Origin of the sequence: Mucilaginibacter frigoritolerans (assembly GCF_007830615.1) — a bacterium.
GTDB classification, from domain to species: domain Bacteria; phylum Bacteroidota; class Bacteroidia; order Sphingobacteriales; family Sphingobacteriaceae; genus Mucilaginibacter; species Mucilaginibacter frigoritolerans.
In genome coordinates this window covers 115,343-230,685 of record NZ_VLLI01000007.1, presented here as the reverse complement: position 1 = coordinate 230,685, position 115,343 = coordinate 115,343, and the positions used below count along the sequence as shown (strand labels likewise).

The 115,343-nt window shown below is 40.2% G+C and carries 105 protein-coding genes and 1 pseudogene (2 of these 106 running past the window's edge); 58 read left to right on the top strand and 48 right to left on the bottom strand.

Annotated features, from left to right (window positions below; all coding sequences use genetic code 11):
* Window positions 1–771: the 5' portion of a pyruvate dehydrogenase complex E1 component subunit beta gene (locus tag JN11_RS13405; protein ID WP_262713283.1), read on the bottom strand. Its footprint begins 231 nt before the window's first position; 771 of the gene's 1,002 nt are visible here — the first part of the coding sequence; the start codon lies at window positions 769–771; its stop codon lies beyond the left edge, outside the window.
* 130 nt (window positions 772–901) lie between these two features.
* Here JN11_RS13405 and JN11_RS13400 point away from each other — a divergent pair, with 130 nt between their 5' ends.
* The gene (locus JN11_RS13400; RefSeq protein ID WP_144913307.1) at window positions 902–2,779 is read left to right on the top strand and encodes a DUF4153 domain-containing protein; all 1,878 of its coding nucleotides are present in this window, start codon (window positions 902–904) and stop codon (window positions 2,777–2,779) included.
* A 67-nt stretch (window positions 2,780–2,846) separates the two neighbouring features.
* Here the strand turns inward: JN11_RS13400 and JN11_RS13395 are convergent, their stop codons facing one another.
* Both JN11_RS13395 and amaB read right to left on the bottom strand, forming a co-directional pair.
* The gene (locus JN11_RS13395) at window positions 2,847–4,487 is read right to left on the bottom strand and encodes a S8 family serine peptidase (protein WP_144913305.1); all 1,641 of its coding nucleotides are present in this window, start codon (window positions 4,485–4,487) and stop codon (window positions 2,847–2,849) included.
* A 77-nt stretch (window positions 4,488–4,564) separates the two neighbouring features.
* Window positions 4,565–6,106: an L-piperidine-6-carboxylate dehydrogenase gene (amaB, locus tag JN11_RS13390; RefSeq protein ID WP_144913304.1), complete on the bottom strand. Its 1,542-nt coding sequence runs from the start codon at window positions 6,104–6,106 to the stop codon at window positions 4,565–4,567.
* A gap of 236 nt (window positions 6,107–6,342) precedes the next feature.
* On the opposite strand from amaB, the gene JN11_RS13385 reads away from it, so the two are divergent.
* The 4 genes from JN11_RS13385 (at window position 6,343) to JN11_RS13370 (ending at window position 9,596) form a co-directional block, all read left to right on the top strand.
* Window positions 6,343–7,746: a tetratricopeptide repeat protein gene (locus tag JN11_RS13385; RefSeq protein WP_144913302.1), complete on the top strand. Its 1,404-nt coding sequence runs from the start codon at window positions 6,343–6,345 to the stop codon at window positions 7,744–7,746.
* 172 nt (window positions 7,747–7,918) lie between these two features.
* Window positions 7,919–8,674: a phosphosulfolactate synthase gene (locus tag JN11_RS13380; protein ID WP_144913300.1), complete on the top strand. Its 756-nt coding sequence runs from the start codon at window positions 7,919–7,921 to the stop codon at window positions 8,672–8,674.
* A gap of 81 nt (window positions 8,675–8,755) precedes the next feature.
* Window positions 8,756–8,974, top strand: a complete 219-nt coding sequence (locus JN11_RS13375) for an alkylphosphonate utilization protein (protein ID WP_144913298.1) — start codon at window positions 8,756–8,758, stop codon at window positions 8,972–8,974.
* A gap of 103 nt (window positions 8,975–9,077) precedes the next feature.
* Complete coding sequence (locus JN11_RS13370) at window positions 9,078–9,596, top strand: hypothetical protein (protein ID WP_144913297.1); 519 nt, start codon at window positions 9,078–9,080, stop codon at window positions 9,594–9,596.
* Between the two features lie 104 nt (window positions 9,597–9,700).
* On the opposite strand, the gene JN11_RS13365 is transcribed toward JN11_RS13370, so the two are convergent.
* Genes JN11_RS13365 through JN11_RS13355 form a run of 3 tightly spaced genes read right to left on the bottom strand, consistent with a single transcriptional unit; the run spans window position 9,701 to window position 12,796 of the window.
* Window positions 9,701–10,336, bottom strand: coding sequence for a gluconate 2-dehydrogenase subunit 3 family protein (locus JN11_RS13365; RefSeq protein WP_144913295.1), 636 nt, complete (start codon window positions 10,334–10,336; stop codon window positions 9,701–9,703).
* 21 nt (window positions 10,337–10,357) lie between these two features.
* On the bottom strand, window positions 10,358–12,100 hold the full coding sequence (locus JN11_RS13360) for a GMC family oxidoreductase (RefSeq protein ID WP_144913293.1): 1,743 nt from the start codon (window positions 12,098–12,100) through the stop codon (window positions 10,358–10,360).
* A gap of 33 nt (window positions 12,101–12,133) precedes the next feature.
* Window positions 12,134–12,796 (bottom strand): 3-keto-disaccharide hydrolase, encoded by a 663-nt coding sequence (locus JN11_RS13355; protein ID WP_144913291.1) that lies wholly within the window; start codon window positions 12,794–12,796, stop codon window positions 12,134–12,136.
* 781 nt (window positions 12,797–13,577) lie between these two features.
* Between JN11_RS13355 and JN11_RS13350 the strand changes: the two genes are divergently transcribed.
* From JN11_RS13350 to JN11_RS13300, 11 genes are all read left to right on the top strand, one after another.
* Window positions 13,578–14,006, top strand: a complete 429-nt coding sequence (locus JN11_RS13350) for a CBS domain-containing protein (RefSeq protein ID WP_144913289.1) — start codon at window positions 13,578–13,580, stop codon at window positions 14,004–14,006.
* A 109-nt stretch (window positions 14,007–14,115) separates the two neighbouring features.
* Window positions 14,116–14,733: a SprT-like domain-containing protein gene (locus JN11_RS13345; RefSeq protein ID WP_144913287.1), complete on the top strand. Its 618-nt coding sequence runs from the start codon at window positions 14,116–14,118 to the stop codon at window positions 14,731–14,733.
* A gap of 18 nt (window positions 14,734–14,751) precedes the next feature.
* A complete protein-coding gene (locus tag JN11_RS13340; RefSeq protein ID WP_144913286.1) occupies window positions 14,752–15,411 on the top strand; it encodes an HD domain-containing protein in 660 nt (219 codons plus the stop codon).
* Between the two features lie 35 nt (window positions 15,412–15,446).
* A complete protein-coding gene (locus JN11_RS13335) occupies window positions 15,447–15,863 on the top strand; it encodes a Fur family transcriptional regulator (RefSeq protein ID WP_144913284.1) in 417 nt (138 codons plus the stop codon).
* Window positions 15,864–16,090: 227 nt separating this feature from the next.
* The gene (locus JN11_RS13330) at window positions 16,091–17,401 is read left to right on the top strand and encodes a carbohydrate porin (protein WP_144913282.1); all 1,311 of its coding nucleotides are present in this window, start codon (window positions 16,091–16,093) and stop codon (window positions 17,399–17,401) included.
* A gap of 67 nt (window positions 17,402–17,468) precedes the next feature.
* Window positions 17,469–18,002, top strand: coding sequence for a YceI family protein (locus tag JN11_RS13325; protein ID WP_144913281.1), 534 nt, complete (start codon window positions 17,469–17,471; stop codon window positions 18,000–18,002).
* Window positions 18,003–18,353: 351 nt separating this feature from the next.
* Window positions 18,354–18,731: a hypothetical protein gene (locus tag JN11_RS13320; protein WP_144913279.1), complete on the top strand. Its 378-nt coding sequence runs from the start codon at window positions 18,354–18,356 to the stop codon at window positions 18,729–18,731.
* Window positions 18,732–18,928: 197 nt separating this feature from the next.
* Window positions 18,929–19,993: a sensor histidine kinase gene (locus tag JN11_RS13315; protein WP_144913278.1), complete on the top strand. Its 1,065-nt coding sequence runs from the start codon at window positions 18,929–18,931 to the stop codon at window positions 19,991–19,993.
* A gap of 47 nt (window positions 19,994–20,040) precedes the next feature.
* Complete coding sequence (locus JN11_RS13310) at window positions 20,041–20,691, top strand: DUF47 domain-containing protein (RefSeq protein WP_144913276.1); 651 nt, start codon at window positions 20,041–20,043, stop codon at window positions 20,689–20,691.
* A gap of 7 nt (window positions 20,692–20,698) precedes the next feature.
* Complete coding sequence (locus JN11_RS13305; protein WP_144913274.1) at window positions 20,699–21,709, top strand: inorganic phosphate transporter; 1,011 nt, start codon at window positions 20,699–20,701, stop codon at window positions 21,707–21,709.
* 136 nt (window positions 21,710–21,845) lie between these two features.
* Window positions 21,846–22,586, top strand: a complete 741-nt coding sequence (locus JN11_RS13300; protein WP_144913273.1) for a DUF4197 domain-containing protein — start codon at window positions 21,846–21,848, stop codon at window positions 22,584–22,586.
* Here the strand turns inward: JN11_RS13300 and JN11_RS13295 are convergent.
* Both JN11_RS13295 and JN11_RS13290 read right to left on the bottom strand, forming a co-directional pair.
* The gene (locus JN11_RS13295) at window positions 22,583–23,923 is read right to left on the bottom strand and encodes a carboxypeptidase-like regulatory domain-containing protein (protein WP_144913271.1); all 1,341 of its coding nucleotides are present in this window, start codon (window positions 23,921–23,923) and stop codon (window positions 22,583–22,585) included. The genes JN11_RS13300 and JN11_RS13295 overlap by 4 nt on opposite strands.
* Window positions 23,916–24,548, bottom strand: coding sequence for an RNA polymerase sigma factor (locus tag JN11_RS13290; protein ID WP_317131273.1), 633 nt, complete (start codon window positions 24,546–24,548; stop codon window positions 23,916–23,918). The genes JN11_RS13295 and JN11_RS13290 overlap by 8 nt, the downstream gene beginning before the upstream one ends.
* 19 nt (window positions 24,549–24,567) lie before the next feature.
* On the opposite strand from JN11_RS13290, the gene JN11_RS13285 reads away from it, so the two are divergent.
* From JN11_RS13285 to JN11_RS13275, 3 genes are all read left to right on the top strand, one after another.
* On the top strand, window positions 24,568–26,490 hold the full coding sequence (locus JN11_RS13285) for a YfbK domain-containing protein (RefSeq protein WP_144913269.1): 1,923 nt from the start codon (window positions 24,568–24,570) through the stop codon (window positions 26,488–26,490).
* A gap of 529 nt (window positions 26,491–27,019) precedes the next feature.
* Complete coding sequence (locus JN11_RS13280) at window positions 27,020–27,442, top strand: response regulator (RefSeq protein ID WP_144913267.1); 423 nt, start codon at window positions 27,020–27,022, stop codon at window positions 27,440–27,442.
* A gap of 123 nt (window positions 27,443–27,565) precedes the next feature.
* Window positions 27,566–28,321 carry a UDP-2,3-diacylglucosamine diphosphatase gene (locus JN11_RS13275; protein ID WP_144913266.1) on the top strand — a complete coding sequence of 252 codons (756 nt, stop codon included), beginning with the start codon at window positions 27,566–27,568 and terminating at the stop codon, window positions 28,319–28,321.
* 34 nt (window positions 28,322–28,355) lie between these two features.
* Here the strand turns inward: JN11_RS13275 and efp are convergent, their stop codons facing one another.
* Entirely contained in the window at window positions 28,356–28,919 is a 564-nt protein-coding gene (gene efp / locus JN11_RS13270; protein ID WP_144913264.1) for an elongation factor P, read from the bottom strand.
* 174 nt (window positions 28,920–29,093) lie between these two features.
* On the opposite strand from efp, the gene JN11_RS13265 reads away from it, so the two are divergent.
* Window positions 29,094–30,350, top strand: a complete 1,257-nt coding sequence (locus JN11_RS13265) for a pyridoxal phosphate-dependent aminotransferase (RefSeq protein ID WP_144913262.1) — start codon at window positions 29,094–29,096, stop codon at window positions 30,348–30,350.
* Between the two features lie 103 nt (window positions 30,351–30,453).
* On the opposite strand, the gene JN11_RS13260 is transcribed toward JN11_RS13265, so the two are convergent.
* From JN11_RS13260 to mutL, 4 genes are all read right to left on the bottom strand, one after another.
* Window positions 30,454–31,575, bottom strand: a complete 1,122-nt coding sequence (locus JN11_RS13260; protein WP_144913261.1) for an endonuclease/exonuclease/phosphatase family protein — start codon at window positions 31,573–31,575, stop codon at window positions 30,454–30,456.
* Window positions 31,565–32,437 carry a rhomboid family intramembrane serine protease gene (locus JN11_RS13255; RefSeq protein WP_144913259.1) on the bottom strand — a complete coding sequence of 291 codons (873 nt, stop codon included), beginning with the start codon at window positions 32,435–32,437 and terminating at the stop codon, window positions 31,565–31,567. The genes JN11_RS13260 and JN11_RS13255 overlap by 11 nt, the downstream gene beginning before the upstream one ends.
* A gap of 120 nt (window positions 32,438–32,557) precedes the next feature.
* Entirely contained in the window at window positions 32,558–33,256 is a 699-nt protein-coding gene (locus JN11_RS13250; protein WP_144913257.1) for a rhomboid family intramembrane serine protease, read from the bottom strand.
* A gap of 26 nt (window positions 33,257–33,282) precedes the next feature.
* Window positions 33,283–35,136, bottom strand: coding sequence for a DNA mismatch repair endonuclease MutL (gene mutL / locus JN11_RS13245; protein ID WP_144913256.1), 1,854 nt, complete (start codon window positions 35,134–35,136; stop codon window positions 33,283–33,285).
* A gap of 120 nt (window positions 35,137–35,256) precedes the next feature.
* Here mutL and JN11_RS13240 point away from each other — a divergent pair, with 120 nt between their 5' ends.
* From JN11_RS13240 to JN11_RS13195, 10 genes are all read left to right on the top strand, one after another.
* A complete protein-coding gene (locus tag JN11_RS13240) occupies window positions 35,257–36,888 on the top strand; it encodes an amidohydrolase (RefSeq protein WP_144913254.1) in 1,632 nt (543 codons plus the stop codon).
* Complete coding sequence (locus tag JN11_RS13235; protein ID WP_144913252.1) at window positions 36,875–38,692, top strand: serine hydrolase domain-containing protein; 1,818 nt, start codon at window positions 36,875–36,877, stop codon at window positions 38,690–38,692. Before JN11_RS13240 ends, JN11_RS13235 begins: the two co-directional genes overlap by 14 nt.
* Window positions 38,693–39,255: 563 nt before the next feature.
* Window positions 39,256–41,658, top strand: coding sequence for a TonB-dependent receptor (locus tag JN11_RS13230; RefSeq protein ID WP_317131272.1), 2,403 nt, complete (start codon window positions 39,256–39,258; stop codon window positions 41,656–41,658).
* 12 nt (window positions 41,659–41,670) lie between these two features.
* On the top strand, window positions 41,671–42,297 hold the full coding sequence (gene pnuC / locus JN11_RS13225) for a nicotinamide riboside transporter PnuC (RefSeq protein WP_144913251.1): 627 nt from the start codon (window positions 41,671–41,673) through the stop codon (window positions 42,295–42,297).
* The gene (locus tag JN11_RS13220; protein ID WP_246139005.1) at window positions 42,243–43,391 is read left to right on the top strand and encodes an acyl-CoA dehydrogenase family protein; all 1,149 of its coding nucleotides are present in this window, start codon (window positions 42,243–42,245) and stop codon (window positions 43,389–43,391) included. The genes pnuC and JN11_RS13220 overlap by 55 nt, the downstream gene beginning before the upstream one ends.
* A gap of 84 nt (window positions 43,392–43,475) precedes the next feature.
* A complete protein-coding gene (gene pafA, locus JN11_RS13215; RefSeq protein ID WP_144913247.1) occupies window positions 43,476–45,173 on the top strand; it encodes an alkaline phosphatase PafA in 1,698 nt (565 codons plus the stop codon).
* A 105-nt stretch (window positions 45,174–45,278) separates the two neighbouring features.
* A complete protein-coding gene (locus JN11_RS13210; RefSeq protein WP_144913246.1) occupies window positions 45,279–45,905 on the top strand; it encodes a thiamine phosphate synthase in 627 nt (208 codons plus the stop codon).
* 27 nt (window positions 45,906–45,932) lie between these two features.
* Window positions 45,933–46,502: a thiamine diphosphokinase gene (locus JN11_RS13205; protein ID WP_144913244.1), complete on the top strand. Its 570-nt coding sequence runs from the start codon at window positions 45,933–45,935 to the stop codon at window positions 46,500–46,502.
* 282 nt (window positions 46,503–46,784) lie between these two features.
* Complete coding sequence (locus tag JN11_RS13200; protein WP_144913242.1) at window positions 46,785–47,825, top strand: DUF6515 family protein; 1,041 nt, start codon at window positions 46,785–46,787, stop codon at window positions 47,823–47,825.
* Window positions 47,826–47,971: 146 nt separating this feature from the next.
* Complete coding sequence (locus JN11_RS13195) at window positions 47,972–49,051, top strand: SGNH/GDSL hydrolase family protein (RefSeq protein WP_211360750.1); 1,080 nt, start codon at window positions 47,972–47,974, stop codon at window positions 49,049–49,051.
* 80 nt (window positions 49,052–49,131) lie between these two features.
* Here JN11_RS13195 and JN11_RS13190 read toward each other — a convergent pair whose 3' ends face one another.
* Complete coding sequence (locus JN11_RS13190; RefSeq protein WP_144913241.1) at window positions 49,132–49,614, bottom strand: hypothetical protein; 483 nt, start codon at window positions 49,612–49,614, stop codon at window positions 49,132–49,134.
* A 1-nt stretch (window position 49,615) separates the two neighbouring features.
* A complete protein-coding gene (tilS, locus tag JN11_RS13185) occupies window positions 49,616–50,950 on the bottom strand; it encodes a tRNA lysidine(34) synthetase TilS (protein ID WP_144913239.1) in 1,335 nt (444 codons plus the stop codon).
* Between the two features lie 50 nt (window positions 50,951–51,000).
* Here tilS and JN11_RS13180 point away from each other — a divergent pair, with 50 nt between their 5' ends.
* Complete coding sequence (locus JN11_RS13180) at window positions 51,001–53,682, top strand: OstA-like protein (RefSeq protein ID WP_170227752.1); 2,682 nt, start codon at window positions 51,001–51,003, stop codon at window positions 53,680–53,682.
* Window positions 53,683–53,754: 72 nt separating this feature from the next.
* Here JN11_RS13180 and JN11_RS13175 read toward each other — a convergent pair whose 3' ends face one another.
* Window positions 53,755–54,339, bottom strand: a complete 585-nt coding sequence (locus JN11_RS13175; protein WP_144913236.1) for a non-canonical purine NTP diphosphatase — start codon at window positions 54,337–54,339, stop codon at window positions 53,755–53,757.
* A 4-nt stretch (window positions 54,340–54,343) separates the two neighbouring features.
* On the bottom strand, window positions 54,344–54,865 hold the full coding sequence (locus JN11_RS13170; protein WP_144913234.1) for a hypothetical protein: 522 nt from the start codon (window positions 54,863–54,865) through the stop codon (window positions 54,344–54,346).
* 177 nt (window positions 54,866–55,042) lie between these two features.
* Between JN11_RS13170 and JN11_RS13165 the strand changes: the two genes are divergently transcribed.
* A complete protein-coding gene (locus tag JN11_RS13165; protein ID WP_144913233.1) occupies window positions 55,043–56,422 on the top strand; it encodes a peptidylprolyl isomerase in 1,380 nt (459 codons plus the stop codon).
* A 5-nt stretch (window positions 56,423–56,427) separates the two neighbouring features.
* Window positions 56,428–57,393 (top strand): AAA family ATPase, encoded by a 966-nt coding sequence (locus JN11_RS13160; protein WP_144913232.1) that lies wholly within the window; start codon window positions 56,428–56,430, stop codon window positions 57,391–57,393.
* A 62-nt stretch (window positions 57,394–57,455) separates the two neighbouring features.
* On the opposite strand, the gene hemH is transcribed toward JN11_RS13160, so the two are convergent.
* From hemH to JN11_RS13140, 4 genes are all read right to left on the bottom strand, one after another.
* Complete coding sequence (hemH, locus tag JN11_RS13155; protein ID WP_144913230.1) at window positions 57,456–58,481, bottom strand: ferrochelatase; 1,026 nt, start codon at window positions 58,479–58,481, stop codon at window positions 57,456–57,458.
* Window positions 58,482–58,620: 139 nt separating this feature from the next.
* Window positions 58,621–59,472 carry a 4-hydroxy-3-methylbut-2-enyl diphosphate reductase gene (locus JN11_RS13150; protein ID WP_144913228.1) on the bottom strand — a complete coding sequence of 284 codons (852 nt, stop codon included), beginning with the start codon at window positions 59,470–59,472 and terminating at the stop codon, window positions 58,621–58,623.
* Window positions 59,473–59,545: 73 nt separating this feature from the next.
* Window positions 59,546–60,634: a glycosyltransferase gene (locus tag JN11_RS13145; protein ID WP_144913226.1), complete on the bottom strand. Its 1,089-nt coding sequence runs from the start codon at window positions 60,632–60,634 to the stop codon at window positions 59,546–59,548.
* A 90-nt stretch (window positions 60,635–60,724) separates the two neighbouring features.
* Window positions 60,725–61,957 (bottom strand): 3-deoxy-D-manno-octulosonic acid transferase, encoded by a 1,233-nt coding sequence (locus tag JN11_RS13140; RefSeq protein ID WP_144913225.1) that lies wholly within the window; start codon window positions 61,955–61,957, stop codon window positions 60,725–60,727.
* 154 nt (window positions 61,958–62,111) lie between these two features.
* Here JN11_RS13140 and JN11_RS13135 point away from each other — a divergent pair, with 154 nt between their 5' ends.
* Genes JN11_RS13135 through JN11_RS13115 form a run of 5 tightly spaced genes read left to right on the top strand, consistent with a single transcriptional unit; the run spans window position 62,112 to window position 67,286 of the window.
* Complete coding sequence (locus JN11_RS13135; protein ID WP_144913223.1) at window positions 62,112–63,422, top strand: UDP-glucose dehydrogenase family protein; 1,311 nt, start codon at window positions 62,112–62,114, stop codon at window positions 63,420–63,422.
* Window positions 63,422–64,408, top strand: a complete 987-nt coding sequence (locus tag JN11_RS13130; RefSeq protein WP_144913221.1) for a UDP-glucuronic acid decarboxylase family protein — start codon at window positions 63,422–63,424, stop codon at window positions 64,406–64,408. The genes JN11_RS13135 and JN11_RS13130 overlap by 1 nt, the downstream gene beginning before the upstream one ends.
* Window positions 64,408–65,430, top strand: a complete 1,023-nt coding sequence (gene galE / locus JN11_RS13125) for a UDP-glucose 4-epimerase GalE (RefSeq protein WP_144913220.1) — start codon at window positions 64,408–64,410, stop codon at window positions 65,428–65,430. The genes JN11_RS13130 and galE overlap by 1 nt, the downstream gene beginning before the upstream one ends.
* 60 nt (window positions 65,431–65,490) lie before the next feature.
* Window positions 65,491–66,543 carry a dTDP-glucose 4,6-dehydratase gene (gene rfbB / locus JN11_RS13120; RefSeq protein ID WP_144913218.1) on the top strand — a complete coding sequence of 351 codons (1,053 nt, stop codon included), beginning with the start codon at window positions 65,491–65,493 and terminating at the stop codon, window positions 66,541–66,543.
* Between the two features lie 2 nt (window positions 66,544–66,545).
* A complete protein-coding gene (locus JN11_RS13115; protein ID WP_144913216.1) occupies window positions 66,546–67,286 on the top strand; it encodes a tyrosine-protein phosphatase in 741 nt (246 codons plus the stop codon).
* Between the two features lie 111 nt (window positions 67,287–67,397).
* Here JN11_RS13115 and JN11_RS13110 read toward each other — a convergent pair whose 3' ends face one another.
* Together JN11_RS13110 and JN11_RS13105 are read right to left on the bottom strand one after the other, a co-directional pair.
* Window positions 67,398–68,639, bottom strand: a complete 1,242-nt coding sequence (locus JN11_RS13110) for an ABC transporter permease (protein WP_144913215.1) — start codon at window positions 68,637–68,639, stop codon at window positions 67,398–67,400.
* A gap of 134 nt (window positions 68,640–68,773) precedes the next feature.
* Window positions 68,774–69,127, bottom strand: coding sequence for a HesB/IscA family protein (locus tag JN11_RS13105; protein ID WP_144913213.1), 354 nt, complete (start codon window positions 69,125–69,127; stop codon window positions 68,774–68,776).
* Between the two features lie 92 nt (window positions 69,128–69,219).
* Between JN11_RS13105 and JN11_RS13100 the strand changes: the two genes are divergently transcribed.
* The 5 genes from JN11_RS13100 to JN11_RS13080 all read left to right on the top strand — a co-directional run bounded on the left by JN11_RS13100 (window position 69,220) and on the right by JN11_RS13080 (window position 74,311).
* Window positions 69,220–69,750 carry a DUF7935 family protein gene (locus tag JN11_RS13100; protein WP_144913211.1) on the top strand — a complete coding sequence of 177 codons (531 nt, stop codon included), beginning with the start codon at window positions 69,220–69,222 and terminating at the stop codon, window positions 69,748–69,750.
* Window positions 69,751–69,871: 121 nt separating this feature from the next.
* Entirely contained in the window at window positions 69,872–71,416 is a 1,545-nt protein-coding gene (locus tag JN11_RS13095) for an acyl-CoA mutase large subunit family protein (protein ID WP_144913210.1), read from the top strand.
* Between the two features lie 426 nt (window positions 71,417–71,842).
* Window positions 71,843–73,270 carry a chromosomal replication initiator protein DnaA gene (gene dnaA / locus JN11_RS13090; RefSeq protein ID WP_144913208.1) on the top strand — a complete coding sequence of 476 codons (1,428 nt, stop codon included), beginning with the start codon at window positions 71,843–71,845 and terminating at the stop codon, window positions 73,268–73,270.
* 85 nt (window positions 73,271–73,355) lie between these two features.
* Entirely contained in the window at window positions 73,356–73,823 is a 468-nt protein-coding gene (locus JN11_RS13085; RefSeq protein WP_144913206.1) for a RidA family protein, read from the top strand.
* Between the two features lie 29 nt (window positions 73,824–73,852).
* Window positions 73,853–74,311 carry a nuclear transport factor 2 family protein gene (locus tag JN11_RS13080; RefSeq protein ID WP_144913205.1) on the top strand — a complete coding sequence of 153 codons (459 nt, stop codon included), beginning with the start codon at window positions 73,853–73,855 and terminating at the stop codon, window positions 74,309–74,311.
* A gap of 20 nt (window positions 74,312–74,331) precedes the next feature.
* Here the strand turns inward: JN11_RS13080 and radA are convergent, their stop codons facing one another.
* From radA to JN11_RS13055, 5 genes and pseudogenes are all read right to left on the bottom strand, one after another.
* Window positions 74,332–75,750 (bottom strand): DNA repair protein RadA, encoded by a 1,419-nt coding sequence (radA, locus tag JN11_RS13075; RefSeq protein ID WP_144913203.1) that lies wholly within the window; start codon window positions 75,748–75,750, stop codon window positions 74,332–74,334.
* 226 nt (window positions 75,751–75,976) lie between these two features.
* Window positions 75,977–76,279 carry a DUF6438 domain-containing protein gene (locus JN11_RS25000; protein WP_449406740.1) on the bottom strand — a complete coding sequence of 101 codons (303 nt, stop codon included), beginning with the start codon at window positions 76,277–76,279 and terminating at the stop codon, window positions 75,977–75,979.
* Window positions 76,280–76,596: 317 nt separating this feature from the next.
* A complete protein-coding gene (locus tag JN11_RS13065; protein WP_144913200.1) occupies window positions 76,597–78,147 on the bottom strand; it encodes an Rne/Rng family ribonuclease in 1,551 nt (516 codons plus the stop codon).
* A gap of 218 nt (window positions 78,148–78,365) precedes the next feature.
* The gene (locus JN11_RS13060) at window positions 78,366–79,244 is read right to left on the bottom strand and encodes a tetratricopeptide repeat protein (RefSeq protein ID WP_144913199.1); all 879 of its coding nucleotides are present in this window, start codon (window positions 79,242–79,244) and stop codon (window positions 78,366–78,368) included.
* A gap of 8 nt (window positions 79,245–79,252) precedes the next feature.
* A pseudogene (locus JN11_RS13055) lies at window positions 79,253–79,573 on the bottom strand (HU family DNA-binding protein); the annotation flags it as partial.
* A 153-nt stretch (window positions 79,574–79,726) separates the two neighbouring features.
* Between JN11_RS13055 and mutY the strand changes: the two are divergent.
* Both mutY and JN11_RS13045 read left to right on the top strand, forming a co-directional pair.
* The gene (gene mutY / locus JN11_RS13050) at window positions 79,727–80,773 is read left to right on the top strand and encodes an A/G-specific adenine glycosylase (protein WP_144913197.1); all 1,047 of its coding nucleotides are present in this window, start codon (window positions 79,727–79,729) and stop codon (window positions 80,771–80,773) included.
* A 22-nt stretch (window positions 80,774–80,795) separates the two neighbouring features.
* Entirely contained in the window at window positions 80,796–81,182 is a 387-nt protein-coding gene (locus JN11_RS13045) for a single-stranded DNA-binding protein (RefSeq protein WP_144913196.1), read from the top strand.
* Window positions 81,183–81,268: 86 nt separating this feature from the next.
* Here the strand turns inward: JN11_RS13045 and JN11_RS13040 are convergent, their stop codons facing one another.
* The 3 genes from JN11_RS13040 to JN11_RS13030 form a co-directional block, all read right to left on the bottom strand.
* Window positions 81,269–82,801, bottom strand: a complete 1,533-nt coding sequence (locus JN11_RS13040; RefSeq protein ID WP_144913194.1) for a serine hydrolase — start codon at window positions 82,799–82,801, stop codon at window positions 81,269–81,271.
* 92 nt (window positions 82,802–82,893) lie between these two features.
* A complete protein-coding gene (locus JN11_RS13035) occupies window positions 82,894–83,697 on the bottom strand; it encodes a helix-turn-helix transcriptional regulator (protein WP_144913193.1) in 804 nt (267 codons plus the stop codon).
* Window positions 83,698–83,846: 149 nt separating this feature from the next.
* Complete coding sequence (locus JN11_RS13030) at window positions 83,847–86,036, bottom strand: S9 family peptidase (RefSeq protein ID WP_144913191.1); 2,190 nt, start codon at window positions 86,034–86,036, stop codon at window positions 83,847–83,849.
* 200 nt (window positions 86,037–86,236) lie between these two features.
* Between JN11_RS13030 and JN11_RS13025 the strand changes: the two genes are divergently transcribed.
* The gene (locus JN11_RS13025) at window positions 86,237–87,766 is read left to right on the top strand and encodes a serine hydrolase (protein WP_144913189.1); all 1,530 of its coding nucleotides are present in this window, start codon (window positions 86,237–86,239) and stop codon (window positions 87,764–87,766) included.
* A gap of 185 nt (window positions 87,767–87,951) precedes the next feature.
* On the opposite strand, the gene JN11_RS13020 is transcribed toward JN11_RS13025, so the two are convergent.
* Both JN11_RS13020 and pdhA read right to left on the bottom strand, forming a co-directional pair.
* Window positions 87,952–89,610: a pyruvate dehydrogenase complex dihydrolipoamide acetyltransferase gene (locus JN11_RS13020; RefSeq protein ID WP_144913187.1), complete on the bottom strand. Its 1,659-nt coding sequence runs from the start codon at window positions 89,608–89,610 to the stop codon at window positions 87,952–87,954.
* A gap of 47 nt (window positions 89,611–89,657) precedes the next feature.
* Window positions 89,658–90,653 (bottom strand): pyruvate dehydrogenase (acetyl-transferring) E1 component subunit alpha, encoded by a 996-nt coding sequence (gene pdhA, locus JN11_RS13015; RefSeq protein WP_144913186.1) that lies wholly within the window; start codon window positions 90,651–90,653, stop codon window positions 89,658–89,660.
* Between the two features lie 380 nt (window positions 90,654–91,033).
* Between pdhA and JN11_RS13010 the strand changes: the two genes are divergently transcribed.
* Entirely contained in the window at window positions 91,034–91,609 is a 576-nt protein-coding gene (locus JN11_RS13010) for a C40 family peptidase (RefSeq protein WP_144913184.1), read from the top strand.
* Between the two features lie 275 nt (window positions 91,610–91,884).
* Complete coding sequence (locus JN11_RS13005; protein WP_144913182.1) at window positions 91,885–93,081, top strand: CapA family protein; 1,197 nt, start codon at window positions 91,885–91,887, stop codon at window positions 93,079–93,081.
* A gap of 16 nt (window positions 93,082–93,097) precedes the next feature.
* On the opposite strand, the gene JN11_RS13000 is transcribed toward JN11_RS13005, so the two are convergent.
* Complete coding sequence (locus tag JN11_RS13000; RefSeq protein ID WP_144913181.1) at window positions 93,098–93,283, bottom strand: hypothetical protein; 186 nt, start codon at window positions 93,281–93,283, stop codon at window positions 93,098–93,100.
* A 92-nt stretch (window positions 93,284–93,375) separates the two neighbouring features.
* Between JN11_RS13000 and JN11_RS12995 the strand changes: the two genes are divergently transcribed.
* The 5 genes from JN11_RS12995 (at window position 93,376) to JN11_RS12975 (ending at window position 97,249) form a co-directional block, all read left to right on the top strand.
* The gene (locus JN11_RS12995; protein ID WP_144913179.1) at window positions 93,376–94,314 is read left to right on the top strand and encodes an SPFH domain-containing protein; all 939 of its coding nucleotides are present in this window, start codon (window positions 93,376–93,378) and stop codon (window positions 94,312–94,314) included.
* A 15-nt stretch (window positions 94,315–94,329) separates the two neighbouring features.
* Window positions 94,330–94,887, top strand: coding sequence for a DUF922 domain-containing protein (locus tag JN11_RS12990; protein WP_144913177.1), 558 nt, complete (start codon window positions 94,330–94,332; stop codon window positions 94,885–94,887).
* A 220-nt stretch (window positions 94,888–95,107) separates the two neighbouring features.
* A complete protein-coding gene (locus JN11_RS12985) occupies window positions 95,108–95,986 on the top strand; it encodes a cell division protein FtsX (RefSeq protein WP_144913176.1) in 879 nt (292 codons plus the stop codon).
* A 94-nt stretch (window positions 95,987–96,080) separates the two neighbouring features.
* Window positions 96,081–96,356, top strand: a complete 276-nt coding sequence (locus JN11_RS12980; protein ID WP_144913174.1) for a DUF3098 domain-containing protein — start codon at window positions 96,081–96,083, stop codon at window positions 96,354–96,356.
* 89 nt (window positions 96,357–96,445) lie between these two features.
* On the top strand, window positions 96,446–97,249 hold the full coding sequence (locus tag JN11_RS12975) for an undecaprenyl-diphosphate phosphatase (protein WP_144913172.1): 804 nt from the start codon (window positions 96,446–96,448) through the stop codon (window positions 97,247–97,249).
* A 31-nt stretch (window positions 97,250–97,280) separates the two neighbouring features.
* Here JN11_RS12975 and hflX read toward each other — a convergent pair whose 3' ends face one another.
* The 4 genes from hflX to aspS all read right to left on the bottom strand — a co-directional run bounded on the left by hflX (window position 97,281) and on the right by aspS (window position 101,927).
* The gene (gene hflX / locus JN11_RS12970) at window positions 97,281–98,465 is read right to left on the bottom strand and encodes a GTPase HflX (protein WP_144913170.1); all 1,185 of its coding nucleotides are present in this window, start codon (window positions 98,463–98,465) and stop codon (window positions 97,281–97,283) included.
* 117 nt (window positions 98,466–98,582) lie between these two features.
* A complete protein-coding gene (locus JN11_RS12965) occupies window positions 98,583–99,884 on the bottom strand; it encodes an amidohydrolase (protein ID WP_144913168.1) in 1,302 nt (433 codons plus the stop codon).
* Window positions 99,885–99,989: 105 nt separating this feature from the next.
* Window positions 99,990–100,163, bottom strand: a complete 174-nt coding sequence (locus JN11_RS24445; protein WP_170227751.1) for a hypothetical protein — start codon at window positions 100,161–100,163, stop codon at window positions 99,990–99,992.
* An 18-nt stretch (window positions 100,164–100,181) separates the two neighbouring features.
* Entirely contained in the window at window positions 100,182–101,927 is a 1,746-nt protein-coding gene (aspS, locus tag JN11_RS12960; RefSeq protein WP_144913167.1) for an aspartate--tRNA ligase, read from the bottom strand.
* Between the two features lie 362 nt (window positions 101,928–102,289).
* On the opposite strand from aspS, the gene JN11_RS12955 reads away from it, so the two are divergent.
* From JN11_RS12955 to JN11_RS12940, 4 genes are all read left to right on the top strand, one after another.
* Window positions 102,290–102,667 (top strand): VOC family protein, encoded by a 378-nt coding sequence (locus JN11_RS12955; protein ID WP_144913165.1) that lies wholly within the window; start codon window positions 102,290–102,292, stop codon window positions 102,665–102,667.
* An 85-nt stretch (window positions 102,668–102,752) separates the two neighbouring features.
* The gene (locus tag JN11_RS12950; protein WP_144913164.1) at window positions 102,753–104,234 is read left to right on the top strand and encodes a tetratricopeptide repeat protein; all 1,482 of its coding nucleotides are present in this window, start codon (window positions 102,753–102,755) and stop codon (window positions 104,232–104,234) included.
* 379 nt (window positions 104,235–104,613) lie between these two features.
* Window positions 104,614–105,060, top strand: coding sequence for a DoxX family membrane protein (locus tag JN11_RS12945; protein WP_144913162.1), 447 nt, complete (start codon window positions 104,614–104,616; stop codon window positions 105,058–105,060).
* A gap of 194 nt (window positions 105,061–105,254) precedes the next feature.
* Complete coding sequence (locus JN11_RS12940; RefSeq protein ID WP_144913161.1) at window positions 105,255–106,265, top strand: hypothetical protein; 1,011 nt, start codon at window positions 105,255–105,257, stop codon at window positions 106,263–106,265.
* Window positions 106,266–106,924: 659 nt separating this feature from the next.
* Here JN11_RS12940 and JN11_RS12935 read toward each other — a convergent pair.
* Genes JN11_RS12935 through JN11_RS12900 form a run of 8 tightly spaced genes read right to left on the bottom strand, consistent with a single transcriptional unit; the run spans window position 106,925 to window position 112,577 of the window.
* Window positions 106,925–107,572 carry a 1-acyl-sn-glycerol-3-phosphate acyltransferase gene (locus JN11_RS12935; protein ID WP_144913159.1) on the bottom strand — a complete coding sequence of 216 codons (648 nt, stop codon included), beginning with the start codon at window positions 107,570–107,572 and terminating at the stop codon, window positions 106,925–106,927.
* A complete protein-coding gene (locus JN11_RS12930; protein ID WP_144913157.1) occupies window positions 107,569–108,390 on the bottom strand; it encodes an alpha/beta fold hydrolase in 822 nt (273 codons plus the stop codon). Before JN11_RS12930 ends, JN11_RS12935 begins: the two co-directional genes overlap by 4 nt.
* 39 nt (window positions 108,391–108,429) lie before the next feature.
* Window positions 108,430–108,831: a holo-ACP synthase gene (locus JN11_RS12925; protein ID WP_144913155.1), complete on the bottom strand. Its 402-nt coding sequence runs from the start codon at window positions 108,829–108,831 to the stop codon at window positions 108,430–108,432.
* The gene (locus tag JN11_RS12920; RefSeq protein WP_144913154.1) at window positions 108,821–109,633 is read right to left on the bottom strand and encodes an enoyl-ACP reductase FabI; all 813 of its coding nucleotides are present in this window, start codon (window positions 109,631–109,633) and stop codon (window positions 108,821–108,823) included. Before JN11_RS12920 ends, JN11_RS12925 begins: the two co-directional genes overlap by 11 nt.
* Window positions 109,634–110,983 (bottom strand): beta-ketoacyl-[acyl-carrier-protein] synthase family protein, encoded by a 1,350-nt coding sequence (locus JN11_RS12915; protein ID WP_144913152.1) that lies wholly within the window; start codon window positions 110,981–110,983, stop codon window positions 109,634–109,636.
* 3 nt (window positions 110,984–110,986) lie between these two features.
* Window positions 110,987–111,256, bottom strand: coding sequence for an acyl carrier protein (locus tag JN11_RS12910; protein ID WP_144913150.1), 270 nt, complete (start codon window positions 111,254–111,256; stop codon window positions 110,987–110,989).
* Window positions 111,257–111,261: 5 nt separating this feature from the next.
* Window positions 111,262–111,855: a hypothetical protein gene (locus tag JN11_RS12905; RefSeq protein WP_144913149.1), complete on the bottom strand. Its 594-nt coding sequence runs from the start codon at window positions 111,853–111,855 to the stop codon at window positions 111,262–111,264.
* Entirely contained in the window at window positions 111,852–112,577 is a 726-nt protein-coding gene (locus tag JN11_RS12900; protein WP_144913147.1) for an SDR family NAD(P)-dependent oxidoreductase, read from the bottom strand. Before JN11_RS12900 ends, JN11_RS12905 begins: the two co-directional genes overlap by 4 nt.
* A 253-nt stretch (window positions 112,578–112,830) precedes the next feature.
* Here JN11_RS12900 and bshA point away from each other — a divergent pair, with 253 nt between their 5' ends.
* Window positions 112,831–113,985, top strand: a complete 1,155-nt coding sequence (gene bshA / locus JN11_RS12895) for an N-acetyl-alpha-D-glucosaminyl L-malate synthase BshA (protein ID WP_144913145.1) — start codon at window positions 112,831–112,833, stop codon at window positions 113,983–113,985.
* 72 nt (window positions 113,986–114,057) lie between these two features.
* On the opposite strand, the gene JN11_RS12890 is transcribed toward bshA, so the two are convergent.
* Window positions 114,058–115,194, bottom strand: a complete 1,137-nt coding sequence (locus tag JN11_RS12890; RefSeq protein WP_144913144.1) for a lactonase family protein — start codon at window positions 115,192–115,194, stop codon at window positions 114,058–114,060.
* Window positions 115,195–115,281: 87 nt separating this feature from the next.
* A protein-coding gene (locus JN11_RS12885; protein WP_144913142.1) for a prolyl oligopeptidase family serine peptidase crosses the window boundary here: on the bottom strand, window positions 115,282–115,343 show its final stretch. The gene runs 2,053 nt beyond the window's last position; the window shows 62 of its 2,115 coding nt (coding positions 2,054–2,115); its start codon lies beyond the right edge, outside the window — the gene reads right to left on this strand; it ends in the stop codon at window positions 115,282–115,284.

Genomic DNA, 115,343 nt, shown 5'->3' with positions numbered 1-115,343 from the left:
TTTAACAGAGCTGATAACGGTATCATAATCAATAGGACGAACGGTACGTAAGTCGATCACTTCTGCACTGATGCCTTCTTTTTCAAGTTCGGCAGCAGCAGCAATAACCACTTTCATTATTTTACCAAAGCCTACCAAAGTTACATCGGTACCTTCTTTAACAACTTTAGCTTTACCAATTTCAATATAGTAAGTCTCTTCAGGCACTTCACCTTTATCGCCGTACATTAATTCTGATTCCATAAAAATAACCGGATCAGGATCAATAATGGCTGATTTTAATAAACCTTTTGCATCATATGGATTTGATGGAACAATCACTTTTAAGCCCGGGCAGTTAGCATACCAGTTTTCAAAACACTGGCTGTGCTGAGAGCTTAACATACCTGCATTACCGGTTGGGCCACGGAAAACGATAGGAACAGAAAACTGTCCGCCGCTCATCGACATGATTTTAGCTGCACCATTAATAATTTGGTCAATAGCCACTAACGAGAAGTTAAAGGTCATGAACTCAATAATAGGGCGTAAACCATTCATAGCCGAACCGATACCGATACCGGCAAAACCAGCTTCAGAGATAGGAGTATCAATTACACGTTTCTCGCCAAACTCATCAAGCATACCCTGACTTACTTTGTAGGCACCATTGTACTGGGCAACTTCTTCGCCCATAAGGTATATCTTATCATCCTTGCGCATTTCTTCGGACATTGCTTCACGAAGCGCTTCCCTGAACTGTATTTCTCTCATTGTGTTGTTAAATGCTATTTTTTGCGAACGCAAATATAATCACTAATGTGTGATTTGCAATTCCCCCAGAGTAAGAGTTCTGTTTTATACCATTAAAGATAAATATTTTACAAAAGTTTAATACATTTAAACCTCCAACCCATCACAAATGAAATTCCCATCAATAAAAAACTTAACTGATAATGCAGTAAATACCTTTAAACGGTTTCCGTTTGAAAGTTTATTTGCACTTACCGGCACTATTGCAGCTACAATTTACATAAACAGTGACGAACAATTGTCATATTCATTTTACACTAAAATAATAATGACAGCTAATTTGGGGCTACTTTTAAGTCTTGCGGTAACTTTGTTTGTTGAAAGCAAAGGCTCAAAAAAGCAGCTGCTGGCCAGACTTATTACAGCCTTAGTCGCCGGATGTATCCTATTTACCTTTCACCCACAATTAAGAACTATCGATACTATCCGTTTCTTTTTGTTAAGTCTTGCATTCCACCTTTTAGTGGCTTTTGCAGCCTTTACAGCAAAAGGGCATATTCAGGGTTTCTGGCAGTTTAATAAAACGTTGTTTTTACGTTTTTTAGCTAGCATGCTTTATAGCGTAGTATTATATCTTGGACTTGCCGCAGCATTATCTGCCAGTAACTTTTTATTCAGCCTGCACATTGATTACAAGTTGTACGGAATACTTTTTGCATGGATAGCGGGTGTCTTTAATACCATCTTTTTCCTCGCAGGTGTACCTTCAAATACTGCAAAACTGGATGAGGATAATTCTTATCCAAAAGGATTGAAAGTTTTTACGCAATATGTGCTTATCCCTTTAGCCTCTGTATACGTTATAATTCTGCTGGCTTATGAAGCGAAAATCTTAATTCTGTGGAGTCTCCCGAAAGGCCTGGTATCGAATCTTATTTTAGGCTATGCTGTTTTCGGCATACTATCCATATTATTGATCTACCCCCTGCGGAATCAGGAAGAAAACAAATGGATAAAGACCTATGCCCGCAGTTTTTACTTTTTATTGATTCCGCTACTGATATTACTTTTCCTGGCAGTATTTAGTCGAATTATCCCTTATGGAATAACATCATGGCGTTATTTCTTAATTGTACTGGCAGCGTGGTTACTTTTTATCACTATTTATTTCTTGCTATCGCGAAAGCAAAACATCAAAATTATTCCCCTTTCGCTATGCGTCATAACTATGTTAACTGTTTATGGTCCGCAAAGTGCTATTTCAGTTTCCCAATATTCGCAGCGTCACAAATTGACTGGTATTTTTAAAAAATATGGCGCCTATAACAACGGCAAATTCTCATCTTTAAGCAAAGCCAAGTTAAATAGTAAAGACGCGGAGGAGGCCATTGGTAAATTAAATTATTTTGTTTATGACAATGAAATTTCAGGCCTGCAGCCTGTTTTAGATAAGGATATCAGTAAAGTTATTGACTCTTTAAACAAAAAGCTCGATACCACAAACCACTCCACAAAAAGAAAGCGCACCTATATAAATGAGTATGAATTAAAAAACGAAGAAATAGATTGGGTTACAGACTACCTGGGCCTAAGTAAGTTTAAAAATGGTTCATTACCAGGAGTAACTAATTATTCATTCGAAGCTGAAAACCAAATGCTATCAACAAAAGGAGTTGACTATGTATTAAGCCTAGATTATATGGTTACAGATCCCTCAACTACTCCTTATATGGTGGAGGATAATATGAAGGTAAAACAAAATGTAAGAGCCGATAATGTTTATACGCTTTATATAAATAATGAAACGGTATCATTTGATATTATAGCTATTGCAGATAGCTTAAAGTTGTTTGCTAATAAACAAAAACAAAACGATAAAGATATTTATGATAGAACTTTCAAATTACCTAATCAAACGCTGGCTTTTACAAAACAAACTAAATTCTTTAAAGTAACCTTGCAGATAAAAAATTTGCATTTTAGTGTTGCAGACCAAATCAATATTGGACAAGTTGACGGGATATATTTAATCAGCACATTAAAGTAACTAAACAAAGAAAGCGGGGATCAAAAATCTCCGCTTTCTTTTTCAACTGCATATCGCCCACTGCTAACTATTCCTTTCTCTCCCCCTTCATTTTCGAGGCTATTTGCAATGCCTTGTAGGCATTTACAATACCACCGGTTTTTGAAAGGGTTGTAAAATCAACTTTTTCGGTTTTTGAACCTGGCTTTAAAACCATAGTACCCGTTAATGGCGTGGCTGATTCTAAAATGGCATGTTTTACCTGGCTGGCGCTTAGTTCCGGATAATATTCCAAAATCAGCGCAGCAATACCAGCCACTATTGGCGATGAAAAGCTGGTACCATCGGCAGTATTAAATTCAGCATCTTCATCAATAGACGTAACTTTTACGCCGGGCGCAAAAATATCTACATTGTTTTTACCGTAGTTGCTAAATTCAGCAGCCAGTTTTTCATCCAGCTTTGGACCAGAAGCACCAACGCTGATCACATTATCAGTGGTGGTTCCGTCTAAATAAGTATCATTAGGGAACTGTGGTGTTTTGTCAACATCCTGGTTATCATTGCCTGATGCCATTACCAGCAAAACATCGTGCGCGGCGGCATATTTAAAAGCTTCGTCAACCCAGTCTTTATGCGGTGATACCTTTTTGCCAAAGCTCATATTAACCACTTTAGCACCGTGATCAACCGCGAAATGGATGGCATTGGCAATATCCTTATCATATTCATCGCCATTAGGCACCGCTTTTATCGACATTATGCGCACATTATCTGCAACACCATCAATTCCGTAGCCATTGTTACGCACAGCGCCTATCAGCCCTGCTACACCTGTACCGTGTGATGCATCGGGTGTTTTAATTACGTTGTTACCATAAGGTTTGCCATCGTTCACATCCGGATCATCGCCAACGATTTTTGCACGGGCATCCAGATCAGGGTTAATACTGTTGTTTTGTTTGGCGTAATATTCGGTAATGTCCTTCAATATTTTAGCATTGTCGGTGCCACCGCCAATCTGTGCAAAAACCGATTGCCATACTGCTTTACTCTGGACTATGGTATCATTGGCTGTGGTAATCCTATCCAGATCCTTCTGATTAAAAGTTTGATCAGAGCCCAGTTTCAGCTCTCTTTTGACATAACCATTGGTAATCGAAAGTACATTTACTTCGTTAGATAAATCTTTAATTTCAGCCTGAGCTTTGGTATAGGTTGAGTCGTAATTAGCCTTTACACTTTGCCAAAAAGCAAATTCTTTTTCTTTACCTGCAGGGGCCGTGGTTACATTTTCGTATTGGCCTTTCAGCTTAAAGTATTGCCTCACTTCTTCGGTAGTTTCGGTAAAATCAACTTTCCCATCCTTTCCGCCTAAAAAGTCCCAGCCATGCACATCATCTACAAAACCATCATGATCGTCATCAATTCCATTACCCGGAATTTCTTTGGCATTTACCCATAAAATACTTTTCAGGTCGGTTTGGTTGGTATCAATACCACTGTCAATAGTGGTAACAACAACTGTTTTGCTTTTCTTTCCTTTCAAAAATAAGTAGGCCTGATTTAAGCTGATGCCATAAAAGCCATCTGTTTTTAGATCCATTTGGTGCCAGGTTTTCGGTGGATCGGGTTCCGTTTTCGGTATTTCCTGCCCGGAAGCATTCAGACTAAAGAACAATGCCCCGCATAATATGGAGCTTAAGGTGTAGTTGCGTAGTTTATTCATATTGGTTGATTGGGTGAATGGTTGATTAAGAGAATGGTTGTTAACTTAATCAACCTAATCAACCATTCACCATAAAATTATAAATCAAATTTAATTCCTTGTGCCAAGGGTAACGTTTTTGAATAATTAATAGTATTAGTTTGTCTGCGCATATACACTTTCCAAGCATCAGAGCCCGATTCGCGACCTCCGCCGGTTTCTTTTTCTCCACCAAAAGCGCCGCCAATTTCTGCCCCCGATGTACCTATATTCACATTGGCAATGCCGCAGTCAGAACCACCTGCAGATAAAAATTGTTCTGCCTCGCGTAAATTTCCTGTCATTATTGCTGATGACAATCCTTGCGGAACGCCGTTTTGCAGGGCGATGGCTTCATCAAGTGTTTTATATTTGATAAGATACAGGATAGGTGCAAAAGTTTCATGCTGCACAATCTGATAATGATTTTCAACCTCAGCCACACATGGTTTCACATAACAACCAGAGATATACTGATCGCCTGATAGTGCCCCGCCTTCAACCGCAAATTTTCCACCCTCAACTTTACATTTTTCAATCGAAGCAAGGTATAACATTACTGCATCTTTATCAATCAGTGGCCCCATGTGGTTGTTTTCATCCAGCGGGTTACCGATACGGATCTGCTTGTAGGCGTTTACCAGTTTTTGTTTAAAAGACTCATAAACACTTTCGTGGATGATAAGCCTGCGGGTACTGGTGCAACGCTGACCGGCAGTACCAACAGCACCAAACACAGCTCCAATAAGCGCCATATCCAAATCGGCATCTTCGGTAATAATAATGGCATTGTTGCCGCCCAATTCCAGCAAGCTTTTGCCTAACCTGGCGCCAACTGCTGCACTAACAGCTTTACCCATGCGGGTTGAGCCAGTGGCTGATACTAATGGGATCCGGGTATCATTGGCCATTAACTCGCCAACTTCCCTGTCGCCAATTAACAGGCAGCTTACGCCCTCGTCAACATTATGTTTCTTAAATACTTCCTGCGCTATATGCTGGCAGGCAATAGCCGTAAGCGGTGTTTTTTCTGATGGTTTCCAAATGCATACATCACCGCAAACCCAAGCCAGCATAGCATTCCAGCTCCATACGGCTACCGGAAAATTAAATGCCGAAATAACCCCTACAATACCTAAAGGATGGTATTGCTCGTACATGCGATGCTGCGGACGCTCACTGTGCATCGTCAAGCCATATAGCTGGCGACTAAGGCCAACCGCAAAATCGGCAATGTCAATCATCTCCTGTACCTCGCCGTAGCCTTCCTGCAGGCTTTTGCCCATCTCGTAGGATACCAGTTTACCCAGGTCTTCCTTTTTATCGCGCAAAGCATTGCCAATCTCTCTTACAATTTCACCACGCTTAGGAGCGGGGATAGTGCGCCAGCTAACAAAGGCTTTGGCGGCCTGTCCAACAACCTGGTTATAGTTGGCAGCATCAGCCACTTTTACCGATGCTATTTTTTTACCATCAACCGGCGATACAATATCTTTTACAAGGGCATTATTACTGCTGCCCCACTTATTGCCTGTACTAAAGGCATCATTTATGTCGTTTATATGTAAACGATTAAGAATATCTGCTATATTAAGACTCATAATTGTTACTTTTGCCAAAGGTAAAAATCTTTAAGGCAATTTATTATTAACTCATCCTTTGCCAGCAAAATGATTCACATTAATTATCAAGGCTTTGTATTAACACCTGTTAACAATGTTTGAATGTTAATAACTAAATTATGTTAAAGATGTTTATTACTTGTATTTTGAACTCAGTTAAGCTTAATAAGCGATTTTATAAACCTTGACCGAGTTGTGTTCTGAAACAAAATTGAATGGAAGAAGAATTTGAATTTGGTTTTACCGAAGATCCAAAATTTTCGGTAGAGCGGTACGAAGAAATGATTCGTAATCATGATCAGTACTTTTTTGATGCCCAGGCGTTTGAGAACATTATCGACTACTATATCGAAAAGAACGATCCGCCAAAAGCTTTGCAGGTAGCAGAGTATGCCCTTAACCAGCACCCCTTTGCAGCAATTTTCCTGATAAAACAAGCCCAACTTTTGGTAGTTACCAACAAGGTTGATGAGGCATTTGCCGCGCTTGAAAAAGCCGCTATGCTGGAAGCATCAGACCCTGATATTTACTTAATAAGAGGTAATATTTACGAAAGCCAGGAGCGCTACGGCGAGGCCCTTGAAAACTACGAAAAAGCATTGGAGCTTGCCGAAGAAACGGATGAAGTGTTACTGCATATTGCCTACGTGTATCAAAACATGGGCGATTATGAAACAGCTATCACCTATCTGAAACTTTGCCTGAAACAAAACATGGAAAACCAGGACGCTTTATACGAACTGGCTTTTTGCTATGATGTTTTGGATAATCAGCAGGAAAGTGTGTTGTTTTATCAGCAATATATCGATAATGAACCCTACAGCTATGCCGCCTGGTATAATCTGGGTAATGCATTTACTAAGCTTAGCCTGTTTGAAAAAGCGATTGATGCTTATGACTATGCTATATTGATTAAAGACAACTTTGCATCAGCCTATTTTAACAAAGGTAATGCATTGGTGAACCTGGAAAAATATGCAGAAGCGATAGATGTTTACCGCCATACTTTTGAGTATGAGCAGCCTAATGCCGATACCTATTGTGCCATTGGCGAATGCTATGAAAAGCTTGAGCAAATGGACGATGCGCGTGCTTTTTATAAAAAATCGGTAAAAATGGAGCCTAAACTGGCTGATGCCTGGTTTGGGATAGGCGTTACGCTTGATTTTGAAGAGCGTTACTTTGAAGCGCTTCATTTCTACAAAAAAGCCCTTGATCTGGATATTGCCAATGCCGACTATTGGTTTGCCATTGCTGATGCTGAATATAAGCTGGGCCACATGGACGAAGCCGAACATGCTTATGAGAAAGTAGTAGAGCTAAATCCTATTGATGTAGATGCCTGGTTGGATTATTCCTCTATTTTATATGAGCAGCAACGCTTACAGGATGCCATTGAGGTAATAGCACAAGCCATAAAAAACAACCCCGAAGCAGCCGAATTGTACTACCGAATGGTAGCTTATTTGTTTGCCAAAGGCGAGTATAACGAAGCTTTAAATAACCTGGAGATGGCCCTTTCGGCCGATCCTGAAAAACATTATATCCTTTTTGATTACCTCCCCCAATTGCAAAAAAACAAGGTTATTGTAGATATTATTAACCGGTACACTAAATAGTGAATGATTCATGGAGTTGATTGGGTGATTGGTTACCCGATCAACTTATTCATCCTGATATGAATTAAGCTACTAAAAAAATCACTAAAATTTAACATAATTTTAGTGATTTTTTTATAACCTTTGCGCCGTTAGAACTTTTAGTTATAGTCTATAACCTGTTAAAAATATAATGAACTATCATATCAATAATCTTCCGGAGCGCGTTGCTAAACCCCGAAACAGCGGCATTACCATGGTTATGGACAAAGGTCTTAGCTTAAGGCAGGTGGAAGATTTTCTGGAAGTTGGCGGCACTTATACCGATGTGGTAAAGTTAGGATGGGCCACCTCATACGTAACCCCCAACCTGGATAAAAAGCTGGCGCTTTACCGCGAAGCAGGTATCCCGGTTTATTTTGGCGGCACCTTGTTTGAAGCATTTATAGTACGAAACCAGTTTGACGACTACTGCCGAATACTGGACAAATACAAAATGGAACATTGCGAAGTATCAGATGGCTCCATTGAAATTGAACACGATATTAAATGCGAATACATCCGTAAACTGAGCAAGCAGGTAACAGTAATATCAGAAGTAGGTTCAAAGGATGTGCAAAAAATATTTGCGCCCTACAAGTGGATCAAGCTCATGAATGCTGAAATTGAAGCCGGTTCATGGAAAGTAATAGCCGAAGCACGTGAAAGCGGCAACGTAGGCATCTACCGCGATTCGGGAGAAGTTCGGCAGGGCTTGGTGGATGAAATTTTAACTCAGATACCCGAAGAAACCATTATTTGGGAGGCTCCGCAAAAAGCACAGCAGGTTTGGTTTATTAAACTAATTGGCGCCAATGTAAGTCTGGGCAATATAGCCCCTGCTGACGTGATCCCACTGGAAACCTTGCGCTTAGGTATCCGCAGTGATACATTCGATCATTTTTTGTAGAAACAATTGTTATCAGCTATATCAATAATTAGCCTCGCAGAATTTTGTGGGGCTTTTTTATTATATTGACTCATCAAAAAAATGGGAATATCAAACGTAAAAGACAGCAACGGAAACCCCTTAAATGATGGTGACTCGGTATCACTGATAAAGAGTTTAAAAGTAAAGGGCGGTAATGTTACGCTGAAGCAAGGCACTACCATAAAAAAAATTCGCCTGACTGATAATGATGAAGAGGTAGATTGCAAGATTGATGGCATGAGTATAGTGCTTAAAACCTGCTTTTTGAAAAAGAAATAGGCTAATAAAAAATCTTTTGCAAACAACATTAGCTTAAATAAGTTTAATACTCTTAAAACAAATAATTAGCTTTATTTAATTTAGGGCTTTGAAAATTATTGCTATGAAAAAAATAAATACAAAAAGATTTTTCTTTGGGTTGATTTTGATGACGGGTATTATTTGCAGCTTGTATGATGCAAATGCCCAGACAGCAACTCCTGCCAAACCGGTTACTGCGAAGCCTGCTGTTGCAAAAGCGCCCGCTGTTAAAAGCGCTACTGCAATAATTGACACCTTTTTTAAGAAATATAAAGATGATGGAACCAGCCCGGCTATCGATTATCTTTTTGCAACCAATAAATTATTTACCGATTCAGTGCAAATCGGTGTTTTAAAAGGCAAGCTAGATGCTCTGCGCCAATCAGTAGGGACTTACACAGGTAAAGAACTTATCGCTCAAAAGATAGCGGCACCAAGCCTGGTATTTTACAGTTATTTGGTAAAGCATGAAAAATCGCCCATAAGGTTCACTTTTATGTTTTATAAGCCTAAAAACGAATGGGTGCTATACCGCTTTAAATACGATGATCAGATGGATACCGAGCTGGAGGATGCAGGGAAGATTAATAATAAGCATTAGTCACCAAACAATATTGTTCTATAATGAAAATGGTGTTACTGGAAGGAATAAATCCTCATGTAACACCATTTCTATTTTAATGGTATAGTATTGGTTCTTACCAGTTACACTACATCTTCCATTCCGTAATGTTTAAGTACATCAGGAGGAACACCGGTCCATTTGCCAGGGGAGTTACCCATGTACCCTAAATCATCAATACCTATACGGGTGGTGAAAAAGCCGGTAGCGGTTAAATTACGCATGCGGTTAAAGAAAACCACGCCGGTATGCATTTCGGGTTTTGCCTTTTTAGGGTAAGCTATGTCGGTAACTATTTCAATTTGCTGAGCATTGCTGGCATCAACAAAGGCTTTACCATAGCGGTTAAGGCATTGCAGATCTAACCAGCGCAGGCCTCCGCGCATGGGGGTTTGGTGCTCTGGCATATCCTTCACAATAAACTCAATAAACTCAGGCACTTTTGCATCTGATGCACTACCAGAGTGCGCATCTTTTGGGATAATAATATCACCCAAAACCGTTATAGTAGCCATTTCATGCTCGGTGAAAAACTTTTCGGCATTTAGCTTTTTATTATGTTCAATTTCACCGGGCAACCTGCCTTCATCGCTTGGGTTTATCTTTTCGTCATTAGTATCCTCAGCCTGCTTTTTGGTGCCTGGCTTGCATGCATCCAGCAATAATGCGGTTGATAATGTGCCTAAGCCAATGGCTTTAAGGGAATCGCGTCTGTTCATTTTATATTGATCAAATAGCGGTTAAACATTCAGTTTTTTTCTTTGGCTGAGGATGTACTCAGCGGTACGCATTGACAGGGCCAGTATTGTCCAGGTGGCATTTTTATCACCCTGTTGTACAAACGGAGCAGCATCAACCACAAAAAGGTTATTACAATCATGCGCCTGGCAGTATTTGTTTAAGGCAGATTTTTTAGGATCATCGCCCATACGCACTGTGCCTACCTCATGAATGATTCGGCCTGGAGCTTCCAATCCATAATTGGTTTCCTTGCCATGTGGCGGCCCATAAATGGCGCCCATTTCGTGCATCACATGCTGAAAGGTATCCTGCATATGTTTGGCTTGTTTTATCTCGTAATCGCTCCATTTGTAGTTAAAACGCAATACCGGGATGCCGTATTTATCAACCACATTAGGGTCAATCTCACAATAGTTATCTTCACGGGCTATAGCCATACCACGGCCTGCCATACCAAAACCGGTACCGTAAAAACGACGGTAATCATTCTTTAAATCGGCACCAAAACCACCTGCTTCTTTCATCTTGCCATCTTTGCCGGGTACCACACCATTCATGTTTTGCATATCCCAGCCAAAGCCATAGCCCGGCATACCCATGCCTCCACCAAACTCAATATGGTATCCGCGCGGAAAATCAAGTTTCTTGTTGTCATATACCCATGGGCCGTAAATGTGCACACTACCTACACCATCTTCGTTGTAGCGTTTACGATCCATCAGTTGAGGCAGGAACCCGCCTGCACTTGATCCGGTTGAATCATGCAAATATTTACCAACCACACCACTGCTGTTGGCCAGCCCGTTTGGATGAGCGTTTGATTTTGAATTGAGCAACAACCTTGCTGATTCACCAGCGCTGGCACCCAGTATAACTATTTTAGCTTTTACCTGGTACTCCTGCATGTCATCCTTGCTGACGTAGGATACGCCGGTAGCTTGTCCGCTGGCGTCAGTAAGTACTTCGCGGACCATGGCATTGGCTATTACCCTCAGGTTGCCGGTTTTAATAGCCGGAATAACCAGGCATGATGACGATGAAAAATCACCATAAACTTTGCAGCTGCGCCCGCATTGACCGCAATAGAAGCAGGCACCACGGTCTTTATTATCAGGCAATGCCTCCGTTAATACTGATCCACGACCGGTAATAACCTTAACACCTGCTTTGGCTGCACCCTTTTTAATGTAAAGCTCATTTAAACGGGGCTTGGGCGGAGGTAAAAAGATACCATCCGGTTCGTTCGGAAGGTTCTCAATTGTGCCATAAACACCTATCATGCGGTCAACCTTGTCATAAAAAGGTTTTACATCATCATAGCTTATTGGCCAGTCATCTGTTAAGCCATCAATATGATGCCCTTTAAAATCATCAGGACCCATACGCAAAGAGATACGGCCCCAGTGATTGGTACGGCCACCCAGCATACGGGCACGGAACCAGTAAAACTCTGTTTTATCTGTTGTAGTATACGGTTCGCCATCAAGTGCCCAGCCACCGTAGGCACCATCAAAATCGCCAAAGTTACGGAACGAAGTACTTGCGCCCCTTCGTGGTGATTCCCATGGCCATTTAAGTTGTAATGAATCTTTAGCCGGATCAAAAAACGGACCCGCTTCCAGCATTAATACTTTTAAACCGGCATGGGCCAGCACATACCCCGCCATACCACCACCGGCACCCGAACCCACTATTATGGCATCATAGATTTGTGCTGATTTTTTAATTTGAATATCGTTCATTTCTTTGAAGAGAAGTATTTAATCCGGAGTATGTTACAATTGTTTAATTTTAATATCGCGGAAAGAAACTATGGCACCATGGTCTTGCAAGGCAATATGCCCTTTGGGGTAAGTAGCAAAGCTTTTCCATGTTTTAAATTTGCTATTATTTATCATTTCCTGCCATTCAGGGCTGCCTATTTGGGTGTCAATAACCTGTTTGCCATTAAGCCAAAAAGTAAGGTGTCCGTTTAATTTGCGTATAACAACTTTGTTCCACTCACCAGCCGGCTTGGCGGGGTAAGCAGGTGCTTTCATATCATAAAGGGAGCCGGCTAGGTGGTTAGCCTTTTTATTGTCTTCAGCATTTTTATCATCCAGTACCTGCATTTCAATACCGGTTAAATAAGTTGCACTAAAAGCAGGGTCTTCGTGTACACCTAAAATAATACCGCTGTTGCCACCTTCAGCAATTTTCCATTTAAGCGAAAGCTCATAATTTTCATACTCATCATTAGTTATAAGGTCACCCTGATCGGCGGCTTTGGGATCGAGTTGTAAAGCGCCATCAACAACGCTCCATGCACCTGGTCCGGTTTTTAAGTAACTATGCCAGCCCTTGGTGGTTTTACCATCAAACAGGGTTACTGATTTTTGGGCCTTTACACCATAGCTTAAAGCAGTAAATGCCAATACGCTAAGCAATACTTTTTTCATTTGAATAAATTTAATTTTTGTAGCAAGATGCAATTTACAATTGTAAGGAAAATTTAAAATTAACGTTTATTTATGGTTGATAAAAAGCTGGATAAGTATAATAATGTTGTTACAATAGTATTGGTTTTTAGCCAATGAGTTGTTGTGCTTTAATTGCTTTTGTAAATGCCTGTAAATGAGTGTGAATTGAATGTTGTAAATGGAGTTTCTTGCGAAAATTAGAGGTAAACTGGAGATAGTTATCCTGAATAAAAGACAATATCCATCACATCTCCTTAAAAAAAGAAATTATAATGTTAAAAGAAGGAAGAGGTAAGCCTTAGATAAATTATACCCGATGATATTCTCTTAATTTTTCATCGGCAATCCACAGGTGGCGGCTTTTTAAACATTTGGCACAAAAATATCGGCGTATAGGTAAAAAAAACAAAAGGTTTCGTCCAAACCAATTCCTGCTTTTTTCAAAATGATACGGCGCTGAGCATTTATGGCATCTAAGTATTTTTTTGGACATATTTATAACTTACAAGACTTACAGCAAAAATGCATGAGCTATTGATTAACAAAAAACAATATAATTAAGATTCTGCAAATCTTAAGATTTAATGGTTGATTTTTTAAACGAATTAATAAAAAAAGAGCAAATTTCACACTAAATTAACCTCGTTTTAAGTTGTTTAATTTTTGTTTTAAAATTAATTTAAGCTTATAATAGGTGTATACTAAATATAATTTATAGTTATATTTGATATTCAAACTCACCTATTTTTACGAGCCAATTATGAAAAAAGTTTCCAATATTCTTACCCGTAAGGGAAGTAGTGTAATTGCTATTGATGGCAGTACTACCGTATTAGATGCCCTTAAATTAATGGCCGATAAAAACATTGGCTCAGTGGTTATTACTGAAGATGGCGTTTATGCAGGTCTGCTTACTGAGCGTGATTATGCCCGTAAGGTAATATTGCATGGCAAATCATCGCTCGAAACACAAGTAAGAGAAATTATGAGCACAGGTTTTCCGCGGATATTGCCTGATAATTCTATCGAAACCTGTATGCACATTATGAGCGAGAGTAATCTCCGTTACCTGCCTGTTTTTAAAGAGGACCGTTTGTGTGGTATCATATCCATTAGTGATGTGGTTACAGAAACTATTCTTTCGCACGAAGAAACTATTGAGCAGTTAAAGTCCTATATCCAGTCCTGAAAATAATTCAGGTTTAATTTGACCTGGATAGCTTACATATTTTACATACCTGCAACAATGCACATTTAGTAATTATACTAAAAGCAGTATCTTTGTATTGAGGTGAAAATTGGATAAAGTAAAAGTTCTTGAAAAATATCTTCCGGCAGATGCGGCACCACTTATTGGCCGCTGGATCGATTACTTTAAATGCGAGTTTAAAATTTCGCGTAACCGGAACAGTAAATTTGGTGATTACAGGCCACCGCATTTAGAAAAAGGGCATCGTATTTCAGTTAATTTTGATCTTAACCCTTATGCTTTTTTGGTAACCACTGTGCATGAGTTTGCTCACCTGCATACCTGGAACCAACATAAACATAAAGCAAAACCACATGGAACCGAGTGGAAAGACAATTTCAAAAAAATGATGCAACCCTTTTTTGAGAAAGATATTTTCCCCATGGATGTAAAGCGGGCCATAGTAAGTTATTTGAATAATCCGGCAGCTTCCAGTTGTTCGGATCTTGATCTGTACCGTGCATTGCGCAAATATGATGCGCCAAAAGAATCAGTGCATACGGTTGAAAAATTACCGCCAAAGGCACTGTTTAAATTAAAAGATGGGCGGGTATTCCGTAAGGATGAAAAACTGCGCAAGCGGTATAAATGTATTGAGGTAAGCTCTAAACGCGTTTACCTGTTTAGCCCCGTTGCTGAGGTTGAACACCTGGAAGAAAAAAATTAATCATCAAATCCTTTACGAATGGATAAAAATGAACTGATCGGCAAAACAGCAGATTTTGTACGCAATACCTTAAAAGATGCCGAAGGCGGGCACGATTGGTGGCACATTTACCGGGTATGGAACAATGCCAATCTTATAGCAAAAACCGAACAGGCCGATATGCTGGTTGTTGAGCTTGCTGCACTGCTGCATGATATTGCGGATAGTAAATTTCATGGTGGTGATGAAGAAATAGGCCCTCAAACGGCCAGCACTTTTTTGAAAAGTATTAATGTTGATGATATAACCATTCATCATGTGCAGCAAATAATAAGATATCTCTCGTTCAAATCATCATTTGATGAAGTTATTTTTACTTCAAAGGAGCTTCAAATTGTTCAGGATGCTGACAGGCTTGATGCCATTGGCGCAATTGGGATAGCCCGCGCATTTAGTTATGGCGGTTTTAAGGGTCGTGAGTTTTATGACCCTGCAATAAAGCCCAATTTAAGCATGACCAAGGCCGAATATAAAAACACAACGGCACCAACCATTAATCATTTTTACGAAAAGTTGTTACAGCTGAAAGACAAAATGAATACCACTACCGGCAAGAAGTTGGCTAAACAAAGGCATTCCTTTATGGAAAGTTACCTGGAGCAGTTTTATGCCGAATGGGAAGCTTCTGTTTCTGTATAAATATCAGCTTGAAATGCCTTTACTTTGCATAACATATGGAAACCATTACCGGGCAGAAGCTTATTGATAAAAATATTAACCCAACTGCTATGCGCATTTTGGTGCTTAATCTGCTTTTAAAGCAGGCATCGGCCATCAGTTTAAGTGACATAGAAAAAGCCCTGCTGCCTGCAGACAGGATCACTATTTACCGGACTATAAAAACTTTTGAAGAAAAGGGCCTGGTACATTTAATTGATGATGGAACAGGTTCGCCTAAATATGCCTTATGCCTGGATGAGTGTGATGCAGATGAGCATCATGATATGCATGTGCACTTTTATTGTATCAATTGTAAAGAAACCTTCTGCCTGCCCGATTCTAAAATTCCTGATATTGCCCTTCCTCAAAAATTTAATTCGTTAGAAATGAACCTGCTTGTAAAAGGGGTTTGTGATCAATGTGCTGAATAATGCAATTCCATTGCATAGCTTTCCCTTATACCTTTGCGCCACATTAATACTATTGCCTGTAACAATTGTAATTAATTGCTGTTATGGGATTTAATGGTTTTATAATAATAAATTTAGGCTAGTCTAAAAAATATATTAGATTTGCATAAATAATTAACAATGGTGGAGTTTATATTAATTAAACATCTGCTTTACATAGATGCGCTAATTTTGCCCAAATTTTTGATATGAAAAAACTAATACTTACTAGCATTATATTATTAAATGTTTTAACCGTAGTGATGGCACAGGATACGGTGAAGCAAGAACGATATAGTTTTCATTTTCAACAAACTGTGATAACACAGTATAAACCGCCATTTACTGCCGCGTATAGCGGGCAAAATAGTTTATCGCCCTTAACAGAAACACAAACTTCAATTACTTCGACCTTTTTTGGAGCGATGCGCTTATGGAAAGGGGCCGAAGTGTTTTTTAATCCCGAGTTATCAGGTGGCTCAGGGCTAAGCAAAACCACCGGAATCGCTGGTTTCCCTAATGGCGAAACATTTAGAGTAAACAGTGTTGCTCCAGCGGTTTACATAGCCCGTTTATACTTAAAACAAACCTTTGAGTGGGGTACCGATAGGGACACTATTGATGCTGACGGCAATGTTTTAGGTGGAACAAGGAGCAAAAGATATTTTTCAATTGCGGCGGGCAAGTATGGTATGGCCGATTTTTTTGATGGCAATAATTTTAGTCATGACCCCCGGTCACAATTTATGAACTGGGCCCTGATGGATAACGGCGCCTGGGACTATCCTGCAAATACACGTGGTTATGTATTGGGTTTATATACCGAATTGGGCCAGCCTACCTGGACATTGCGTTTTTCATTTACCATGAATGTTACCCAAGCGAATTCATCAATCTGGGACGCTAAAATAGCTAAGGCTAACACCCAAACGGTTGAATATGAAAAACGTTATACTATTGATGGTCAGAAAGGCACGCTACGTATTTTAGGCTTTTTGAATAATGGTAAGTTTGGTAATTACGACCAAGCCATTGCCCAAAACCCTAAAGCACCCAATGTAGATTCAACACAGGCTTACGGACGCCATAAATACGGGTTTGGCATTAATACCGATCAATACCTTACCAAGGATTTTGGCGTGTTTGCCAAAGCCAGCTGGAATGACGGCCATACCCAAACCTGGTTCTTTACCGAAATTGACCGCTCCATTACTTTTGGTGGCGAATTAAAAGGCTCACAATGGAATCGTCCTGACGACGAAGTAGCCCTGGCTTTTATAGGCGATGGCTTATCGGGGCCTCATCGCAATTATCTGGCTGATGGGGGATATGGGTTTATCATTGGGGATGGCAAGCTAAACTATGCACCAGAAATGATTGCAGAAATTTATTATAAGATAAATGCCTACCAAAAAAAGCTTTTCCTTACACCAGATTACCAGTTTATTGTAAATCCGGCTTATAATAAAGACCGCGGTCCGGTAAATGTATTTTCATTAAGGGCGCACGTAGAGTTTTAAAAAAATACTGGCAAAATAAATTTTAATTGGGAAAAGCTATTTTTAGCAAAAATGCGTTAATCGGTTTATGAAGAAAACAATTGTGCTCTCAAGCATCTTAATACTATTTAATACAGCTCTGGTTCTTGCTCAAACTACCGTAAAACATGCTCAAATTAGCTTTAAAATAAAAAATATGGGCATTGGTACCGGCGGTACCATAGGTGGTCTGCAAGCCAGTGTGAAATTTAATCCTGCTGATCTTACTGCAAGTACATTAGATGCTTCTGTTGAAGTAAATACTATTAATACAGATAATTCCATGCGTGATGAGCATTTACGCGGGGAAGATTTTTTTGATCTGGCACATTATCCCAAAATAACGATCAAATCAGTATCGTTTAAACATAAAAGCGGCAATAATTATAGCGGCATATTTGATCTCACCATAAAAGGCAAAACCAAGCAGGTTGAGGTTCCTTTTACGTATACAGATAAAGGAAACACTATAATACTTAACGGAACCTTTAAGCTCAACCGCCTTGATTTTGGCGTAGGCGGAAGCAGCCTGGTGATGGGCAATGAAGTTAGCGTTACTGTTGATGCAGAGATGGAAAGATAGGGATTAGAGCCTAGTTAATCAGAAATCAGGTTTTCTGAATATTGAAAGATCTTCCATGTAAATAATCCGCCCCTCGATGAAGTTCCGTGGCTGGGTCCGGCATGATAGAAAATTGGATAATTTCCTATCAACAATAAAGACACACCGATGAAACGCCGTTTTAAGCCGATTAAAATCGTATTATGCTAATAATTAACATATTAATAGGGTTTGCCGACTCAAACGGCACATTAGTCTATACTTGATTGCTGATGGTCTAGTTCGTTTTTTTAGCGTAAAAAGTTGCTGTTACTTTGATGTGTCAAAAGGAAATAACAACAACAATATAAAAACATTAAAAAATTAGAAATCATGAAAACATCAATCAAATTAACCTTTTTATTAGTATTAGCAAGTGCAAGTGTTTTTGCAGCAAATCTACCAAAAACAGTTGTTCCGCCATCAAAAGCAACCATCACTCTTTCTTCATTACCATCATTAAAAGGTCTTGAAGTTAAGGTTGATGGTAACACGGCCAGCAAAGCAGTAGTAATTGTTTATGATGCAGATAAAAACGTAGTATATAAAGACGTAATGCCTGCTTTAAAGTCAATGGAAAAGGGCTACATACTTACTCATTTGCAGGATGGCCAATACAGCCTTGAAGTAATTGCTAAAAATCAAAACATAAAAAAAGATATTTTGGTATATCATGAAGGTTATTCAAAAACATTCATGGTAATGGAGTAACCGGCACTAAAGTATAACATCCTTAAATTTACATAATGCATCGCTTCCAGATTACCGGAGGCGATTTTTTTTGTGGAACTATTTATCTGATGCACAGGTTGGCAAAATCTGATCTTCCAAAAACTAACTTATACTTAACAATTAAATAACTGATCTCTGGTATTCGATCTCTAATCTCTAATCGTAACTTTACAAGTATGAAATTCAGGATACTTGTATTAATTAATGCTGCAGCCGTTGCAGTAACCCTTTCGGCAGTTAATTATTATTTTCAGCATAGCTGGTATTACATGCTGATAACGTTTGCTGTTACCATTTGTACCAGCTTTATTGTTTTCTATTACCTGATAGAAAAATATGTTTATTCGAAAATTAAGATCATTTACAAGCTGATTCATAACCTGAAGCTTGGGCGCGATTTGCGCGATGCCTTGGGTGAACACGTAAGCGCTGATCCTATAAATGATGTAGAAGCCGAAGTAAAAGAATGGGCACGCGAAAAAAAGAGCGAAATTGATGAACTCCGTAAGCAGGAAAAATTCCGGCGCGATTTTTTATCCAATATCTCCCACGAATTTAAGACCCCATTGTTTGCTATACAAGGTTATATTGAAGCTTTGCAGGATGATGATTTTGAGGATAGGGAAATGGCGCGCCAGTTTTTAGCCAAAGCAGCTAAGAACGTTGATCGCTTAAGTTACCTGATTAAGGACCTCGATGAAATTTCAAAACTGGAGTCGGGCGAGATACCGATTAACCTTACACGTTTCAAAATAAATGACCTCATTAAGGAGGTTTTTGAGTCGATGGAGCTAAAGGCCCGCCAGCATAACATTAAATTAATATTCAAACAAAAATACGATGAGCCAATTTTGGTAAATGCCGATCGTGAAAAGATCCGACAGGTACTGGTAAACCTTATTGATAACTCATTTAAATACGGAAATGAAGAAGGAAATACTGCTGTGAGTTTGTTTGAATTGCACGATCAGGTGTTGGTTGAAGTAACAGATGATGGTATTGGAATTGAAGAAAAATACCTCCCACGGCTATTTGAACGCTTTTTCAGGACTGATACCAGCCGTTCACGACAAATTGGTGGCTCGGGTTTAGGCCTGGCTATTGTTAAGCATATTATTGAGGCGCATGAACAAACTATTAATGTGCGGAGCACCGAAGGATTAGGGTCAACTTTTGGGTTTACTTTACAGAAATCTCGCCAAACTTTACATTTGCCTAACATTCCAGTCTTAAAGAATTAACATTAACTTAACATTGCAAGATTACCTTTGCCCAAATACACAAAAAAATGTCATTAAACAGCATCTTTCAATACTTTGTTCCTAAAGATAAAAAGGTATTTTTTCCACTATTTGAGCAGGCAGCCAGCAATGCAGTAGCAATGGCCACTATATTGGTTGAAACGGTAAATTCAGATAATCCTGCAACCCGCGAAGAGCTGTTTAAACAGATTGATAAATTAGAAAATAAAGGTGATGAAATAACCCACCAGGTATATCTTGAATTGGGTAAAAACTTTATCACTCCTTTCGACCGCGAAGATATCCACGCGCTTGCGTCAGCTATTGATGATGTTGCCGATTATATTCAGGGTGCTGCTAACAGGATGAGCCTTTATCGTATTGATGATTTTAATGAGCACATCCGTAAGCTGTCAGAACTTACGTTGCAGGGAGCTATTGAACTTGAAAAAGCGGTAAAGGAATTAAAAGATCTTAAAAACGTACGCAGTATTGCTGATTCTTGCATCAGGATAAATAGCGTTGAAAATCAGGCCGACTATGTTTTTGACCGCGCAGTGGCTGATTTGTTCCTTTATGAAACAGATGCTATCCGTCTTATTAAATACAAAGAAATACTATCAGTTTTAGAAACCGCTACAGATATGTGTGAGGATGCTGCAAATGTTATGGAATCAATATTAGTTAAAAACGCATAAGCGATACATGATCACACCTGTACTTATTGTTATTGTTTGCCTTGCACTGATATTTGATTATACCAATGGCTTTCATGACGCTGCAAACTCAATTGCCACTATTGTATCAACAAAGGTATTAACACCTTTCCAGGCGGTAATGTGGGCCGCAGCTTTTAATTTTTTAGTTTACTTTTTTGTAAAAGACCATAAGGTTGCCAATACTATTTCAAAAATTGTACAAGAGCACTTTGTGACCATGAATGTAATACTGGCAGGCCTAATTGCAGCCATAACATGGAATTTAATTACCTGGTGGTTCGGTATACCTTCAAGCTCATCACATACCCTAATAGGTGGTTTTGCGGGTGCTGGTATTACAAATGCCATATACATGGGGTCAAACGCCTTGAGTGCGGTTAACATGCATTACATTCTTACCATTTTGGCCTATATTGTGTTAGCACCGTTTATTGGTTTGGTTGTAGCCTATATGGTAACCATACTTATATTACACATTTGTAAAAATGCAAGGCCATCAACTGCTGAACGTTGGTTTAAAAGACTGCAACTGGTATCATCAGCAGCGCTAAGCTTTGCACATGGCGGTAATGATGCCCAAAAGGTAATGGGTATATTATATGTGGCCTTATTTACCTCGCACATTATAAAAGCGGGCGATGCTATGCCCAACTGGATTCCGCTGGCTTGTTATTCTGCTATTGCATTAGGCACCATGTCTGGTGGTTGGAGAATTATCAAAACCATGGGCTCACGAATTACTAAAATAACCCCGCTTGAGGGCGTGAGTGCAGAAACTGCTGCAGCATTAACTTTATTTTTCACACAACAATTCGGTATCCCGGTATCAACAACACATACTACCACAGGGGCAATTGTTGGTGTAGGTTTAACCAAGCGTTTATCAGCAGTACGCTGGGGATTAACAATAAACATTATTTGGGCCTGGATTATTACTATACCTATATCAGCATTAATTGCCGCAGGCATATTTGCTATATTAAGAGTTGTGCTTTAATTTTAAGTGCTGATAAATTTCTTTATTTTGGCTGATGAATATTTAGTGTATTATTTGAAATAAAATAAGCACAAAATCTACGTTCATTTACTGTCCGTATGTAAAAAAATCATGGCATAAACCAATAGCTACACATATGAAAACAACATTATTGCTGATCCCCTCACTGGTAATTTTTATTACACTTTCCAGCTATACGCCGGCTAATGAATATCATATTAAAAGAACAGCTATATCAGTTGTTCAACCAGGTATTCCTTCGCAATTTGAGATTGCGGATGCCCTAAAACAAGCCTTAGCACAGGGCACTGCTAAAAGTTCAGATCAGTTATCGGCCGTTGATGGTTTTTTTAAAAATGGAGCCATTAAAATATTGTTCCCGCCACAAGCGGTGAAGGCTGAAAAAACGCTACGCGGATTAGGCATGGGTAAAATGTGTGATGATGCTATTCTTTCCATGAACCGTGCAGCTGAGGATGCTGCCAAACAAGCCAAGCCAATATTTATTGGTGCCATTGAGCATATGTCTCTTCAGGACGCCATGAACATTTTGCTGGGAAGCCAGGATGCCGCAACCCAATATTTTAAACGTACTACTACCGATCAGCTATTCGCCGCTTTTAAACCAATTGTGCAAACCAGCCTAAATAAAGTTGGTGCCACAAAATATTATGGTGATGTTGCAAAAGAGTACAATAAAGTTCCGTTTGTAAGTAAAATAAATCCGGACATCAGCGCTTACGTTACCCAAAAAGCTATTGACGGGCTATTTTATGAAATTGCGATAGAAGAACTCAATATTCGCAAAAATATTGGTGCACGCCCATCCCCGGTAATGCAAAAGGTATTTGCCTTTGCCGATAGCAAGATGAATTAATTGCCAAATTTAACGTTAACAGTCACCGTTTCGGGTTTTCCATCAGAGCCGCCTGACCATTGCGGCCCATTATTAATCAGATCGACCGCTTTTTGATCGGTTGGGGTGCTTAAGCTTTTTACTACTTTAACGTTAGTGATAACGCCGTTACCGTTAATGGTTACAGCAAGTTTTACCGCGCCTGTTTTACCATCAGGCGAAATAGCACTCTCTTTCAGGTATTTTTTTAAGCTGTTCCACCCATTTCGCGGACGGGCAGCTATAAAAATATCGTCATCCGCTGTTTTGCGCTGTGAAGAATAGCCGGTAACAACTACCTCACTTAGTGCACTGGTATTAGGCTGTAATGCTATTGTTTTTAGAGAGTCGCGGTTATTGGTATTTATATGTTGTGATTGATATCCCACAAAATCAATAACCAGTTGATTGGTTTTAGTGCTATCAACTGCTATTTTAAACCGGCCATTAGCATCTGTTTGAGCAGTTTTATTTGTTCCTGCTATTCTGATAGAAGCACCCGGCAAAGGTGCGCCATCTTCTTTGGCAATTACCTGGCCCCTTATATAAGCTTTAGACAAGTAATTGCTATCGTACAAATCATTGCCCGTAGGTGCACGATATCCCGCTGCTTCCGTATTTACTCCGGCCACTTTTCCTTCTAGTAATTTATCAATAGGACTCTGCTGTTTTTTAATGCCAAGTGCGGTTGTGGTATCCATTACTACTTTGGCATTCGCAATTTCTTTGTCTTTTTGTTTAGGGGCTGCGGTATATTGCATCACCACCATCTCATTTAAAGGAGTAGAATCTGTAGTTGCGGAATCTTTTTTGGAGACAATATTATCAGCTAAAACAGGTGCAGCATTGGCACTAGCGACTGCTTTTAAACGGTTATAATGTACAATAGCTTTAGGCTTGGCTATATTTAAGCTGGCCAGTGGCGTTTGTTGAGTAATTATGGTATTTACAGAATCCGTAGTTGTTTTTGTTACTACAGGAGCAACTGTTGCTGCCAGTTGTGGTTTATCAGTATGGTGGCTATTATTTAATAACCACCAGCCACCAATAGAAAGTATTACTAATACAGACGCGGCAATACCAATCGCTCTAAAAGGAATGATCCTTGCTTTTTTAGGTGCCACACGTTGATTAATGCGGGCAGCCAGTTCGTTTAATTGACTTTGTTGATTGCCTGTAGCTTTTTCGTAGCCTTCAATAGCATCCATTAAAAACGGATCGTCCTGTGCACGTTTTTCTAGTTGGTGCATAGCAGGGCCATCAAGTTCTCCGTTAAGATACTTCCTGATTATCGATATGTCTGTATCAATTTTACTCACTGCTTTTATCCAGGCAAATTTTTAGGTTACGCTTTCCGTTTTGAATATAGCTTTTTACTTCATTCAAACTAAAGCCGGTTAGTTCAACTATTTCTTTGTAGCACTTTTCATTTAAATAAAATAAGCTTACACTTTGTTTTTGGGTTGCCGGTAATTTATCCAGACATTTTTCCAAAGCAGCCATTGCTTCTTCTCTGTTCGTATCATCATGATGCAAAAAAGGTGTAAATTCCATAACTTCATCCAGATTAACTGTCTCCATCTTTTTATCCGAACGTAATTGCATCAAACAATAATTGCGACTTACTACATACAGCCAGCTTCTAAATTGCTTAATATCATGTTTTTTGGCTTTGGTTACCAGTTCTTCAAATATTCCCATTACTGCATCTTTTGCCTGTTCTTCATCTTTCAAGTATTTTAAACAAACACCATAAACCAGCGGTAAAAAGTTTTGATACAACTTTCCTAATATAGCCAGGTCGCCACTTTTTTGGTAGTTACTGAGCAGAATATCATCAGCTGCATCATCGGATTTAATTGGTTTATAAAAAAAGCTCATTCCTGGGGTGGTAAAAATAATTTTTTTAAATGGTTTATGGAAATATGCTTTCTGCTGCATCATTATTAAAAACCAAAAGATTATGAAAAAAATTGCATTACTCCTTTTGCTATTTGCCGGTCTAACAGGGTTTAAGCCAGGCAACACCCGCCACATTTTTGGAACCGTTTATGACAGTAACGATAAACTGCCTATGCCTGGTGTTTCGGTAAAAATTGCAGGTGCTTCTACAGCAACTTCCACAGATGCCGCGGGGCATTATTCAATTAATACATCTGCAGAAAAAGCAAGTTTAATTTTTACTTTCGTTGGTTATGAAAGTAAAACGGTAGCAGTAGGTAAAGCTGATTCTATAAATGTTTACCTGGAACCATCCTCCCAATCTCTTAACGAAGTTATGGTAATTGGCTATAGCTCTGTAAGAAAGCAAAATATTACTGGTAGTGTAGCTACTGTTTCACCAACGACGGTTCAGACATTACAAGGTAAGGTTGCAGGGATATCGATCCGGGGCAATAAAGCGGTGGCTGCTTCTCCAAAATATATCGCTGCCACACCGGTTAACGCTACTGACGAAAGTTATAAACCCATTAATGAAAATGGCTTTAACGATGTTAAAAGCAATCCGCTGTCTACCTTTTCTGTTGATGTGGATGCAGCTTCCTACAGTAATGTACGGCGTTTTATAAATGGCGGTCAACTGCCTCCTGCTGATGCAGTGCGTATAGAGGAAATGATTAATTACTTTAAGTATGATTTACCAGGGCCAACCGGTAAACAACCTGTAGCTATTCATACTGAATTATCATCAGCACCATGGAATGCGAAACATCGGTTGTTACGCATCGCATTAAAAGCGAAAACTATTGATATGGATAAATTGCCTCCGTCAAACCTGGTGTTTTTAATTGATGTATCAGGCTCCATGGATGAAGCCAATAAGCTGCCGCTGGTGAAAGCATCTATGAAAATGCTGGTTGAGCAGTTAAGGCCTAAAGATAAAGTAGCTATAGTAACCTATGCCGGGCAGGCTGGTGTTGCACTTGCCTCAACCGCCGGTAATGAAAAAACAATTATTGATAATGCCATTGATCAGCTTAATGCTAATGGATCAACCGCCGGTGGCGAAGGTATAAAAATGGCTTATCGCATTGCCAAAGAAAATTTTATGGAGAAAGGGAACAATCGGATCATCATGGCTACCGATGGCGACTTCAACGTTGGCCCAAATAGTGATGAAGACATGGAGCAACTTATTATAAAAGAGCGGGAAAGTAAGGTTGCCATATCCATAGTGGGCTATGGAATGGGTAATTTGAAAGATAGTAAAATGGAAACGCTTGCTGATAAAGGCAATGGTAATTACGCTTATATTGATAATATTACAGAGGCCCGCAAGGCATTTGTTACAGAGTTTGCAGGCACTTTATATACTGTGGCCAAAGATGTAAAGCTGCAAATTGAATTTAACCCGGCAAAGGTGCAGGCTTACCGCTTGCTGGGTTATGAAGACAGAATGCTGAATAAAGAAGATTTTAATAATGACAGAAAAGATGCAGGTGACATAGGATCGGGCCATACAGTAACGGCTTTGTATGAAATTGTACCGGCTGGGATAAAAGATGATTATATAGTTTGTGTTGATCCGCTTAAATATCAAAAAAATGATGCTCCGGTTTCAGAAAACGGATCTGATGAAATGATGACCATCAAGTTTCGCTATAAATTAAACGATTCAGCATCAAGTAAAATGAGCCTGATTACTGTAAAGGATCAACCTGTAGCATTTAATGCGGCCTCCGCTGACTTTAGATTTGCTGTAGCAGTTGCTGAGTTTGGTATGTTGTTACGTAATTCAGAATTTAAACAGCAGTCAAATTTCCAACAGGCAATAAGCATAGCCAAAGCTGCTAAAGGTACAGATCCGGATGGCTACCGGTCAGAATTTGTGCGACTTGCAGAGAGCGCTGCACTTTTAGCCAATAGTTCAATAGCGTCTGAATAAATTAAACGGCAAGGGGGGGGGATAAATTCTGCTCCCTCGCCGTTTTTTAATTGTCTTTTTTATGTAATAAAAATTCTTTTTGTTTTCCATTTTCCCTGCTTGTGTCATTTTTTCTACAGCTGGGAGTTGTGGTTAAAAGTATAAAGAAATCTTTTTTTAACCAATATGAACTTTGTTTCCTAATAGAACAAAATCACCTTGTTTGGCTGCAAATAAATCCAATGGCATGCCGATTGCTCCCGTTGGCTAAATAAGCGGTAGCTGCTGTAGTATTGAAAGGGCTTTAAAATATTATTATCTTTACTTTGTTAAATAACAGCACGTTATTGTTTTAAAGTACTTAAATATTATTGCTAAAAGTTGAATATTAGTGGGTATTTATTAAATAAATATTAACTGATAAATGATAAATTAATTGATGGTTGGGTGTTGTGCGGTTTGGGTTAAAATTTAATTTATCTAAGCAATTTTTGATGCGTTGTTAGTGTAAGTAACATTACGCTAGTAGTTAAATTAACCCTAATTAACCATGTGCAAACTTGTAGTAATTGACGACAATCCGACAGACCACTACATTATGCAAAGATTGCTGCATAATAATTGCCACTGTGAACAAGCCACCTATACTTTTGATGGCAGGTTGGTGTTAGATTATTTAGAAGAAAACAAGGAAAAGGGAACGCTGCCTGATGTAATATTTTTAGATCTGGATATGCCGCAATTAACCGGGTGGGAGTTTTTAGATGAGTTAGAGGTATTTAATGCAACATCACAAAAAACGGTACAGGTGCATATAATGAGTTCATCTATCCGCTCGGCTGATGTTTTTCATTCAAAGAAGTATGCTTGTGTTAATTCATTTATGACCAAGCCTTTGAACCGGGAATTAATAAACAAGATTTGCGAAGAAGCTAGCGCAAATGCAGACGGGTATAAAAATTGCCTGATTTAAATTTATAATTATTGTTGAGCCATATCAATAAAGGGAGGTTTTCTATAGCCTCCCTTATCATTTCACAGCATTCCTGAAATCGGAGTTTTTCATCTGTACATTATTATTACTTTTACAGCAATAATGGCTATCCGTAACAAACTATATTTCGCATCAGATTTTCATTTAGGTACCGGCACTTATGCTGCTTCCCGTGAGCGTGAGGCCCGTCTGGTACGTTGGCTTGATGTTATAAAAGATGATGCCGCCGAAGTTTTTTTAATGGGCGATGTATTTGACTTTTGGTTTGAATATAAAACGGTTGTGCCTAAAGGATATATCAGGTTTTTAGGGAAACTGGCCGAGTTAGCTGATGCCGGCGTAAAACTTTATTTTTTTAAGGGCAACCATGATATGTGGATGTTTGATTACTTTGAAAAGGAGCTGGGCGCCACCATTATTACTAATGAATTGGAAATTGAGCGTAATGGAAAAAAGTTTTACCTGCACCATGGGGATGGCCTTGGTCCCGGTGACACCTTTTATAAGATACTGAAAAAGATTTTCCGCAGTAGTTTTTGCCAGTGGTTGTTTGCCCGCATCCATCCTAACCTGGGTGTTGGGATTGCTAATTATTGGTCATCGGGCAGCAGGCTGGCTAATGAAAAAAAGGAAGATGCAAAACCTGGAGAGCAGGAATGGCTGGTTGTTTACTGTCGCGATTTGCTAAAAAAACATTATTACGATTACCTGATTTTTGGGCACCGCCATTTACCTTTGGATATCAGGCTCAATGATCAAAGCCGCTATATTAATCTGGGTGAATGGGTGTTTAATAACACCTACGCCATGTTTGATGGCGCAGATGTTACCTTACATTATTTCGAGAAATCTTTATAGTTTTTGTTTCCAATCCGGCTGGATCAGGAAAATATTATGCTTTTACTCGCTCAACGTAAGCGCCGGTAGCGGTATCAACCTTAACTTTATCGCCAATGTTGATAAACAATGGTACTTTTATTTCAGCACCTGTTTCAACAGTCGCATTTTTAAGGGCCCCGGTTGAGGTATCACCTTTAACAGCGGGCTCAGTGTAAGTAACCTCTAACTCTGCCGATCCAGGTACTGAGCCCATAATTGGCTCATCGCTTTCAAAAGCTACAATAACGTTCATCCCTTCTTTAAGAAATTTTACTGCAGGGCCAAATAATGATTTTGGGATATTATGCTGATCATATGTGCTATTATCCATCACCACTAATGAGTCTCCGTCTTCGTATAAATACTGGTAGTCGTTAGTTTCAACACGGGCAATGGTCACCTCTTCATCTGTACGGAAACGGTATTCAACCAGTTTGCCGGTTTTAACATTACGCATACGCGCCTGGTAAAAAGCACGTAAATTACCTGGTGTGCGGTGCAAAAATTCTTCTACCTGCAACAATTCCCCATTAAAACGAAGGATGTTGCCATTTTTTACTTCGGATGCTTTTGACATAACAATATTATTGAGGCGCAAACTTATGGACTTGCGCGTAAATAAACAAGAGCCCGTTTTAGATAAGAGGTTAGTGGTCAGAGATTAGTAAATTGTAGTTTTCAAACAGGCACTTCTTCAAATTTTCAAATTAAAATCTGCACATTTGCAGCATCCAATAATTACACATCAATCATGAGTGTTTCTAAACTAGCCCGAAATCTGCATGGGTCCGAAATTATAAAAATTGCAGGCGAAATCAACGAGTTAAAAAGACAGGGACAAAACATTGCCAACCTAACCATTGGCGATTTTGATTCCAACATTTACCCTATCCCTGCCGAATTGAAGCAGGACATTGTAGAGGCTTATGCCCAAAACCAAACCAACTACCCTCCTGCCGATGGTATGCTGAACCTGCGTGAAAGTGTTTCCGCATTTTTAAAAAGCAGGTTTGATCTGGATTACAACCCCGGTCAGATTCTGATTTCAGGAGGCTCACGGCCTTTAATATACTCCATCTTTATGGCCGTGGTTGATCCGGGTGATAAAGTAGTATTTCCGGCACCATCATGGAACAATAATCACTATTGTGATTTAACAGGCGCGGAGGCTGTGATTATACAAACCACGCCCGAAAACAATTTTATGCCAACTGCTGCTGAGCTTGCCCCACATTTAAAAGGAGCAGCCCTGCTGGCACTATGTTCGCCATTGAACCCAACGGGAACCATGTTCAGCAAAAAAGATCTGGAAGAAATCTGCGACCTGGTAATTGCCGAAAACAAAACCCGTAAAGCTGGTGAAAAGCCGCTTTATTTAATGTACGATCAGATTTATTCGCAGCTTACCTTTGGTAAGCATGAGCATTATAACCCGGTTAGTTTGCGCCCTGAGTTGAAAGATGTAACTATTTTTGTAGATGGATCATCAAAATGCTTTGCGGCAACCGGCGTACGTGTAGGATGGGGTTTTGGCCCGGCAGAAGTGGTTAACCACATGAAATCAATAGTGGGCCACATGGGCGCCTGGGCTCCAAAAGCTGAGCAGGTTGCTATGGCCAAATACCTGAAACATGATGACCAGGTGAACGCCTACCTGGGCAACATCAAACATAATATTCAAAACAGTTTAACCACATTGTACAATGGTTTCCAGCAGTTAAAGGCCGAAGGCTTTAATGTTGATTCTATTGAACCGATGGGTGCCATTTACCTTACGGTAAAGGTAGATTATGCAGGCAAAACCACCCCGGATGGTACTGTGCTGAAAACATCAGCAGATATCAATTTTTACCTGATTAAAGAAGCTAAAGTAGCCTTAGTGCCGTTCTCGGCCTTTGGTACGGGTGATGATGTAAATTGGTTCAGGGTATCGGTAGGAGCCAGCACTTTGCAGGAAATTGAACAATTAACCCCACGCATTAAAGCTGCATTGGCTAAATTGGTGTAAGTTTTTAGTCCATGGTCCATGGACGATAGACCATAGTTGATCTGCCACGGGGCTATTGACTATGGTCTTTTTATTTAAGCGAAAAAGAGCCATGGTCCATGGACTATGGTCTGTCGCTTAATATCAAATCACTTCTTACGGGGTAGTGATCTGATAATCTTTTCTCTATTACGGTGTAATTGTCAACATCAAATTGCGGACTAACCATAATATAATCTATCTGGTAGTTAGGGAAATCGCCATTATAAGTGCGGCCAAAGCCGAAGCCTTTTTCGCGGAAGGCATTTTTCAGCCCTTTACTCATTTGGTTTACTGTATATGAGGTGGGCGTATCATTAAAATCGCCGGATATGATGTATGGGTATGGACACTGTGCCGCGTGCTTTTTTATTTTATCAACCTGGATGCTTCTTTTTATAAAGGCAATTTTCAATTTGCTTCCTAACCGCCGGGTTGATGACATATCCGTTTTTCCCTGTGCTGATACCTCACTAAGGTATTTGTAATCTTCCGGATCAAAACGGATTGATTGGAGATGTACGCTATAAACTCTAAACTCTTTGTTGTCTTTTTTTACATCGATATATAAGCAGGCGTTTTCGCTTTTAGTATCAGATATAGGTATAGTCCCCATTCTAATAATAGGGTATTTTGAAAAAATGGCTATACCTATGGCTTCGGTCCTGTTAAAAAATATGGGCTTAAAATAATAATAGGCAGATCCCATTATCTTAACCAGGGAATCGAGCATGTCGTACTGGCCATGGTTACGGCTGTAAAATTCCTGGAAACCTATAATATCGGGTTGCTGGGCGTTGATGATCTGTAGAATTTCTTTTTTAGTTGAAGTATCGTTTTTGGCGCCATAACGCTTAAAGTTATGTACGTTATAGGTCATCATTCTGATAGTTCCGTTATCCTTTGGTTTTAAAGGATCGTTTGATGAAGAGTGAAAAGCGACATTGTTTTTAAGGATGCCCCATCCAAGTGCAATGGTAATAAGAGAAACAGATGCATACCATGGCTTGCGAAATAACCAGTAAACGATGAAAATAATGCACCCAACAACTAAAAGTGGATAGGCTAATCCAAAAAAGGCTATTAACCACGCCTTACGGGGATCAACAACGGGAGCCAGGTAGCTAATTAACAGCGCAAAGCAAAAGAAGCAGTTTAGCCATAGAACAATTTTATCAATAAATGGTAACCTGGTTTTATCCCTCATTATTATTGCTGGCGCGAAATAGTATCTCTTTCTCCTGTTTACTCAGGCTGTCATACCCTGACCGGGAAATTTTATCTAATATAAGATCTATTTCTTCCTGACGCGGAACGCCGGATGAATTTTTTGAAGGATTTTTAGCTACTACCTTTAATTTTGACTTTGATTTGAATAAGTTGGCAATACCGCCAACCATATCATGTCCCTTTTGTAATTGTTTTATGTAGATGAAGCCCATCAAGGCACCACCAAGATGCGAAAGCTCACCACCCGCATTTAAGCCGGTTATGCCCAAAAAGTCAATCACTATAAAGAATAATACCAACCATTTTAATTTTACAGGACCGATGAAGATCAGGGGTATAGTATAATCTGGCAATAAGGTAGCAGTAGCCACCATTATAGCCATTACACTTGCAGAAGCACCAACTAACGCGCCTGATAAGGCCGCATTACTATGTGTAAACAGTGGGAAAGTGTTAAAGCTTACAACAAATACAAAAGCCCCCGCAAGACCGCCTAATAGGTAAAGTCCGAGGGTACGTTTCTTTCCTAGGTATTCTTCAAATATTTGCCCGAACCAGTAAAACCACAGCATGTTGAACAGAATATGGAAAGGCCCATCATGCATAAACATATATGTAAAGGGGGTCCAAAAATGACTAAGTAAGTCATGCAAGTTGGCTGGCAATAAAAGATACTCGTCGCTGTAGCGATATATATTCAATGACCTGAAAAACAACTTTTCAAGTTGAGCAGGTATATTAATCAGCAAAAAAACAATAATATTAATACCTATTAACAGGTTTAATTTACTGCCCGAACGAAGCATTTTATACTGTATATTTTGCCAAAGAGTACTCATAGAATAATATTCATATAATGCAGATAACTTGTTTTTGTTTAAAAAGTTGTGCCATAATTTGCATTTTACAATTTACAAACAGTTACGCAATTTTTTGCCGGATAAACAATCTTTTTTAGGCTACCGCAGGCGCCAGAATTTCACCAATATAAAGCCCAGCAACGCACCCCCTAAGTGTGCAAAGTGAGCCACATTATCGCCACCAAATTGACCTACGCCTAAAAAAATTTCAATAATAATATAAACAGGTATAATGTACTTTGCTTTGATGGGTACAGGTATAAACATTATCATTAGTTCCAAGTTGGGATAAAGCATGGCAAAAGCAACTAAAACACCGAAAATTGCCCCGGAAGCTCCTACTAAAGGTACATGATAAATTTCCCTGATTTTTAAAGGAACGGAAAGATCATCTGGTCCAAAATGAAAAGGTATAGTTATCCCTCCTGTAATCGCGTGTACTTCATATGCTTGTACAAGCCATTGAAATAAAATAGCACCTATTCCGCAAATAAAATAAAGATTAAGGAAACGTTTGGGGCCAATGGCATATTCCAAAATTGGTCCAAATGAAAACAAAGCAAACATGTTAAACAGAATATGCGTCCATCCACCATGTAAGAACATATAGGTAATGATTTGCCATGCCCTGAATTTAGGAGCGTTGAAATAAAATACTCCTAGGTTTTCAACTATTAACCTTTGATAAGCATCATCGCTCAATATCACAAATGGAATAAAACAGATCAGATTAATGATCAGCAGGTTTTTTACAACCGGGGTTAAATTGGCGAATGGTGATTGCCTGTATGCGCTCATAATAATGTATTAAAACTGTCTAAGCTTTATTTATCAAATCGTTCTAAAAGTTCGTTTAATGTAAAAGTAGTGATTACCAGTTTGCCGTTTAGTGCCAGGTTAGGCATCTGGCAGGCAAAAAGCTGGTCGATCAACAAATTCATTTCCTCTAATGACATCTTTGTGCCCGCTTTTGTTGCAGCATTGCGTGCAAGCGAGCGTGCCAGGCTGTCGCGTTTATCTAATTTTAAAATTGCCTGGTTGTTTTTAAAGCCTTCCAGTAATTGTTCAAGTATTTCACTTTCATCAGCATTGATCAAATCTGCCGGGATGCCTTCTACCACCACGGTGTTTTTGCCAAACTCACGAATATCAAAACCCAGGGCGCGAATATCGGGTAAAAGTTCTTTTAATAATTCAAAATCTGCACTATTTAATGTTACCGATTGCGGGAACAAACTTTGCTGACTTACGCCCGAGTGTGTTTGTAATTGCTGTAAAAAGCGTTCGTACAAAATACGCTCATGTGCAGCCTGCTGGTTAATGAGCATAAAACCCGATTTAATCTGTGACAGGATAAACCGGTTCTGGATCTGAAAAAGCTGCCTTTCGCTGGGTTTGTTAATCTCCTGGTCATCCACCTCAATGGCTTTTTCCTCGTGCATCTGTTGTTGTACGATGGTGCCTTTTTTACTGATCTCGTACAAGGTATCCCAGTTTTTAGGGATAGGCGAGTTCCGGTAATCGTTATTGCCAGAATAGGTAGACTGGTACGCTGGCTTTTTATCCGAATCAAAAGGATTAAAATCAGGATTAAAGCTAATCGTCGGCGGCACAATCTCTTCCAGTGGTTTTGGCGTAACCAAATGCTCAATGCTGTTTTCCTGATCAAAATCGAGACTTGGGGTAATATTATACCTGCCCAATGACCGTTTTACCGCCGAGCGGATAATGGCATAAATAGTTTGCTCATCCTGGTATTTAATTTCTGTTTTAGTTGGATGAACATTGATATCAATCTTTGCCGGATCAATCTCTATAAATAAAACATATAGTGGGAAGGTATCTTCGGGCAGCAGCTCCTTAAATGCCATCATGATGGCATGATTCAAATATGCATCCTTTATAAAGCGGTTGTTTACAAAAAAGAATTGTTCGCCACGGGTTTTACGGGCATACTCGGGCTTGCCAACAAAACCATGCAGCTTTATTACAATGGTATCCTCTTCAACGGGTACCAGGCGCTCATTATAATTATTGCCAAATAAATGGATAATGCGTTGCTTAAGCGTTGATCCAGGTAGGTGATAAACCTCCTGCCCATCATGGTGCATAGTGAAAAAAATATGCGGATTAGCTAGCGTAACACGCTGAAACTCGTCAATAATATGCCGCATTTCTACCGGGTTGCTCTTTAAAAAGTTACGGCGGGCAGGCGTATTGTAGAATAAGTTTTTTATAGATATGGATGTACCCGTATTGGCAGAACAAGCCTCCTGACTCAGTACTTCTGATCCTTCAATAGTAATGCAGGTGCCCAGTTCATCTTCATGTCTGCGGGTTTTGAGTTCTACATGGGCAATAGCAGCAATAGAAGCCATTGCTTCGCCTCTGAAACCCATGGTACGGATAGCAAAAAGATCTTCGGCCTTTTTTATTTTGGAGGTAGCATGGCGCTCAAAGCACATGCGGGCATCTGTAACACTCATCCCGCAGCCGTTATCAATCACCTGTATTAGTGATTTTCCGGCATCCTTTAATATCAGTTGTATTTTATCTGCCCCGGCATCAATAGCATTCTCCACTAGTTCTTTTACGGCTGATGCTGGTCGTTGCACTACTTCGCCTGCGGCAATCTGGTTGGCAACGGCATCTGGTAAAAGCTGTATAATATCTGACATTTTGTAAAAATTCCCTTCTGTTTCGTTTTCGATGCTAAATTAATTATTTAGCGGCATAACTTTATGGATTTGATTTTGTATATAGTTTTGTAGCTTTCAACTTTTAAAAAATACCCTTCTATGAAAAAAATTTGGCCCTGGTTATTTGTGTTGATAACAGCCTGTAAGAATAAAGATTACAATGCCGATTTACTGATAAAAAACGCTGTAGTATACACCGTTGATAGCAGCTTTGCTACCGCAAATGCATTTGTAGTAAATGCCGGAAAAATTATTGCTGTTGGTAATATTGATACCCTGGAGCAGAAATATAAAGCACACGAAGTTGTTGATGCAGGTGGAAAAGCCGTTTATCCGGGGTTTATTGACGCCCATGCGCACTTTTATAATTACGGATTGAGTTTGCAGGAGGTTAGGCTTGAGAAAACACAAAGCTGGCAGGAGGTAGTTGATTCTATCAGTACTTATGCACGTAAAAACCCCGATGGCTGGATCATTGGTCGTGGATGGGATCAAAACAAATGGAAAAACAAACAATTTCCGGATAAAGCTAAGCTGGATTCTTTATTCCCGGTGCGCCCGGTAATTTTGGGCCGCATTGATGGGCATGCAATTATTGTTAACCAGGCAGCCTTAAATATTGCAGGCATTAAGCCGGGGCAAACCATAGCCGGTGGCAAAATAGAGACTATAAACGGTAAACTAACAGGGGTTTTGATTGATAATGCCGAGGGCCTGGTGCGCCGTAAAATGCCGCCTCCAACAGATACCCTTATTCAATCAGCTTTGCTGGATGCACAGGCTAACTGTTTTGCTGTGGGTTTAACTACTGTTGATGATTGCGGATTGCCATATACCATGGTGAATACTATTGCACAATTACAACACAAGGGGTCTTTAAAAATGCGCATGTATGTAATGCTGTCTGACGATCCTGATAATTTCGCCTATTTATTTAAACGCGGAGTATTTAAAACCCCCGGGTTGGATGTACGCGCATTTAAAGTTTATGCCGATGGTGCTTTGGGTTCAAGAGGGGCGTGTTTGTTGCAACCTTATAATGATCAGAAAAACTGGCGCGGCTTTTTGCTGAGCAGTCAGAAACATTTTCAGGATGTTGCCGAAAAACTGGCGGCCAAAGGTTTCCAGATGTGTACCCATGCTATTGGCGACTCGGCAAACCGTGTAATGCTTAAAATTTATGCCAGTGTTTTAAAAGGGAAAAATGACCGCAGGTGGCGGATTGAGCACTCGCAGATTGTAGCGCCGGAGGATGTTAAATTATTTGGCGAATACAGCATTATTCCTTCCGTTCAGCCTACACATGCCACATCGGATATGTATTGGGCCGGCGACCGTTTAGGTAAAAAGCGCTTAAAATCGGCCTATGCTTATAAGCAATTGTTGCAGCAAAACGGATGGATCCCATTAGGTACAGACTTTCCCGTCGAAAACATTAACCCGATGTATACGTTTTATGCCGCAGTGGAGCGCAAGGATTTGAAAGGATTTCCGGAGGGTGGTTTCCAACCCGAAAATGCATTGAGCAGGATAGAGGCTTTAAGAGGAATGACTATCTGGGCCGCCAAAGCCAATTTTGAAGAAAAAGAAAAAGGAAGTATTGAGCCCGGCAAGTACGCCGATTTTGTGATACTGGATAATGATATAATGAAAGCAAGCGGCAATCAGCTGCCTAATGTACATGTTTTGAAAACTTATATAAATGGAGAGAAGGTTTATGAGAAAAAATAAGTGCCGCTTATATACCCCAATATTGTTGGTATTTATTTTATTGAACTCAGCGTGTGCGCAAAATCCGTCGGCAAGCGGATTATCCTATGTGAAAGAAGAAAAGCTGGCAGAACAATCCACCATTTTATTTAATAATGCAAACTATTTGATCCCGCTTCAAAACCTCGATGAGTTAAAAGTTGCCAGTATCCATTTTACCAGCCCTTATGCAGCTGGTTTTGATAGTTTGTTAAATAAATACACCAAAGTAGCCTCCTTTAACGGCAGCAATTATACCGGCATAAAAACGTTAGACGATCTTTCAACTGATTTGAAATGGTATAACACCCTGATTGTGCAGCTAACAGATGCAGACATGGAGAACCCACAGATCATCAATTTCATTAACAGTAATCAAAAAATTAAAAATGTGGTGATTGCCTTGTCCGGTAATTCCAATTCACTGGCGAAGCTAACTTATGTTACCGTACCCATCATCTGGACAGAACGGGTTTCGCCGGTTGCAGCACTATGGAGCGCTCAGACCATATTTGGGGGTGTTGCCATCACCCAAAAACTAAATAGAAATATCTCTTATGCCTATAAAACCAATATGGGTTTTATAACAAGCAAAATACGCTTACAATATACTGTTCCTGAAGATGCGGGCGTAAATGCCACTAATTTACTGGACATTGATAATATTGCCAGCGAAGCGATACTGGAAAGGGCAACTCCCGGCTGTGTAGTGCTGGTAGTAAAAGATGGCAAAGTGATATTTAACAAGGCATATGGCTATCATACTTATGACAAAACTATACCGGATAAGCTAACCGATATTTTCGATTTGGCATCCATGACCAAAATATCAGCCACTACCATGGAAACCATGCAGCTGGTTGACCAGGGTAGACTGAATGTTGATTCGACGGTTGGTACTTATTTGCCAATTACCCGTAAAACCAATAAAAGCGGGTTGCTGGTGCGCGAGCTGCTGGAACACCAGGCAGGATTGATCCCCGATATTCCCACATTGGAAGCCATCAAACCTTTGGATAAAAGTGTCGATTCTTCAGCTGCTTACCCAACTAAAGTAAATGAGCATTACTATTTAAGGAAGGATTATTTTAAGGATGTAATGTGGCCGGAGATGCTGAACTCTACTTTAAAAACCCGTGGACAATATGTGTACAGTGATTTAAGCATGTGCTACGTGCAGCAAATTATTGAAACAGTTACCTCAACCCCGGAAAATATTTACACCCAACAGCAGTTTTACAATCCGCTGGGAATGCAAACCGCTGGATTTTTACCATTATATCGCTTTTCGCCGGCTCAGATAGTGCCTACAGAAGATGACCAGGTTTATCGTCACGCTGTATTGGATGGTTACGTTCATGACCCCACTGCAGCCTTGATGGGTGGTGTGGCTGGCCATGCCGGGCTATTTGCCAGTGCCAATGATGTGGCCATTTTATACCAGATGGTGCTTAATGGTGGTAGCTATGGTGGCGTACAATACATTAAACCCGAAACAATAACCCAGTTTACGGCCAAACAATCACCTATAAGTAGAAGAGGCCTGGGTTTTGACAGGTGGGATCCCGATCTGGATCATCATTATCCATCCAAGCTGGCATCGAACCAGGCTTACGGGCATACCGGTTTTACCGGCACCTGCGTATGGGTTGACCCGAAATATAACCTGGTTTATATTTTTCTATCCAACCGGGTATATCCCAACTTGAGTAGTAAGTTATCCAGCTTAAATATTCGTCCGAGGATACAGGATGTGGTTTACGAAGCGATACAAAAGGGAATGTAAGTTTTGAATTCGGAATTCGGAGTTTCGATTGCGGATTTATGAAAGAATAAAAAATAGACGTCATGCCGAACTTGTTTCGGCACCTCACAGGACAAGCGGATTGCCTGGTGTACAGCTTTGCAGATGGGGTGCCGAAACAAGTTCGGCATGACGAAAAGCTGGGCAGATGCTTGGGCTTGAAACTAACCCTGTAAGCCTTTTAGGATGCTACAAACATTCGATATTTCACAAATCCTTGCCTCAATGTTATAAATCTAAAATCAAAACCTATATTTGCCTTATAATTCTCAAGGGGTGCCTTGCTTTGGTCGCAAAATAATCTGCAGGTTATTTTACCAAACTGAAAGACAGGCTGAGATCAAACCCGTTGTTTTTTAGTCGAAAGCCTAAAGTTCAAAGTTTTAAGTCGATATCCGGCTTCAGACTAAAGACTCAGGACTAAAGACTCAAAAACATACACCTGATCCGGGTAATGCCGGCGTAGGGAGAGGTAACAAGTTAAGTGTACTGCGTATTCGCCCTGATGCGGCAGATGGTTTAACTAATTTATTGTTTAATTTATTTTGAAAAATTTACTTTCGGCGGTTTTCGCCTTGCTGCTGCCTGTCATGGCATCGGCCCAATTCACTATTTCCGGAAAAATTACTGACCAGCAAACCGGCGAAATACTGCCCGGCGCAAGCGTTGCCCTTACCGGTACGCATACCAGTGTAGCTGCTGATGTATCAGGTATTTACAAAATTAACGGCTTGCAAGCTGGTAATTACACCATCAAGGTATCTTACATAGGCTACCAAGTGGCAACAAAAAGCATCGTATTAAACAGCGACCAGACTTTTGATTTTAAGCTTGGTAAATCCAATTTATTAACGGAAGAAGTTACCGTAACTGCTACCCGCGCTTCGGCCAATTCGCCCACTGCTTATACCAATTTAAACAAAGGTGATATTGAGGCAAATAATAGCGGTCGGGGATTTGAGTACCTGCTCGATCAAACACCATCAGCCGTAGTATCATCAAATGCCGGTGCCGGTGTGGGTTACACCAGTGTACGGATCCGCGGTTCGGATGCTACCCGTATCAACGTTACCCTTAATGGTATTCCGCTGAATGATGCCGAAGATCAGGGTGTTTATTTTGTGGATTTACCCGACCTTGCATCATCAGTCGAAAATATCCAGGTGCAACGCGGTGTAGGTACCTCAACCAATGGTGCAGGCGCTTTTGGCGCGAGTATCAATATCCAAACCACCACCCGCCGCGATACCGGTTACGTAGAGCTGAACAATTCTGTCGGTTCATATGGTACCATTAAAAATACTGTTGCTTTAGGTACCGGTTTGTTGGATGGCCATTTTTCCGTTGATGGCCGTTTTTCTGATATTAATTCTGACGGATATATCGACCGTGCCTTTTCGCACCTCAAATCATTCTTTTTAACCGGTGCTTACTACGGCAAAAACAGCGTATTGCGGCTAAACGTTTTTTCGGGTTATGAGCGTACTTACCAGGCCTGGAACGGCGTTCCGCAGGATAGTGTGCTGGCGGGTAATCGCCGCTATAATCAGTTGGGTTCAGAAAATGTTAACGGTACTGCCCCTTTTTATGGTAACCAAACTGATAATTACACACAGAACTATTATCAGCTATTGTATGATCAAAAGCTTTCTGATAAACTTTCTTTTAGCGGAGCCTTGCACTTTACCAAGGGCTACGGATATTATGAAGAGTATGCCATTAATGATTCTTTGAAAAACTATGGCCTTAAACCGGTAACTGTAGGCGGAACCACTATTTCTGCAACCGACCTTACACGCCAATTATGGTTAAGCAATAATTTTTACGGTGCTACCTATAATTTTACCTATCGCCCTCAAAAAAATGCCTCGTTTATATTGGGCGGTGCTTATAATGAGTATGATGGCGACCACTACAATAATATACAATGGACAGCTCAAAGCGCAGGTATTACCCCGGGGTATCAATACTCAGAAAATACGGCTCAAAAGAACGATTTCAATGTTTTCGCCCGGGCTGAGTATCATTTGGATAAGTTCCTGTTTTACGGCGATTTGCAGTACAGGCATATCTATTATTCCTTTTTAGGGTTTGATGAAAACCTGAACAACGTACAGCAACAGGTTGATTTAAACTTTGTGAATCCTAAAGCAGGTATTACCTACCAGATGACCGACCGGAGCAATGTTTATGCATCATTTTCAGTAGGTAACCATGAACCAGATAGGGACGACTATACACAGTCTACCCCGGAAAGCCGCCCAAAACCTGAAACACTGTATGATTGGGAATTTGGCTATCGTACCCATTCTTCTATCTTCAGTGGTGGCATTAACGGCTTTTACATGCATTATAATAACCAGTTGATATTAACCGGAGCCTTGAATGATGTAGGGGCAGCTATCCGCAGTAATGTTAAGGACAGTTACCGCGAAGGTATTGAGGCCGATGGTAAGTTAATCATCACTCAGCAATTAAGCTGGGGACTTAATGCATCGGTAAGTAGTAATAAGGTATACAACTTTCAACAATACTTAACCGATTATGACAATGGCGAAACCGTTTTATACAAACAATATAACAAAACGGATATAGCCTATTCGCCTAGTTTTGTAGGTGGAAGCACTATTAGCTATCACCCAACATCTCATGCCGAAATTGCTTTTATCAGTAAATATGTTGGTCGCCAGTACCTGGATAATACCTCAACAGTTTCCCGCTCACTGGATGCTTATTTTGTTAACGATATCCGTTTAAACTATAATTTCAGCATAAAAGGAGTTAAGAACATCGGTATAGGCTTGCTGATTAACAATATTTTCAGCGAAAAGTATCAGTCTGACGGGGCCACTTACCCTGATATTGAAGGCGGCAAAGTGGTTAACTACAATTACTTTTTCACCCAGGCGCCAATCAACTTCCTGGCATCGCTTAACCTGAAATTTTAATCTGGTTATATAATGCATAATTGGATCAAATTATTTGAGGAACAGCTACAGCAAACCACTCTGTTGGAGTGGCTTGCTGTAATTTTAGGCGTAGCCGAAGTACTGCTGGCCCGGGTTAATAATGTGTGGCTTTACCCTACTGGTATTGCAGGTACCCTAATCGGAATTTATTTGCTGCTGATTGCTGGCTTATATGCCGAATCGGCCCTGAATGTTTATTATTTGGTAATGAGTGTTTATGGATGGGTTTTCTGGCTCTCCAAAAGCGGTAAGCAGGAAGTAAAGATTTCCTGGTGCAATAAAAGAGAATGGATTATTACCGTTGCCATTGTTTTTGTCGGCTGGATAATACTGTATGTGCTGCTTAAAGAGTTTACCACATCGAACGTGCCTTTTTGGGATTCATTTGCTTCGGCAACAGCATGGGCGGGGATGTGGCTGCTGGCACGCAGAAAAATCGAAAACTGGGTATTGTTAAACATCAGTAACCTGGTGGCTATCCCATTATTATTTTATAAAAAATTACCTATGCTGGCATTGCTCACCTTGTTTTTATTTGTGATTGCTTTTTGGGGATATTTTGAATGGGCCGGCATCTACAAAAAAGAGAACCAGGAAACGGAGCCTGTATTGAGCTGATGAATATGAAACATATCCCTCATCCTTTGGCTTTTATACAGCGGGATTGGCAACAAACCATACGACGAAAAGCAGCCGAAGCCGAACAGCTCGGAAAGTTGCACCCGGAACAATTGAAATTAGTTTATCAGCAAAAATGGTTTAAAGCTTTAATGCCTGAGTACTACGGCGGACTGAACTTAACCATCCCCCAACTGGTGCGGCTGCAGGAAGGACTAAGTTGGGCCGATGGCAGCTTTGGCTGGGTATTTACCCTATGTTGCGGTGCCGGCTGGTTTGCCGGATTTATTGATGCAGATTTAGCACCCGCTTTATTTGGTGATGAAAGAACCTGTTTGGCAGGCAGCGGTGCCTCCACAGGTGAAGCGCTTATATTGCCTGATGGATACGAACTCAAAGGTACGTGGAACTATGCCAGTGGCGCTTATCATGCAACGCATTTTACCGCTAATTGCATCATCAGAAATGAAAACGGGACTGTGCTTAATGCTGATGGTAGCCCGCTTATATTGCCTTTTATAGTGGATAAAAAGGATGTGGAGTTACTATCAACCTGGAAATATATAGGGATGGTAGCAACGGGTAGTCACTCCTTTAAAATGGAAAATGTAAAAGTCAGTAAAAACCGTTGCTTTAAAATAGATGCTGATGCTGTAACCATTAAAAGCAGACTTTACCAGTATCCATTTCGCCAATTGGCGGAGGCTACATTAGCGGCTAATTTAATGGGTATGGCCATTCACTTTATTGATTTGGCTGAAGAAATTATTCAGCAAAGAATAAAGTTGGGGAAGTATACGGAAGATCAAAAAACATTATTGAGTGGTAAACTGATTGCTATAAAAGCGGAGGGTAATTTGGCCCGGGAAAGTTTTTATAATGCAGTTGACAGTTCGTGGCAAATAAATAATTTATCCGCATTGGAACTGATAAGCCCTACCAGCCGCAAGTTGGCGCTAACGGCTCGCAAACACGTGGATGAACTATATCCCTATTGCGGTCTGATGGCCGCATCACCCGATACAGAAATTAACCGGGTTTGGCGCGATTTGCATACTGCCAGCCAGCATACCCTTTTAACCTTTGAAAGTTAATTCAGGGTTATCATCATATTAACGCAAATATCACATTGAAATTTAATTGCATTGCTGATATTTGCGCTTAATAAAATCTTTAAAATGAGGATAAAACATTTACTTTTCCTGGCATTCGCTTTTGTAACTATATCTGCATCAGCCCAAACAAAAAAGAAAACTGCAGTAGCTTCTGCTCCGGCGCCCGCGGCTACATCTACCGCATTACCCCGCCCCAAATTAGTGGTTGGTATTGTGGTTGACCAAATGCGCTGGGATTACTTATATCGCTTTTATGATCGCTATCAAAATAATGGTTTTAAGCGATTGTTAAACGAAGGGTTTAGCTGTGAAAATACACAAGTTGATTATATCCCTACTTTTACTGCTCCTGGTCATACCTGTATTTATACCGGTTCGGTTCCCGCTATTCATGGTATAGCGGGTAATGATTTTATTATCCAGGCAACCGGCAAATCGATGTATTGCACAGAAGATACTACTGTACAAACGGTTGGCAGCACTTCAAAAGCGGGCCAGATGTCACCCCGTAATTTATTAACCACTACCGTAACAGATGAGCTTAAACTGGCTACCAATTTCCGCTCAAAAGTTATTGGTATTGCTTTAAAAGATCGTGGTGGTATTTTACCTGCCGGTCACAGCGCTGATGCGGCTTACTGGTTTGATGACAAAACAGGAAACTGGATCACCAGTACTTATTACATGCAGAACCTGCCACAATGGGTGAGTGATTTTAACGATCAAAAACTTGCCGAAACCTATTTAAAGGTTGATTGGAATCCGCTTTATCCGCTGGATACCTATTTGCAAAGCACACCGGATAACACAAAATATGAAGGTAAGTTTAAAGGTACTGATGCCCCAACCTTACCGGTTAAAACATCGGCCATTTATAAAGGCAATTTAGGGTTAATACGTTCAACACCTTTTGGTAATACCTTAACACTTGATTTTGCAGTAGCAGCCATTAACAGCGAAGAACTGGGTCAGCACAGTGTGACCGACTTTTTAGCAGTGAGCCTGTCATCAACAGATTATATTGGCCACCAGTTTGGTATCAACGCGGTTGAAATTGAAGATACTTACCTGCATCTTGACCGTGACCTGGCTTCATTTTTAACTTACCTGGATGCTAAAGTTGGTAAAGGAAACTATACAGTATTTTTAACTGCCGACCATGGTGCGGCACATAACACAGCCTTTTTAAATGATCATGGCATTCCTGCCGGTGTATGGGATGATGGTGATGCTTTGAAGGACCTGAATAAATATTTGCTGGATAAATATAAGGTAGATGGATTAGTATTGAGCCTTACTAATTACCAGGTAAATTTCAATTACAAAACTACTAATTACCTGCATCTTGACATGGATGCACTTAAGAAAGACTGCATAAGCTATTTACAGCAACAACCTGCTATTGCCTTTGCTGTAGATATGAAAAAAGTACAGACTGCTGATCTTCCTGAGGCATTACGCACAAGGATAATGAACGGATATAGTGTTGAGCATAGTGGTGAAATCCAAATTATTTTAAAACCAGGATGGTTTACAGGCCACGGTTCTGGTGATAGTGGTCCAACCGGAACTACCCATGGTACCTGGAACCCTTATGATAACCACATCCCTCTGGTATTTATGGGATGGGGTATTCAGCATGGAACTATCGTTCGCGAAACACATATGACTGATATTGCTGCTACCGTAGCCGCACTATTGCATATACAGGCACCTAACGGCTGCATTGGTCAGCCAATAAGCGAGGTGTTGAAAAAATAATCATTAATTTGATGAGTCGGCAAAGTCCGGAAGATGGAAGTGCTTACAGAAAAATAAACGTCATTTGTAAACATTATCCATCTTCCGGGCTTTTTGGTTCATACTATGAAGAAATACATTTCTAAATTCCATTACCTTACACAGGATCTGCCTCACCGCACTCATCTGGAACAGGTTATTATAGCATGCGAAGCAGGGGCTAACTGGATCCAATACCGTTGCCTTACTAAACCTGATAATGAACTGATTGATGAAATTAATGAGATAGCAGTTGTTTGCGATGATTGGGGGGCAACACTCGTTTTAACCAATCATTATCATTTATTGGATAAAGTGGATGCCCAGGGAGTACATATTGAAGATTTTGATGCTGATTTTGCAGCTATCCGTTTGGTCATAAGTGATGAAAAAACATTAGGTGCATCTGCAACTAATATTCAAATGCTGCTGAATGTACAGCAAACAGGTGTGGTTGATTACTGCGGGTATGGGCCCTTTGCACATACAGATACAAAACCCAACTATTATACCTTACTTGGTTTTGAAGGCTATCGCGAATTACAACAACATCCTGAAATTGAAGTTCCGGTTATAGCAGTGGGGGGAATAAAACTTATTGATGCAGAACCTTTGTTGCGAACCGGTGTTTATGGTATTGCAGTATCTGCTGCAATTAATTTGGCAATTGATCCGGCACGCGCCATAAAAGATTTTTATCAGCAGATATATTAGTAAATTTACCATACAAAATACCAATCTATGTCATCCCATCATGTAGTTCGCGAAAAACAGGAGCCCGCACTGTTGGTGCTCGGCCTTGATGGTTTTGACGATGAATTGCTTGGACAATTACTGGAATGGAGCCCTACTGTTATTACCACCCAGCAAACTGCGGAAAGACTGCATGCCAATGGTATTAAAATAGATTGGATGATTACCAGTGGCAGCGATGATGATTTGCAATCAGACGTAAAGCTCATGTCGCCAGGAAATGATAATTTAACTGATGCTGCACTTAAGTATCTGGTAAGCTACGAGTATCCTGCTGTTAACATCGTTACGGATAAGCTGGACCTAAAAGATTATGAACATTTTGCAAACCAGATTGACCTGGTGATATTTAATAATCAGCATAAAATTTATCCCATTAATCCTGGCTTTCGTAAATGGAAACCGCGAGATGAAATAATTGAATTGTTAAGTGCGGCCACCCATTTAGAGCATAGTGGCCTTAAACAAATAAAAGACCATCAATATAAAACAACTGCCGACGGTTTTTTTAGCCTTCATTTTGACGAGCCATTTGTATTTATTGCAGAAGAAATATAATCAGATTTGGCTATTAGTATATAAGTCTGATTACTGATATTTAAATAGCTGTTGTAACATTATTACTCTTGATTCCGTATTTAATTTAGATAGTTGTTTTAACCCAATTGTGTACAGCTTTCTGTAACATTTATAGTTTAATAAGAAGATTGCCGTTTTTTTAATTATTATTAACAAATAATTTATTGTGCATTAAACCGTTAAACAAATCATTAGTCTAAAATATACAAATCAGGCAATTGCTCCCCTTTATTGCTGACCTCAATTTAAAAAAAAACAATAATGAAAACGCTATATAAAAATTCAGTTTACTTTGCTTTAAGCTTGCTTTGTTGCCTGTTTTTAGCAATGCCTGTTAGTGCACAACGTACTAGCAATGGTGGTAGTAGCAGCGGCAACTCAGGTGGCGGCGGCAGCAGATCATCAGGTGGTTCAGGTGGTGGCGCACCTGCCAGGTCATCAGGCGGTAGTAGCAACTATAGTGCCCGTCCATCATCAGGTGGAGCTAATTATTCACGTCCTTCAGGTGGTGGTTCGTATCAGCGCCCTGCAGGAGCGGTAAGAGGGCCGGTTTATGTTGATCGCCAGGGAAATGTAATTCGTAATAATGTAGGTGTACAAAGATCAGGAGCCGTAGTTGCTCAAAGAGGCACCAATTATGCTTCTGGCTCTGCCGGGACTGGTGTAAGAGGACCTGTTTCAGGCGGAGTAACTGGCTACCGTACAGCACCGCAAATTGGTTATGGACGTGGTCCGGTAGGTTATTGGGGAAATCATGGTTATTATTATAACAATCATGGTTATTACAGTTCTTATTATTTGCCAAGACTAGGTTTTACCTGCGGCGTATTGCCTTATGGCTATTATCCTTTTTACTTTGGGGATTACCAGTATTTTTATAGCGATGGTTTATACTATCAGTATGAAAATGATCAATATACCGTAGTTGAGCCTCCTATTGGTGCTCAAATAACCACTTTGCCGGCCAATGCGCAATCGATAATGATTAACGGTCAGCAATATTACGAGTTGAATGGTGTTTACTACCAACCCGTTACCAAGGATGATGGCAGTGTTGTTTATATGATTGCCGGAAAAGATGGCGTATTAAATACAACACAAGACGATCAGCAACAGCAACAAGGCCCGCAAATAGGCGATATTGTTACACAGCTTCCTCCCGATTGCAGGAAAATAAAGGTTAATGGTAATAAGTTATATGTATCACCTGATGGCGTTTACTACCAGGAACAGGTTGACCAAAGTGGCGCTACTACCTACAAAATTGTTGGTTTACCATCAGACGAACCTGATGCTAACTAACTAATTATAGCATACAAAAAAGGCGGACTGGTTTACTTGTCCGCCTTTTTTGTGTGCTATGGTTTATAAAAACCAATCAATGCTATTATAATATTGATATTCCGGTTTTATAATTCCCTATTTTTACTTTGTTAAATTTGCTACCAATGATTAAACATTTTCTTTATTTACTCCTGTTAATTACCTTAAGTAATGTATCTGCAAATGCTTTAAATAGGCACGGTGATATAAAAACATTTAACGCGGATGACCCGCTTATTCAATATACGGGCCGCATCTCTTTAAAAAACCCGCATATCCCACGTATCTGGGCATCCGGTGTTTACGTAGAAGCAAAATTTAAGGGAAGTAAATGTGAAGTGTTAATTAATGACGAAGTGCCTGGCGATAACCACAACTACCTGGAGATAGTGATTGATGGTAAAAATCCTTATCGCATTAAATTAAAAGATAAAATAAATGTAATCAGCATTCCGGATGGTTTGTCTGATGGGGAACATACTATCCTGATTTGTAAGGATACAGAATCCAATACAGGATATATTGATATAGTTGGTTTCAGATGTGAGCAGCTTTTGCCTTTATCGGCCAAGCCGAAGCGTAAAATTGAATATTTTGGCGATTCTATTACCAGCGGTACCGGGATGGATCTTTCGGTAATTGCCTGCGATAAGGGCCAGTGGTATGATCAGCATAATGGTTATATGAGTTATGGGGCACGTACCTCACGCAACTTGAATGCACAATGGCAGTTAACGGCCCAGGCAGGTGTTGGATTGATACACAGCTGCTGTAATATGGAGGTGGTAATGCCGCAGATTTACGATAAAGTATTTTTGCGCAGCGACTCTATTAAGTGGGACTTTAAAACGTACCGCCCGGATGTAGTTACTATTTGCCTTGGCCAAAATGATGGGCCTCAGCAAGATTCTACTCAGTTTTGTACCGCATACATTAATTTTATCAAAACCATCAGACAGCATTACCCCAAGGCAGATATTATTTGCCTTACCAGCCCTATGGGCGATAAAACATTAAGTATCGTTTTACAGCGATACTTAACAGCCATTACCAATAACCTGAATGCTGCCGGAGATAAACGGGTATCCAAATATTTCTTTTCACGTCAATATCACAACGGCTGTGGAGGTCATCCCGATCTGGCCGATCACGAATTAATAGCGAATGAATTAACCGCTTATATTAAGCAGTTAAAAGGCTGGTAAGCTAAATGCACTTATGATGGCGTTGTTTTTTTGGGGGTACCAGGTGTGCCATATGTACCGGGTGGCACACCTGGTACATATTACTTCTTCATTTCGTCCTTAATCGCCCTTAAAAACTCATTGGCATGTTGTGATCCGATGATGTAGATAAGTCCGTCGCGGTCAGTAAGGTGAATGGCATCATTGCCGGCAGTGTAAAACCGGATGGTGCCTTTGGTATGCAGGTTATAAACCGGATTGTTAAATAAATACTTGCTGTATTGTCCTTTTTCGGCTTTTATAATCCCGTTCAGGTCAATCTTTACCAGGCGGGTGGTCCAAAGGCCATTAAGTAGTATGCTTTTATTTTGTACCTGCGTGCGGAAATGCAGTAAAAAGCCCATAATAATGGAGATAATAATAATGGCAAAGCCAACCACTACCAGCAGGTCGCCGTTGCGCTCGCGCTCGTCGGTAAAAAAATAAGCGGCAAAGCAAAACATAGCCAGTACCAGCCTTATGGTAATGGGTATAAATTCCCTGCCCAGGTATTGTTTTTCAATAAAAGCCGGTTTTTCGCTCATCTTATTTTTTAATCAGTTCGAATATAGTTACTTTTTTGGTGTTCTTACTTACTTTATACCGGTCATCGGGCCGGTAACCGCCAATCCAAATCAGCTCGTCATTTGCGTTAACTAATAACGGGATATTATTTTTTTCGTGCAAGGGAACTTTCTGATCTATAAAAAAATCACTTAACTTTTTTCTTGTCCGCATCCCAATAGGGTAAAAATAATCGCCTTGCTGCCAGGTGCGCAAAGTTAAGGGATATTGCAACAGGTCTGCATCCACAGAGGCAGCCATTGGGTTGTTTTTTACAATCAGCGGACTATCATCATGCAATAAAGTCAGTTTATAACTTCCAAAATCTACCTCATGCGTATTTTCAGTGAACTGTACAGGTTTTATTAGGGCTGTTTTATTAGGGCTGATGATCAGCCGTTCCCTATCCAGCAATAAGTTGAACCCAGCCGATTCAAATATTCTGCCTGAGTGTTTATCCAGCGAAGAAATCAGATCGTCAATACTAGTTTCGTTAAATCCGTATTCCTGTAGCAAGTTAAAAAGCAATAGTCTCTTTGGCTCCAACATTTTTATTTTTGCTAAAGGAATGTGAATCTCCTCGTCATGCTGTATAAAAAGTTCATGTTTTAGCTCAGCCACCTTTTGCTGCAGCAATAACTCCAAGCCACGAAAATGCTCCAGGTTATGGTTAAACGTACTTTCCAGGTTTGGGTTTAATTCTTTTAGTTTGGGAATTACTTCCAGCCTAATTTTATTACGTGCATACTTTGCGGAGGCGTTGGAGCTATCTTCTACAAATGCCAGGCGGTTATCGGTAATAATTTGTTGTATTTCCTCACGTGTTAAAAATAAAAGGGGGCGCACCAGCAATCCATTTTTTGGGAGTATGCCGTGCATGCCGGCAATCCCCGTGCCGCGGGTAAGGTTCAACAATATTGTTTCAATTGCATCGTTTTGATGATGAGCAAGTGCAATAACCGAATAATCGTGCTGTTGCCTTAACTGTTCAAACCATTGATAACGAAGTTCCCGGGCTGCCATTTGAGTTGAAACCTTATTATCTGAAACATATTTTACCGTATCAAAATTAATAGTGTGAAAAGGCACGCGCAGTTGCAGGGCCAGGTCATTACAAAAAGCCTGATCACCCACTGCTTCATCGCCGCGTAGCTGAAAATTACAATGTGCAATGCTAAAATTAAACCCGGCAACTTTTAATAAATGCGCCATAACAACCGAATCCATACCGCCGCTTACCGCTGCTAATATTTTATTATCAGCCGAAAACAGGTTATTTTGCGCTATAAATTGGGTGAAACGGTTAACAGGCAGCATCCTTCAAAATTATTAATTTAAAACCCCAACAAAAAACTAATTTTGCGCCCGTGAGGAAATATGTTCTAAGTATAGTTTTATTGCTGATAACGGCTGCGGCTTTGTGCCAAAAAAAATCGGTGGTAAACCTGGTGCATTCAACTAGCAGTACGGGCATAAAGCTTAACGGCAAGGATGTTATTAAAGTATACCAGGGTACCTTTAAGCAGGACTATTCTACCCTGACTTCTGATAGTGCTTACTTTTATCCGCAAGATAATGCCTTTGATGCCTTTGGCCACGTAATTATTAACCAGGGCGATACACTGAACATCTACTCAGATAAACTGAACTATAACGGCAATACCAAAACCGCCATATTAACTGATAATGTGCGCATGGTTGATAAAGATGCCACACTAACCACCAATCACCTTAATTATAATACAGCATCCCGTATAGGTACTTATACCGATGGGGGTAAGTTGGTAAACAAGGATAATACTTTATTGAGTAAAAATGGGTACTATTTTGCCTTCACACGCGATTCTTATTTTCGATACAATGTATCCCTCACCACGCCTGATGCATTGGTGATAACCGATACCATGCGTTATAATACAGGTAGCAAGATTTCCTATTTTTATGGACCTACACACATTTATAGTCTCCCTAAAAAAGGCGAAAAGAAAAAGGATCAGGATACGCTATACACCGAAAATGGTTATTACAATACGGTAATTGAGCAGGCCGCCTTCGGAAAAAATAATTTATATAAATCGGGTACCAAATCATTAAAAGGTGATAGTTTGTTTTATGATAAACTAAAGGGCTATGGCCGGGCGGTTATGCACGTCACTTTTAAGGATGAGGAGCAAAAAACAACCATAAAGGGCAACCTGGGAACTTATTTTAAAGAGAAGGAACTTACCGTAATGACGCAGGATCCTTACGTGATAATGGTTACCGAAAAGAAAGACAGCACCCAAACCGATTCAACTACTAAAGCTACAAAATCAGACTCTGTGGCCAAAGCGGATGCTGCTATCGTAAAGTCGCTCGATAAAACCAAGGGAATAGGCAACATGGATCAGTTGATTAAACAAACTATCCCTACGCATTCCATCCCGTTAAAAGACATCAACATGAAGCCGGACTCAGCCTTAAAAAAGTTGAACCTTCCCGCTAAAGACATTAATACGAAGGCTGATTCGGCCCTGAAAAAGCTGCATATGCCCGGTAAAGACACCCTGCAAAAAGCTGATTCCATTTTACGAAGGCAGGCTGCGGCTAATAAAGGCTTAGTTACACAGGCAGATTCTGCCCTTAAAAAGGCTTCAAAAAATAAAGAATTGCGCAACAAGGTTGATTCGGCCTTGAAAAATGTGCCAGGCTCCATAAAAACGGCTGCCACATCAAAACAAAACCAGCAAAAGTTAAAGGACCTGGTAAAAAGCAAAACGGGAAAAGATGTGCCCGATACAACGTTGCGTACCCGTAAGGATACCGGCAAAACTAAACTCGATTCTATTTTTATGTCTGCCGATACCATTGAAACGCAGATAATGACCTATAAGGATTTAAAGATATACCAGGAAAAACAGCGATTGGCCCACATACGCGATACTACCGGTAAATCAAAAAAACCAAAGGTGCAGGGAAAAGAATCCAAATATTTAACTGCCAGCTATGTTGGTTTATCACGCGATACCAGCTTTTTCCACAGCGAGTATTTTGGAAAGCCTAAGCCGAAAGTGGTTAAGAAAAAGCCGGTAAAGGCGCCAACTAAAAAGCAGCTGATGCTGGATAGCCTGCAGAAAAAGCAAATGGCCGATTCTATCGATATGGCTAAGAAACTGGAGCCGAGTGATACGGCGCGGATAAGGATAATTATTGGACACCATCATTTTAAAATGTTTAAGTCGGACTTGCAGGCCAAGTCAGATTCCATGTTCTACAGCGGAGCCGACTCTACTATGCGTTGTTATGTTAACCCAATGATGTGGACGGAGGGTTCGCAGTTATCAGGAGATACTATTCATTTGCAGATGAAGCATAAGAAGATGGATAATATGACGATGTGGCCCAACGCCTTTATTGTGAATACGGAAAAGAAGGATTCCGTCCACTTTAACCAGGTGGGTGGTAAGCGGATGCGTGGCTTTTTTAAGAATGATAAGTTATGGCGCATGTTTATTGAAGGCAATGCCGAAAGTATTTATTTTTCGAGGGATAGTGCCAAAAACACCATCAGCGGAATGCAGCGTTCGATCAGCAGCCGTATCCGGGTTGATTTTAAAGATAATAAAGTAACCACCCTTGTATTTTATACCAAGCCTGAAAACAAGTACGGGCCGCTGAATAAATTTAAGGAAGACGACCGCGTTTTAAAAGGTTTTATCTGGAAACCGAAGGACAGGCCGGTATCTAAAGAATCTATCATTCCATCCTATACTAAAAAAGCAACAGCTGCGGCAGCAAAAGCAGCAGGCAAAGATGCTAAGAACAAAGGAGGTAAAGGTGCTGGGAAAAAAGTGCCAGGTAGTAAAACTACAAGTAAAGATAGTATCCAAAACAAGCTGCCCGGTTTATTAAATGGTATAAAAGCCGGTAAGGATAGCACTGGTACTACTGCTCCAGCAAAGCCAACGTCATTGAAAACAGGCAAAGACAGTATTTTGAAAACGGATACTACAAAGAAACCTTCCATCAACATGAAGAAGGATACTGTGAAGAAAAACGCAGGGAATTAAGAGGAGACATTTTTTCTCTTTGCCATGCTTCTCCACCATTTGGCGGAGAAGCATGGCAAACTTTTTTATCTTTCAGGCCTTAAGGGCCCCTAAAAAAGCAACCAATTGCTCCACGGCCTTAGCTCTGTGACTGATGCCATTCTTTTCTTCCATAGTCATCTCGGCAAAGGTCACGTCATAGCCCTCGGGCTCAAAAATGGGATCGTAGCCAAATCCTTCACTGCCTGATTTTTCATGGCGGATAGTGCCTTCAACGGTTCCTTCAAAAAAATGTTCCTCACCCTCCCATATCAATGAGATAATGGTATGGAAACGGGCCTTACGGTTAGTTTCATTTTTCAGATTGATGAGCACCTTGTTAATGTTAGCCTCATGGTTACCATGTTCGCCGGCATATCGTGCCGAAAAAACGCCAGGTTCACCGTTCAGGGCATCAATCTCCAGTCCGCTGTCATCCCCAAAACAATTCAGCTTGTATTTATGGTAAATAAATTTACTCTTTATAGCAGCATTTTCTCTGAACGTTAAACCGGTTTCGGCAATGTCATCATTGCAGCCAATGTCACTAAGGGTGAGTAATTTGATCTGTCCTTTTATTTTATCGGCAACCTCATCCAGCTTATGGCGGTTGTTGGTAGCAAAAACTAATTGTTGCATAATATTACAATTGTTTCATTTGTTCCCAAAAAGCCTTTTTGTACTCATTATTATCCATCATTTCATCAAAGCTGAAAGTGAACAGCGTACGGCAGCTATTAAGCTGGTGTAATTTATTAATGGTAATACTTTTCAGTTCGACAGGTAATGCATATTGACCCAGTACCAGCAATTTTTGCGGCGAAAAGAAAGTGGTCAGTTGTTCCAATGTGGCTTCCGGATGTTTGGCGCAGTTTAAAATAGCTACATCATCTAAACTAAAATCAAGACGTTTAATCGTATTTTCCAACGCTGTTAAATGATTCGGAGCAATAAAATCAGTATTTTGATAATGGGTAATGATGAGGAAGTTTTTTTTATGCTTACCAAGGTAATTAAAGCTAAGCGGCGGCGTTTCTGTAACAGGCGGTTCAACCGTTTCCTCTTTAATAATTGGTGGATGATTGTAAACAGCCTTGTCATTATTGAGCAGGAAAATATCTTCCTGCATAATAAAACTGAAAGCAAGCGGGTTTTCTATATGCACTTTAACAAATTTTAACCAAAAGTAGTTAAACAGTTTGAAGCATTATCGGCATATTCGCACAAATTATTATGGGCGTATAGTAAATAGCAAATTTTGTACAGCCATAATTAATAAATTTTACCGAAATTCGGAGTTTTTAACGGACTAATGGTCTGTTGTTTAATTAGTATTAGATACATGAGAAAGTTTGGGTTAGCCATTTTAAGTTTTGTTACATTAATTTCAGTTGCCAGCGCGCAGCAAAAACGTACACTGGATAAAATTGCTGGTGTGGTGGGCAGTGGTATTATATTGGAATCGGATATTGAGTTAAAATATGCTTCCTACCTGGCTCAGGGTAACTCGCCTAATGCTGACATTAAATGCCAGATATTGCAGAGCTTGTTAACACAAAAGTTATTGGCCCAACAGGCAGTAATTGATAGTATCGACGTAAAGGACGATGAAGTAGATGCCGATGTTGACCGTCGTATGCGTGGTATGATCCAAAGGGCTGGTGGTCAGGACAGGCTGGAGCAGTTTTTGGGCCGCTCTGTAATTCAATACAAAGATGAAATCCGTCCGGATATAAGAGAAAGTTTGGTGGCACGCAAAATGCAGGAAAAAATCACCTCAAACGTAAACACAACTCCTTTAGACGTTCAGAATTTCTTTACTAAAATTCCCAAAGACAGTTTGCCAACCTTTAATAAAGAGGTTGAAGTTGGTGAAATACAATTTAACCCAAAATTGACTCCTGAAGAAAAAGAAGCCTATCGTCAAAAAGCTGAAGAATTACGCGCCAGAATTATAAAAGGCGAAGATTTTGGAGCTTTGGCGCGTTTATACTCACAAGATCCGGGTTCTGCACCAGAAGGTGGAGATTTGGGCTTTAATGACCGTACCGCTTTTGTGAAAGAGTTTACAGCAATGGCCTTTAAATTAAAAGCAGGCGAAATTTCGCCCGTATTTGAATCGGATTATGGTTTTCACTTTTTACAGGTAATTGAGCGCCGTGGCGAGCAGGTACACGTTAGGCACATATTAATTGTACCGGCAGTTACCCAGGCCAGTTTAGACAGAGCAAAGGCAAAAGCAGATAGTGTTTATGACCTGTTAGGGAAGAACAAAAAGATTGACTTTTCTTCGGCAGCAGCTTATTACTCTGATAATAAAGACACCAAATATAATGGCGGGATGCTTTTAAATGCTGATAATGTGGAAACACGTACCACTTATATCCCTACAGACAGGCTTGATCCGCAGGTAGCGCTAACTACTGATACCATGAAGGTTGGCAGCCTTTCTGTTCCGCAATTATTTACCGGTCAGGATGGTAAAAAAACCTACAAGATTTTATTCCTGAAATCGACCACGCCTGCGCATAAGGCTAACCTTACTCAGGATTATCCTAAAATAAAGGAATACGCTACCAATGATAAAATTAACCGTACTGTGAGTGAGTGGTTCCAGAAAAGAAGAAAAGAAACTTTTATAAAAATTGACCCTGAATATCAGCAATGTTCACAGTTGAAAGGATGGTCAACACCACAAACAACTGCCGAAGTTAAACCTTAAACAATATGACGCAACACCGCTCGGATGTGGAAGCTGCTGATGCTTTAAGGAAAACCTATGAGCAAGTAAGCGAAGAAATAGGTAAAGTTATTATTGGCCAGCAGGAAGTAATTAAATATGTGCTCATTTCTATTTTTAGTAATGGGCACTGTTTATTGGTAGGTGTTCCGGGCCTTGCAAAAACCTTGTTGGTTCAAACTGTTGCACAGGTGCTTGATCTGGATTTTAAACGGATACAGTTTACACCCGATCTGATGCCTTCTGATATTATTGGCTCTGAAATATTGGGTGAAGACCGGAATTTTAAATTTATACACGGGCCAGTTTTTTCAAATATCATCCTTGCTGATGAGATAAACCGTACACCGCCCAAAACGCAGGCTGCTTTACTGGAAGCCATGCAGGAAAAAGCGGTTACCGCAGCAGGTATAACACATAAATTAGCCAAGCCATTTTTTGTTTTGGCTACTCAAAATCCAATTGAGCAGGAGGGTACCTACCCATTACCGGAAGCGCAATTGGATCGTTTTATGTTTAACATCGCGTTGGATTATCCTACATTTAAGGAAGAACTGCAAGTAGTTAAAAATACTACCAGTACAGCCCAAACAGCGGTAAACAAGCTGTTAAATGCCGAGCAGATTATTTATTTTCAGCAATTGGTACGTAATATCCCGGTAACGGATAACGTGTTGGAATATGCTGTAAAACTGGTATCAAAAACCCGCCCTAACGGCGAGTTTGCCACGCCACAGGTTAAGCGCTTACTTAATTGGGGTGCAGGTCCGCGTGCATCACAGTTTTTAATACTGGGGGCCAAATGCCACGCAGTAATAAACGGGAAATATTCTCCTGATATTGAAGATGTAAAGGCCGTAGCAAAACCTATATTAAGGCACCGCATTGTGCGTAGCTACCATGCCGAAGCGGAAGGCTTATCAACGGATGACATCATTGAGCAACTTTTTTAAGAAAATTAAGCCCGGTGTTATAGTCCAATTTCATAATTGACTGATGACTGCCGGTTTTATACTCAAAATTTCTGTCCTTTAACCATTTCTTCCAAAGCATCGATCCACTTTGGCGAGTCGTTAAGGCTTTCTACCAGTTGAACATGTTCGCCGCCAAGGGCTTTAAATTCACCACCGTATTCTTCAGTAACCTCATAAACAGTTTCCAGGCAATCAGCAACAAAGGCGGGGCAAAATACCAGCAAGCGTTTTTTACCCTCTTTAGCCAATTTGGCTACAATCTCACTGGTATAGGGTTGTACCCATGGATCGCTTCCCAAGCGTGATTGAAAGCAGATGGTGTATTTCTCTTTAGGGATATTTAATTTCTCAGCTATCAGCTTAGCCGTATGATGTGATTGAGCCGAATAGCAAAACTTATTGGTATCGTTTAAAGTATTGCAGCAGCCATCAACTTTCAGGCAAAAATTATCTGTATGGTCGCATTTAATCAGTTGCCTTTGGGGTAAACCATGAAAACTGAATAAAATATGATCATAAGTTTCAGGCTGATATTGTCGGCCATTATCTGCAAAGGTTTCTATCATCAGCTCATTATCATGAAACGAATTGATGAAGGATATGGATGGAATAGTTTGCCATTTACCTACAATATTCATCACCTTTTCGTATACCGACCCGGTGCTTGCTGATGCGTATTGCGGAAACAAGGCAATTACTTGTATGCTTTCAACTAATGACGCCTTTAATTTATCTAAAGCCGATTCTATAGAAGGGCTTTGATAGCGCATGGCCAGTTCTACCTGATATTCATCGCCCAGTCTGTCGGCAAGCAGCTTGTGCTGCAATATGCTGTAATGGAGTAATGGCGATCCTGTTTTATCGTCCCAAATCTCTTTATAAAGTTTGGCCGATTTAGGGCTTCTGAAAGGAACTATAATGCCTTTTACTAAAAAGGTGCGTAATACGGGATTTACATCTATCACCCTCGGGTCCATTAAAAACTCAGCCAGGTATTTGCGAACATCTTTTGTTTCGGGACTGTCGGGTGTACCTAGGTTTACCAGTAAAATTCCTTTTTTTGCCATAATAGTTTGGCGAAATTAGCGATTAGCAATTATAGATTGGAGATTAGTTGAAAATAGGAATTGTTGATCTTCCATTATTGACAATTATATGATAAGAAACTACTGGTCAGGACCCTGGCCGTGTAGCTAATCCCACAACTCAATAACTTTCCAGTTCGGACTTTACCTGCTGCATTAACCACATAGGTGTTGATGTTGCTCCGGCTATGCCTACTTTATCGCCCTGGGCAAACATGCTTTTTTCCAGTTCGCTGGTGGCTGATATGAAATAGGTATTGGGATTGTGTTTGCGGCAAACTTCAAATAAAACCTTTCCGTTTGATGATTTACGACCAGAAACAAACACTATTTTATCAAACTTACTTACAAATTTAGGAAGGTCCATATCACGGTTAGAAACCTGGCGACAGATGGTGTCATTAGCCTTTAAGTCGTACCCGCGTTCCAACAACTGGTCTTTTACGTTGTAAAACTTCTCCATGCTTTTGGTGGTCTGGCTGTAGAGGGTAATATTATGAGGAAGTTCAACGCCGTCCAGCTCCGCAATATCCTGAAAAACCAAAGCTTCATTATTGGTTTGACCCTGTAATCCCACCACCTCTGCATGGCCATGCTTACCAAATATTAATATCTTTTCATTGGCATCATAAGATGTTTTGATCCTATTTTGTAGTTTTAAAACTACCGGGCACGATGCATCAATAAGTGTAATATTATTTTCAAGCGCGGTACGGTAGGTTTCAGGAGCTTCTCCATGGGCACGGATCAATACCTTTTCGTTCTTTAGCGTTTTAAGGTCTTCGTGGTCAATTATTTTTAAACCTTTGGCCTTCAATCGCTCCACTTCTTCATCATTATGCACGATATCGCCGAGGCAATAAAGATAGCCGTCTTCAGCTAATATTTCTTCAGCCATATCGATAGCATAAACCACCCCGAAACAAAAGCCCGAATCCTGGTCAATGGTAACGTTTAATTGATACTCTCCCATGATGGTGCAAAATTACATCAAAAAGATTGAATTAATATGAGGTGGTATTTAGATTTTAACATCCCTACAGATATTAAATCCTACGGCCTTTCCAGGTATTGGTTTGAGTTAAATTTTTTTGAACCGATAGAAACGCAATGATAACCATGTTTACCATCTGAACCGGATGAAATATGATATTGATCCACGCATTTTGCCCGGCAGACAAAGAGATCATTATACGGGTTAATAAAATTAAACCTACCATGAAAAATATGAGGTTAAAGTTTAAAGTCATAAAAACAATCATTGGTCCGCCTATAAGTAATAAAATATATGCCAGTAATGCTGCGATGCTATTATTAAATACAGCCAGCGCATTCTTACTAAATCCGTTTATTGCATCAGGATAGTTCTTATACATGCGGCAGCTTATCATGCCGTTAGCCAGTAGCAGTTCACTTTTGAGGTTTGCCTGCTTTACTTTTTTCATGATCTGGTCATCCTCCACAATTTCGTCCTTAACCATTTCGTGCCATTGTTTTTGCCTGTAAACGGCAGCATCAAAAAACATAAATTGTCCATTGGCCGTTGCCAGGGCGGGGTTTCGGGTCAAATAAACCAGGCGTAAGGGTATCAGGTTAAGCAGCATGTAATGTAAAAGTGGCACAGTTGTTTTTTCGCCAATGGTTTTCATTACCTGGTTGGGGAAAAGACTTAACAATGCCAGTTTATAAACTTGTAATCTATGTACACCACTATTGATCAATCCTTTGTTAATTACTTCGTCAGCATCCAAAAACAACAAATATTTACCCCTTGCATAGTTGGCTAATTGATGGCAGGCGTGATTTTTTCCTATCCAGCCGGTAGGTAGGCTTGTGCCTTTTATAACACTGAATTGTGGATAACGGGATGCAAATTCTGTGCATATGGTATATGTTTTGTCAGATGATTCATCATCATAAACAATTACCTCATAGTTTGGATAGTCCTGCTGAAGGATAGATTTTAAGAGGAGCAGTATATTCTCTTCCTCATTTCGCGCAGGAATTAAAATGGATACAAGGTCAGTATATTGCCTGTTTACCTTGGTGAGTTTAGGATTAGAAATGAAATTGAAAAGCGTTACCGTAAAGCGGATGATGATAAAAAATAAGGTTACGGTTATGGCTATGATCACTTGAGTTCGGTTTCTATATCAAAAAATTAAATGTATAATAATTAACGCTATTTGATTAGGCAAAAGTCTAACTATGTTAAAATAATGGAATTATTTAACCACCTGGACGTGGTTTATATAATCAATAATAGTTTTAGTTGCCCCCGTATGTTCCTTTACATAATTCTGTATTTCTTTGCTCGCTTCATTATAAAACTGCTGATCATTAATGAGTTTATTGGTTATAACTTTTAATGAAGCCTCATCAGTTATACTAAAGCCTGCTTTTAGCTCAACTAAATCATGTGCCTCCTTAAATTTTGAATAATTAGGGCCGAAAATTACCGGCAATCCAAATGCTGCCGCTTCTAAGGTATTATGTATACCGGCGCCAAATCCTCCGCCAATAAAAGCAATTTTACCATATTGATATAAGGCAGATAGCATGCCTACATTATCAATAATCATTACCCGGTAAGTACTGAGGTGCGGAGCGCTCGAAGCTATTTGCGAATGCCTTATAGCTGATTTGGGAGGCAATAGGCTAATTAATGACTTAATTTTTTCTTCACTTATTTCGTGTGATGCAAAAATAAATTTCCAATCGCGGTTTTCCTTAACCAGGCTACTTATCAGCTTTTCATCAGCGGGCCAGGTGCTGCCTGCAATAAATATGTTTTTCCCATTTTTAAATTCTTCAATGGCTGCAATAGTCTTTGGTTGTTGTGCATTGGTCCAAACCCGGTCAAAACGGGTATCGCCGCTTACTATTACGTTATTAATGCCGATTGCCGAAAGCAACTGTATTGACTGTTCATCCTGAACAAAAAATCTGGCAACGCAGCCAAGCATTTCACGATGTAGCTTACCATACCATTTAAAAAATACCTGATTGGGCCTAAAAATACCTGAAATAACATATAGCGGAATATTACGCTTATACAGCTCATTAAAAAAATGGTACCAGTATTCGTATTTGGTAAATATTGCCAGTTTAGGGTTTATTGTTTCAATAAACCGGCGGGCATTTTGGGGGGTATCCAAAGGCAGGTAATAAACGGCATCTGCCAGTGATGTATTCTTTCTTACCTGGTATCCGGATGGCGAAAAAAAGGTTATTACTATTTTAATATCCGGGTTTGAACTGCGCATCTGCTCCAAAACAGGGCGGCCTTGTTCAAACTCTCCAAGTGATGCAAAATGAAACCAAATACTCTCCGGATAACGTATAAGGGCACTGTTTTTACGCCCTTTTATCCAAAGTTTTGCTTTTTTATTAAAAAATGAGGTTAGCCGGATTAGTAAAAAATATAGTTGTATACCGACGTTATATAATAAGAGCATTTTAATAATGAATTGTTAACTTCGCAGGGCATAAATGTAATCACAATAATATAAACTGAGCAGTTTTTGCGTTAAGGTGTTCATTGAAAAAATAAAAAAACAACCGGTACTTATCGGGTTTATAAAAAACATATAAAAAAACGAACAAATATTTATGAAAATTGCTGTTGTAGGAACTGGGTATGTGGGTCTTGTAACCGGAACTTGTTTGGCAGAAACCGGCAACCAGGTTATCTGCGTTGACATCAACGAGAAAAAGGTAAAAATGATGCAGGATGGTAAATTACCTATTTATGAACCTGGATTAGAACTACTTTTTGAAAGAAATATTCAACAAAAACGCTTGCATTTTACTTCAAATCTTGCTGAAGCAATTGCCGAAGCAAAAATAATATTTATGGCACTGCCAACCCCTCCGGGTGGCGACGGCTCTGCCGACTTAAGTTATGTGTTGGGTGCAGCAAAAGATATTGCCAAATTAATTACCGAATACAAAGTTGTAGTAACCAAATCAACGGTTCCTGTTGGCACTGCTGATAAAGTTACAGCGGTAATGAAAGCTCATACCAATATAGATTTTGCAGTGGTATCTAACCCTGAGTTTTTGCGGGAAGGTGTGGCGGTTGAAGATTTTATGAAACCGGATCGGGTAGTTGTAGGTACTTTGGACGAAAGGGCCCGCAAACTAATGGCCGAATTGTACTCACCTTACGTTCGCCAGGGTAACCCGGTTATCTTTATGGATGAGCGCTCGTCTGAGCTTACCAAATATGCTGCAAACTCATTCCTTGCTACAAAAATTTCATTTATGAATGAAATTGCCAACCTATGCGAATTAGTAGGTGCCGATGTTGACATGGTTCGCCGTGGAATTGGCTCTGATGAACGTATTGGTAAACGCTTTTTGTTTTCAGGAATTGGCTATGGTGGCAGCTGCTTTCCAAAGGATGTGCAGGCATTAGCAAAATCAGCAGAAGAAAATAAATACGATTTCAGGATACTTAACTCTGTAATGGAAGTTAATGAAGTTCAAAAACGTGTACTGGTTGAAAAAGTAAAAAAGTACTTTAAAGGCGATTTAAAGGGCAAGAAATTTGCTATTTGGGGTTTGGCATTTAAACCGGAAACTGATGATATCCGCGAAGCACCGGCATTATATATTATTGACGACCTGGTTGCTGCAGGTGCTATTGTAACTGCATTTGACCCTGAGGCAATGAACAATGTAAAAGGTGTGGTTGGCGATAAGATCAGCTTTGCCGAAAATCAGTATGACGCACTTAAAGATGCTGATGCTTTATTAATTGTTACAGAATGGTCGGTTTTCAGAACACCGGATTTTGAGCAGATGGAAGAAAATTTAAAAAGTAAAGTTATTTTTGACGGTCGTAACTTATACGATTTGGAGAAGATGATTGATCTTGGTTATTATTACAACAGTATAGGAAGGAAACTTATAAGCTAATGGGAAACCGCAAAAGAATATTGATAACCGGTGCCGCTGGCTTTTTAGGCTCACACTTATGCGACAGGTTTATTGCAGAAGATTTCCATGTAATAGGAATGGATAACCTGATAACCGGTGATCTGCGTAATATTGAACATTTGTTTAAACTGGAAAATTTTGAGTTTTACAATCACGATGTTTCCAAGTTTGTATATGTGCCTGGTGATTTGCATTATATATTGCACTTTGCTTCGCCCGCAAGTCCGATTGACTATTTAAAAATACCAATCCAAACATTAAAGGTAGGTTCTTTAGGTACCCATAACCTGTTAGGGCTAGCCCGCAATAAAAAAGCACGGATGCTGATTGCTTCTACATCCGAAGTTTATGGCGACCCAAGTGTTAACCCTCAACCCGAAGAATACTGGGGTAATGTTAACCCGGTTGGTCCACGTGGTGTTTATGACGAAGCAAAACGTTTTCAGGAAGCCATTACTATGGCCTACCATACTTTCCATGGATTGGAAACACGTATTGTGCGGATATTCAACACTTATGGCCCACGTATGCGGCTAAATGACGGGCGTGTATTACCTGCCTTTATTGGTCAGGCTTTACGTGGCGAGGCCTTAACCATGTTTGGTGATGGCTCACAAACCCGCTCATTTTGTTATGTTGATGACCTGGTTGAAGGTATTTACCGTTTATTATTTAGTGATTATGCCCAGCCAATGAATATTGGCAACCCTGATGAAATAACGATAAAGGAATTTGGTGAGGAAATCATCAAACTTACCGGAACGGATCAAAAATTAATCAGTTTGCCTTTGCCAACAGATGACCCTAAGCAACGCAGGCCTGATATTACTAAAGCAAAAAGTATTTTAAAGTGGGAACCAAAGGTTTCAAGAAGTGAAGGTTTAAAAATTACTTATAATTATTTTAAGTCGCTTCCTGAACACGAAATACTGCATAAGGATTTTACCTACTACAATAAACATTAATGGCTAAAATAGTAGTTACAGGTGGTTTAGGCTACATAGGCTCACACACCGTAGTTGAGTTGATAAATGCTGGTTATGAACCTGTTATTGTTGATGATTTATCAAATTCCAAGGCTCAGATACTGGATCAGTTGAGTAAAATTATCGGGTTTAAACCTGCTTTTTACCAGTTTGATTTGTGTGATGAACAGAAGTTAAAGGAATTTACTGAAAAAGAACCTGATATTGATGGTATTATCCATTTTGCAGCTTTTAAAGCCGTTGGCGAATCGGTCCAAAAACCTTTAAAATATTACCGTAATAACTTACAGTCTTTGGTTAATTTACTAAGTGTTTACAGCGGTAAGGCAATAAATTTTGTTTTTTCATCAAGCTGTACCGTTTATGGGCAGCCCGATGTATTACCGGTTACTGAAAATGCCCCTGTTAAGCCGGCACAATCACCCTATGGTAATACCAAACAGATTGCTGAAGAGATTTTAAAAGATGCAATAGTTTCAGGCGATGCTAAAAAAGTAATCGCATTACGCTACTTTAATCCTGTCGGTGCACATGAAACTGCCTTAATTGGCGAATTGCCTATTGGTGTACCACAAAACCTTGTGCCGTTTATAACACAAACAGCTATCGGCAAAAGAAATAAAATAACCGTTTTTGGCGATGATTACAACACCAGGGATGGTAGTTGCGTTCGTGATTATATACACGTGGTTGATTTGGCTAAAGCGCACGTTGCAGCTTTAAAGCTGATGGAAGGGCCTGGTTTTACGGGTTATGATGTGTTTAATTTAGGCACAGGTAATGGTAATACAGTGCTTGAAATAATAACAGCTTTTGAAAACACTACAGGAGTAAAATTAAATTACGAAATTGGCCCCCGCCGTAATGGTGATGTGGAACAGGTTTGGGGTGACGTAACGAAATCTTCCAAAGAATTAAACTGGAAAGCAGGGCTAGGAATTGATATCATGATGGCATCTGCGTGGGCTTGGGAACAATATTTATCTCAAAACCCGTTATAAATACATTTTGAGCCATAAACCCCAATGGTTTAATATAATAATAAAGAATTTCTACTGATAATGAAAAAGATAATAATAACCGGAGGCGCCGGTTTTATAGGCTCACATGTTGTACGCCGGTTTGTAAAAAGCTACCCTGAATATAATATCATCAATCTTGATAAGTTAACTTATGCAGGTAATCTTGCTAATTTAAGGGATATTGAGAATGAACCCAATTATAAATTTGTAAAAGGAGATATTGTTGATATTGAATTTATAAACAAGCTTTTTGCTGATGAGCAGCCGGATGCAGTTATCCACCTGGCGGCAGAATCACATGTAGACAGGTCAATTACCAATCCGCTTGATTTTGTGATGACCAATGTTGTAGGCACTGTGAATTTGCTAAATGCGGCACGCCACATATGGAAAGGCAATTATGATAAAAACCGGTTCTATCACGTATCAACAGATGAGGTTTATGGAACACTAGGTGAAGAAGGCATGTTTACCGAGCAAACAGGTTATGACCCACATTCGCCATACTCTGCTTCAAAAGCAGGATCTGATCATTTTGTGAGGGCCTACCATGATACTTACGGTATTGATACCGTAATATCTAACTGCTCCAATAACTATGGATCATTCCATTTTCCCGAAAAATTGATCCCATTGGCCATAAATAACATCAAACAAAATAAACCCGTACCAGTGTATGGTAAAGGTGAAAATATAAGGGACTGGCTTTGGGTTGAAGATCATGCCCGGGCAATTGATGTAATTTTCCATAAGGCAAAAGCCGGATCAACCTATAACATAGGTGGACATAATGAATGGAAAAACATTGACCTGATCAGGTTGTTATGTTCTATACTGGATAAAAAGTTACAACGGGCCGAGGGAACATCGGCTAAACTGATCACTTTTGTTACCGACAGGGCTGGTCATGATCTGCGTTATGCCATTGATGCCACCAAATTGAAGAATGAATTGGGATGGGTACCTTCCATAACTTTTGAAGAAGGACTTGAAAAAACAGTTGAATGGTACCTTGAAAATGAAGAGTGGCTTGATAATGTTACCTCGGGACATTATAAGCAATATTATGATGAGCAATATAATCAGCGTTAAGAATGTTTGGGATTTTTAAGAAAAAAGAATATAAAAAGGAAATTACTTTTGATTATAGTTCAATAGCGGTCGATATGCACTCACACATACTTCCAGGTATTGATGATGGTGCAAAAAATCCTGAAGAATCCATTATTCTTATAAAGAAAATGATGGATTTAGGTATTAAAAAAATAATTGCCACACCTCATATTATGGCTGATTATTACCGTAATACGCCCGAAACAATAAACGATGCCCTTGCTATACTTAAAGCGGAGCTGCAAAAACAAAAAATTGATATAGTAGTTGAAGCTGCTGCCGAACATTACTTTGATGAATCATTTGAAGGCAGGATTGACCGGAAGGAGTTAATGATAATTGGAGATAACTATGTTTTGTTTGAGTTTTCATTTATCAATCAGCCCCCGAATACCATTCCAATAGTTCAAAAACTTAAGGACTTGGGTTACAAACCCATCCTTGCTCATCCGGAAAGATACCCTTACATGGAATTTGACCAGTTTAAATCATTGCACGACTGGGGAGTATCATTACAATTGAATACCATTTCATTAACAGGCTATTATGGTAAAGAAGCTAAAAAGCTTGCTGAAAGCTTAATTGATGCCCAGCTTGTAGATTTTATATCAAGTGATATGCACCATTTAAGGCATGCAGAAGCACTTAAAAATGCATTGCGAATGCCATATGTGGAGAAGCTTTTGTTTGATTATCCGCTGAAGAATATAATGCTGAAGTAGGGTGATATGCAAATGTGCTGATTTCAGATGTGAAATGAAAAATGCATTCCTGAAATATAGTTTGCAAACCATTCAGTCATCTTTGATGTTCCATTATAAATTTGCACATCCTCATTCGTATCTCAAGGCCTCAACAGGATCAAGCCGTGATGCTTTTTTTGCAGGATAGAAACCTGATACCAGGCCTATAAAGGTGCATAATAAGATGGCAAAAACCAACCAAACCCAGGGAGTAACGAATGTGCCGCTTATTTGTACGGCTATTAAATTGCCTATACCCATTCCTAGTATAATACCACCAATACCGCCTATCATACAAATAACAATAGCCTCTATTAAAAACTGTTTACGTATAACAGCAGGAGTGGCGCCAAGTGCCTTCCTTAATCCGATTTCGCGCGTACGTTCAGTAACAGACACCAGCATAATGTTCATCAATCCAATTGCTGCACCAATCAGCGTAATAATACCAATGGCAAATCCGGCAATGGTCATCCCGGTAAGCTGACCGGATAGTTGTTGCTGAACAGAGTCGCTCCTTTCAATTTCAAAGTTGTCTTCGTTGGCAATATTTAATCCCCGTACGTTTCTGAAAAGTGAAGTTGCCTCGCCAATACTGGCATCAAGCGCCGATGGGCTGTTTACCATTACTGTGATAGTAAAGGATGGGTCTTTGGTGGCATTAATCTGCTTTGCTTTAAATACAGGTATCACACAAAACTTGTCGCCACCAAAAGCAGCACTTGAGCCTTTCGAGGCAAATACGCCAATTATCCTGAATTTATTACTGCCTATAAAAATTGATTTATTGATAGGGTCATCATTCTTAAAGAGCCGTTTTTTTATTTCGTACCCTATTATTACCACATTTTCTCCATGCTCTAGTTCGGAAGCTGAGAAATTACGACCGAAGCCTAATTTATAACCGCCTGTTTGCAGGTAATTTTCATTGGAGCCGGTTATGGAGATATTAGGATTGGTTTTTTGATTGCCATACTTAACCACCGCTGTGCCTGATACTTGCAGATTAATGGTCACTACCGCCGGAAGTGTAAATAGTTTCTTAAAACGTTCTGCCTGGTCATAACGGAGGGCAGGGTAAACCTTTCTGTGTCCACCGTTGCCAAAACCTAATCCTGAATTGGTGTTTTCTATAGTAAAAGAGTTTGCTCCCAGGCCGGCAAAAGCAGTATTTGTATATTGTTTTACACCCTCAATGGCGGTTAATATACCCACCAGGGCCATAATGCCGATAGCTATAATTAAAGAAGTTAATGATGTCCGTAACCGGTTACCCGCTATTGACTGTAAGGCTATGGATACGTTTTCTTTAAAGGTGGTTTTTACCGGCATAGTTTAAAAGTAACAAAAACTTGCTGATAAGACTATAACATGTACTGCTTTGTTACAGCATTAAGTTACTTAAAACAACAAAGGGCGAAAGATTAAATTCTTTCACCCTTTACCTTTATCTTTTTATTATAGTGTTATACTGAAAATGAAGTTCCGCAACCGCAGGTACTTGCAGCATTAGGGTTGTTAAAAGTAAAACCGCGGGCATTTAACCCGTCCTGAAAGTCAATTTGCATACCAGCCAGGTATAAGCCATGGGCCTTGTGCATATATACTTTTATACCTTCAATATAGTATTCCTGGTCGCCATCTTTTTTCTGGTCAAAGCCCAGCACATAGTTCATTCCTGAACAGCCGCCGCCTTCAACGCCAACACGCAATCCAAAATCATCATTCAGCTCTTGCTGATCTTTAAGCTTTAAAAGTTCTTTTACGGCACCTTGTGTAAAGGTTACCGGTGCAGGTGCAGTTTCAACAGCAGTACTCATCTTATTTTTAATTAACTATACAAATATAATGTAAAATGCGGATTTTTGTTGCAAGTGGTATATTTATGACCGCTAAATAACATTTTTAAATTATGAACCTGATTCCCTATTTATTGGACATTGTTAAATACATTTTTGCAGGCATGGCTATTGTTGGAGCCGCATTTTACATGGTGAAGCCCTACCTTGAACGCGACGAAAAAATTCAATTACTGGAATTTAAAAAAGCCCTTACCAATCAAACTTTGCCATTGCGTTTGCAGGCTTATGAACGTTTAGTGCTATTTATTGAGCGCGTTAACCCTGCCAATATGCTTATCCGCTTAAACGGTCCGGCTTATAGCGCCCATGAATTATATAGCCTTGTTGTTGAGGAGATTCGCAATGAATACCAGCACAATATAACCCAGCAGATTTATGTAAGTCCACGGGCATGGTCAGTAATTAAACGGGTTAAGGAAGATACTTTGGGCATAATTAATAATGCCGTTAAATCTTTACCCGAAAATGCAAATGGCCTTGAACTGAGCAAATTTATCCTGAGTTCTTTAAGCCAGCTGGAGGATAATCCCTACGAAATTGGCGCAGGTTTATTAAGAAAAGACCTGGAAGATTTATTTTAAACCAATCAATATTCATTTGCTCACTGGTTCATTTATATCAGTGATTGAAGTTTAATGCCATATTTTACTATAAATAAATGAAATTACTGGCAGACTAATGAACTAATGACCCAGTGAACCAATGAGCAAAAAGATAACCACCACTTCTGGTATTGAAATAAAAGAAGTTTATTGCACACCATCAGCAATGAATGAACTTCCCGGCGAATTTCCATTTACCCGCGGTATACAGAAAGACATGTATCGCGGCAGGCCCTGGACAATGCGTCAGTATGCCGGTTTTTCAACCGCCGAAGAATCAAACAAGCGTTATCATTACCTGCTAAGTCAGGGAACTATGGGTTTGTCGGTAGCCTTTGATCTTCCCACTCAAATCGGCTATGACTCGGATCATGAACTGGCCGAAGGTGAGGTGGGGAAAGTTGGGGTGGCTATTGATTCATTAAAGGATATAGAGATTTTGTTTGATGGCATCGAGCTAAAAAACATCACTACCTCCATGACCATTAATGCTACCGCGCCGATATTACTGGCCATGTATATCGCGTTAGCAAAAAAACAGGGGGCTGATCTTAAACAGATCTCCGGTACCATACAAAACGATATATTAAAGGAGTACGCTGCACGGGGGACTTATATTTACCCCCCTGAGGCCTCAATGAGGCTGATAACGGATGTTTTTGAATATTGCAGCAAAGAAGTGCCGAAATGGAATACTATTTCTATATCGGGCTACCACATCCGCGAGGCTGGCTCTACGGCAGTGCAGGAACTTGCATTTACACTGGCAAACGGCAAAACTTACTTAAAGGCCGCGCTTGATAAAGGACTCGACATTAACGTTTTCGCAAAGAGATTATCCTTCTTCTTTAACTGCCATAATAACTTTTTTGAAGAGATAGCCAAATTCAGGGCAGCCCGCCGTATGTGGGCACACATTACCAAAGGACTGGGCGCCACCGATACAGGTGCACAAAAACTACGTTTCCACACCCAAACCGGTGGCTCAACCCTAACGGCCCAGCAGCCTATGAATAATATTGTGCGGGTAAGCAACCAGGCTTTAGCTGCAGTGCTGGGCGGTACACAATCATTACATACTAACGGGTATGACGAGGCTATTTCATTACCCACTGAGGCAGCTGCTAAAATTGCCCTGCGTACCCAGCAGATCATCGCTTTTGAAAGCGGGGCGACTGACACAGTTGACCCTTTGGCAGGATCTTATTTTATTGAAGCCTTAACTAACGAGCTGGAAATTGCAGCGCAGCATTATATAGATAAAATTGATGCAATGGGTGGTTCTGTAAAAGCTATTGAACAGGATTATATGCAGCAGGAAATTGCGGCATCAGCCTATCAATATCAAAATGAAATTGAAAATGGTGAAAGGATATTGGTAGGGGTAAACAAATTTGCTGAACCGGAAGCGCCCTTGCAGAATGTTTTTAGGGTTGATGACTCCATCCGCAAAAAACAAACTGAAAAAATTGCCCTTGTAAAAAGCTCCCGTGATAACGATGCGGTAAAGCAATCTTTGGCAAAATTGAGGACAAATGCTCTGGAAAAACAGAATTTGATGCCCTTTATTTTAGACAGTGTTGAAAAATATGCCACACTTGGAGAAATAGCTGATACACTAAGATCTGTTTTTGGTGAATATTGACATTTCTGCACCTGACATAAAATCCACTGTCAGGGCTCAATTTGGGCATTAAAAAAAATAATTATCCGGTTCACAGTACTTTGTGATTTTTTATGTGTGTCAGTACCCTAAACTGGCTTAAGAATTGCTGTAAAGCCACCCACGGAAAAATGAAGCATCCCGGCGTTGAATATTTAAATAAGAGTAAATAATTAATTAAATGTTGAAATAATTAAAGGGTAAGGTGTGGTGGTTTCCCTAAAGCGAAATATAACATTTTAAATGACTTTCGCACTATAAATCACTTTATTATATCATAAATTTATTTCATTAAAAAGTTAAAATTTAATTTTTTTATCCGCTTTTTTTTAGAATATTCGATGTTCCGTAACAGTTCAAAAGATGTTTCGTTGGGAGGTTGGAAATCAATATTTTAATAAAATTCATATGGAAAAAACTTGTACTAACGTTTGGAATAGCTGTCTCCAGATCATTAAAGATAACATACCGGCACAAAGCTTCAAAACCTGGTTTGAGCCGATAAAAGCTTTAAGGATGGAAGGAAGCGTTTTGACGATCCAGGTACCGAGTTTGTTTTTTTATGAGTGGCTAGAGGAACACTATGTAGGTTTATTGCGTAAAACAATAAAAAAACAATTAGGCGATGAGGGACGTTTGGAATACAATATAGTTGTGGAACAATCTTCTTCAAGTAAGCCGTACACCACCAACATCCCGTCAAACGGAAATGGTGCCGAAGCCAAAAATCAATCTATGCCAATACCTATTTCAATAAATAAGGATATTAAGAACCCGTTTGTGATTCCGGGTTTAAAAAAGCTTAATGTTGATCCTCAACTGAACCAGAACTATACCTTCAATAATTTTGTTGAGGGTGATTGTAACCGTTTAGCACGTTCAGCAGGTTATGCTGTTGCTGCTAAACCGGGTGGTACATCTTTTAACCCGCTAATGATATACGGCGGTGTTGGATTAGGAAAAACCCACCTGGCACAGGCCATCGGCAATGAAATTAAACAAACCCTGCCTGATAAGCTGGTACTGTATGTATCATGTGAGAAATTTACCCAGCAGTTTGTTGATGCCTTGAAACATAATAATATTAATGACTTTGTGAATTTTTACCAGGCCATTGATGTATTGATTATGGATGATGTGCACAACTTTGCCGGCAAAGAAAAAACGCAAGATTTCTTTTTCCATATCTTCAATCACCTGCATCAATCAGGCAAACAGGTAATTATTACCTCTGATAAAGCACCAAAAGATTTGGCAGGTTTAGAAGAACGATTATTATCAAGGTTTAAATGGGGGCTTTCGGCCGATTTACAGATCCCGGATCTGGAAACCCGTATGGCTATCCTTAAAAATAAAACCTATCAGGACGGCATTGAGCTTTCAAATGATGTGATTGAATACGTTGCTCATAATATTGACAACAACGTACGTGAGCTGGAAGGCGCAATGGTTTCCCTGTTAGCACAATCAACCTTAAACCGTAAGGAAATTGATTTGAACCTTGCTAAACAGATGCTGAAGAATTTTGTAAAAAATTCTTCCAAAGAAATTTCAATGGAATACATCCAGAGCCTGGTTTGCGAATATTTTGAGGTGCCGATTGAAATGGTGAAATCACAAACCCGCAAACGCGAAATTGTGCAGGCCCGTCAGATTTCCATGTACCTGGCTAAGGCACATACCAAAAGCTCACTAAAATCAATAGGCCATTTCTTCGGCGGTCGTGATCACTCCACTGTGATTTATGCCTGCCAAACAGTGGAAGACTTAATTGATACCGATAAGAAATTTAAAGGCTACGTAGCCGACATTCAGAAAAAACTGAAAATGTCATAAGTTTAGTCTTATTGAAGAATAATGGAGCCTTGCATTTTTGTGCAGGGCTTTTTTTATATTTATAACATCACCAATATCATATGAAATGAAAATTTTTATTCGAAAAAGCCTGATTTTAATGTCGATCATCTTTTTGGGAAAATTGTGCGATGCTCAGGAAAAGCAGTTTATTAATCCGGATTCGCTACCCCCTCTTTCAAAAAATTACACACAGGCAGTCAAGGTAAAAGGTGGAAGTACAATATTTATTGCAGGACAGGCATCGGTTAATGCAAAGAAAGAACTCATAGGTAAAGGAGACTTTGAAGCGCAGGTTACTCGAACTCTGGAAAACCTGCGGACAGTATTGTCTGCTTCAAAAGCAACACCTGCTGATCTCGTTAAAATTAATATTTATGTAGTGGATTTGAATTCAGATAAATTAATGATCTTACGGGATCATTTGAAAGACTTTGTTGGCCCCAACCCACCGGTATCGACCCTTTTAGGTGTTCAGGCTTTGTTTAACAAGGATGCACTGATAGAAATTGAAGGCATTGCAGTAGTGCATTAAAATGAGTAAATTATTAAAACCGTACCAGGATGAAAAGAGTTTTGTTATTACTGATTGCAGTATTCACGGTTATCACATCATTCGCACAGAAAGCAGACACAGCCTCCATCAAACAAACCATTAATACCCTGTTTGATGGTATGCGTAAAGGCGATAGTACACTATTGCTATCTGTTTTTGCAAAGGATATGATATTGCAAAGTGTTGCTGAGGATGCAAGCGGAAAAGCTATCCTGAGTACAGAAAAAGCAGATGGTTTTGTAAAAGCGATAGGTACACCACACAAAATGGTATATGATGAACGCATTACATTTGGCACTATTAATATTGATGGCGATTTGGCGAGTGTTTGGGCGCCGTACAAATTTTATCTTGGCGATAAATTCAGCCATTGCGGGGTAGATGTATTTCAGTTATTAAAAACTCCCGAAGGCTGGAAGATCATTTATATTGTTGATACCAGAAGAAAAGATAATTGCATAGAATAGCATTTCATTTGTATGAAATGCTATCCAAACAGCAATTCAAAAACCTCTTCTATGCGGCTCACTATTTTAATATCAATTTTATAGCGCGACAGGTCGATGCTTTTTCTGTCATGCCCGCCTGAAGGGAGGTTGTATTTGGATATGAAGATTTGCTCGAAGCCCAGCTTTTGTGCCTCGGCAATGCGTTGTTCAACCCTGTTCACCGCCCTGATCTCGCCTGACAAACCTATTTCGCCTGCGAAACATGTTTTAAAGGGGATAGGAATATCCTGGTATGATGAAATAATGGCAGCCGCCAGGCCAAGATCAATGGCAGGATCTTCTACCCTGATGCCACCTGTAATGTTCAGAAATACGTCTTTATTCCCCAGGCTAAAACCGCATCGTTTTTCTAGTACTGCCAAAAGCATGCTCATCCGTTTGGTATCAAAGCCCGTTGCTGTACGTTGTGGCGTTCCATATGGCGAAGTGCTTACCAATGCCTGGGTTTCAATCATCATGGGGCGCATGCCCTCAAGTGTAGCGGAGATGGTGATACCACTCAAAGCTTCATCCCGTTGTGATAATAATATTTCGGATGGGTTAGATACTTCGCGCAGGCCTTCGCCCAGCATTTCATAAATACCCAGTTCAGATGCAGAGCCAAACCGATTTTTAACCGTACGTAGTATGCGGTAAACATGATGCCTGTCGCCCTCAAACTGCATAACCGTATCAACCATGTGCTCCAATATTTTGGGCCCCGCAATCATGCCGTCTTTAGTAATATGGCCTATCAGAAATACGGGCGTAGAGCTTTCCTTTGCGAAGCGCAAAAGTTCAGCAGTACATTCACGCACCTGCGACACACTTCCTGGTGTTGATTCAATATGGGCAGAATGTAAAGTCTGGATAGAATCAACTATTACCAAATCAGGCTCCAGTTGTTCAATCTGCTTAAATATGTTTTGGGTTGAGGTTTCTGTTAAAATGTAACACCCTTTGCCAAAAACTCCACCTTCAGGGGGCAGGGGGGTAAGCCGCTCTGCCCTCATCTTAATCTGCCGCTCGCTTTCTTCTCCGGATACGTAGAGTACTTTTAGGTTCGGCATATTCAATGCTAACTGCAGCATCAGGGTTGATTTACCAATGCCCGGCTCGCCACCTATCAGCACCAATGAACCTGCTACAATGCCGCCGCCTAATACCCGGTTAAACTCGTTATCGGGGGTTAATAGCCTTTGTTCTTCTGTAAAGGTAATATTGGCCACCTCAACAGGCTTATTAGCCCTTTGCAGGCTCGTGGAGGCTGTTTTCCAGTTAGGGACAGATGTATTAGCCTTTTCTAAAATTTCTTCGGCAAAAGTATTCCATTGAGAGCAGGACGGGCACTTACCCAGCCATTTTGCCGATTCATAGCCACAGCTTTGACAGAAGTATGCGAATTTAGTTTTAGCCATTGTTTAGATGTGCAGATTATTGATGTGCAAATGTGCGGATTAAATCGGAAAGAATAATATGTTTTACTAAAAATATTAGTATACTCTCGCCTTCTATTTTACATCGTAAAACAATAATTCGCTTATCGTTTTGAATTTTTAATTATTGAGTGGGGAATTTTAACTGATCAGCTTTTGGCTTAAATTGTCGATGAGCTGTTGTTTCAAATTTGAACTGACTATCAACCTATTTCAATCTTATATTTTTGTAGCTACTATCTAACCAATTAAATACTGCAATTACTGGCTCCTGTCCACCATCCCAATACCTTGTTATTTTCCTTTTTCCATTTCTCCAATAGATAATAAGCTCGAAATAGTCAGCATCCGATAAAACTAATTTGGAATAAGGGGCAGCTGTTTTAAATTTTATTTCCTCAAACTTTTGATTTAATGTGTCCCAAAATTGACGAGTAACTTTTCCTGTAAAGCACCCTTGTTTCACGTGTCCATAATCTCCAAAGTATTTATAGTTTAAGGATGAATCAATACTAATTATTGCTCCGAAATCAGATCATGCGCCACTTCTTGCCAATTCTATTTTTGTGATTTCATTATTTTGATGGATAACCTTTTTACAGGACATTAAAAGTATGATGACTGATAATACTAAAGTATATTTCATCCGCTTATTACATTTTAAAACAAGATACAATCTTTAACATAAAGGAATACGTCTGATCAAAATCTATACTGGTTCATTTGTTCCAAAGGTGGAACAAAGAGTCATATTAGCTCGCATTTAAAACAAAAAAATGCGGATACTTTTAAAGGCATCCGCACATCTGTAATCTGCAAATTCGCAAATTACAATTTAATCTCTTCGTCTTTGCTGGAGAAAAAGTGGAACTCAGTAATCTGGTAAGCAGGGTTGCTTTTTACTTTGATCCACTGGCCATATTTCATAAACCACTTCATTTGCCTGTTGATGAAACCTTTCTTAATGTAGGCTTCAATATAAGGGTGAACGGAAAGCGTTATGCTCTTTTCGTTCTGCTCAACCAAAATATAGTTAAAGTTGTTTTCAATATCGTCAAGCAGCAAAATAGTAGGCCTTATAGTTCCTGTACCGTTACAGGTTGGGCAAACTTCGCTTGTTACAATATTCATTTCTGGCCTTACACGCTGACGGGTTATTTGTACCAGGCCAAATTTACTTGGCGGTAAAATAGTGTGCTTTGCCCTGTCATGACTCATTTCGGCCCTTAGGTAATCGAACAGATCCTTACGGTTGTTCGGCTTGTGCATGTCAATAAAGTCAATCACCACAATGCCACCCATATCGCGCAGGCGCAACTGGCGGGCAATTTCTTTAGCCGCTTCTTTATTTACCTGAAATGCGTTTTCTTCCTGATTTTCTTTGCTGGCTGTACGATTTCCGCTGTTTACATCAATAACATGCAGCGCTTCGGTATGTTCAATAACCAGGTAAGCACCGCCTGCCAGGTTTACTGTTTTGCCAAAGGCCGATTTTATTTGCTTATCAACCCCATAGTGTTCAAAAATAGGAACACTGTTTTTATGCAAACGCACAATATTTTCCATTTCCGGCGATATCTCATGTATGTATGAGCGAATCTCCTCGTGTAAACTATTATCGTTTATATAAATATGCTGAAAGTCCGGATTTAAAATATCCCGTAACAAAGTTGAGGTACGGTCAATTTCACCCAGCACCTTTTTTGCCGGTTCAACAGCAGGTAAACGGGTAATGAAAGATTCCCACTTTGAAATGAGATCAAGCAAATCTTTTTGCAGCTCAGCAACGCCCTTACCTTCAGAAACAGTGCGGATAATTACCCCAAAATGCTTTGGTTTAATGCTCTCCACTATTTTGCGCAGGCGGTTACGTTCGGTATTACTCTTTATCTTTTTTGAGATAGAGGTAACTTCCGAAAAAGGTACTAATACTACATATCTACCGGCAATTGACAGGTCTGAACTTAAGCGGGGGCCTTTCGTTGAAATTGGCTCCTTCGCTATCTGAACAGGGATAAGCTGGTTTTTAGTTAATATTTCAGAGATTTTTCCTCCCTTATTAATATCAGCATCCAGCTTAAAATTATCTAAAAGCTTTGATTGATAACCTCCTGTACGTACCTGTTTAGTTAGCTTTAGCAGGCTTTGCACCTGCGGGCCAAGATCAAGGTAATGCAGAAAGGCATCTTTCTCGTAGCCTACATCCACAAAAGCAGCATTTAACCCTGGCATTATCTTTTTGATACGGCCAAGGTAAATATCACCAACAGTATAATTGTTGGTGACTTGCTCTTTATGAAGTTCTACAAGCTGTTTATCCTGTAATAATGCAATAGTAGTCCCGCTGGGGGATGAATCGATAATTAATTCTTTTATCAACTGCTACTCCATTTCTTAAAGCGACTAAAAAGCCGCACGTTAATAAGTGGGTAAAAAACAAAATTACCTGTCCTAAAAACAGATGTATAAGCCTGGGGTGCCAGCTTATTTCTTTTTATGTCTGTTTTTTCTTAAACGTTTTTTACGTTTGTGGGTAGCCATTTTGTGTCTTTTACGTTTTTTACCGCTCGGCATAATACTAATGTTTTAATTTGTTACTAATTTTTTAATTCCTTTATATACTCATCAATGCGTTGATCAAATGCCGCATCAGGCATCATCTCCTTGCATTTTTGGTAAGCTGCAATAGCTTCCTTTTTCATTCCCAGTTGTTTGTAGCTTTCAGCCAGGTAAAAGTACGGTTCAACTTCGGGTTTTTGTGCAATAATGTTTTTAAACCTTTGTACAGCTTTTTGGTACTGGCCCGATTTCATGGCAAACATACCCAAACTTAAATTCGCATTGCGGTTATTAGGATCCTGCTTAACTACATCAAGCAGTAACATAATTCCCTGCATTGGCGAACCCCCATCCGGATCGGTAATGCCTAAAGCTGTTTGGTTTACATAAGCAATTCCCAATCCTGTTTTTGCACTCAGGTCTTCGGGTTTTAGCTTGGTTGCATTTTTAAAACAGGCAATAGCATTTGTTACAAATGCCGGTTGCGCTGAAGTGTCTTGTGTAAATTTAAAAGCGTCGTTATAATGACTTCCAGCCGTAAACCAGTCTTCGAAAGTGTTTTCTTTACCTGCAATAGCCTGGTAATAAAACGCTGCCGGTGCAGGTTGATTTACATCGTCCCACTGTTTGGCCAGCTTTCTTTCTAAACTTACTTTGGCGGCATCGTCACCAGCGTTTTTCAGTTGCCCTTCGGTTTCTGTTATTTGAGCCGATAATGCCGGGCCAATAGTAGCCTTTGCTGCTGTTGATACCATTTCTACCGTTACATTGGCCGTTGGCCTCGCTTGCGCTGTAGTGGTTGAATTGGTGTGCCCGTCTGCTTCTTTGTGTTTTACAATTCCTTTAACAGGCAAAAAAAACAAATAGCCCATAATAGCGAAAACCACTAGAACTACAACTATTTGTTTTTTGTGCATACTCTTAATTATTTGCTTACTTTGTTTCCGGTCCTAACTTTATCAACGAAAGTTTTGGCTGGTTTAAAACTTGGCACAAAGTGCTCAGGAATAATGATGGCAGTATTTTTTGAAATATTACGCGCAGTTTTTTTAGCTCTTTTCTTTACAACAAAACTTCCGAAACCTCTTACATAAACATTTTCGCCACCAACCATTGAGTTTTTAACAACTTTAAAAAACGCCTCAACAGTTTCCTGCACGTCCACTTTCTCAATGCCTGTTTTGGATGAGATTTCAGTTATAATTTCTGCCTTAGTCATATCTGATTTTCTTTTATTTTTTATATAATTACTTAACTGTTTTGGGGTTGCAAAAGTATCTCTTTATTCCTAAAGATTGAAATAATTAACATATTTTTTTTAATACCCACAAAAATGTGACTTTATTCAAGCTTATTTACCAAAAAAAAGGCTTGCTTTGGCTGTTACTTTAATCAAAAAATGAGCTTTACAAATGAATTGATACAATGGTATCAGCAGCATAAACGCGACCTGCCCTGGCGCCATACTACTGATGCTTATGTAATATGGCTTTCTGAAATTATATTACAGCAAACACGTGTGGAACAGGGACTACCGTATTTTCGAAAGTTTTTGGAACACTACCCCGATGTGCAGCATTTTGCTGCCGCTTCTGAGGATGATGTGTTAAAATTATGGCAGGGTTTAGGCTATTATTCGCGAGGACGGAATATGCTTAAAACTGCCCGCATGGTTATGGATAACTACAATGGTAGTTTTCCACAAAGGTATGATGAATTACTGAAATTAAAAGGCATTGGGGAGTACACGGCGGCGGCTATTGCGTCATTTTCAGCAGGCGAAGCAAAAGCTGTGGTGGATGGGAATGTTTATCGGGTGCTGGCCCGGTATTTTGGAATCAGCGAACCTATCAATAGTCCGAAAGGAAAAAAAATATTTCAGCAAACTGCAAATGATTTGCTTAATGAGCAACAACCCGGCCTTCATAACCAGGCGATGATGGAATTTGGTGCTATGCTTTGCAAGCCCAAAAATGCTGCCTGTGGCATTTGCCCGATAAGGGAGGGTTGTTATGCCTTTTTACATAATGCGGTAAGCAGTTTACCTGTTAAAGAGAATAAAGTAAAGATACGCGAGCGCTACTTTAATTATTTTTTAATTACCGACGGAGATAAAGTACTGATGAATAAAAGAGGTGAAAAAGATATTTGGGCCAATATGTACGACTTGCCGTTGATTGAAACAGATACTTTACCTACCCCTGATGAATTGTTTTCTTTACCAATGGTTAAAGAGGTTTTCGGTCAGGGTATTATTTTGTCAGAAATTTTGCCTTTGAAAAAGCATATACTTACCCATCAAAGGCTCTATGTGAGAGTTTTTGTACTTAAAAATCAACCAGTTAAATTAAAAGAGCAATACTTTTTTACTACTACTGAAGATCTTAAAAAATTAGCAATACCAAAAATCATTTTTTTATTTATAAAAAATATTTTTAATTTGTAATATAATTTTTTTGATCTAAAATATGTCGGGTGTAAATAAGGTAATATTGGTGGGGCATTTGGGGAAAGATCCAGAGGCGCGGTCGCTCGAAGGTGGTGTTTCGGTGGTAAGCTTTCCTTTGGCAACCTCCGAAACGTTTAATAAGGATGGGCAAAAGGTTGAGCAAACTGAATGGCACAACATTGTGATGTGGCGCGGTCTTGCTGATGTTGCTGCCAGATTTTTACAGAAAGGAAAACTTGTTTACATAGAAGGCAAATTGCGTACACGCTCTTTTGAAGACAAGGAAGGCATAAAAAAATATACTACCGAAGTTGTTGCCGAAAACTTTACGTTGCTTGGCCGCAAAACGGATTTTGAAAATGATGGAGTCCCGGTTCGTCAGACTCCCAAAGTGGATCAGCCCTGAAATGCCAACGGGAATTAATATTACTATAAAGGCCACTTTGAAATCACCAAAGTGGCCTTTACTATTGTATATAGTTCAGGAATATATTACTTTAATTCGATATCAATTATCCTTTTTCCATCTTCACCAAGGCAATCTTCAATTATTTTGGTATAAAGCTTGTAACCGTCACTAACATTGGTGAATATTACGATACCTTTTTTTGATTGCGGGAGCAAAAACACCTGGGTATGTACCCCATCCTCATTTCCACCATGCCCCAATGCGTATTGACCGTTCCCCATATCATAAATTTCCCAGCCAAGCCCCATGTATTTATCGCCCTTGGTGTGTACCTGGCGGGTTATCATTTCGTTATAAACTTTTTGGGAAAAAAGTTTTCCGTTCATCGCGGCAGCGGCAAACTGACCATAATCGGCAATGGTAGTTTTGACCAGATCGGCAGCGTTAGCATTCTTGTTTTTTGGAACAGGTAACATATTTCCTTTCGGGTCAAAATTGTGCGCATACCTGCCGGTATCAATGGCATCACTCCACACATAGTGGCTATCCTGCATGTGCAGCGGTTTAAATATCAATGAATCGGCTAATTTATCTAATGTGGTGTGGAACTTATGTTCAAGCGCACGGCGCAGGTATTCAAAGCCTTCGCCAGAGTATTGATATTTTGTTCCCGGTTCAAATTGAAAGGCTAGTTTTTTATCTGCATTTAAATAACGCCAGTTGGCGAAGCCCGTTTGGTGGCTCAGTATAATGCGGGTGGTTAATTTTTTATGCCATGGATTATCCTTAATATCAGGGTCAATCCAATAATGATCAAGCGGCTCATCTAAATCCCATTTACCCATACTCACCAATTTAAGTGTAAGCATACTTGTAATGGGTTTGGTTAGCGAAGCTATGCTGAAAATAGTATTAAAAGGAGCTGCATCACCTTTTTGTAATTCGCCAAACACTTTTACATCCTTAAGCTTGCCATCCTCAATAATACCGATCCCAACGGCAGGAACTTTATTATCAGCCAGCCATTGATTTACGGCTTCACGGTTATCAAAAAAGGAAATACCCGCATTTTCGTCAGTTGGCTCCTCTTTATGATCGTAGCTCAGTATTCTTTTCATTTGCCAGTTTTCGCCGGTTTTAATCCATAAAGTGGTAAACAGCGCAATTCCGGTTAGTCTTTCGGGCTTGCCGGTTTCAATGGCATAAAAGCGGTGACGGCCCATTTGAATGGCGCCGTACAGTATTCCGTTTTTGTATAGAGGGTAAACCTTCAAACTGCCTTTTACTAATTCGCGACGGGGCTTATAAGAGATGGCGCAGATATTGGTTTTAATACTGTTAATAAAATCGACTTTTGTTAGATAGGCTCCGCCCTGATCGTGATAAAACTCAAAATCATTGCTAATCAGTTGGTCAAACTGGTTAATGTCACATTGATTAAAGCCAACGTTAAATACCAGGCTGTCTTTTGTCTTTAATGTTTTAAAGAGTTCTGAGTTTTCGCTCACCTGTGCTTTGGAAACATTGACCGACATCAAAGCAATTAATATAGGAAAAATATATTTGAGCCGATGAATGCGACTTGGTTTACTGGTATTGAAATTAATGATATGCATGGTTATGATTGGTTTTTAAAGTATTTGTATATGCTTCAGCAAAAATATACAGCGGCAAAAAGTATAAATTGGAAAAATGCGAACAGCCGCAATTATTTTTTTAAAGACAACAGGTAATCCGGAACATTAAACTTACGTGGCGACGTTTTTACAATAGTTTGAAAGGTATTGTTAAAATGCGCCTGATCATAAAAATTATTCATCAGTGCCAATTGTGTCAGGCGGATGGTATCATCAGCAGGGTAGGCTATATCATCAACTGCGTTTCGAAGTTTTATGATGATTGCAAACTCTTTGGGACTTAAACCAATATGGGCACTAAACTTTTTTTGCAGGTAACGTGATGAGCAGTTTAGTTTTTTACAAATTTCGGCAACGCCTATTTCGCCTTTTGAGTCCAGTATCAGTTTACAGCTGTTGATTACCAGGGGCGTAGTATCCTTATTAAATAAGCCTTTAAAGTTAGTATGCAGAAATTTGATGATCTGCCGGTTAGTATAGTTATTTTGATTTGCCTGATTTTCAGAAAGCCTGATACCAGTATCATCCAATGGAATTATTAAGTCAGTAAACTGGCTCATATCCAAATTGGTAAAGTGAGCTGGTACCCATGCAAATAACTGGGCCATGGTTGCTTTGCTATGCTGAAGAATATTTACCGTAATAGCTTCGGTAATTTGCCCGCAAAAATAAACGCCCGGCTTAAGGAATACATCGGCCTTTTTTGTTTTGACCTGAAGTCCCCGGCCTTCAATAAAAGCGATGGTAAAACATCCGTTTGGAAGAACAGATTTATCAGGCACTTCAAAAGCATTATCCATATTATCCAATACCCATAGCTTCTTTATAAATACAGCTAATTTATTATTTACCTGGTATTCCCGATATTTTAACATAGTGTTATGCCTGAAGAATATATTGTTGGGTTTATGATTTTATTATTGGTTACAAAAAGCTTAAGGTAAGGCTATTTTAAATATTATCCATAAAAAAAGCGGATAACCTTTCAGTTATCCGCTTCCATGTTTTCACCAAAGAGGATGATTTATTTTGCTCCCGGAGGGCAATGTTCTTTTAAGTATTGGGTATACAGTGTGCGTAAATGCAGGGTAGTGCCTGCTCCTTCAAATATACCGTGCGTTCGGTTAGGGTATGACATCAGCTGGAACTGCTTATTATATTTCACCAGTTCGTTAATCAGCATTTCCGCATTTTTGTAGTGTACGTTGTCATCACCTGTTCCGTGAATGTATAGCAGGTTACCGCGCAGGTTCTTTGCATAAGTAACCGGCGATCCTTTTATAAATACGGCTCTACCTGCACTATCAATAGGCACGCCCATATAACGTTCCTGGTAAATATTGTCATAAGTTAGCTGCCAGCCCACTGCGGCTACAGCAATGCCAGTTTTATATATTTCCGGATGCTGGAACATTAGGTTCAATGTGCATGAACCACCACCGCTCCATCCCCATACGGCTACGCGGCTGGAATCAATAAATGGCCATTTTAATATTTCTTTAGCACCCATTGCCTGGTCTTCAATATTCACAATGCCAATGTTTTTGTAAATAGCTTTGCGCCATTCCGCACCTTTGGGCGCAGGTGTGCCGCGGTTATCCAAAGAGATATAGATGTAACCGTCATCGGCCATATTGCCTACGTATTCGCCGTTGCGGCCACTGCCGTAGCTATCGGTAACGGTTGCTCCGGCTGGTTCGCTGTATACATAAAATACAACCGGGTATTTTTTGGTCGAATCGAAATGGGTTGGTTTAACCATCCAGCCATCCATGGTAATGCCATCAACAGTTTTTACCTTGAAAAATTCAGGCTTGTTTTTGGCTTCGGTGTTCAGTTTAATTTCAGCTCCGCTTAAGTGCTTATGCTCAGGCAGGCTGACTACTTCACTTAGTGGGGGCGTATAGATATTAGAGAAATTATGAAGCCCTATTTTGCCATTAGGCGATATCTCATAATTATGAGTTCCTGGTTCATCAGCAGGCGTTAAGCGCTCAGCTTTACCACCTTTAATTTTTATGCGATACAGGTATTTTTGTGTCGCATTATCAGGCGATGCGGAATAATAGATATAACCACCTGTTTCGTCAAGCAGGGTAAGACTTATTACATCATAATCGCCTTTGGTAATTAATGTTTCTTTACCATCGCGATCAATTTTGTAGATATGACGCCATCCGTCTTTTTCGCTCACCCAAATAAAAGATTTTCCTTTTTCAATCCATTCCCAGCCTGTAGGATCGCCGCCATTCCAGCGTGATTTACCATCTATCCAGGCCTTATCATGCTCCTCGTGAAGTAAAGCTGCTGTACCGTTTGATACGTTAGCTACAAATATCTTGCTTTCGTTTTGAGCGCGGTTTAGCTGCTCCAGAATAACCTCGTTTGAGTTGGTAGTCCATTCCATACGTGGGATATAATGCTGCACAGCATCGCCCGGGATATTTAACCAGGTTGTTTTAGCGGAGCTGATATCAACCACGCCAATTTTGCATGAACTTGGGTCTTCGCCGGCAACTGGATACTCCACCGGAACCACAAAAGGGTAAATGGAATCGGTAGTATTCAGCATTTCATATTTTTTTATTTTGCTAGCATCAATCTGCCAGTAAGCCAGTGTACGGCTATCAGGCGACCAGCGGAATCCATCACGACAGTCAAACTCTTCCTCATAAGCCCAGTCGAAAGTACCGTTGATAAGCTTATCAGTGCCATCAAAGGTTAATTGTTTAATGATTCCGGTAGCCAGGTCCTCAGTAAATAGATTATGCTCGCTAACGTAAGCTGCTTTTGCGCCATCAGGCGATAGTTTAGCAAACATTAATGATGATTCAGGCCTGCCCACGCCAAGTTGTTTTAACGTCTTGCCAGCTATGTCATACACCCAATAATCGCCGCGGGTATTATAGCGCCATACCCTTTTGGTATTGGTAAATATTAAAACCTTTTGCCCATCGTTTGACAGGGTAAAGTTGGCAACAGCCAGTGGCTGCTTTCCGGCTGGGGTAAGCATTTCTTTGCTCACCAATACAGTTTTCTTGCTGGCGTCGCGGGTGTCCAATTCTACAATCTCGCCACCCTGGGCGCGATAATACTGGTAACCATCAGTAGCCCAATGCGTTTTGCCTCGCTGTGCCTTCACTACCAGTTGCGTAAGCATCAGCATTGAAAAAGCAATTGAAAAAAGTACTGAACGGTAAATTTTAAAATTCATTAGTCAATAGTTTAGTTTTCAGTTTTTCTATTCTTAATATATCAGATCAAGTAAAAATTCCATTAAATTAGCATGGAGCTAATGCCAACCGGAACGAAATTTATGCGAATTACGCAAAATAAAGACGATTAAATAGGCTGAGAATGTGAATTTATTATAATTTGATTGAATTAGTGTAAGGTTATCTCAAAATTACTGTTATGAAAAAAATACTTCTTCCTATTTTTCTTCTTTTTGTTGGTATTACATGCTGTTATGCCCAGCATATTGACAGGAGTAAGTTTGTTAATGACAGTTTAGATTACTATGTTAACCGCGCATTGACCAATTGGCGCATACCGGGTGCCGCGGTTTGTATTGTGAAGGATAACAAGGTAGTGCTGATGAAAGCATATGGCATTAAAGAATTGGGCGATCCGGCTAAGGTAGATATCAATACCCTTTTTATGATAGGCAGCAATACCAAAGCTTTTACTGCCACAGCTCTTGCTATGCTGCAAACACAAAACAAACTATCATTAGATGATAAGGTCACCAAATACCTGCCCCAGTTTAAGCTGGAGAATAGACCTGCCGGCGAAATGGCAACCATCCGCGATTTGTTGTGCCACCGCCTCGGACTGCAGACTTTTCAGGGAGACTTTACTTTTTATAACACAGACCTTACCCGCGAACAGATTATTGAAAAACTGGGCGAAGTAAAGGCTACCTACCCCTTTCGTACCAAATGGGGATATACCAATTCGGCATTTTTAACGGCAGGGCAAATTATTCCGGTGGTTACCGGTAAGCCCTGGGAAGTGTATATTAAGGAGAATATTTTTGCGCCGCTGGGCATGATCAACACTATTGCGCTTACTGCCAGTATGCCCAAACAGCTGAACCGAACCGTACCACATACCCTTATTGATGGCAGATTATCAGCCATACCCTATTGCCAGATTGATGGACTGGCACCTGCCGGAGCCATCAGCTCATCTGTTAACGATATGAGCAAGTGGGTGCTGGCTTTACTGAACGACGGTAAAGTGGGTGCAAGACAAGTGATTCCGCTTGCGGCCATAAAGACAACTCGCGAGCCGCAGGATATTGTGGGGCAGATACATCACCTGAGTGGGGAAACCAATTATGAACTGTACGGACTTGGTTGGTTTTTGCAGGATTATGATAATAAGTCACTGGTGATGCATGATGGTGGGGTGAATGGTTACCTGTCATCAGTTACTTTGGTACCTGAAGAACACTTAGGGATAATCATTTTAACCAATACAGATCAAAATGCGCTTTACGAGGCTTTGCGATGGGAGATTTTAGATGCTTATTTAAAAATGCCTTACCGTAATTATAGCGATACCTATTTAGAGAAATTCAAAGCGAATGAAACCCAGGAGCAGGAAAACGATAAAAAGCTGCGCGATTCAGTTGCCTTAAATCCAATACCCGCTTTGCCAATAACTGCCTATACCGGTAAATACAGTAATGAATTATATGGCCATATGACCATTACCCAGGGCACAAATAATGATTTAGAGATCCGCTTTGAACATCATGTGCGCATGTATGCCCATTTACAACCGCTGGGTGGCAATCGCTTCTACGTAACTTTTAGTGACCCAACATTTGGCAAAGCTGTATTTCCTTTTACAGTAAAAAACGGTCAGGTAACGGGCGTACGTGTTAAGGTAGCAAACTTTGTAGAGTATAATCCTTACGATTTTAAGAAAGACTAGGCCCCACCTAAATCCTCCCCGGTAGGGAGGACTTAAAAGAATAAACGTTTATGAAGCTGAAGTCTCCCCAACCGGGGGAGATTTAGAGGGGGCTCTCCTAAAACAAAAACAGCGATGAGTATCAAAACTCATCGCTGTTTTATTTTATATTCTTAAATCCGAAATCGAACTTCCGAATTCCGAAATTAAATCAATAGTCTAACCGGTTCTTCCAGTAATCCCTTTAAGGTTTGCAGGAATGCAGCACCTGTTGCGCCGTCAACCACACGGTGGTCACAGCTTAGGGTAACTTTCATTACGTTGCCTGGTACTACTGCACCATTTTTAACAACCGGAACCTGCTGAATACCGCTAACGGCAAGGATACAGGCATTTGGCGTGTTAATAATAGCAGTAAACTCATCAACACCAAACATACCTAAGTTTGATATGGTGAAAGTAGAGCCTTCCATTTCGTTAGGTTGCAGTTTTTTAGCTTTGGCTTTTGCCGCAAACTCTTTTACTTCCACACTGATGTGGCTGAATGTTTTGCTATCGGCAAATTTAATAACCGGTACCAATAAGCCTTCGTCAACAGCTACGGCAACACCAATGTTAACGTGCTCGTTGAAGCGGATCTTATCGCCCAAAAATGATGAGTTGATAGCAGGATGTTGTCTTAAGGCAACAGCACAAGCTTTCACTACAAAATCATTAAATGATATTTTAACCGGAGCTACTTCATTGATGCGGGTACGCGCTTTAATAGCCTCGTCCATATCAATGCTCATGGTTACGTAGAAATGCGGAGCAGTAAACAAGCTTTCAGACAAACGCCTTGAAATGGCTTTGCGCATTTGGCTAACCGGTTTCTCGGTAAATTTCTCTTCGCCAATAACGCTTGGCAATACAATAGTTTGTTTTGGAGCAGCAGGAGCAGAACCTGAAGCAGGTGCAGCCACCGGTGATGGTACTGATGAAGCAACCGCAGCAGGAGCTTTAGCAGCCGGTACGTATTCTTCCACATCTTTCTTAATGATACGGCCGCCTTCGGCAGATCCTTTTACATCATTAAGGTTGATGCCTTTTTCTTTAGCTATTTTACGTGCCAGTGGAGATGCTTTTACGCGGCTGTCATCTTCTGACGAAGATGTAGTATCGCTCACTGTTTCAGCAGCAGCAGCAGTTTCTGCAACCGGAGCAGCAGTTTTTGCAGCTGCGGGTGCGTCATCCTCCAGTAAAGGAGTAATGTCAGTACCTTCTTTACCAATAATAGCTATAATGCCATTTACCGGAGCAGCTTCGCCTTCTTTAGGACCTATGTATAAAAGTGTACCAGCTTCGTAACCTACTACTTCCATGGTAGCCTTATCGGTTTCCACATCAGCCAGTGAGTCGTCTGATTTTACTTTATCGCCAACTTTAAAGTTCCATTTGTTTATCACACCCTCGGTCATGGTATCGCTAAGGGCAGGCATACGGATAACAGTAGCCGGGATGGTTGATTTATCAACCTTTGGTTTAGCTTCAACAGGTGCTGAGGCTTTTTTATCTTCAGCAGCTTTTGGAGCCTCTGCAGCAGGGGCAGCCGTTGCGCTTGCGCTAAGCACCGCTTTATAATCCTCACCGGCTTTGCCAATAACGGCAATAACGGCATCAACAGGCACCGCTTTACCTTCTTCAACACCAATGTAAAGTATAGTGCCGTCCTGGTACGATTCGAAATCCATTGTGGCCTTATCGGTCTCAATCTCGGCTAATACATCGCCTGATTTTACCTTGTCGCCAACTTTTTTATGCCACTTAGCCAATACCCCTTCGGTCATGGTATCGCTCATTTTTGGCATTTTAACTACTTCAGCCATATATTATTTGATCAATAGTTTTTTTAAATTTCAGTTAAAGGTAATGATTAGCTCATTATGTAAGGGTAATCTTTTTGTACATACACATCGGTGTACAGTTCTTCAGCCTCAGGCCATGGTGACTCTTCAGCAAACTTAACCGACTCATCAACTTCTGCCTTTACTTTAGCATCTATTTCTTCAAACCATTTTTCATCAGCATAACCTTCTGATGTAATAGTATGTCTTACCAATTCAATCGGATCTTTCGCTTTATAAGCTTCCAGCTCTTCTTTAGTACGGTATTTTTGCGGATCGGACATAGAGTGACCTTTATAACGATAAGTACGCATCTCTAAGAAAGTTGGTCCTTCGCCGGCACGGGCACGCTGAGCAGCTTCGTCCATCGCTTTGTGAACAGCTGCCGGGTCCATTCCATCAACAGGTGATGAAGGGATACCATATGGTAAGCCTAATTTATAAATATCAGTATCAGCAGTGGTACGTTCAACAGAAGTACCCATTGCATAACCATTGTTTTCGCAAACAAATATTACAGGTAGTTTCCAAAGTGCTGCCATGTTAAAGGTCTCGGTTAACGCACCCTGACGTACTGCACCATCGCCCATGTAAGCAACGTTTACAAACTCAGTGCCTTTAAATTTTTCAGCAAATGCAATACCTGCACCCAGTGGTACCTGGCCGCCAACAATACCGTGGCCACCATAAAAATGTTTCTCTTTTGAAAACATGTGCATAGAACCACCTTTACCTTTTGAGCATCCGGTAGCTTTACCATACAGCTCGGCCATAATAGAGTTTGATGATACTCCTTTTGCTATAGCGTGGGCGTGGTCACGGTAAGCGGTTATCAAACTATCTTCTGGTTTTAATACAGACATTGCTCCGGCTAAAACAGCCTCTTGCCCTATATATAAGTGGCAAAAGCCTCTTATTTTTTGCTGTCCGTAAAGTTGTCCTGCTTTTTCTTCAAACTTTCGCATTAAAAGCATTGCCTCATACCACATCAGGTATGTGTCCTTATTTATTTCGATTGAACTCATGTTATATTAAAACGGTCAAATTTCTGAGTAAAGCGCAAATCTAATTATATCCTTGAAAATATGAAACTGAGAAAGATTTGTTACACGTGATTTTGTTCAAAAAGAGTTATTTATATTCAATCCAAACCCTATTATTACTTTCTGCGTACAAATGACTGAGTAAATTGTACCCCGGAAATTCCACGATGAGGGGATTTTTGTAAAAAAAGCTTTACGTAATAGGCAATATTTTAAATGATTATTAAAGTTTACAAATGTTGAAAAAAAATAGTCATTTAGTTGCAATTTTAGAAAAATTGAATAGTTTTGTAGCCAACAGTACACAAAGTGTATAATTTAATAAACAATTTGTTGGCAAAAAACAACAAACCTTTAGTTAAATGAAGAAACTCACTATCGTTATTGCATTATTTTTCAGTGTATTAGCCACACAGGCTCAAACAAAAATCAGTCCAACCCAAACTGACGAGAAAACATCCGACGATCAGGAAAGTTTAGCAAAAGATTATTTATCGCAAATTATGGGCGTTGCGCTTTCTGCAACTTCCAACATGAAACTTTTTCACTTTGTTTACGACTGGATCGGTACTCCTTACCGTTTTGGCGGAACTTCAAGAAAAGGTATAGATTGCTCTGCATTTACAAAAGAATTATACAGCCAGGTATTCAATATGGATATTGAACGCAATTCGCGCGATATATTCAGCATGGTTAGCCCGGTTAAAAGGGATGATTTGAAAGAAGGCGATTTGGTTTTCTTTAAAATCCATAGCCGCCGGATATCACACGTGGGTATTTACCTTGGTAATAACCGTTTTGCTCATGCCTCATCACGAGGTGTAGCTATCAGCAGCCTTGATGATGCTTACTACAAACGCTATTTTTATCGTGGTGGCCGTATGCTGGAATCCTTGAAAGTGGAGCTTGAAAAAGAAGAAGACAATAACAAAAACTAGTGAAATTATAAACCTGAATTAAAAAATCCTTCCCTCCCCGGAAGGATTTTTTTTTGCCTTATTGTTACGACTTTAAGTTGCAGGGAATTGCTAACTGTTTGCTCATCAATTGCGTATAAAAGTAAAATGAAGCGTTGTTTGCTAACAAGGTAAGCTGAAGATTGGAATGATGATGTGCGTTTAACAACTTTTAGGAATGGAGATGTTAAAACAAAAACAGCTTTAATTGAAGTCAAAATATTAATTTCACCCCAGATTTTAAAATCCTGTCAGCTTTGAAAAGGGAATTTAAAAATAAATTGATAAATATTTTGATGAAGGGGCGTCTGTTATTATTAGTAATTGGTTTTGCATTATTTTTTTCATCCTGTCAGGATGGAGCTCCTCAGCAACAAGCCATTCATCACTCTAAAAAAATAAAGAAGCAGCTTATTGAGAAACCAAAGGTTGCTGAACGCGATTCTTTTTGTATTGCCGCCGTTGGCGATATTATGCTGGGCTCTTCTTATCCTGATAATAGAACACTGCCGCCCGACAGCCAATTATTCAATGGTCTTAAAAATGTTAGTGATGAGCTGCATGGTGCCGATATTACCTTTGGTAACCTGGAAGGCGCATTAGCAGATACGGGAGCCCCGGCTCATTACAAATTAAATTTAAAGAGTAAAGCCTATTTATTCAGAATGCCGGAGTTTTTTGGCGGTGTTTTGAAAGATGCCGGTTTCAATGTACTGAGCCTGGCTAATAACCACATTGGCGATTTCGGCGATTCCGGGCGATTTAATACTATGCGGGTGCTGGATAGTTTGGGTATTGAATATGGCGGCCAGGTTAGCCATCCATCGTCTATATTTAAGGTGAATGGTGTTACTTATGGCTTTTGTGCCTTTGCGCCTAATAGCCAAACGCTGTCTATTCTTGATCTTAAAAATGCAGCATCGGTTATTCAGCAACTTAAACAACAGTGCGATATTGTAATTGTATCTTTCCATGGCGGTGGTGAAGGTGCTGCTTATGAGCATGTGCCTTTGGCAGCCGAATCATATATCAGTGAAAAACGGGGAGACGTCAGGGCTTTTGCCCATAATGCCATTGATGCAGGTGCCGATGTTATATTAGGTAACGGCCCGCATGTTTGCCGGGCCATGGAAGTTTATAAAAACCGGCTGATTGCTTACAGCCTGGGTAATTTTTGCACCTATAAAAGTGTAAGTGTTAGCGGTGTTTGCGGCTATGCACCATTACTGAAAGTTTACGTTAATAGAAAGGGTGAATTTTTAAAAGGGCGCATCATCTCCAACATTCAAACCCATAATAAAGGATTGGAAACGGATACCCTAAATCGTGCTGTAAATCGTATAAAAATGCTCACCAAAGCTGATTTTCCTGAATCTGGTTTAAATATTTCTGATGATGGACAGCTTACTCCCAATATTAATTTAATGGCTGTTGCCGGCAAAGAAAAATTTTAACTTTAATTGGGGATTTCTAAATCTCATCCTTGGTAGTCCGGATCAGGCTTATTCCTGTAAAGAAAAATAATACACCTATAATACCTACTACTATAAGCGTAGTAATTTGTGCATTATGATTAATTATCCCTACGCCGGTAAAAATTAGTCCTATTATACCAAGCACCGTAAGTATTGCTCCAAAAGTTCGTTTTAAGTTCATAACAGATTGCCATTTTTATAAAAGCTTTTTATAAAAAACAAATAGCACTCCAATAATTTATTTTACATTTATTGGATTTTTAAATCTTAGCTATGACACCTCAAATAGGCTTTTTAATTGTTGTTTTTATTTTAGCGGTGATAATCTTTTCATCGTTTGTGTCTGTTAAACAAGGCACTATAGTAGTAATTACTGTTTTTGGTAAGTATCGCCGCATACTTACACCGGGCTTAAATTTTAAGATTCCGTTTATTGAAACCATTTATTCAAAAATATCTATCCAGAATCGCTCTGTTGAGCTGGAGTTCCAGGCGGTAACGTTTGACCAGGCCAATGTTTATTTTAAGGCGATGCTGCTGTACTCGGTATTAGATCAGCAGGAAGAAACCATTAAAAATGTTGCCTTTAAATTTGTTGACGAGCGTAACCTGATGCAGGCGCTGATCCGTACGGTTGAAGGTTCTATCCGGGCATTTGTGGCTACCAAACGCCAATCAGAAGTATTGATATTAAGACGTGACATTGTTGAACACGTAAAAGAGCAGCTGGATGTAATACTGGAAGGTTGGGGTTATCACCTGCAGGATCTGCAATTGAATGATATTACTTTTGATGAAGTAATTATGAAATCAATGAGCCAGGTAGTGGCATCCAATAACCTGAAAGCCGCTGCCGAAAACGAAGGACAAGCATTATTGATTACCAAAACCAAAGCTGCCGAAGCAGAAGGTAATGCCATTAAGATATCGGCTGAGGCTGAGCGCCAGGCATCACAATTGCGCGGCCAAGGTGTGGCTTTATTCCGCGAGGAAGTGGCCAAGGGTATGTCAGTGGCTGCAAAAGAAATGCAGCAGGCTAACATGGATACTTCGGTAATATTATTTACCATGTGGACAGAATCCATTAAACACTTTGCTGAAAACTCAACCGGTAATGTTATATTCTTAGATGGATCAACCGATGCTATGCAACAAACCATGAAAGAAATGATGGCGTTAAACCAATTGCATAGTGCACCTGTCAAAAAGTAAAAATTACTTTTGCTAATGATGGATCTTAGGGTAGTGCGGTGGGTTGTTACACTTTTTTTAGGATTTGCTGCTTTTAGCGGCATGGCGCAGCCTTACCGCACTTTAACGGCTGATGATTTTAGAGGAATACCGGGTAGCTACGGTGGAGAAGTAGTTGCCTATACCAATTGCTCTATTGATTTTAAGTATCAGGCCCGCCGGGAAAAAAATTATTACCTGCTTAGTTTTGATATTGAGCTAACTATGAACAATAATAAATCATGGATAGACAAGCGGCAGATTACTTCGCCAGCTATGCTTGCAGAAATTTTACGGCACGAACAGGGGCATTATATTATTGCTTACATGGAGCAGCAAGAGTTGTTAAGAGCGGTTACCAAAACCGTTTTTTATGCCGATTATCAAGCACAGGCATCAGCAATTTTTAATCGTATTGATGCCAAATACAAACAACTGAACCACGATTATGATGAGGATACCCAGCATATGGTAAACCGGCAGCAACAGCAAAGCTGGAACGCCTATTTTAAAAAACGCCTGGAATACGCACCGTCTGTTGATGATGGGCGTTAATTGTGTAGGATTACATTCACTTTTAACATTCCCTGTTAAATTTTGTTAAACCCTTACCTATTTGCCAGCATGGCACGTAATAATAACAGATAAACTTTTACCTTTAGGATAAGGTTTCTTATTTTCGCGACATAACAGCGTGTTATAGGAAGTTGAGGTTGATTTAAACGATGGTTTTATCTCAATTCTCATATCCCACATCTCATATCTAAATAAAAAAATGGAAGAGTTTGAAGCAAGTGCATCAGCAAAAAAGACTAAAACGATATATATATCAACTGTTTTTGGTATTGCCATGGTGCTGTCAATGGTTGGGCTGCTGGGCCTGATTTTGGTTGAGGCCAATAACCTTTCGCGCTATGTAAAGGAAAATATTGTACTGAATATTTTTGTTGATGATGCCGCGCATGAAACAGATGTGTTGCAACTGCAAAAACAACTGGACGCTAACCCAATGGTAAAACAAACCCAGTACGTAAGTAAGGAACTGGCTGCCCGCAATCTTCAGAAAGATCTGGGTGAAGACTTTGTGAAGTTTTTGGGCTATAACCCGCTATCACAATCACTGGATGTTTACCTGAAGGCTGATTATGCCAACAATGCCGACATTGAAAAGTTTAAAACACAGCTGCTCAAAAATCCACTGGTTAAAGAAGTAAAATACCAACAATCACTGGTTGACCAAATGAACCAGAATATTACTACTATCAGCTTAATTATTTTGGCTTTTGCGGGTATATTTGTAATACTCTCAGTAGCGTTGATTAATAATACTATAAGACTGGCTATTTACTCGCAAAGATTTTTAATTAAATCAATGCAGTTGGTAGGTGCCACTAAGGGCTTTATCCGTAAGCCGTTTATTTTGTATGGCATCTGGCATGGTATTTTGGGTGCCCTGATTGCTATAATAATTTTATTGGGTACCCTGTCACTCGCCTACAAGGAAATTCCGGATCTGATTATCCTCAGAAACTATACAGAATTTGGGCTCATATTTGTGGTAATTATAGGGCTGGGTATCTTTATATCAGGCTTCAGTACCTTTTTGGCGGTGAACAAGTTTTTACGTTTAAAAATATACAACTTATACAGATAGACTGTTGATTTCGGAGATCGGATTTTCGATTTCGGATTTAAGCAGAAGCTTCTTTAATAAAAAGATCATTAAATAAAATAAAAAATATTATAACATGGCACAAAAACAACCAAGCGGTCCGGTAAAAACAGCAGCTACTGCTAAACCTGCAGCCAAAGTTCCTGACTCAAGTTCAATTCATTTTATTTTTGATAAGGGTAACTATCGCCTTCTGATAATTGCCATTGCAGTTGTGGCATTTGGTTTTATACTGATGTCTGGTACTACCGATATTTACAGCACTACCAAAATTGTTATTGCACCACTGGTAGTATTAGGTGGTTTTGCAATAGGATTCTTTGCTATTTTCAAAAAGCCAACCACCAATTAGTGAATGGTTGATTAAGTTGATTGGGTAAATGGTTTTATTCGGTCAACTCAATCAAATAGTCTAACTCAATCAACCTATAAACACACACAATGAACATTATCCAGGTTATTATCCTTGCTATTATTGAAGGATTAACGGAGTTTTTGCCGGTATCATCAACCGGGCACATGGTTATTACCAGCTCATTAATGGGCATCAGCAAAGATGAATTTGTAAAGCTTTTTGAAATTGTTATCCAACTGGGCGCTATACTGGCCGTGGTAGTGCTTTACTTTAAACGCTTTTTCCGTTCGGTTGATTTTTATATTAAGCTGATCATCGGCGTTATACCTGCTGTGATTTTAGGCTTACTGCTTAAAAAACATATCGACAAACTATTGGAAAGCCCTTTGGTTGTGGCCATTGCTTTTGTATTAGGTGGTATCATCCTTTTATTTGTTGACGAATGGTTTAACAAGCCGACCGTTATGGAAGAAAAACAAATTAGTCGCCTTACCGCCCTAAAAATTGGCTTTTTTCAGTGTTTGGCTATGATACCGGGTGTTTCACGTTCGGCGGCTTCTATAGTTGGGGGTATGTCGCAGAAACTGAGTCGTACTGCTGCTGCTGAGTTCTCTTTCTTTTTGGCAGTGCCTACCATGTTCGGCGCTACTATAAAGGACCTGTGGGATTTTCACAAACACAATACCCTTACCAGCGATCAGCTGCACCAGGATATTCAGTATTTACTTATTGGTAGTGTGATTGCCTTCATAGTGGCTTTATTGGCCATTAAAAGCTTTATTACCTTTTTAGAGAAGAAAGGCTTTAAATTATTTGGCATTTATAGAATAATAGCTGGGATTGTTATCATTATCCTTTATTTTACAACAAACGCATTGCATACAGCATAAATAAAAAGGAGGGTAATGCCCTCCTTTTTATTTAATATAACAAATGATCATAAGGATACCGCTCGGTATGGATTGCTTTTACTTCTTCGTAAAGCAATGATCTGAAATCATCAACATTTTCTTTTTTAGTAGCCGATATAAATAAAGCGGGACTGTTGTTTTTAGCCATCCAGCTGTTTTTAAAATCGTGCAGGGTAATGGGTTCAGTCTGCTCTTCAATGCCGTGATGTTCGGGCTCAAAGGCATCAATCTTATTGAAAACGGTAATTACGCGTTTATCAATAGCACCTATTTCTTTTAATGTTTCATTTACGGTGTGGATCTGATCTTCAAAGTTAGGGTGAGAAATATCAACCACATGGATCAAAATATCTGCTTCGCGAACTTCATCCAACGTAGATTTAAAACATTCAACCAATTGGTGAGGCAGTTTACGGATAAACCCTACGGTATCTGATAACAGGAAAGGTACATTATCAATCACCACTTTGCGTACGGTAGTATCTAGCGTGGCAAACAATTTATTCTCGGCAAATACTTCAGATTTTGAAAGCATGTTCATGATGGTTGATTTCCCTACGTTGGTATAACCCACCAGTGCCACACGCACCATTTGCTGGCGATTTTTACGCTGTGTTTCGTTCTGCCTGTCTATGTTTTTTAATTTATCCTTCAATAATGATATTTTGTTGAGGATTAAACGACGGTCAGTTTCAATCTGCGATTCACCTGGTCCACGCATACCGATACCACCCTTCTGGCGCTCTAAGTGGGTCCATAAGCGGGTTAATCGTGGTAATAGGTATTGTAACTGGGCCAGCTCTACCTGTGTTTTTGCCTGTGCCGTTTGTGCACGACCGGCAAATATATCCAGTATCAGGTTATTGCGATCAAGGATTTTTACCTGTAGTTCGTTTTCAATATTACGCAGTTGTGAAGGGGTAAGCTCATCATCAAAAACTACCATATCAATTTCTTCGGCGGTTACAAAAGCTTTGATATCTTCCAGCCTGCCCGATCCCACGAAAGTGGCCCTATCAGGTTTCTGCAATTTTTGGGTAAAGTTCTTTACCGTTTCAGCACCTGCCGTAGCTACCAGAAACTCTAATTCTTCTAAATATTCTTTTGCCTGTTCATCTGTTTCGCCCTGGGTTATTACGCCCACTAAAACAGCACGTTCCTGCTTCACAGCAGTATCATAAAATTTTTGCTTCATTAAAAATGAATTAACAATGGAAATGCCAAACTACTGCCTGGCTGGTATTTAATATACGCCCGCTTATTGCTGTGTTTAATAATAGTTCAATAAGAAGGCGTTTACAAAGGTAATATGTTATTTACTATTCATCGCCATATAATCTAAAGTTAAGTTACACATGGCTTTAACTCCCAGCGGAAATGCACTTTCATCAATATAAAAATCAGAGGAGTGGTTTACCGGGGCAGTCAGTGGGTCGCCACCTTTTGGCAATCCTCCTAAAAAGATGAAAAGAGCGGGTACTTTTTGGCCATAAAAGCTAAAATCTTCGGCACCAGTAACCGGATCTGCAAGCTTTGTATTGGCTACGCCCGTGGTTTGTTGTAAAGATGGCAGCATTTTGGCAGTCAGCTCCGGATTGTTATAGGTAACCGGGTAATGGGTTGAATAAGTAATATGCGCAACGGCTCCCTGAGCCTCGGCTGTTTTGGTGGCTATATCGTTAACACGCTGAATCAGTAATTTTTCATCGGCATTAGTAAAGGCCCGTAAAGTGCCCAGCAACACCGCCGAATCTGGTATGATATTAAAGCGGTTGCCTGCCTTTATTGAACCAATGGTTACTATGGCTGGGTTTTGGGTGATGTTAATATTGCGGCTAACAATAGTTTGCAAGCTGTTGATAATTTGTGCCGATATAACAATAGGATCTATCCCTCCCCATGGCGCTGCACCGTGGGTTGATTTACCCTTAATTACAATTTGCACACTATTTACACTGGCCATAGCGCCACCTGGCCGATAGGTAATTGTACCCACAGGCAGATAAGAAAAAATATGCATCCCAAAAATGGCATCTACTTTAGGGTTTTCTAAAACACCTTCTTTTACCATTTCTTCGGCTCCGCCAACCTCACCGGGATCAAGGCCCTCTTCGGCTGGTTGAAAAATAAATTTTACGGTTCCATGCAGTTCACTTTTCATGGAGGTGAGTATTTCTGCTGTTGCCATTAACATTGCCATGTGCGAATCATGGCCGCAGGCATGCATTACACCCACTTCCTGCCCGTGGTACATGGTTGTTACCTTTGATGCAAATGGAACGTTGGTATGCTCGGTAACGGGCAAGGCATCCATTTCTGAACGAAGCGCTATTACCGGGCCGGGTTTGCCGCCTTTTAATATGCCTACCACACCGGTAGTGGCTATACCTGTTTTTACTTCCAGACCCAGCGATTGCAGGTGCTTGGCAATAATGGCCGCGGTACGGAACTCATGGTTCCCCAGCTCGGGATGTTCGTGAAAATCGCGGCGCCAGGCTATAACCTGGGTTTGAATAGAATCGGCTTTTTTGCTGATTTGTGCTCTTAGTGATGACGTTTGAGAAAATGCCGGTAAAGCAGCAGTGCAAAGTAATAGTAGGTATAGTTTCTTCATGCTAAGGGTTTTATCCCCCTAATATAAAAAAAAGAAGGATGGCTTTTTGAAAAACCATCCTTTTTGTATTGATGTATTGAGCAGAATTAACGCCTTATGTGCGTTTTATACCAGCTCGGCTACTTCGCTTGCCTCATTTTCTTTTTTAGATTTAGCCTTATTCAAGGTTTCCAAATCATCATCAGAAACCAGGGTAATAGATAACCCCATTTTTTCAGCGATGGAAACCAACAGCTGAAAATCTTTTTCTGACTTGCCTGATACAATTGCAGCTGACATCTATTTATGGATATTTTGTTATAAAACTGTTTTGATTTTTAACTCATTCATCTGCGTTTCGGCAATGGTTGATGGGGTATCAATCATCACATCGCGACCAGAATTATTTTTAGGGAATGCAATCACATCACGGATTGAATCCAAGCCTGCAAAGATCGAACACAAGCGGTCGAAGCCTAATGCTAAACCGCCATGTGGTGGTGCACCATATTCAAAGGCATCCATCAGGAAGCCGAATTGCTTTTGTGCCTCTTCAGGCGAAAAGCCTAAATGCTTAAACATCAACGCCTGTAATGTGCGGTCATGAATACGGATAGAACCACCGCCAATTTCCGAACCATTAAGCACTAAGTCGTAAGCATTGGCACGTACATCGCCTGGTGCGGTATCCAGCAAGGCAATATCCTCAGGTTTTGGTGAGGTGAACGGGTGGTGCATGGCATGGTAACGGCCCGATTCTTCGTCCCACTCCAACAGCGGGAAGTCCAGTACCCAAAGCGGTGCAAAGGTGTTTTTATCGCGTAAGCCTAAACGGGTTCCCATTTCCAGGCGAAGCTCGTTTAATTGCTTGCGTACTTTGTCGGCTTGTCCGGCTAATACAAACATGATATCGCCCGGTTCGGCTTCAAATGCTGCTGCCCAGTTGGTTAGGTCATCTTCGTTATAAAACTTATCAACTGATGATTTTAATGTACCATCGGTATTGTAACGGCAATAGATCATGCCGGTAACACCAATTTGAGGGCGCTTTAACCATTCGGTTAACTCATCAATTTGCTTGCGGGTATATTCGGCACAACCTTTAGCGTTGATACCTACTACCAGCTCGGCATTATCAAAAATGCCAAAGCCTTTTCCTTTTACAATATCGTTCAGTTCAACAAACTGCATCCCGAAACGGATATCAGGTTTATCGGATCCATATAAACGCATAGCATCGGCATATTGCATACGCGGGAAGTTATGCAGATCAATCCCTTTTATGGTTTTGAACAGATGGCGGGTTAAGCCCTCAAAAATGTTTAAGATATCTTCCTGCTCAATGTAAGAAAGCTCACAATCTATCTGGGTGAATTCAGGCTGACGATCAGCACGTAAATCCTCATCCCTGAAACATTTTACAATCTGGAAGTAACGGTCGAACCCGCTTACCATCAGCAATTGTTTAAAGGTTTGGGGCGATTGTGGCAAAGCGTAAAACTCACCAGGATTCATGCGGCTTGGTACCACAAAGTCGCGAGCACCTTCGGGGGTTGATTTAATCAGCACCGGGGTTTCTACCTCGATGAAGTTTAATCCGTCCAGATATTTACGTACTTCCTGTGCCATTTTGTGGCGCAGCATCAGGTTGTTGCGGATAGGGTTACGGCGCAGATCCAGGTAACGGTATTTGGCGCGAAGCTCTTCGCCACCATCAGTTTCATCCTCAATCATAAACGGAGGAATTTTTGATGGGTTTAGTACCTCAATATCGGTTACTTCGATCTCAATTTCGCCGGTAGAAAGCTTTGCGTTTTTGCTGGTACGCTCAATTACGGTACCGGTAACTTTTATCACAAACTCACGACCAAGGCCACGGCTTTTTTCGCGCAGGGTAGCGTCCGAATCGGTGTTAAAGATCAGCTGGGTTAAACCGTAACGGTCGCGAACATCAATAAAAGTTGTTCCGCCAAGGTCGCGTGATTTTTGCACCCAACCGCATAATGTAACCGTTTTACCTAAATGGCTGATATTTAATTCGCCGCAAGTATGTGTTCTGAGCATGGTACTGATTTGTAAAGTTTGCAAAAGTACATTTTTGAGTCGAAAGGTGAAAGATTTAATAAAGGAAGGGAATAATCACATAGCCCCACCTAAATCCTCCCCGGTAGGGAGGACTTAAAAAAAGTGGTCGAAGCTAAAGTCTCCCCAACCGGGGGAGATTATTCATAGCTATCATTTTTTCTTTATGGCATTCATGAGGGCTTCGCCGTTTAGAGGGGCTCTTCCTTCAAAAAGAAAACAATTTTCAAACCCCATCATTTAATTTTATATTTACTAACCAATGCAAACCGCTGAAATATAATAGTATACCACGCTGCTGTCAATTTTATTTTTTTAGGCTGATAATAAAAATAAAAAACATCATGAAAAAAGTAAATATCCCCGAAGGCTATCCACAGTTGATGCCTTACCTGATTGTTGCGGATGCTGCTGCATTTATTGAATTTACCAAAAGCGTTTTTGGTGCCGAAGAACGTTATAAAGCTATGCGCGATGAAAAGCTGATAATGCATGCCGAAGTAAAAATTGGCGATAGTGTAATTATGCTGGCAGATGCAACTGAACAATACACAAAACAACCCGCCGGATTATTCGTTTATGTTGACGATTGTGACCAGGTTTATGCAAAGGCACTGGCAAATGGGGCTACAACCAAAATGGAACCTGCCGACCAAAGCTATGGCCGCAGCGCAGGAATAAATGATGCTTTTGGCAATACCTGGTGGATCACTTCGGTGTGATTTCCGGGATGGTTTACCGGTTTAAGTTTTACATTTGCTAATTGAAATAAATCCGGATTTAAAAATTCGAAATTCTTCTTCGTTCATGATAAAAAAACTCCTGCTTTTTGTTTTTCTATTCTTGCTTATACAGCTTAAGGCCCACGCAAATTTTAATTATGATGCCAATTGTGTTGACGCCTACAGGGCCATTATGAGTTTAAGGCTGAACGAAGCCCGGCAACTGATCCAAAAGGAAAAACAACAAAATCCGCAGAATGGTATTACCGTATTGCTGGATAATTACATAGATTATTTTGGCTTACTGGCCTCCGAAAACAAAGCAGACTATGAACGACTGAAGGACAACAAGGCTAAGCGGTTGTCTTTACTGGAGGATAATGACAGCAATTCGCCTTATTACCTGTTTGCACAGGCAGAGGTATACCTGCAATGGTCTTTCTTAAAGGCTAAGTTTGGCGATTATGTATCATCGGGCTTTGATGCTAAAAAGGCCAATGGTTTGCTGAAGGATAATGCTGAAAAGTATCCTGATTTTTTACCAAACCAGAAAAGCCTGGCCCTGGTAAATGTGATCTTCGGTTCCATACCTGCTAACTTTAGAAGCGTCACCCGTTTTTTGGGGATGAACGGTAATGTACAGGCAGGCGTAAAACAACTGGAAGAGCTGCGTACCACGCTGCCCAAAACCAAATACAGCTTTTATAATGATGAGGTGATCTTCTTTTTATGCAATATAAATATTGACGCATTGCACAATTATGGCGCCTATCCAAAGTTAATCACCTATCTATCGGGTATGGAAAACAATAGTCTGCTGAAATCTTTTTTGCAGGGTTATGTGGCTTCCAAATCGGCACATAATGATGATGCTATTGCTTTTCTGGAAGCGAGGCCAAAGTCCAACGAGTACGTGAGCCTGCCTATGATCAATTATCTTTTGGGCTGTGCCAAGCTGAACCGCATGGATGAGGATACCCCCATGTTTTTGAATGCTTATGTACGTGAATTTAAAGGTACCAGTTATATTAAGGATGCCTATTTAAAGATGGGTTATTACTACCTGCTGCAAAACGATGCCTCAAAATACGAAGCTTATGTAAAACTGGCCCAAACCAAGGGTTATGCCACTGATGAAAAAGACAAACAAGCCCTGCGCGAAGCCAATGATACCAAACCGGACCTGGACCTGTTAAAGGCCCGGTTTTATTATGATGGGGGATATTATAGCAAAGCTTTGAATCAGCTGAATGGCAGAGAGGTAAACAGCTTTGCACTGATAAGAGACAAAACAGAATACTATTACCGCCTGGGCAGGATTTACGAACGCACCGACAAACCCAATGAAGCGCTTTCGGCCTACCAAAGGGCCATTAACAATGGCAAGGCAACCAGATACTATTATGCCGCCAACGCAGCGGTAAGCATAGGCCGTATTTTTGAAGAAAAACGCGATTATACCAAAGCCGCCGATTACTACCACCAGGCCCTGGAGATGAAAGATCACGAATATCAGAATGATATTGATAACGATGCCAAAGCGGGGTTAAAGAGGATTGGGAAGTAAGGGTGGGTGATTATTTCCCCCGTCGTCTTGGCGAGGAACGAAGCCATCTCTACAGAGGACAATCAACAGCACGGCATTATTTCATTTAACAAGCTTTTATCTCCCTGATCTGTATAGTTTAGAGATTGCTTCATTCTTCGCAATGACGCTTTTTTATTTTGTCCGTCCGTTCTGAGTAGCGGTACCTCCGGACGACCGGACAAGATTAGTACCCCCAATTGCTCCATAAACCAATCGTCATCGCAATAACAAATGTTGATGCATGTTTTCTATCCCCTGTCCAATTTTTTATCTTAGTTGCGAAATAGATTAAGCGTTTGGCTCAACCGTAACCTTAAAGCGAAAACCAACCATTACAGCCAATTTAATTGTAGCAAACATGAAAAATTCATCAGGAGTGGCCCAGTTATTTTTAAGAATAGCTATGGGGAGTATATTTTTAATAGTGGTGATGGATAGGTTGGGTTGGCTTGGTGCGCCGGGAAGCCACGGCGTTTCATGGGGCGACTGGAAGCACTTTATTGACTATACCAGTACGCTGCTGCCTTTTTTGAACCGTAGCCTTGCCAATTTTGCAGGCCTTATAGCAACCATTGCCGAAGCATTATTTGGCCTGTGCCTCATTATCGGGCTAAAAATAAAATGGGTTGCCCTGGGCGCTGCCATTTTAACGCTTTGCTTTGGGTTGAGTATGGCTGTATTTGTAAGCCTTAATGCACCATTCAGTTACCCCGTTTTTGTGTTTACCGGTGCAAGCTTAGTACTCTCGGGCCTTAACCGTTACCAGTGGAGCATTGATAATTATTTAGCAGGTAAAAAGGTATAACCAAATAACGTTATTGATTTGTTATTTTGTCCGGCCGTCCGGAGTGGTAGGGGTAGGACAAGCGGACAAACTGTTGCCGCTTTGCAAGGATTAAACCGGAAGATTTTTGTTTTTCAGAAACCTGATCTTTAACGATTTTATGCTACGTTTATAAACGCATAATTTCAAATTGATATTTAAAAAATGCCTAAACCATGAGAAAGATATTTAAAAGTGCTGTCATTGTTATAGTCCTCATCACCAATCTTATAAATATAGCATCAGCTCAACAACCCAAATCGTTGTATAACATTGTTGTTGATGATGGGGGTGGTTTTGCTTCATTTGATGGCAAAAATTACATTACTATTCAGGTTTATCTAAATAACAATTCGAATGATACGCTTTATTACCGGGGAGCTGACTGTTATAACTTACTTTTTTCAATGAGGAGCAATCCCTATTTTCATTTAGCGAATGACGTTTGTCATCAAAGTGGGTATTTAAAAACAGTGCTTCCACCACACAGGTCACAGAAAATGACATTGTACTTAATAATGGATAAGGCCCCCAGCGGAGATGGTTCGATACCTGTTAATATGAATCTTTACAAATGGGGTGGCGATGAGGGTAAGCCAGGTAAGCAACTATTGTATGGCAACTTATCTGATTCAATCTTATTGCATTATAACAGCAATCATCAAAATTATTTGACGAAAAAAGACTTTGAAATTCGAGTTGAAAAAGAAAAATCTATTTTACCCGATAAAGATATTTATTTGCTTACCGATAACGACCGAAAATTATATACGCTAACAGTAGAAAATGCCAAAATTAGTGTGCCGCGGGATACCATAATAGCAAGGGAAAACAACAAATCGAAAAAAGCTAAAGCAGTTACGGTACCATTGGTTTTGCATAATAACAGTAATGATACGCTCAGATTTTATACCATGACATGTTCGTGGTATATTTTTTTTGATACAAATGTTAGGGGAATTGGTATATCGGGCTGGGCTTGCGACAAAAACATTCCAGATCTTATAACCATTGCACCTTATAAAGAATATAAAAGAAATTTGAATATCGATTATCAACCCAATATAAAGAGCGGTAGCCGGTATAGGATAAGCATGAGTTTGTTAAAGGATCCAGGTAAATGGATTTGGCCTAGAGAATATGTACGCTTTAATAAGATTTGGAGCAATGAGATAGCTATTCAGTAAGCACTTTTCTTGCGCTCGACTATGACGAGTGCTTAACGTGGTTTTACGTTTGTAACGTAAACAGCACTATTTTCAGCTTAGCCAATCTTACTATTTGCTAATGTGCGATACAATCGCACTGCCATATTAAGCACTCGTTGTAAACGAGCGCAAGAAAGGATGAAAGATTATAAAGTTTAAATTTAAAAATTGAAAAATACTCCCTCTTAACCCCTTTCTTAAGAGATTAGCTTTCACTGAGCAACCAGGAAACTGTATATATTATGTTGATTGTTTTGTCCGCTTGTCCGGGGCCGATGCTATGCGGACGAACGGACAAGATTGATAGGGTTAATGCCCTGCGGGATGGTGTTCAATACAAAAATAAAGCAAGTAATTGAAATAAATGGTGACACTAGTTTGTCAGTAGATGTGTTTCTTCTTCCCCTCTTTCCACCGAAGGTGAAGAGAGGGCGACGAGCGAAGCAACGTCGGGGTGAGTCAAAACGCCAATGCATTTACGTTGATGCCGCTCGCAGATCTACTCACCCGATCTACGCTGCGCTGGATCACCCTCTCTTCGCTGCGCGGAAAGAGGGTTGAAAAAAAATTATTATAATTCTTTTGTCCGTTCGTCCGGAGGTAACCGTATCTGGAAGCGGACGGACAAACGCTAACCATCACTCCACGGTAAACCTCACCAGCTTTTTCATGGCCTGTTGGTGATGCTGATTTACGTTTTGCTTCAGGGTTTCAAAATCGAAATGATGGTTGGTACCACAATCCAGCAGATTCATGTACGCTGATGGTTTGGTGCTTTCAAAGTATTCGAGCAGTACACTGTTCCAAATGAGCTGGCAATTGCCGGTGGTGCGGGTTATGATCTCATACACGCCATCTTTAAACTCAATATGACGGATATGGCTCGATTCGAGGTTGCCTTGCGGGTAATAGATCAGGATGTTACCAGGAGTGTTGAGCAAAGAAGCCGCATAGTCCAAACTTTCGCCGACAGAGCGTTTGCCGGGATCAACAGAAAAAGAACCGAAGTATTTCAGGAACCAGTTTTTCTCCATCTGCTTTTTTACCGACATGGCGTAAATCCCTTTTATGTTTTGCTTTTTGTTGAGGAGCTTAAAGCATAAATAATGAGCAAAAAAACCATCCAGAAAACCAAAATGATTACTCATTAACAGGTAGGAATGGTCCGGTTTTATATCAATTTCATTGAGCACCATTTTATTAAAGCGCTTCCTGAAAAACCAGATCAGGATAAGCGAGCTCCACTTAATTAGCGTAAAAGGAAGAGGTTTTGCCTTAATAATCATAACAGTAAACCGGTTAAGCGGGTAGCGAAATCTTTTTTAATCATTTCATGCCCCTCATTTAAAACAACAACCTCTGCCTGTTTTAGCTTCGCGATAAACGCTTTGCCAATACCCGGTGGGAAGGCTTTGTCTTTTTTACCAAATATAAAAATGCTTTTAATGTTTTGCTGTTGCAGGGCCTGTAATAACCTATCCTCATTGGTTTCTAAAAACCGCAGATAGGTGAAGCAGGCGTAAAAGTTAAAGCGGAGTTCGGCAGTGGCAATTTCGTTAAACAGAATTTGGTAGGCTTCGGCATCAATGGCCCTTACCCGTTTAAACAATTTTAATGCTTTAAGCAGGAAGCTTTTGTGCAGGGCCAGTTTCTCCAGTATTTTATTGCCCGTTTTATTTTTGCTGAAAAAGGTAATGAGCGCCCCCGGCTCAAGGGCAGATGGCGCCGCTATGATGTATTCATCAATTAAAGGCGATAACTGTTCCGTAATGGCGGTGGCATAATGGGTACCCATAGAGTAACCGATAACCGAAAAACGGCTGATGTTTTTATACGCGCAAAATTCGGTAATCAGATCAGCCAATGCTTCTTTGCTGATTCCCTTTTTTACAGCCGTGATACTTTGATCATGCAGTTTGGTTTCTTTATGAAAAAAAAGGTCGAACCCATAAAAGGTGTATTTTTCGCCGAGGGTAGTTTCCAGCAGCTTAAATTGCTTGCCGTGCATACCATAACCGTGAAAACACAACATGGCTTGCGGTCCACCACCAAATTGGTAATAGTGCAGTTTAACCAGTTGATTTTCGAAGTAATGGTCGGTCATTTAAGTTCAAATTCTTTGAAGCGGTTATGCCTGAACGTGCTAAACGTTGGTATCAATTAAAGCAATGGCCCAGGCGTAATCACCATCGTGCGAAATGCTTAGGCTGATTTTAAACCTATCGGGATTTTGGTGGACGATAACCTGCGGCTTACCACCTGCTTTTTGACGGATGATCTCTATTTTTTTCCAGCCCAGGGTTGCTGTATCTACCTGCTTAATGGCTTTGTAAACAGCTTCCTTTGCCGCCCAGGTGGATGCATAATGCAGAATAGCATTATCAAACTGATTGCAATAGGCTATTTCGGCAGGAGTATAAACTTTGTTTTTGAAGAGTTCATTAAACGAAGCTTTAAAATCAGGGATAAAAACCAGGTCGTTGCCAACGGTACAATTGGTGGCCGCTACCAGTTCATCCAGCGATTTTAAAATTTCATTCTCCATCAACGCCTAGCCCCATAATGTTAAAGCCGCCATCAACAAAGTGAATATTGCCGGTTACTTTTTTAGATAGATCTGAAAAATAGTAAAGCGCAGCATCACCCACATCGCTTGCAACAATATTACCCAGTGGTGCGGTAAACTTGCCTATTTTACGCAATTTGCGTACCCCTAAAATACCGCCCGATGAAGTGGTCATTACTAAGCCTGCGGATATGGCATTCACCCTAACACCCTGATCCCTGAAATCACTGGCCAGGTAAAGCATAATGTTTTCTAACGCAGCCTTGTTAATGGCCATGCCTGCATAACCCGGAAATACCCTTTGCGATGCATTATAGGTAAGGGTTAAGATAGATGCATTTTTAGCCAGCAGAGGCTTAGCCACCCTGCTAATGCGCAATAACGAATAAGCACTGATGTTGAATGAATCCATCAGGTCCTCAAACGGAATATCGATATAAGACGGTGCCGGCAGATCGCTGCCTGGCAAACTGTAGCACATTACGGATTGGGTACCGAAAGCCACGCCATGCAACACATAATCAATCGGTCCGGCTTCCTCATACACCATCTGCATAAAGGCGGTTATCTCCAGCTCATTGCGCACATCAACCTCGGCTGAAAGACGGGCGTCCATGCCATTTTTCTGCATCAGGTGTAATACCTCGTCCTTGGTTTCAGCAACGTAACTCAAGGCTACTTTGCAACCCGACTGGTGCAGTTTTACAGCAATATCATAAGCGATGGAGCTTTCGTTCCGAACGCCAAAAATTACCGCTATTTTATTTTTATTATCAATCATTTAAATATCTCTTGAAACCAGCATAGCGCTATTGGTGCCACCGAAGCCATAGTTTAAGCAGGCTATCCGGTTAATTTCTTTGGCAAATGCCTTCTGCGGAACCAGGTGACGGTAAGCAGCCAATGGTTTATCGGGCCCTGTCCAGTTTTCATTTTTCTGGAAGCCTTCCAGCTCAGGGTTCAGCGTTTCGGAGTTGAGGCATGGCAATACCTGCTGGTTTTTCAGCATCAGCAAAGCGGTAATCAACTCAACAGAACCAGCTCCACCCAGCATGTGCCCAAATTGTGATTTTGGTGCCGACATGTGGTAACCTTCATCGCCCAAAGCATCCACTACGCTTAATAACTCCACCGAGTCGCCAACCGGGGTAGATGTACCATGCATTTTTACTACATCGGGTCTTAAGCCTTTATCAGGCAACAAACCTTTCCAAAGTCTTTGCTGCCCGGCAAATGATGGATAAAACATATCGCCATCACCATCAGAATTATTAAAGTATTCATTAATCACTCCAATAATATTAGCGCCACGTGCTTTAGCCATTTCGTATTCTTCCAAAGCCACAATACCAGCACCGAATGAGCATACAAAACCATTGCGGTGGATATCAAATGGTCGTGAACTTTCCGCAGGACTAAAGCCTTTGCTCAGTATCATCATGCCATCAAAGCCAATAAAGGTTTCTAAAGCAGTGCCTTCAACCCCACCAGCAATGGCCCTATCCTGTAAGCCGAATTTTATTAAGCGATAAGCATGACCTATATTACCCAAACCTGTTGCACAGGCGGAGGTAATAGATTCACATACCCCTTTTGTTTTAAGCAGACAGGAAATATTAGCAGCCTCGCGGTATGACATACTACGATCAACCGTATGGGCACCGGCAATACGTGCCTTTTTACCCATCTGGAAAAAGTAATGCCAGGCTACCCTCAGTATCTGGTTGCCTGCACCGCCTGATCCTACTACCACACCGGTTTGTTCCGATTCTATTTCGGCTTTGGTCCAGCCGGCCATTGTAGTGGCCTCCTGTGCGCCAAGCATGGCCCAAATGCTGCCCATATCAGCTGTCGACAGGTTAGCATCAGGTATACGGCCCAAGGTATCAATATAGGTTTCCGGATATTTTTCAGTAATAGGCGCCCAAACTGCTTCAAGACCCATCTCTGCTTCGGTGATGTAGCCCGATACTGTTGAGCGGATCTGTTTTTCGTATTGAACGGCCAGATCCCACTGCCTTACCAGGCTTTGATTGGTAAACAGCTTCTGATCAAACTCATTCAAATCTTTACAGGCCGGGAAAGCTCCGCCCATGCCTACAACCGCTACTTTTCTGCCTGCTACCTGCATAAATTATTCATTTTCGCCACGAGCCTTAACCATAATGATCAGGTCGATAATGTCTTTAACTTTTGAACCCATGTGGTCTATATCATCATCATCAAACTCAATATCGAATTTGTGTTCCACCTTTGCAGCAATATTGATTAACTCAGTTGATGGTGTACTTAAGTCGGTTAAAAAATCTGTTTCTTCGGTTACGCCAACCAATCTTTCCGGATCAATTGTTCTTATCGTTTTCAATACCTCAATTAAACCATCAAGTATTTCTTGTCTTTCCATATTAATTATTCGGGTTTTTTAAAAAGTTCAATTTTTATAGCTCGGCCGGTAATGTCAAACAGTTCGGCTACCTGGATAAAATCTTTGCTAATATCATATTTTAATAATCTTTCCTCTGTAAAATCACTAAAATAATCATCAGGGTTAATGCCTTTCGGTACTTTATAAATACGGCCGTTGCAAGCCATCTGCCTCCATTTATAAAAGGTGATATTGCCTAAACAGACAAAGGTATCGCCATACTCCAGGTAGTTATAAAAGTTAACGTTACCAATACTTATAAAAGCCGGGATAAACATTTCCTTTAACTCTGCCGGGGTACAGTTTAGTTTACGGCATTCCAAAAAAGTGGCGCACGATACCGTACTTGCCTGTGCAAAAGCCTCTACCTGGTCAACCCCTCTGAAAATGCCGAAGTGATCTTCTACATCTCTTTCGGTAGGCGAATACCTGGTTACAATCCCTTTATTGGGCGAATGCCACAGATATTTATCTACGTATCTTTTTGTTGGGCCATGCAGTAGCATTTGCTCGGGTGGTACACCAACAAGATTACCATTTTGAATGATATTTAAATAGGTTTCTTTATCGGTTATCATAATAGGCCGCCATTGATATGGATATTTGTCCCGTTAATATATGAAGCTTTATCCGATATCAGAAATTCAATTGCATCGGCAATATCATCAACCTTGCCAAATCGTTTTGCGGGGATCATATGCAGATATTTTTCTTTTATAGCATCGGGAATACCTGCTGTCATATCCGTTTCCACAAAACCAGGCGATACACTCAGCACCCTGATGTTATGATCGCTTTCATTCAATGCCGCAGCTTCCTGCGCCAGCGACCGGGTAAGTGCCGTAAGACCGGCCTTGGTTGCTGCGTAAACCGATTGAAATGCATTGCCGCTTTCGCCAACAACCGAACTGATATTAATAATCACACCGCGACCATATAAACCGAAAATCTTCATGGCGGTTTTACAAATCATGATGGGTGCCCGCAGATTTACGTTCAGCATGGCATCAATCTCCCGCTCCGGCTGAAAATTCAAGGGCTTATCATAAGTTACCCCGGCATTGTTAATTACCGCGTAAAGGGTTTCACCGTGTTGTTTTTTCAGTTGCTTGCAGAAATTAGCCAGTTGTTCAGGGTCCGAAAAATCGGCACATAACAGATGGCTGCCTGGCTCAACAGAAGTAAAACTCTCTTCTTTTGAGGCATGCAATATCAATTCATAAGTTGAAGATAACTTTTTCGAAATGGCCAGGCCTAAACCTTTACTGGCACCGGTTATTAATACCTTTTTTTTTTCCATCAGGGCGATGTTCAAAACTAACTATTTCAGTGCAATTTAATAAATTTAAATAGTTAACTTGTAAGTAACTATTGTTTAGGGTTTTGCAATAATTATAAATTTGATAAATTGTAAATGCCCATCAATCATTTTACATATGTTTAACACTATTGCCATAAATTGCTGTTAAACTTGCAGCGATGAAACTTAAACACAAAAAGGGCGCGTGAGAGACGCCTTTAGGTTTCATTCTCAATTTAAACAATCGTTATAAATGAAGATCGGAATAGTTTGTTACCCAACTTTTGGAGGTAGCGGGGTTGTTGCAACTGAACTGGGCAAAGCCCTTGCAGACCGTGGGCACCAGGTACATTTTGTAACTTATAATCAGCCTGCCCGGTTAGATCTTTTTTCCGAAAATTTATTTTATCACGAGGTATCTGTATCCAACTATCCGCTTTTTGATTTTCCGCCATATGAGCTTGCTTTGGCCAGTCGTTTGGTTGATGTAGTGCGATTTGAAAAGCTGGATGTTTTACATGTTCATTACGCCATACCACATGCTTCGGCAGCATTTATGGCTAAACAAATATTAATGACCTATGGTATTTATATACCGGTGGTTACCACCCTGCATGGTACCGATATTACGCTGGTAGGTCGCGACCGTACCTTTAAGCCGGTAGTTACTTTTTCTATCAATAAATCTGACGGGGTAACAGCTGTATCAGAACATTTGAGGAATGACACCTATAGCTTTTTTGAGATTGAGAACGATATCAGGGTGATTCCTAACTTTATTGATCTTACCCGTTTCAGTCTGAAAGCTAAAGATCACTTTAAAAAAGCGATTGCTCCTTTCGGTGAAAAAATAATTGTACATACCTCCAACTTCCGCAAGGTAAAGCGTACGCAGGATGTGGTGAAGATTTTTGCCCAGCTAGTTAAAACCATCCCTTCAAAATTACTGATGGTGGGCGATGGCGGCGAACGTTCTTATTGTGAGCAGCTATGCCGTGATCTGGATGTTTGGGAAAATGTGCGCTTTTTAGGGAAACAGGATGCTATTGAAGAAATACTATCCGTATCCGACTTGTTTTTAATGCCATCAGAATCAGAAAGCTTTGGCTTGGCAGCGTTGGAAGCAATGGCTTGCAAGGTGCCTGTTATCAGTACAAATGCCGGTGGTTTGCCAGAGCTGAATGTTGAAGGCGTAACCGGGTTTTTGAAAGATGTTGGTGACGTTGACGGAATGGCCGAAAAAGCGATTTATATTTTGGAAGATGAGGCCCGCTTGCAGCAATTTAAAGAAAACGCACTTGCCCGTGCCAAAGAGTTCGACCTGGCTAACATACTGCCTATTTACGAAAGCTATTATATTGAAGTAATAGAACGTTGCAAGGAAAAAGCTTTAAGCTGTAAAATGTAAATAAAAAGCACAAAGCCGAAGGTGTTTTAATTGCCTTTAACTTTGTGCTTTAATACTTTTTAATCCGCTTGCCTACTCAGCAGGCGTAAATTTTAAGCAAACCGGATTGCCAATTTCTATGGCTACAGAAATCCTATATATTCTGCCGGAAGCTTTATCAATCTTGTAAACAAAAATACTATCACTATCCTGGTTCGCTACCACCATGAAACTGCCTGATGGATCAATAGCGAAATCGCGTGGGTTTTTGCCTTCTGTTGATGTGCGCTGTACAAATGTTAATGTACCCGTTTCCTGATCAATTGCAAATACACTGATTTCATTGGTTTCTAAACGGTTTGAAGCATAAAGGAATTTACCATCTGGCGAGATATGGATGGCTGCACCTGCGGTTTGTCCTTTAAAGCCGTCAGCAAGCAGGGTTATGGATTGTTTTTCTTTCAGTTTGCCATTGTCATAATCAAAAACATGTACTGCCGATCCCATTTCGGTTACGAGGTAAACATATTTTTTATCGTTCGAAAAAACGATGTGACGTGGCCCCTCACCATCTTTCACACTTACAAAAGCAGGTGAAGCAGGGGTTAACGGCTGTGGGTGTGACGCATGATACCGCATGATGTTCAATTTATCGGTACCCAAATCGCTGTATAGAAGATATTTTTCATCGGGCGATAACTGCGCAATATGCACATGCGGACCTTCCTGCCTGTCTTTGTTTACGCCATGACCTTCATCCTTCACTATTTGTGATGCCGGTTTCAGGGAGCCATCTTTATTTACAGGTAAAACGGCCATTGTGCCGCTGCTGTAATTGGCTATAAATACATTTTGCTGGTCCTTGTCTTCTGAAATGTAGCAAGGATCTGCACCGCCCGATGGTTGTTTGTTGATAAACGCCAGTTTTCCTTGTTTTGGATCGAAAGTAAAGGCGCTAACTTCTCCGTTTTTACCGATTTCATTTACTGCGTAAACAAATTTATTATCATTTGAAACAGTAAGGTATGATGGATTATCTACTCCGTCAATCTCATTTAAAAAAGCCATATGGCCCGATTGAACGTAGAAACGATAAACATAAATGCCTTTGCTTTTACCTTTGGTATAGGTGCCTATCAGCAAATCATAGCTCGAAGGGCCTGTTTTTTTATGCTGTGCGTAAATAGCTACCGGGAACAGCAGCGAAATAATTACCAGGAATTTTCTCATTTTGAAAGATGAATTGGTTACGCATGCAAGATAATAATTATCAGGTAAAAGGTTAATGTTAACACTAACCTTTTACAATAGCTGTTATTAAAAAGTGATGCCCATATTCCAGAACATAAACGCCCATTTATCAACCTGACCACTTATTA

Excerpts from the sequence above, each read along its gene's own strand:
- JN11_RS13240 (WP_144913254.1), top strand. The coding sequence starts at position 35,257 with ATGAAAAAAATTTGGCCCTGGTTATTTGTGTTGATAACAGCCTGTAAG.
- radA (WP_144913203.1), bottom strand. The coding sequence starts at position 75,750 with ATGGCTAAAACTAAATTCGCATACTTCTGTCAAAGCTGTGGCTATGAA.
- JN11_RS12915 (WP_144913152.1), bottom strand. The coding sequence starts at position 110,983 with ATGCAGGTAGCAGGCAGAAAAGTAGCGGTTGTAGGCATGGGCGGAGCT.
- JN11_RS13365 (WP_144913295.1), bottom strand. The coding sequence starts at position 10,336 with ATGAACAGACGCGATTCCCTTAAAGCCATTGGCTTAGGCACATTATCA.
- JN11_RS12920 (WP_144913154.1), bottom strand. The coding sequence starts at position 109,633 with ATGATTGATAATAAAAATAAAATAGCGGTAATTTTTGGCGTTCGGAAC.
- JN11_RS13010 (WP_144913184.1), top strand. The coding sequence starts at position 91,034 with ATGAAGAAACTCACTATCGTTATTGCATTATTTTTCAGTGTATTAGCC.
- JN11_RS13235 (WP_144913252.1), top strand. The coding sequence starts at position 36,875 with ATGAGAAAAAATAAGTGCCGCTTATATACCCCAATATTGTTGGTATTT.
- JN11_RS13115 (WP_144913216.1), top strand. The coding sequence starts at position 66,546 with ATGTTTGGGATTTTTAAGAAAAAAGAATATAAAAAGGAAATTACTTTT.
- rfbB (WP_144913218.1), top strand. The coding sequence starts at position 65,491 with ATGAAAAAGATAATAATAACCGGAGGCGCCGGTTTTATAGGCTCACAT.
- JN11_RS13110 (WP_144913215.1), bottom strand. The coding sequence starts at position 68,639 with ATGCCGGTAAAAACCACCTTTAAAGAAAACGTATCCATAGCCTTACAG.
- JN11_RS13375 (WP_144913298.1), top strand. The coding sequence starts at position 8,756 with ATGGGAATATCAAACGTAAAAGACAGCAACGGAAACCCCTTAAATGAT.
- JN11_RS13095 (WP_144913210.1), top strand. The coding sequence starts at position 69,872 with ATGAGCAAAAAGATAACCACCACTTCTGGTATTGAAATAAAAGAAGTT.
- JN11_RS13250 (WP_144913257.1), bottom strand. The coding sequence starts at position 33,256 with ATGAGCGCATACAGGCAATCACCATTCGCCAATTTAACCCCGGTTGTA.
- JN11_RS12985 (WP_144913176.1), top strand. The coding sequence starts at position 95,108 with ATGGAAGAGTTTGAAGCAAGTGCATCAGCAAAAAAGACTAAAACGATA.
- JN11_RS13210 (WP_144913246.1), top strand. The coding sequence starts at position 45,279 with ATGAAGAAATACATTTCTAAATTCCATTACCTTACACAGGATCTGCCT.
- efp (WP_144913264.1), bottom strand. The coding sequence starts at position 28,919 with ATGTCAAAAGCATCCGAAGTAAAAAATGGCAACATCCTTCGTTTTAAT.
- JN11_RS13395 (WP_144913305.1), bottom strand. The coding sequence starts at position 4,487 with ATGAATAAACTACGCAACTACACCTTAAGCTCCATATTATGCGGGGCA.
- JN11_RS12975 (WP_144913172.1), top strand. The coding sequence starts at position 96,446 with ATGAACATTATCCAGGTTATTATCCTTGCTATTATTGAAGGATTAACG.
- JN11_RS13040 (WP_144913194.1), bottom strand. The coding sequence starts at position 82,801 with ATGCATATCATTAATTTCAATACCAGTAAACCAAGTCGCATTCATCGG.
- JN11_RS13275 (WP_144913266.1), top strand. The coding sequence starts at position 27,566 with ATGGCTATCCGTAACAAACTATATTTCGCATCAGATTTTCATTTAGGT.
- pafA (WP_144913247.1), top strand. The coding sequence starts at position 43,476 with ATGAGGATAAAACATTTACTTTTCCTGGCATTCGCTTTTGTAACTATA.
- JN11_RS13290 (WP_317131273.1), bottom strand. The coding sequence starts at position 24,548 with ATGATGCAGCAGAAAGCATATTTCCATAAACCATTTAAAAAAATTATT.
- JN11_RS12965 (WP_144913168.1), bottom strand. The coding sequence starts at position 99,884 with ATGAAGAAACTATACCTACTATTACTTTGCACTGCTGCTTTACCGGCA.
- JN11_RS13400 (WP_144913307.1), top strand. The coding sequence starts at position 902 with ATGAAATTCCCATCAATAAAAAACTTAACTGATAATGCAGTAAATACC.
- bshA (WP_144913145.1), top strand. The coding sequence starts at position 112,831 with ATGAAGATCGGAATAGTTTGTTACCCAACTTTTGGAGGTAGCGGGGTT.
- JN11_RS13020 (WP_144913187.1), bottom strand. The coding sequence starts at position 89,610 with ATGGCTGAAGTAGTTAAAATGCCAAAAATGAGCGATACCATGACCGAA.
- JN11_RS13080 (WP_144913205.1), top strand. The coding sequence starts at position 73,853 with ATGAAAAGAGTTTTGTTATTACTGATTGCAGTATTCACGGTTATCACA.
- pnuC (WP_144913251.1), top strand. The coding sequence starts at position 41,671 with ATGCATAATTGGATCAAATTATTTGAGGAACAGCTACAGCAAACCACT.
- JN11_RS13200 (WP_144913242.1), top strand. The coding sequence starts at position 46,785 with ATGAAAACGCTATATAAAAATTCAGTTTACTTTGCTTTAAGCTTGCTT.
- mutL (WP_144913256.1), bottom strand. The coding sequence starts at position 35,136 with ATGTCAGATATTATACAGCTTTTACCAGATGCCGTTGCCAACCAGATT.
- JN11_RS13175 (WP_144913236.1), bottom strand. The coding sequence starts at position 54,339 with ATGCAACAATTAGTTTTTGCTACCAACAACCGCCATAAGCTGGATGAG.
- JN11_RS13260 (WP_144913261.1), bottom strand. The coding sequence starts at position 31,575 with ATGAGGGATAAAACCAGGTTACCATTTATTGATAAAATTGTTCTATGG.
- JN11_RS13130 (WP_144913221.1), top strand. The coding sequence starts at position 63,422 with ATGGGAAACCGCAAAAGAATATTGATAACCGGTGCCGCTGGCTTTTTA.
- pdhA (WP_144913186.1), bottom strand. The coding sequence starts at position 90,653 with ATGAGTTCAATCGAAATAAATAAGGACACATACCTGATGTGGTATGAG.
- JN11_RS12955 (WP_144913165.1), top strand. The coding sequence starts at position 102,290 with ATGAAAAAAGTAAATATCCCCGAAGGCTATCCACAGTTGATGCCTTAC.
- JN11_RS12890 (WP_144913144.1), bottom strand. The coding sequence starts at position 115,194 with ATGAGAAAATTCCTGGTAATTATTTCGCTGCTGTTCCCGGTAGCTATT.
- JN11_RS13310 (WP_144913276.1), top strand. The coding sequence starts at position 20,041 with ATGTCATTAAACAGCATCTTTCAATACTTTGTTCCTAAAGATAAAAAG.
- JN11_RS13305 (WP_144913274.1), top strand. The coding sequence starts at position 20,699 with ATGATCACACCTGTACTTATTGTTATTGTTTGCCTTGCACTGATATTT.
- JN11_RS13160 (WP_144913232.1), top strand. The coding sequence starts at position 56,428 with ATGACGCAACACCGCTCGGATGTGGAAGCTGCTGATGCTTTAAGGAAA.
- JN11_RS12980 (WP_144913174.1), top strand. The coding sequence starts at position 96,081 with ATGGCACAAAAACAACCAAGCGGTCCGGTAAAAACAGCAGCTACTGCT.
- JN11_RS13150 (WP_144913228.1), bottom strand. The coding sequence starts at position 59,472 with ATGGGAGAGTATCAATTAAACGTTACCATTGACCAGGATTCGGGCTTT.
- JN11_RS12930 (WP_144913157.1), bottom strand. The coding sequence starts at position 108,390 with ATGACCGACCATTACTTCGAAAATCAACTGGTTAAACTGCACTATTAC.
- JN11_RS13000 (WP_144913181.1), bottom strand. The coding sequence starts at position 93,283 with ATGAACTTAAAACGAACTTTTGGAGCAATACTTACGGTGCTTGGTATA.
- JN11_RS13190 (WP_144913241.1), bottom strand. The coding sequence starts at position 49,614 with ATGAGCGAAAAACCGGCTTTTATTGAAAAACAATACCTGGGCAGGGAA.
- JN11_RS13355 (WP_144913291.1), bottom strand. The coding sequence starts at position 12,796 with ATGAAAAAAGTATTGCTTAGCGTATTGGCATTTACTGCTTTAAGCTAT.
- JN11_RS13025 (WP_144913189.1), top strand. The coding sequence starts at position 86,237 with ATGAAAAAAATACTTCTTCCTATTTTTCTTCTTTTTGTTGGTATTACA.
- amaB (WP_144913304.1), bottom strand. The coding sequence starts at position 6,106 with ATGAGTCTTAATATAGCAGATATTCTTAATCGTTTACATATAAACGAC.
- JN11_RS13085 (WP_144913206.1), top strand. The coding sequence starts at position 73,356 with ATGAAAATTTTTATTCGAAAAAGCCTGATTTTAATGTCGATCATCTTT.
- JN11_RS13280 (WP_144913267.1), top strand. The coding sequence starts at position 27,020 with ATGTGCAAACTTGTAGTAATTGACGACAATCCGACAGACCACTACATT.
- JN11_RS13030 (WP_144913191.1), bottom strand. The coding sequence starts at position 86,036 with ATGAATTTTAAAATTTACCGTTCAGTACTTTTTTCAATTGCTTTTTCA.
- JN11_RS13135 (WP_144913223.1), top strand. The coding sequence starts at position 62,112 with ATGAAAATTGCTGTTGTAGGAACTGGGTATGTGGGTCTTGTAACCGGA.
- JN11_RS12910 (WP_144913150.1), bottom strand. The coding sequence starts at position 111,256 with ATGGAAAGACAAGAAATACTTGATGGTTTAATTGAGGTATTGAAAACG.
- JN11_RS13140 (WP_144913225.1), bottom strand. The coding sequence starts at position 61,957 with ATGCTCTTATTATATAACGTCGGTATACAACTATATTTTTTACTAATC.
- JN11_RS13335 (WP_144913284.1), top strand. The coding sequence starts at position 15,447 with ATGGAAACCATTACCGGGCAGAAGCTTATTGATAAAAATATTAACCCA.
- aspS (WP_144913167.1), bottom strand. The coding sequence starts at position 101,927 with ATGCTCAGAACACATACTTGCGGCGAATTAAATATCAGCCATTTAGGT.
- JN11_RS12945 (WP_144913162.1), top strand. The coding sequence starts at position 104,614 with ATGAAAAATTCATCAGGAGTGGCCCAGTTATTTTTAAGAATAGCTATG.
- hflX (WP_144913170.1), bottom strand. The coding sequence starts at position 98,465 with ATGAAGCAAAAATTTTATGATACTGCTGTGAAGCAGGAACGTGCTGTT.
- tilS (WP_144913239.1), bottom strand. The coding sequence starts at position 50,950 with ATGCTGCCTGTTAACCGTTTCACCCAATTTATAGCGCAAAATAACCTG.
- JN11_RS12925 (WP_144913155.1), bottom strand. The coding sequence starts at position 108,831 with ATGGAGAATGAAATTTTAAAATCGCTGGATGAACTGGTAGCGGCCACC.
- JN11_RS13340 (WP_144913286.1), top strand. The coding sequence starts at position 14,752 with ATGGATAAAAATGAACTGATCGGCAAAACAGCAGATTTTGTACGCAAT.
- JN11_RS12905 (WP_144913149.1), bottom strand. The coding sequence starts at position 111,855 with ATGATAACCGATAAAGAAACCTATTTAAATATCATTCAAAATGGTAAT.
- dnaA (WP_144913208.1), top strand. The coding sequence starts at position 71,843 with ATGGAAAAAACTTGTACTAACGTTTGGAATAGCTGTCTCCAGATCATT.
- JN11_RS13195 (WP_211360750.1), top strand. The coding sequence starts at position 47,972 with ATGATTAAACATTTTCTTTATTTACTCCTGTTAATTACCTTAAGTAAT.
- JN11_RS13255 (WP_144913259.1), bottom strand. The coding sequence starts at position 32,437 with ATGAGTACTCTTTGGCAAAATATACAGTATAAAATGCTTCGTTCGGGC.
- JN11_RS13285 (WP_144913269.1), top strand. The coding sequence starts at position 24,568 with ATGAAAAAAATTGCATTACTCCTTTTGCTATTTGCCGGTCTAACAGGG.
- JN11_RS13330 (WP_144913282.1), top strand. The coding sequence starts at position 16,091 with ATGAAAAAACTAATACTTACTAGCATTATATTATTAAATGTTTTAACC.
- JN11_RS13380 (WP_144913300.1), top strand. The coding sequence starts at position 7,919 with ATGAACTATCATATCAATAATCTTCCGGAGCGCGTTGCTAAACCCCGA.
- JN11_RS12940 (WP_144913161.1), top strand. The coding sequence starts at position 105,255 with ATGAGAAAGATATTTAAAAGTGCTGTCATTGTTATAGTCCTCATCACC.
- JN11_RS13300 (WP_144913273.1), top strand. The coding sequence starts at position 21,846 with ATGAAAACAACATTATTGCTGATCCCCTCACTGGTAATTTTTATTACA.
- JN11_RS13325 (WP_144913281.1), top strand. The coding sequence starts at position 17,469 with ATGAAGAAAACAATTGTGCTCTCAAGCATCTTAATACTATTTAATACA.
- JN11_RS13105 (WP_144913213.1), bottom strand. The coding sequence starts at position 69,127 with ATGAGTACTGCTGTTGAAACTGCACCTGCACCGGTAACCTTTACACAA.
- JN11_RS13315 (WP_144913278.1), top strand. The coding sequence starts at position 18,929 with ATGAAATTCAGGATACTTGTATTAATTAATGCTGCAGCCGTTGCAGTA.
- JN11_RS13045 (WP_144913196.1), top strand. The coding sequence starts at position 80,796 with ATGTCGGGTGTAAATAAGGTAATATTGGTGGGGCATTTGGGGAAAGAT.
- galE (WP_144913220.1), top strand. The coding sequence starts at position 64,408 with ATGGCTAAAATAGTAGTTACAGGTGGTTTAGGCTACATAGGCTCACAC.
- JN11_RS13100 (WP_144913211.1), top strand. The coding sequence starts at position 69,220 with ATGAACCTGATTCCCTATTTATTGGACATTGTTAAATACATTTTTGCA.
- JN11_RS13205 (WP_144913244.1), top strand. The coding sequence starts at position 45,933 with ATGTCATCCCATCATGTAGTTCGCGAAAAACAGGAGCCCGCACTGTTG.
- JN11_RS13360 (WP_144913293.1), bottom strand. The coding sequence starts at position 12,100 with ATGAACGATATTCAAATTAAAAAATCAGCACAAATCTATGATGCCATA.
- JN11_RS13265 (WP_144913262.1), top strand. The coding sequence starts at position 29,094 with ATGAGTGTTTCTAAACTAGCCCGAAATCTGCATGGGTCCGAAATTATA.
- JN11_RS13350 (WP_144913289.1), top strand. The coding sequence starts at position 13,578 with ATGAAAAAAGTTTCCAATATTCTTACCCGTAAGGGAAGTAGTGTAATT.
- JN11_RS12950 (WP_144913164.1), top strand. The coding sequence starts at position 102,753 with ATGATAAAAAAACTCCTGCTTTTTGTTTTTCTATTCTTGCTTATACAG.
- JN11_RS13035 (WP_144913193.1), bottom strand. The coding sequence starts at position 83,697 with ATGTTAAAATATCGGGAATACCAGGTAAATAATAAATTAGCTGTATTT.
- JN11_RS13320 (WP_144913279.1), top strand. The coding sequence starts at position 18,354 with ATGAAAACATCAATCAAATTAACCTTTTTATTAGTATTAGCAAGTGCA.
- hemH (WP_144913230.1), bottom strand. The coding sequence starts at position 58,481 with ATGGCAAAAAAAGGAATTTTACTGGTAAACCTAGGTACACCCGACAGT.
- JN11_RS12935 (WP_144913159.1), bottom strand. The coding sequence starts at position 107,572 with ATGATTATTAAGGCAAAACCTCTTCCTTTTACGCTAATTAAGTGGAGC.
- JN11_RS12900 (WP_144913147.1), bottom strand. The coding sequence starts at position 112,577 with ATGGAAAAAAAAAAGGTATTAATAACCGGTGCCAGTAAAGGTTTAGGC.
- JN11_RS13060 (WP_144913199.1), bottom strand. The coding sequence starts at position 79,244 with ATGCACAAAAAACAAATAGTTGTAGTTCTAGTGGTTTTCGCTATTATG.
- JN11_RS13385 (WP_144913302.1), top strand. The coding sequence starts at position 6,343 with ATGGAAGAAGAATTTGAATTTGGTTTTACCGAAGATCCAAAATTTTCG.
- JN11_RS13220 (WP_246139005.1), top strand. The coding sequence starts at position 42,243 with ATGGGCCGGCATCTACAAAAAAGAGAACCAGGAAACGGAGCCTGTATT.
- JN11_RS13370 (WP_144913297.1), top strand. The coding sequence starts at position 9,078 with ATGAAAAAAATAAATACAAAAAGATTTTTCTTTGGGTTGATTTTGATG.
- mutY (WP_144913197.1), top strand. The coding sequence starts at position 79,727 with ATGAGCTTTACAAATGAATTGATACAATGGTATCAGCAGCATAAACGC.
- JN11_RS24445 (WP_170227751.1), bottom strand. The coding sequence starts at position 100,163 with ATGTCAGCTGCAATTGTATCAGGCAAGTCAGAAAAAGATTTTCAGCTG.
- JN11_RS12990 (WP_144913177.1), top strand. The coding sequence starts at position 94,330 with ATGATGGATCTTAGGGTAGTGCGGTGGGTTGTTACACTTTTTTTAGGA.
- JN11_RS13165 (WP_144913233.1), top strand. The coding sequence starts at position 55,043 with ATGAGAAAGTTTGGGTTAGCCATTTTAAGTTTTGTTACATTAATTTCA.
- JN11_RS12995 (WP_144913179.1), top strand. The coding sequence starts at position 93,376 with ATGACACCTCAAATAGGCTTTTTAATTGTTGTTTTTATTTTAGCGGTG.